The following is a 114102-nucleotide window of genomic DNA, read 5'->3' as shown; positions in this document are numbered from 1 at the left end:
TTCGATCACGCGGATACCGGAGGCGCCCGACTTGAGGGCGGCGGCAACTTCGGGCACGGACTGGCCCACGGGCGAGAGAACTCCCAGCCCGGTGATGGCGACACGACGTTTCGACACTTGGATCCCCTTGAGGGCAGGGTGGATGTCCATCGCCTACCCGACGGCGCGGCGCGGGATGCGCCGGCTCGATACGTCACAGTAGGGGCCGCCGAAAGTGTTTGGCAACGAAGTGCGCGGGCGGTGAATACCGCCGCTGAAAGGGGCCGCAGCAGGCCGCCGAGCCCCATTGCGGCAGTGCCGGCGCCGCAAGCCCGCAGGGAATTGCGGCTAATGGACAGCGCACCGGGGTCGACACCGCGGGACAACTTCCTAGGCGACGGCGTGCCGGTGCGCTGTACGCTCCACGACAAGGGGGAAATCGATGGTCCGACTCAGCGTCGTCGCTGCGCTACTGCCGGCCGCCGCGCCTGTGCGGGCGGGAACCGTGTATCGCTGCGTCCAGAAGGGCAAGCCGGTCAGCTTCCAATCCGAGCCCTGCGACGAGAAGGCGCGCGCCACCCGCGCCGTCGGCTACGTCCCGGATGCCGAACCGTCACCGGCGTCGCGTCGCGCCGCCACGCAGAGCGAAATGGACCGGCGCGACGCCCGGGCGCGAGCGGCGACGGCGCACGTGGTGGAAGCCACGCGTCCCAATGCCGACGGCGTGACGTGCTGGCAGGCGCGCAACGAACGCGACGAATGGGAACGCCGCTACCCGTTGGCACGCAACGTCGATACGTTGCGGCATTGGCAGGAGTACGTGCACCTGCACTGCCGGTGATGCGCACCCGAAGTCGCCAGCGGAGGCACGTAAGCGAAGAGCTGACGAGGGAAGGATCCAACTGGTGCGCGGTGGGCGCTGATAGAGCCACGCCACCAGACAGAACTTCGCATAATGCCTATTATGTAATTCAAACCACGCACCCATATGGCGTTGCGGCACGTCCGCGCGAAAGCTTCCCCGCTTCCAACCACATGGGATCGATGATGGCCAGCTGGCTCATTTCGACGCATTTCGGCATCTTATTTTTACCCAAAGGCGCTGTAGGTCTTTGTTTCTGCAAGCATCAGGTTGCTGCGCCCAAATTCAACCTAACCTGACGGCAACACCTGATTTCGACCGATTTGTGCTGGAAATGCGTCGAATTTGGCTGGCGAGCGACTCGGAGTGATCCGCTGCCAAGGCTTCCCGCTCCGTGGGACCTCTCTTACAACCGATCCAGTACAGCTCGGCAGTACGGCGACCCCGACCGCGTGTCACTCGCAGTGGTCCGCGGCAGCCTATCCACTACACCGAATCGCGTGAGCCCGGATGCTCGCGCGCCGACTTCCCGATTCCCGCCGCGTACCGTTAGCCCAGTCTCAAACTAACGATTTCGCCTCGCGCGGCTGCCCGAGCTTTCGCAATACTGTTCGCACGTCTGCGAGTTCGTCGCCCGTCGAAGCGATTCGTTCACTCATAAGCTTCGCCACTCCCTGCGCGGTCGCTCCAATGGCTCCAGACCAGGTCACGGACTCGTCGAATGCCTTCGGGGCCATGCATGAGCATGACCTGTAGCGGTCGTTCTCCGTCGAGCTCCTTGCACGGCAGGTGCAGCCATTGCCCGGGCCACCCGAGCTCCCGCTGGCTCGGCCAATGGGGCACCGCGAACACCGTGAGCAGCAGGTCGAGTCGCAGCTCAAACTCCTCGCGAGTGCTGCCGAGTAGCACGGGCCTCACGTCCTTCGGAATTTGCCAGGTAACCATCACTTTGTGAGCGCGCCGGAGGTCCGGGGCCTGCGGTGCCGGCCCGCTCCCCCACCACAGATCGGACCAGTAGAAACGCCCCAAGGTCGCCAGCAGAGCCTGCTGCGTAAGCGGGTCGTCGATCGGCGCTGCGCAATGGATCAGCCGGCTACGTTCCTTTTCGGGCCATCCTCGCGCGTCGTCATCCAACGCCAGCCAGCTGGGCGGACGAGTCACGTACACACGCTTTAACCAGTACTGGATGTGGCGGTAGCGGCTCAACGGCCGCGGCGGCGGATGCTCCCAGAGCGTACCGATGACTCGCTCCGCCAGCGCCGGCGGCAACAGGCCCTTGACGGCTTCGGTTGAGCGCGTGCGCGCCCAAGTGGAGCTCACCACGACGTCCAAGCTGGGGAGGTACCGGTCGAGGATCTCGGTCAGTACCGTCGCATAGGGGAGGCTCGGCCCGCTGTATGACCGCACTCGACCCGGGCCCACTGGCACGCCAAGCGGCTGCAGCACACCGTCGAAGTCCAGAAACAGCAGCACGACTACCCCCGCCGGTACGCTTCATCGGCGCGCAGCTCACGTGTCCAACCCTGTTCTACGTTGCCGACCAGTTCGGGGGGAAAGGCGTCACCAGGGTCATGGGTCACCAGGTCGAGCGACAGCCGCGGTGCGCGGGGCGTGCTCTCCAGGGCGACGGCCACCGCGCGTGCGGCCCGCTCGGCATGGGCGCGAAGCGCTGCAACGATGGCCACCAGACGATCGGCCTCACCCGTGCCCGCCGGCGAGCAGGCCGCAGCGAGGTGTACGCGTTCGACCGCTTCCACCGGTTGCAGTGCACTCGCGAGCAACTCAAGCAGCCAGCTGTCTCGCCCCGACGCCGGCAGAAGTTCGAAGCCTTCGTGGCAATCAAGCGCGACGGGTGCTGGGGCGGCGCGCCCGCCGTCCAACAGGGCGGCGATCTCTTCCGGGTAGAGCGTCGTGCCGACCTCGTTCGCGTCCAACATGAGGACCGCGCCCCGGGTCCCCTCGAAGAGCGCCCGTTCCCGCGTTGACGCCACACGCGCGGCGTTTCCCCCGGCCATCCGCGCGGCTCCGACGTGACTGAACGCTGGGATGACGGTCAGGCCATCGGGCCTCGTAAACGTCAGGAAACGCAACCTGCCGGAGTCGTCCGACCGAGGCGGGTGCACATACAACGTCGCGCTCAGCAGCGCGCGTAGGTATGCCCCCTCGCACCGCGGGTCTGCGATGGCCTGCTGTTTCAGTCGCTCGAGCTCGATCACCGTGGTCACGGTGATCAGTATTACTTAGATGCCGGGCGTTCGCATCAGCGCGGCCGAGGGCGTCGGGGCGTGACGGCCGGGCGCCGCGGCGCGCTCAAGCGCGCTGCGCGCGGCGCGGCTTGCAGCGCCGCGTCCAGCCGGCGATGGACCTCCGCGAGCTGCTGCTCGAGCGTCTCGCGCCGTGCCTGTTCCGACGCGAGCGCGCGGTTCGTGTCGATCGCGATAGTGCGGCTCTGTGCCAACTCGGCCTCGAGTTCGCGGATCCGCGCCGTTCGGCCCTTCTCGGCCGCGTGCAGCGCCTTTTCATGGTCGCGCGCCTCCTGCCGCGCCCGATCCACCTCGGCGTGGGCCCGATCCTCGACCGCGCGGACGTGAGCAGCGTGCGCCACACGGGTCGTCTCCGCTTCCTGCTGCAGCCCTTCGAGGCGGTTGCGCACAGCAGCACCGTCGGCTTCAAGCTGCTCGGTGCGCAGCAACGCGTGGTCGCGCTGGGCGGTCAAATCCAGGATCTGCGCCGCCTGCTGGTCGACCAGACGCTGGCGATCCTCAAGACGCTGGTGCGCCGTCAGCAGCGCGGCCGCCGCTTCAGCGGCGCGGGCTTCCGACGCCTCGGCCGCCTGGTGAGCCGCGGCCACGCGTGCGTCGGCCTCGAGACCTGCTGCCGCGAGCGCGCTGCGCTCGCCTTCCAGGCCGGCTTCGGCATGCTCCTGGGCCGCCGCAAGGGCCTGCTCCCAGAGCTGCGACGCGAGCGTGACCACCGCCGGTGGCGCATCCGGGAGCGCGACTTTGGCCGCAGACGTGGCCAGCCGCCCGCCGAGCGCCTTCCACCAGAGGTCGAGCAAGCGCGTGACCGTGTTCGGCGAGCCGGTGCCGAGAAACTGGCGAATACGCTCAACGGTGGGGCGTTCGCCTTGCGCCAGCAGCGTGTCGGCGGCGCGATCGACGTCGGATTGGGTGATGCCGCGGGCCATTTACACCTCCTTACTGGGTGCCCTACTCTGCCGAAACCCAACCGCGATAAGGGATTGTTATCGCGGGTATCGCAATGATCCCGTAGTGCGTGCTACATATTACATATGTCAAAGAACGCTGAACTGGCCGTACTCGCTGATACCCCACTTCTTCTGCCAGATCAGCTGGCCGAGGCCGCCGAGAGCGCGGTCAAGGAGATCCTCGAGGAAGCGGCGTCTGCCAACACGACGCGCAGCTACGCCAGCGCGCTTCGCTATTGGGCCGCCTGGTTTCAGGGGCGCTACGGGCGTGCCATCGAGCTACCAGTACCCGAGGTCGCGGTTGTGCAGTTCATCGTCGACCACATCGCCAGGCGCTCGGCCAAAGGGATGACGTGGGAACTGCCGGAGGCCCTCGATGCTCAGCTCGTTCGGGCACGCTTCAAGCAGCGGCCAGGCCCACTGAAGTTGAGCACCGTGGTGCACCGAATCGCAGTGCTCTCCAAGGCCCATCAGCTGCGCCGCGTCGAGAACCCCTGCGAGCAGCCTCCTGTGCGGCATCTGCTGGCGCGGGCCCGCCGTGCCGCCAACAAACGTGGCGATCGGCCAATCAAGAAGACCGCGATTACCCGGCGAGAGCTCGAGGCGCTGGTGGCGACCTGCGACGAGACGCTCGAGGGGCTTCGCGACCGCGCCCTGCTCTACTTCGCCTTCGCCAGTGGGGGTCGTCGTCGCAGTGAGGTCGCCGCGGCGGACTTCGCGGATCTCAAGCGCCTGCCGGACGGCGGCTATGTCTACCGCCTGCAGCACAGCAAGACGCAGCAGGCCGGACCGAGTGCGAATTCAACGCCCGACAAACCGGTGCTCGGGGTCGCGGCCGAGGCCTTGGAGGCGTGGATCCGTGCAAGCGGACTTATGGAGGGCCGGATCTTTCGACGCCTCTGGACCAATCGCATCGGCCCAGGTCTGTCGCCGGCGGCCGTCGCCGGGGTTGTCCAGCGGCGCGCGGCGCGTGCGGGGCTCGATGGCGACTTCGCAGGCCACAGCCTCCGATCTGGATTCGTGACGGAAGGTGGCCGCCAGGGTGTCGCCCTGCCCGCCCTGATGGCAATGACGGAACATCGGGCCGTCAGCAGCGTCATTGGCTACTTCCAAGCCGGCGGCGTCGAGGACAACCCGGCAGCCAGGCTTCTAGACAAGACGGCCGTGCAGCCGTAATCGGTCTCGGCGACAGCACGACACCCTGCCCGTCTGCGACGAGCGGCGCGTCCGCTTCGGATTGAAGCGGACGCACCGACGCAATCGGTGACGCGTCAGCCCGCCAGCACGCTGCGGCGCAGGACCGCCACCCACACCTTGGCCCCGGCCGCGGGCCAAGGTGACTCCATGGCTACCTAGCGCAACGCGCTTAGGGACGGTCGATGGATCTGGGTCTACGGCCCCGAGGTGTCCGGACCAGGCGTTTCCCACCCACGAGGGCTTCCATGCAATGTTCAGGGTCGTGGTGTCACGCGGGCGGCTTGCGCGTGGCGCTGGGCCATACGCCGCTCCGGCACCCTGTTGCCAAGGCGCTCAGGCGGCGGCCGCCCGGCCGGACGCATGCTCATTGAAGGCTGAGCGCGACCGATGCAAGCACGCTCAGGCCCAAAACAACGTGACTAGGGATTAGCGGCGGCACGCATAACGGTCGAGTTCCGTTCGTCGCGGGTAATTACACCCCAATTACACCCAGCAGGTGTAATTGTCGCAAGCACACATGAGACGCCCGTTTGGCGGGCCAATTGGCATTGCCGTGACCCGGAATATGTCCCTCATACCTTCTACGGACTTCACTGGGGAGAGATCGTGGGCTCGTCAGCCAGCGTCCGCTTTCGGCCAATAGCGGACGTCCGGTGGTGCCCATCCTTCCATGGAGCCCACAGCGCCTGGCCTAGACCGGCCGTCGCCGGTCAATCAGTTAGCCCGCGTTTGTTGCCGCGATACGCGTCTCGGACATGCGCCATGCGGCGAGCGTTCCGGAGAGGACGGTCACTCCGGCGATAACGTAGACCGCAGAGCCCAATCCGTAGAAGTCGGCTAGCAGTCCGGCGAGCACCGCACCCACTGCATACCCAAGGTCGCGCCAGAGGCGATAGATTCCCACGGCGGACGCCCGCCAATCCGGCCGCGCGACATCGCCGATGGCCGCTAGCAGCGTCGGATACACCATGGCCGTGCCTGCCCCAAGCAGGATGGCGCCGATGGCAAAGCCCATGAGCTCGCCCGCGTGGCCGGTGACGGCAATGCCGGCCGCCTGCACCCACATTCCGCCAACGATCAGCCGCTTCCGGCCCCACACGTCCGAAAGCGCGCCGGTCACGATCTGTCCCAAACCCCAGACGGCCGGGTACAGCGCCGCCAGCATGCCGATTTCAGCGATGCTCGCGCCTGCCGCTGCGTAGACGAGCGGAAACAGGCCCCAGGCCATGCCGTCGTTGAGGTTGTTGACGAGACCGGCCTGGCTGACGCTCGACAGGTTGCGGTCGCCTACGCTCACCTTCCAGAACAGCTCGCGTTGGTTAAGGGGCTCGACTGGGCCTGCCACGCTGTGTGTTTCGTGATGTACGAAATGCAGCGTCTCGCGCACCGCGAACACCGACAGCACCGATCCGATGACCACGTACCCGATGCCGAGGTAGAACGGCTCGGGGCGCAAACCGTAGCGAGCCGCGACCCAGCCGGTCGCGAGCGCGCTCATGGCCACAGCGAAATAGCCGGCGAACTCGTTGAGCCCCATGGCGAGGCCGCGCTGCCGGTGGCCGACGAGATCGATCTTCATGATCACGGTGGTCGACCAGGTCAGCCCCTGGCTCACCCCTAGCAACATGTTGGCCGCGAGCACCCAGTTCCAGTCCGGTGCCCACATGAGCAGGAACGGCACCGGAGCCGCGACGGCCCATCCGGCCACCAGAACGAGCTTGCGCCCGTACCGGTCCGAGAGCCGGCCGGCGACGTAGTTGGTCAGCGCCTTCGAAATGCCAAACGCGACGATGAAGGACAGCATCGCCGTGCGTGCGACGAGCCCGAAATCCTGCTCGGCGATCGCGGGCAGAATGCTCCGCTCCAGGCCCACCATGGCGCCCACGAAGGCGTTGACGAGCATGAGCAGGGCGAACTGGCCGGCATTCTCGCGAAGCCCCAGCACGGGTGCCGTCTTCACTGACTCCATGTCGGCCTCTCGCACGTTTTCGTCAATGGCCAGCGGAGCTTAGGTCTCCGACTGCGGGGTACCGGACTCGATCCTGCGCCGCACCTCCGCCTCGAGCCCCCTCAGCCCCCAGGCCTTGCCGATGGCGATCGCCTCCTCCACGGGCTTGCCCTCGACCCAGACGGCCCGGAGTGCGGCCATGGCGCCGACGCGATTGCCGCTGGCGCAGTGCACTAGAACCGGCCTCGGGGCACCCCGAACGAGCGCGTCGAATGCCAGCGCGTTTTCGCGGGTGAGGTCCATGGGACCGCGCAGCGGCAGGTTCGAATACCCTAGGCCCGCGGCGCGCACGGCAGCGGCTTCGTCGAAGTCCGGCGTCTCGGCATCGGGGGTGAGGTCGATCACATGGCGGATGCCCGCCTCGCGCACGCGAGCGATGTCACCCGGCTGCAGACGTCCCGCGGACACGATGCCAGGGACGGGTGCGACCGCGTCGGCGATCGCCGGCAATGGTGCCGGCGCAGCCGTGGTGGCGCAGCCGCCTGCAAGTGCTGCGGTGAGAACGAGAGGTGCGATGAGCTTCATGGCGTGCTCCTCAGGCGCGATTGACGACACGGTGCAACAGGATGCCGGCGAGCATTGCCGGAATGAACCATAGTGCTTCGACCGAGCCGATCCCGAGGCCCGCGAGCGCGGGGCCCGGGCAGTAACCTGCGATGCCCCAGCCGATCCCGAAAAGGGCGGCGCCCGCGAGCAGCTTGCGGTCGACGTGCTTCAGGCTCGACAGCTGGAACGTATCGGCGAGCACCGGGCTGCCGCGACGCAGCACGAAACGGAACAGCAGCGTGGTGGTCGCCACCGCGCCACCGAGCACGAACATCAGCGTCGGGTCGAAGTCGCCGAACAGGTCCAGGAAGCCGAGCACGCGACGCGGGTCGGTCATGCCCGACATCGCCAGGCCCAGGCCGAACAGCGCACCCGAGAACAGGGCGGCAAGCGAGAACTTCTTCATCGTCAGCTCCAGAGGTGGCGGACCACGAACGTGGTCGCGATGGCGGTGGCCATGAAGGTCAGCACGGCCGCCAGCGAACGCATCGACAGCCGCCCCAGGCCGCAGACGCCATGGCCGCTCGTGCAGCCGTTGCCCATCCGCGTGCCGAAGCCGACGAGCACCCCGGCGATCACCAGCGCGACGCGGGAGTAGTCGGTCCGCGGCAGCGGTGCACCCGGCACGAGCGCCATGTAGGCGCCCGCCGCCGCGATCAGCCCCAGCAGGAACATCGCCCGCCACGAGACATCCCCTGCCTTGGGGAACAGCACCCCGTTGAGGATGCCGCTCACGCCGGCCACCCTCCCGTTGAGCCACAGCAGCAGCGTCGCCGACAGGCCGATCAGCACGCCGCCGGCCAGGGCCATTATCCACGTGCTCATGCCCCGCCTCCCAGCTGGTTCAGGGGCAGCCGCAGGTAGCGGATGCCGTTCGGCTCCGGCGGCGGCAGTTCGCCCGCGCGGATATTGACCTGCAATGCGGGCAGGATCAGCTTGGGGGCCGGCAGCCCGGCATCGCGTTCGGTCCTCATCTTCACGAACGCCTCCTCGTCCGCCCCGCCGCCGACGTGCACGTTGCGCTGCTTCTGCTCATCCAGCGAACTCTGCGCGCGTGCTTCGCGCTCGGCCGGCGGGTAGTCGTGGCACAGGAACAGGCGGGTGTCGGCCGGCAGGTCGAACAGGCTGCGGATCGACCGGTACAGCTTGCGCGCGTCGCCTCCGGGGAAATCGGCGCGTGCGGTCCCGGTTTCCGGTGCGAACACGGTATCGCCCACGAATGCCGCGTCGCCGACGAGATACGTCAGGCTGTCATCGGTGTGCCCGGGGGTCGCGATGGCACGCGCCTCGAGGTCGCCGATGCGGAAGGTGTCGCCGTCGACGAACAGGTGATCGAACTGGCGGCCGTCGGTGGCGAATTCCGGCTCGAGGCCGAACAGCGCCTTGAAACGCTCCTGCACCTGGGTGATGCCACGGCCGATGGCGACCTTCGCGCCAGTCGCGCGCTTGAGGTGCGCGGCGGCGGTGAGGTGGTCGGCATGGGCGTGCGTTTCGAGGATCCAGTCCACCGTGAGCGCGCGCTCGCGCACGAAGGCGAGCACGCGATCCGCCGACGCCGTCGAGACGCGGGCCGCTGCGGGATCGTAGTCGAGCACCGGGTCGACGATCGCGGCGCGCCCGCCGTCGCGGTCATAGACCACGTAGGTGAACGTGAACGTCGCGGGGTCGTAGAAGCTCTGGACCTGCGGATTCATAGGACAGCTCCTTGCGCTGCACTTTAGATGCCGCTAAATTAGATCCGTCACGCCACCTTGTCAAGCGCTTACTAAACTAAGACCGCCATGCCACGTTCATCGAAGAAGATCGCCCGTCCCATGCCGTCGCCCGAGCAGATGGCGCGGCATGCCGACGAAGCAGCCGCACTGCTCAAGGCGCTGGCGCATCCGGCGCGCCTGCTGGTGCTCTGCCAGCTGGTGGAGGGTGAACGCTCCGTCGGGGAGCTGCAGCCCATCACCGGCCTGAGCATGTCCGCCCTCTCGCAGCACCTGGCCGTGCTGCGGGAGATGGAACTCGTCACCACGCGGCGTGAGTCGCAGACGATCCACTACTCGCTCGCCAAAGGTCCGGCGATGGGCGTGCTCGATGCCCTGTATGCCGCCTACTGCGCGGCACAGGACTGAGGGGCGGCGATGCCGATGCGCCCGGAATCCTTGCGAGCCGCACCACTCGCGCGCTGGATCCCGGCGCTGGCGTGGCTGCACGGCTACGACCGGGCCACGCTCGGTCAGGACCTGTTCGCGGCGCTGATCGTCACGCTGATGCTCATCCCGCAGAGCCTCGCCTACGCGATGCTCGCGGGCCTGCCCCCGCAGGTGGGCCTGTACGCGAGCATCGCGCCGCTCGTCGCCTACGCGGCCTTCGGCACCAGCCGCACGCTGTCGGTCGGGCCCGTCGCCGTGGTGTCGCTGATGACCGCAGCGGCCGTGGGCGACATCGCGGCCACCGGCAGTGCGAACTATGTCGCCGCGGCGCTGGTCCTCGCACTTCTCTCCGGGCTGGTGCTGCTCGGCATGGCGCTGCTGCGCCTCGGCTTTCTCGCCACGTTCCTCAGCCATCCGGTGATCTCGGGGTTCATCACCGCGTCCGCGGTGCTGATCGCTGCGAGCCAGCTCAAGCACATCCTCGGGGTGCGCCAGGAGGGCGACACGCTGCTGGAGATCGTGCCGGGCCTGGTGGCCGCCCTGCCGTCCGCCAATGGCCCAACCGTGGCCATCGGCGTGCTGGCGACGGCGTTCCTGTTCTGGGTGCGCAAGGGGCTCAAGCCGCTGCTGCTCCGTGCGGGCCTGCCGGCGCGGGCGGCGGACTTCATGACCAAGGCCGGGCCGGTCGTCGCGATCGTCGCCACCACGCTCGCCGTCAGCCTTGGCGGGCTGGCCGCGAGTGGCGTGCGCGTCGTGGGTGCCGTTCCCGCCGGCCTGCCCCCGCTTTCGGTGCCCGTGTTCGACATGGCACTGTGGATCCAGCTGCTACCGGCGGCGTCGCTCATCAGCCTGGTGGGCTTCGTCGAATCGATCTCGGTCGCACACACGCTGGCGGCCAAGCGGCGGGAGCGGATCGACGCCAACCAGGAGCTGGTGGGCCTGGGCACGGCCAACGTCGCGGCCGCGCTGACCGGCGGCTACCCGGTCACCGGCGGCTTCGCGCGTTCGGTCGTCAACTTCGATGCGGGGGCGCGCACGCAGCTCGCCGGAGTATTCACCGCCGCCGGCATCGCGACGGTGGCGCTGCTGTTCACGCCGCTGTTCCGCAACCTGCCGCAGGCCGCGTTGGCGGCGACGATCGTCGTCGCGGTGCTGTCGCTGGTCGACCTCGGCACGGTCCGCCACACCTGGCGTTACTCGCGCAGCGACTTCTCCGCGATGGCGGCCACCATCCTCGTGGTGCTCACGGTGGGCGTCGAGGCCGGCATCGTGGCGGGCGTCGCGCTGTCGCTGCTGCTCTACCTGTGGCGCACCAGCCGGCCGCACATCGCGATCGTCGGCCAGGTCCCGGGCACCGAGCATTTCCGCAACGTCGAACGCCACGCCGTGCTGACCAGTCCGCAGGTCCTGTCGGTGCGGGTGGACGAGAGCCTCTACTTCGCCAATGCACGCTATCTCGAGGACCGGCTGTATGACGAGATCGCCCGCCGCCCGGAGATCCGCCACGTCGTGCTGATGTGCCCGGCGGTCAACTACATCGATGCGAGCGCGCTGGACAGCCTGGAAGTCGTCAACGAGCGTCTGCAGCAGGCGGGTGTCCTGCTGCACCTCACCGAGGTGAAAGGCCCGGTGCTCGACCGCCTGCAGCGTTCGCACTTCCTCGACCACCTGAGCGGCCGCGTGTTCCTGAGCCAGCACCAGGCGCTCGCGGTGCTCGATCCCGAACTCACCCGGCGCGCCGACGACGCCATGCCACCCGACTTCCCCGCCCCCCACTGGAGCCGACGCATGACCACGATCCGCCCGTTCGCGAAGGACCGCTACAGCAGTGGCCAGCCAAGCCCCGAACAGCTCGCGCAGCTGGCGGACGACGGGGTCCGCACGGTGATCAACCTGCGCGCTCCCAACGAGCCCGACCAGTACGACGAGCGCGCAGCGGCCGAACGCCTGGGCCTGCACTACGTCGCCATCCCGGTGGCCGGCGTGCAGGACCTCACCCGCGAGACGGTGCAGCGCTTCTCGGACGAGCTCGCCCATGCAGAGGGACGTGGCCCCGTGCTCATCCATTGCGCGAGCGCCAACCGGGTCGGCGCGCTCGTGGCGCTGGAGCAGGGCTGGCACCACGGCGCGCCGGCGACGGACGCCCTCGAAATGGGCCGGGCCGCGGGCCTGGCCAGCCTGGAGCCGGCGGTCGCCAGCCTGCTCGCCACCGGCGGCGCCTGACGCCCTGCCACGGAGAATTCCCATGATCTTCCGCCAGCTGTTCGAACCCGTATCCTCGACGTACACCTACCTGCTCGCGTGCCCGGAAACGGGCGAGGCCGCGCTGATCGACCCGGTCATGCCGGCCTGGCAGCGGGACCTGCAGGTCGTCAATTCGCTCGGGCTGAAGCTCGTCATGACGATCGACACGCACATCCATGCCGACCACATCACGTCCGCGTCCATGCTGCGACGCGAGGCGGGCAGCCGCATCGCGGTCCCCGCCCTCGATGCCCTGCCCTGCGCCGACGTGCCGATGGAGGACGGACTGCCGCTGCAGATCGGCGGCCTGCGCATCGATCCCATGCACACGCCCGGGCATACCGACAACCACTTCGCGCTGGTCGCGGGCGATCGTGTGTTCACCGGCGATGCGCTGCTGATCGACGGGTGCGGGCGCACGGATTTCCAGAGCGGGGACTCGCAGGTGCTGTACGAGACCGTGCGGGGCAAGCTGTTCGGGCTGCCGGGCGAGACCCTGGTCTACCCGGCGCACGACTACCAGGGGCGCTGGGTGTCGAGCATCGCGCAGGAAAAACAGCGCAATCCGCGTCTGGGTGGCGATCGCACGCTCGAGGAGTTCGTCGAACTGATGGCGAACCTCAACCTGCCCTACCCGAAGTTCATCGACTACGCGGTGCCCGGCAACAAGGCCTGCGGGGAGTGCCCGCCGGACCTGCCGGACCACCTGCGCCAGTACTGCCATGAAATGGCCGAAAGTCCGCAGGGGTGACCGACATGCCACGTCCACGCCTCATGCTCCCCGTCGCCCTGGCGATCGTGTCGCTCGCCGGATGCCAGACCCTAGGCGCTCGCGCGACACCCTTCGTCGCGGTTCCCGGCTTCGGCCAGGCTGCGGAGGTGCCCGATGCGGCGATGCGTCCGTCGCCCGGCGCGGTGCGCGCCGTGTTCCCGGCGACCCGGGCCGCGGCTTCGCCGGACAAGGTCGCACCCGCGCTCGACAAGGCGGCGCGCTATCTCAACCTGCTCGGCAAGGAGGGCATCCGCCCGCGGCCGGGCGACGTCGTCGTCGTGATCTCCGGGCCCGCCACGACCGCCGTCCTCACGCACGACCGCTACCGGGCGCGGCACCCGGACGTCGCCGCCAATCCGAACCTGCCGCTGATCCGCGCGCTGAGGCAGGCGGGCGCCGTGGTCAGCGTCTGCGGGCAGGCGCTGCACGGACAGGGCATCGCGACGGCGGACGTGGCACCCGAGGTGCGTCGTGACATGTCCGCCATGACGACACTGGTCCACTTGCAGTCACAGGGCTTCGCGCTCATACCCGAGTGAGGATCGCCATGCGTTGTCGCACGCTGTTCGCTGCAGGCCTTCTCGTGTCCGCCGGCGTGGCAATGGCGGCCGACCCCGCGACGATCGCCCGCGCCGGGGCGCCCGGGGTAGCGGCCTGCTCAAGCTGTCACGGCGCGGCCGGCGAGGGGCAGGGAAGCTTCCCGCGCCTGGCAGGACTCGATTCCGCGTACCTGGCGCGACAACTGGACGACTTCGCCACCGGGCGTCGCGCCAATGCCGTGATGTCGCCGATCGCCAAGGCACTGGCGTCGGCTGACCGTCAGGCGCTCGCCCAGCATTACGCCCGGCTGCCACCGCCGCCGGCAGCGACGGCGGCGCGTGGAGACCCGGCCGGACAGCGCCTCGCAATGCGTGGCGCCTGGGCGAAGAGCGTGCCTGCATGCGTGCAGTGCCACGGCCCGGGCGGGCGCGGTGTGGGCGCCGCGTTTCCTGCACTGGCGGGACAGAGCGCGGCGTACATCAGCGCGCAACTGAAGGCCTTCCGCGACGGGCTGCGCAAGAACGACCCGCAGGCCCTGATGCGCGCACCGGCGTCCAGGCTCAGCGACGACGAGATCGCCGCCGTCGCGCAATGGTTCTCGGTGCAGCCCGCCCGCCGTCCGGGAGGCGACCCATGAGACCACGGCCCGTTTCCCTGCTCCTCCCGCTCCTGGCACTGCTGGGCGCCTGCAACCACGACGACGTGCGCGCCCCGCACTACTACAAGCGCGATGCCGACCGTGCGGCCCGGGCGTCTGCGACTCCGCCTGCCACGGTCGCCGGTCGCGGTGGCACGTCATCGGCGGATACCGCGTTCGCTCCACCCGAGCTCGATGCGATTCCCGAAGGCGGCTTCGGCGACCTCGTTCGCAAGGGCCACGACATCTTCACCGACACACCCACGCACGCCCCGGAGTTCGTCGGGAACCAGTTGCGATGCAGCAACTGCCACCTCGACGCCGGGCGGCTCGCCAACTCGGCCCCGCTGTGGGGCGCGTGGGTGCGCTATCCCGCGTATCGCGCCAAGACGCAGAGCGTGAACAGCTACGCCGAGCGGCTGCAGGGCTGCTTCATGTACAGCATGGACGGCAAGGCGCCGCCTCTCGGGCATGAGGTGCTCGCGGCGCTCGAGGCCTACTCGTTCTGGATGGCGAGCGGTGCACCCACGGGAAAGACGCTGCCGGGCGCCGGGTATCCGAAGTCGAAGAACGCGCCGAACCCGCCCGACTTCGAGCGCGGCGCGAAGGTCTACGCGGCCAACTGCGCGATCTGCCACGGCGATGACGGCCTGGGGCAGAAGGCCGAGGGCCGCTACGTGTTTCCGCCGCTATGGGGACCCGATTCGTACAACTGGGGCGCGGGCATGCACCAGCTCGACAACGCCGCCGCCTTCATCCGCGCGAATATGCCGCTCGGGCGCGGCGGCACGCTCACCGAGCAGGACGCCTGGGACGCGGCGCTTTTCATGAATGCCCACGAGCGCCCGCAGGATCCGCGGTTCACGGGCGACGTCGCCGAGACGCGCCGACGCTTCCATGACGACCCCAATTCGCCCTACGGCACGGTGGTCAACGGCCAGCTGCTCGGAAGCCAGCCCGCGCGGCGCTGAGGCTAGGGTCCGCCAGCCGGCCGCATCGCGCCCTGCAGCGGCTGGATCTCGGGATTGCCGTGCAGCGCCGCGGGCAACGGCGCCGCGAGCCGGATACCGGCCATGTCAGGGTCGGCCGGCGCGCTGGCGAGGTCGTCGCGCACCACGTCGCATGCGTCGCGCACCTCGCCGTCTTCGCCGCGCAGCACCTGCGCCGCTCCGACATCGAGGCTGCCGATCTTTCCCGGCTGCCGCGAGTACCAGTAGCCGGCAACCCGATACTCCGCGGCCGGCTCCAAGGGCATCCAGCCCGGCTGCCCGTAACGCTGCACGTGGACCTCGGCGATGCGCGCATGCGCGGGCGCGCCGGCGTCGAGCTCGAAGCGCAGGCCGGCATACGCGTCGAGCCAGCCTCCGGTCCATTTGAAGGGGTCGGGACTGAACACGCCGTCCGCGCTCCGCTCCAGATCGGCGAGCACCGCCTCCCCCTTCACGCGTCCGACCGCGATCTGGGGGCCCACCGGCATGTAGTGGTACAGGTCCTCCAGCCGGATCGGGCCGGCCGCCACGTGCGTCCCGTAGCGGAAGCCCCGCATATGGCCGATGTCCGCCCGCGCCTGTCGCCGGAAGGCCTCCGCCAGGTACTGGCTCGAGGTTCCATGCACCGCCGCGGGCACCGGGTCCTGGGCGAAGCCGCTCCGGTGGAGGCCCACGCATGCGTGGCCAACGATCGTGTCGATCGGGGTCTGCAGGATCGCCCCGCTGATCGGGTCCTCGTGGGGTCGAAAGCCCGGGCCGGAGACGAACGGCCGCCGCACCGCCTCGACGCACGCGGCGATGGCCGGGTCCTCGTCGAGCGTGTCGTCGACGACATGCAGCCGGTAGCGCCATTCCCGCACGCGACCGCCGTCGAGGAGAAGGTCGAACTGCCCCACGCGAGTGCCGTCCTGCCCCACCTCGGAGACGAGCACGCCGCTTCGCGCCACCACCGGCTCGCGCGTCTCCTCGTGCATGTCCGACGACAGCACCGCCGCGAGTTCGGGATGCCGCTCCGCGATGAGGAGGTTCTTGGCGAGGCCGAACTCCGAGAGCAGCACGATCGCGTCGGGCGTCTCGCGGTTCCGGATCGTCTCCAGCAGGGGGCCGAGTTCGGCGGCATCGCCGGTGAAGCGGATGCCTTCGGTCGCCCACGGCCCGAGCGCATTGATGGCGCGCTCGCTCGACAGCCCGACCACGGCCACGCGCACGCCGCCCGCGTCGAGCAGCCGCCAGGGCGGCAGAAGCGCGGCGCCGGTGTCCGCATCGAACATATTCGCCGCCACCGCACCCCAGCGACAACCGCCATGCCCGTCACTGCCCGGCCCGAACAGCTCGAGGAAGCGCGCCTTGCCGTACAGGTAGTCCCAGTTGCCCGGTGCGAACGCGTCGATGCCGAAACGGTCGAGCACGTCCACCACCGCCTGCCCGCGGGTGAACAGTGCCTCGGCCCCGCCCTGCACGGTGTCCCCCGTGTTCATCAGCAGCGCATTGCCATGCTCGCCGCGCAGGCGCTGCACCAGCGTGTACAGCCGAGCCAGCCCGCCCTGCAAGCCGGGATGGTCGCCTCGCAGGTGGGGCCTGGGCACGAGATGACCGTGCAGGTCACCCATGTGGATCAGACGCAGCTCCATCAGCGTTTCCTGCCGTGCATCGAGGCGGCCGCATCGGCCTGTCGGGCGTTCTGTAGCACGCTCTAGATCAGGACCAGGTCGTCTGTCGCGTCGCCGACCTGACCCGATCGGCTCGCGCCGTGGACGCACGTCACCGGTGCGTCACGCGCGCCGGCAAGCGTGCGAGGGTCAGCGCGGCCCCAGCACGACGGGCAGGTCCTCGGCCGGTGGCAGGCCGGAACGGCGCTGCACCACCCCTGCGGCGTCCCGGAAGAGGATGCCGGGAGTGCCCTGGAAACCGAGCTCGAGCATCAGGCGCTCGTTGGCATCCAGCCGGCTGCGGACACCGGCCGGTACGGTGGGCGCACCGGTGATGCCGCCGGTCGAATAGGCGCGTTCGTTGCGCGCGAGCGCCTCCGTCGGCGACGCGGCACCCAGGATGGCGGCGGCCTTGTTCGCGCTGTCATCCCGGATGACGCCCACGAGCACGTGGCGCAGTTGCACCTTGCCCGCGTCGACCCATGGCCGTGCCGCATGCCAGAAGCGGTTGCAGTACGGGCAGTTGGGATCGCTGAACGTGTACACGATCCGTGGCGCGTCCGGGCGTCCGTCGGCGACCCAGGTGCTCTTCTCCAGCTGCGCCCAGACGCGCTTGGAAACAGGCGCGGCGACGAGGCGCTGCAGGTGCGCCTGGCCGACGTCCTCGCCCTTGGCATCCACCAGCATGCCGATCAGCGCGTGCCCACCATCGGGCGTGACGTACACGGCCATCGGCCGCTGCCCGGCCAGGCCGGCAAAGCCGCGCAGGCCGCCCGGCGCCTCGAACTCGCCGAGCACCTCGAGTCCCTGCGCTTCGATCGTGCGCAGGACCGCGGGGCGCGGCTTCGTCGCAGGGGCGGCTGCCGCCGGCACCGGCTCCTGCGCGCGGCTGCAGGCCGCAGTGCCGATCATCGCGAGCGCCAGTGCCAGTGCCGCGGGAATGGAATGCTTCATCGTGCTACCTCGTCGGGGGATCGGGAAGGGTTCGCGGCCTCGGGGCCGAAGCGTTGCAGCTTCTGCGCGAGGCCCGCGCGGGTCAGCTCGCCCATGTGCACGTCGACGAGCCGTCCGTCGGCGGCGAAAAACAATGTCGTGGGGAGCCCGCGCGCACCCGTCTGCTGCGATACCGCCGAGGACGCGTCGAGCACGACGTTGCGCAGCTGCAGGCCGCCTTCGCGCAGGTAACCGCGCACGGTGTGTTCGCCCTCGCCCTGGTTGACGAATACGAACTGGACGCCGGCATTGGCGGCCTGGGCCTGCGCCAGCACCGGCATCTCGCGCCTGCACGGGGGGCACCAGGTCGCCCAGAGGTTGACCACCATCGGGCGCCCCGTCATGTCGGCCAGGCGTACGCGGCCGCCCTCCAGCCGGCTCAGCTCCGCGGTGGGAAGTTGCACGGCAGCGCGCTGCATCACCACCAGCATGCCGGCGAGTACGGCCCAGCTGGCGAGCCCGGCGGCGGCGCCCCAGACCAGGGGGCGGCGCAGCGCCGGCGTCCGTCTCGCACGCCATGCGCCGAACGCCAAGCCGGCCAGCGCGCCGGCCCAGACCGAATACCCGCCGTCGCCCGGGCGCAGGACGGACCACGGATCGGCGGCATACAGCGGCCACCACTGCAGCACGAACACCAGGCGGCCCGCGAGCAGGCCCACCATCAACATGTCGAGGAAGACACCGGCGACAGGCAGCCGCGGGGCGTCGCCGTGGGCCGGAGCGGCCCAGCGGCCAACCGCGACGGCGACCAGCAGCGCGGCGACCAGCAGCACCAGCGGCAAGGGAATCGGTCCCAGGCTCACCATCACGTGCCCCCCGCGCCAGCGCGCTGCAGGCGCTCGAAGAAGGCCTCGGGCGCGATTTCTCCGGTGGTGCGCAGCGCACGGCGTTCGCGTCCATCCGGGCCGATCAGCAGCAGCGTCGGCGGGCCGATCACCTGCCAGGCACGCATCAACGCCTGGTCGGTCGCATCGTTCGCGGTCACGTCCGGCCGCAGCACCTGCATGCGCGACAGTGCGGCCGCGACCGCGGGGTCGGCGAACACCTCGCGCTCGATCACATGGCAGGACACGCACCAGTCGGCGTAGAAGTCCACCAGCGTCCATTCGCCGCGGGCGCCTGCCTCGGCGATCCGCCGCGCGACATCGTCATTCGACTTGACATGCACGTAGGCGGGCGTCGCCGGCCGCGTCGCGGCCGCGGCGGGGGCGCCGCCAATGGGCTCCAGCGGCCGCAGCGGGTCCGTGCCGCCGGCCGCGCCACCGAGCATCAGGGCCATCGCCCAGACCGCGGCGACGGCCGCGAGCGCGCGCGGCGCCCAGCGCCCGAGGACGCCAGCCGGGGACTCCGCCCCCAGCGCCAGCAGGCCCGCCGCGACCATGATCAGCCACGCGCCCCACAGCGACAGGGTGACCGCCGCGGGCAACACGCGCCCGGCCATCGAGACCGCGAGCGCGAGCAGGACGAAGCCGAACGCCGCCTTCACCCGCGCCATCCACGGCCCGGGCCTGGGCAGTACGCGCGCACCGAACAGGGCGATCAACAGCAGGGGCAGCCCCATCCCGAGCCCGAGCGCGAACAGCGCGAGGCCGCCGGTCACGGGATCACCGGATTGGCCGATGTAGATCAGCGCACCGGCGAGCGGCGCGGTCATGCATGGACCCACCAGCAGCGCCGACAGCAGGCCCATGGCCGCGGCGCCCGCGACCGTGCCGCCGCCCGTGCCCCGCCCGGCGCGGTCCAGGCGATCGCGGAGCCAGACGGGAAGCTGCAGTTCGAATGCACCGAACATCGCTAGCGCGAGTACGACGAACAGAACCGCGAAGCCGCCGAGCAGCCACGGCTGCTGCAGCGCCGCCTGCAGGTTCGCGCCGCTGAGCCCGGCCACCACGCCGAGCGCGGCATAGGTCAGTGCCATCGGCAGGACGTAGGCGGTCGACAGCAGCAGGGCCCGGCGGGGCGACGGCTGCCCGCCGACCACGAGGCTGGAGACGATCGGCACCATCGGCAGCGTGCAGGGCGTGAACGCGAGCAACAGGCCCAGCCCGAAGAACACCGCGATGGAGACGGCGAGGCCACTTCCGGCCAATCGGCGCGCGAGTGCCTCGTCCTCGGCCAGGGCGGGGACCTGCCCCGGATCGGGCGCAACGGCTGCCGGGATGGCAGACGGCGCGCTGGCCTGCTCCGACGCGCTCGCGCCCGGCGTCGGCGGTGCCCCGCTGGCAGAGGCGCGCGTCGCGTCCGCCAATGCCTCGTTCGAACCGCGGAGTGTCGCATCCGCGTCCGCAGCCATGGCCGCCCGGGGCGCCGCCGTCCGCACGTTAGGCGCCGGCAGTGCGGCCGGCGCCGGCGACGCGGCCCTGGATGCCGTGGCCGGCAGCGCGAGGCGCAGCGTCTGCGGCGGATAGCAGATCCCCGCATCCGCGCAGCCCTGCCAGTGCAGGACGGCCGTCGTTCCACCGACCGACCGCGCCTCGAACTCGACCGCGTCCCGGTAGACCTCGCTCGTGCCAAAGAACTCGTCGGTCTTGGGCAGGCCGCGCGGCAGGACGAGCGGCACCGTCGTTCCGGCGGCCTCCAGTCGGAGTCGATGACGGTAGATGTAATAGCCGGGCGGAATCGTCGCGCGCATTCGCACGATGCCCTCGTCGGCGTCAGCGACCTCGACCCGGAACACGTCCCGCGCTTCGAGGAATTCGGGCTGGCCGTCGAGCGGGAAGACGCCCGCATCCGCGGCAGCGGGGAAGATCGCGCACAACGCGAGCAGCGTGCGCAGAAGGATGGCGTGCATGGCCGACACGGTCGTACACGCGGATTAAGTCAGTATTAAATGGCGTCGCACATGCCCCTGAAGCGGGCGTCGATTAGCCTCGCATTCCGGAACGCGGACCGCCCGGATCCGCGTGGAGCCGCCAATGCGCATCCTCGTGATCGAGGACGATGATCTGATCGCCCGCGGCATCGTCGCCGGGTTGCGCGCCTATGGCCTCACCGCCGACACGGTGGCGACGGCGGCGCAGGCCGAACTCGCGCTCGCGCATGCCGAGTGCGATGCCGTCGTGCTCGATCGCGGACTGCCCGACGGCGATGGCCTGGACCTGCTGGCACGTATGCGCCAGCGCGGCGACCAGGTCCCCGTGCTCGTGCTGACCGCACGTGATGCGGTCGGGGATCGGATCCAAGGACTCCAAAGCGGTGCGGACGACTACCTCGTCAAGCCGTTTGACCTGGGCGAGCTCGTCGCCCGGCTGCATGCCTTGATGCGACGCACCGGCGGACGCGGATCGAACCTCGTCGAGGCCGGCCCGCTGCGCTTCGACCCCAGCAGCGGCTCGGCGTGGCTGCATGGCGAGCCCGTGGAGCTCTCCCGGCGCGAGGCGACGCTGCTCGCCGGCCTCGTGCAGGCCGATGGTCGCTGCCTCTCGATGGAGCAGCTCAAGGACCGCCTGTACGGACTGGATCAGGATGTCGGCAGCAATGCGGTGAACGTGCATATCCACCACCTGCGCCGCAAGCTCGGGGCGGATGTCGTAACCACCGTCCGCGGGCTGGGCTATCGCTTCGGCTGGGCGAAGCAATGAGCCTGCGCCTTCGGCTGGTGCTGGTGATCGGCGTCTCGGTGGCTGTGCTCTGGGCTGGCGCCGCGCTCTGGATGCTGCGCGACCTCGACCGCGGCCTGCAGCGCACGCTCGACGAGCGGCTGGCGATGTCCGCCCGCATGGTCGCCGGCCTGCTCGCCCAATCCGCGTCGCGCGGAGGCAGCGCGATCGCTGCCCAGGGTGCGCTGACCGTTCCCGGGAGCCAGGGCATGGCCTGCCAGGTCCGCACGTTGCGCGGCGAGATCGTCGCGACCACGCGCGGAAGCGGCCGTGCGCCGATCACGGCGGCGCTGCCGGGGTACCGCACTGCCGTCATTGACGGCCACGCGTGGCGGACGTACACGCTGCGCACGGATGCGTTCGACATCACCACCGCGGACCGGCTGGATGAGCGCGCGCTACTGCGGCGCCGAGTCGCGCTGGCCGCTGGGGTGCCCGTCCTCATCGCCGCGCTGGGCGGGCTCGCCGCCCTCTGGTTCGGCACGGGTCGCGCGCTCGCGCCGCTGGCAGGATTGCGCCGGACACTGGCGTCGCGCCCCGTCGATGCGACCGAGCCGGTCGACGGCAGCCATCTCCCGGCAGAGCTGCGTCCGCTGATCCAGGCGCTGAATGAGCTCCTGGAGCGATCGAGCGGCGCCCTACAGCGCGAACGCAGCTTCACCAACGATGCCGCGCACGAGTTGCGCACGCCGCTCACCATCATCGACACCCACCTGCAGCTGGCGCGGCTCGCGGCCGACGACGTGGCGCAGGAACCGCTCACGGACGCAGCGACCGGCGTTGCACGCATGCGTGCGACGCTGGAGCAGCTGCTCATGCTCGCGCGGGTGGAAGGCGAGATTTCGTTCGAGGACGGCACTCGCATCACCGCGTCGGAGGCGCTTGACCAGGCCATCGCAGTGGCGGGCAGCGCCCGCGATCGCGTCATCGTCAAGCCCGGCGCTACGTCGCCAGTGCTGGCCGTTCCACCGCAGCTCGCCGTCGCAGCGCTACGCAACCTCGTCGACAACGCGCTGCGCTACTCGCCTGCGTGCGACCCGGTCGAAGTCGATGCAGAGCACCGACCGGGCCTAGTGCGATTTCGCGTTCGCGATCACGGCCCGGGAATGACGCCAGTTGAGCTGCAATTTGCGACAAGGCGCTTCTGGCGTGGGCGGACCGTGCCGGGCGGAAGCGGCCTCGGCTTGGCGCTTGTCGCCGCGATCGCAAAGCGCTTCGGTGGGCACCTGGACCTCACATCCCACGATCCACGAGGCTTCTGTACCACCTTGACACTACCCACTATCGGAGATGAAGAAGGTGTGCGACCTGCGTGAGCTAGGAAGCTGGTATGTCCGCTTTGGGTGGCGGTTTCATACGATCGATGCAACACATGGCTAGCTGCCTAGGCAGCAGGAGTGTTGCGGTTGAAGCGAAGAACCCGGATCCAGTACACCGATACCCAGAAGGGCCTGATGTGGGATCGGTGGCAGAAAGGCGAGTCGCTCCATCAGATCGCCCGGCTGTTTGATCGGCATCATCCGTCGATTCGAAGGGTCCTCGCGGCGACCGGTGGTATCCGGCCACCGACGCGACGCCGGTCGGTCCGGGCCTTGACCCTGGCCGAGCGCGAAGACGTCTCGCGGGCGTTGGTTGCCGGCCAATCGATCCGCTCGATCGCAGCGGCGCTGGGCCGAGCGCCGTCGACGATCAGCCGGGAAATCAGGCGCAACGGCGGCGCCGAGCGCTACCGCGCCAGCCGTGCGGATCAGGCGGCATGGGACCGGGCGCATCGACCGAAGACTTGTAAGCTGGCACTGCATCCTGCGCTGGCGAAACGCGTGGCGGACACGCTGCAGCAGCAGTGGTCGCCGCAGCAGATCGCCGGCTGGCTGATGCGCACCTTTCCCGACGATGCGACCTGCCAGGTGTCCCACGAGTGTAATGACCCAGCGGTTCCTGCACAGGTCAGGCCGCTAAAGCATATGCCTCGGCGGGTGTCTTCATGCCGAGCGCCTGGTGCGGGCGCCGGTGGTTGTAAAACGCGATCCAGTCGCCGATCACCCGCATCGCGTGCTGCTGGCTTTCGAAGCGGTGGCGGTGTGCGCACTGCTCCTTGAGCGTACGGATGACGCGTTCGACCATGCCGTTCTGCTGCGGGCAATGCGGGGTGATGAACTCCTGCCTCAGGCCGTAGCTGCGCACCAGCCGGGTGTAGTGACGGCTGGTGAAGACCAGCCCGTTGTCCGACCGCAGCAGGAACGACTCGGGCACGCGTCCGAGCGTGCCGAAGCGGGTGATCAACGCCTGCTCCAGCGCCGCGGCGGCCGTGGTGGCCTTGCCGGTGCGCGACAGCTGCCAGCCCAGCAGCTGGCGGGTGTGGCAGTCGATCACAAGCGCCAGCGTGAGCCAGCCATCGCGGCCGCCCCAGATCCGGCACAGGTCGGTGGCCCAGCGCTGGTTCGGCGCCGACGCCACTGACGGCAACGCCTGGATCCGCGGACGCATGCCCACGGCGCGCTTGCGCACCTGCCAGCCCATCAGCTGGAAGACGCGCTGCACCGTGTTCTTGTTCATGCCGAGCAAGCCGGCCACCGTGCGATAGCCGAACGACGGCTCGGCCTCGATCAGTTGCTTGATCGGCGTGGCCCGTTCGGGCCGCACGACCGGCGCCGACTTCACCGGCCGGTAGTAGACCGTGCGTCGCGGCACCTCGAACCAGCGGCACAGCTGCGACATCGACACCGCTACACCTTCATCCCGCAGTCCCTGCTGGATCGAGATCATCAGGTCTCGTCCTTGCCCAACAGGGACTGCAATTTTTTTCGGGCGCCGCGTGGTGCTCACTCCCGTGCTCGAGTCGGTCAAGGACTTCTCCGATCGGCCTTTTGTCGAGGGCGACACGACGGCGCAGATCGCGCAGCACAAGGCGGCGCTGCAGAAAGCCGCCGAGTACGAGTCGCTCTGAGAGCGGGCCGCGAAACGTAGGGCGGCGGATGCAACAGGCCGCCGCCCTTCCCGCACGGCCTGGGTCAGTTCGACCGCTCGGGGCGTCCGATGTCGAACGTCAGCGACGCGCGGTCGGAGAGGAAATCGAACCCGGCCTCGGTGGAGGGGACCATCCGATTCGCGTGGATGTACCAGGTACCTGGGGTCGTCACCTCGAACGAGGCCTGGCCCTTCGCATCCGTTCGCATCAAGGTCGCACCGTCGTGGCCGCCTGCGGCGGGTGCGTGCGCCGCGGCGCCGACATAGACGCGCAGGCCCGGGACGGGGACGCCCTCGTGCAGGAGCTGCAAGGTGATGCGCTCGCCGACGCGGACGCTGCCCGGATTGCGGTCGAGCCGGATCTCTAGCGGGTAGCCCAGCGTCGCAGCGAAGTCACCCGTCAAGTCACTGCCGGCCTGGCCGATGGCACGCGCGTGCTTCATGTACCCGTAGGTGACGCCCTTCGGGTACTTGCTGGCATCGAATGTAGCCAGCGTGTCGGGCAGGTCTTCAATCGCCAGGTATTCGGCAAACTCCTTGGCGGTGCGCGTGCTGCTTGAACGCTTCGAGGACAGGCCCACCATGAACGTTCCTGTCGCGCCCGGCTTGATCGTCAGCCGGCTCTGGTCGCCCTCTTCCGTCCAGGTCGTGAGTTCCGGCTTCGACGCAACCCCGCCCTGGTGCAATGTGAGGTCGCGGATCCGGTCTTTGCGCACTACAGCCGCGCTCTGATGAAACGTGCCGTTGTTGACGACCACCACCTGTTCGCGAGAACCCGAGGGCGCCGGCTTGAGCGTGATGAAAAGCTCATGGGCGTCAGCAGTTGCTGCTGCAGCGAGCAATAACACTGCTGCCGCGGCGTTCAGAACGGTTTTCATTTTTGGTCCTTCCAAGGATTTCGTTGGCGAGCTTTGAACAGGGGTCCTCAAGGGCATCGTGCACGCTCCACCGCCAGCAGAAAACTCTGACGTCGGGTCCAAGGTTTGAGTGCATGGGGATTGACCTGACCGGATCGACACGCATCCCGGCCGCCCGCCGAGTGCCGGCGGGCGGCACCAAATCACTCGGAGGGCAACACTTTGCTCAAGCGAGCTTGGCCATTCACTTGCTCAAATTCGAAGTGAATCGCATCCCCGGGCTTGACGCTCGCGATCTGCTCGGGCGTGGCCTGGAACGCCATGGTCATGGCCGGCCACTTCAGGGCCTCGATGGGGCCGTGCGAGATGGTGATGGTGCCTGCGGAGGCGTCGGCCGCCGTGACCTCGCCCATCCCCATCACCATGCCGGCAGCCGGCGGCGAAGTCGGCGAAGCCGCCGGCGCGTCCGCGGCAGTCGCCGGCGGCGTCTGCTCGGTAGCCGCCGGCTCTGCCGGTGCGTCGGCAGTTGGTGCGGTGTCTGAAGCGGGTTTCGTGCAGCCGGCCAGCAGTGCCAGCGAAACAAGGGCGATGTGCAGTTTCATCAGTAGTCTCCAGGATCGTGGGTGGGGAAAGCGCTGTAGGGCTGCAGAGGTGCTCCGCGGCAGCCTCGCGGTCGTAAACATTTCTCGTCAGCGCACTGGGACGCGGAGAGCGACGCGCACGTCATGTCTGCGGCGATAGATCGTTGCCATCTAGAGCCCCGCCAGCAGGGCGCGAGTTCCTGCGCATGCGGCGGCGCTCCAGCAGGCGATACGCCACGGGAATCACAAGCATCGACAGCAACGGCGCGCTGAGCATGCCGCCCACCATCGGCGCGGCGATGCGCTGCATGACTTCGGCGCCCGCGCCGCCGCCGACCAGGATCGGGAACAGGCCCGCGAGGATCACCGCCACGGTCATTGCCTTCGGGCGCACGCGCTGCACCGCGCCTTCCCGGATCGCGTCGTCGAGCTCGGCAAATCCAGCGCTGGGATTGCGCGCGAGCTGCTCGTCCCACGCATGGCGCAGATAGAGCAGCATGATGATTCCGAACTCGGCTGCGACGCCCGCCAGCGCAATGAAGCCGATCAACGTCGCGACGGACACGTCGTGCCCGAGCAGCCACACCAGCCACAGCCCGCCCACCAGGGCGAACGGCAGGCTCAGCATGATGATCGAGGCCTCCGCCAGCTTGCGGAACACCAGGAAGATCAGCCCGAAGATAATCAGCAACGTAGCGGGCACGACGATCCGCAGGCGCTCGCTCGCGCGCTTTAGGTACTCGTATTGCCCTGACCAGCCCACCGAGTAGCCGGCCGGCATCGGCACCTGCTCGGCGACCGCTTTCTGAAGATCGCGGACGACCGAGCCCAGGTCGCGATCGGCCACGTCGACGTAGACGTAGTTCGTCAGCCGCGCGTTGTCGCTTCGCAGCATCGGCGGGCCGTCCGAGTAGCCGATGTCGGCCACCTGCCCCAATGTCAGCTGCACGCCACCGGGCGCGATGATCGGTAGGTTCGCCAGCGCCTGCGGCGAGTCGCGCATCCCGCGCGGATAGCGCACGACGACCGGATAGCGCTCGCGGCCCTGGATCGTTTCGGCGACGGGTTCGCCACCGATGACGGTCGCGATGATGCGCTGGATGTCCGCCTGGCTCAGTCCGTAGCGCGCCGCGGCCTCGGGACGGGCGGTGACATCCAGGTAGCGTCCGCCCGCGATACGTTCGGCCAACGCCGAGCTCACGCCGGGAACCGTCTTGGCGACCTGCTCGACCCGGTCGCCCAGCTGGGCGAGCACGTCGACATCGGAGCCGGAGATCTTGATGCCGATGGGGCTCTTGATGCCCGTGGCCAGCATGTCGATGCGGTTGCGAATGGGCGGAACCCACAGGTTCGTAAGCCCCGGTACCTTCACCGCCTCGTCGAGCTCCTGACGAAGCTTCTCCGGCGTCATGCCTTCGCGCCATTCGCTGCGCGGCTTGAAGGTGATCGTCGTCTCGAACATCTCAAGCGGCGCGGGGTCGGTCGCCGTCTCCGCACGACCGGCCTTGCCGAACACGTGCTCCACCTCCGGCACCGTCTTGATCATCCGATCGGTGACCTGCAACAGCTCGGAGATCTTGCCGGCCGACAGTCCCGGCAGCGCGGTGGGCATGTAGAGCAGCGTGCCCTCATCCAGCGGCGGCATGAACTCGCTGCCGAGCCTGGCGTAGGGGATCGCGGTCGCCATGAGCACAAGCGCCGCCGCGGCAAGCGTCGAACGCGGGTGCTTGAGCACGGCCTCGAGCAGCGGGCGGTAGCCCCGGATCAGGATCCGGTTGAGCGGGTTCTGTGCTTCGGGCCGGATCCTGCCGCGGATCAGGTAGCCCATGAGCACCGGCACCAGCGTGATCGAGAGACCCGCACCCGCGGCCATCGCATAGCTCTTGGTGTACGCGAGCGGCGAGAACAGGCGACCTTCCTGCGCCTGAAGCGCAAATACGGGCACGAACGAGAGCGTGATCACCAGCAGGCTGACAAAGAGCGCTGGGCCCACCTCGATGGAGGCTTCGGCCATGAGCTTCCAGCGCTCCTCCCCTACCGGCTCGCGCCCGGTCCGCTCCTTGAAGTGCTCCAGGTGCTTATGCGCGTTCTCGATCATCACGACTGCCGCGTCGACCATCGCGCCGACGGCTATCGCGATGCCGCCGAGCGAAAGCAGGTTCGCGCTCAGGCCCTGCTGGTGCATCACGACGAATGCGGCAAGTACGCCCAGCGGCAGGCTGATGACCGCCACCAGCGCCGACCGCAGGTGCCAGAGGAACAGCGCGCAGACAACGGCCACCACGACGAACTCTTCCGCCAGCTTGTGGGTGAGATTGGTTACGGCTTCCTTGATGAGTTCGGACCGGTCGTAGACCGGAACGATCTCCACGCCCTTGGGCAGGCTCGCCTTGAGCCCTGCGAGCTTCTCCTTGACCGCCTCGATCGCGGCCAGTGCGTTCTTGCCTGAGCGCAGAATGATGATGCCGCCGGCGACTTCGCCTTCGCCGTCGAGTTCTGTGATGCCGCGGCGAAGCGCCGGGCCGCGCTGGACCATGGCGATGTCGCGCAGCAGGACCGGGATGCCGTCAGCGCCGGTCGTCACCGGCACCTGCTCGAAGTCCTCACGGGACTGCAGGTAGCCCTCGCTTCGCACCATCAGCTCGGCTTCGCCCTGCTCGATCACCGAGCCGCCGGTCGCGCCGTTAGCCGCCTCGATCGCATCGATCAGGGCGGCGACGGTGATGCCACGAGCCGACAGTGCCTGTGGGTCCGGTACGATCTGCCAGGCCTGCACCATGCCGCCGATGCTGGCGACCTCGGCCACGTCGGGAATCGTTTTCAGGTCGTAGCGCAGGAACCAGTCCTGCATCGCGCGCAGCTGGCCCAGGTCGTGCTTGCCGCTGCGATCGACGAGCGCGTACTGGTAGATCCAGCCCAGGCCCGTTGCATCCGGCCCGAGCGACGGGCTGACCTGCGCCGGCAAGCGGTCGCGCACCTGGCTCAAGTACTCGAGCACGCGCGAGCGCGCCCAGTACAGATCGGTCTCGTCGTCGAAGAGGACATAGACGAACGAATCGCCGAAGAACGAAAACCCGCGGACTGCCTTGACGCCCGGCACCGACAGCATCGTCGTGGTCAACGGGTACGTGACCTGGTCTTCGACGATGCGTGGCGTCTGCCCCGGCCACTCGGTGCGGATGATCACCTGCGTATCGGACAGGTCGGGCAGCGCGTCGAGGGGCGTGTTCCTCACCGACCAGATGCCCACCGCTGCGAGCGCCAGGGCCGCGACCAGCACGAAGACGCGGTTCTTGATGGACGCGAGAATGATCCGGGCAATCATCGACCCGTCCCCGTTTTTGGCTCGTCCGCGTACTTGGGCACCAGCTCCATGTCCATGAAGGGCGACTTGCCCGGCTTGTCGAAGTGCTTGTCCGGGACCATCGGGTCGTACCAGTACAGGACCTTGCGCGTTGCAGGCTTGGCCGCGGCCGCCGGCGCCGGTTTGGGCGCGTTCGCGCCGGTTGACGGGCGGGGCGTGCCGGACGTGGTCGGCGCTGGCGGCTTGGCCGGGGCCGGCTCGTCGGGCGCGCCGACGCCCAGGCGCGCGAGCGCGCCGGAGAGGTTGGCTTCCGAGTCGATCAGGAACTGCCCGGAGGTCACGACGCGCTCGCCACCCGACAGACCCTCGAGGATCTCGGTCTTGCCGCCACCGCTGCGACCGGTGCGCACCAGCACCGGCTTGAAGCGGTCATCCGGCCCGAGCACGATCACGCGCGCCTGCGTGCCGCTGCCGATGAGCGCATCGGTGGGCACCAAGGGAACTTCGATGCCATCGACCGGCTGGATCGTGACCTGCGCGAACATGCCCGGCGCCAGCGTGCCACCGGGGTTGTCCAGCACGATGCGGGCCTTCTGCGTGCGGCTGGTCGCATCGAGCTGCGGCAACAGTGTTTCGACCCGGCCTTCGAACGTCCGGCCCGGCATCGAGGTGACCGTCGCGGTGACGGGCGTGCCGCGCACGATGTCGCCGACGCTAGCCTGCGGGATCGAGGCCTCGAGCCAGACGGTGTCGGTGCCGTTCACCCGAAAGAGCAGTGTGCCCATGCCCGCGGACTCGCCTTCGCGCACGCCGATCTCGCTCACCACGCCGGAGACGGGCGAGGTCAAAGTGACCGTACCGCCGGCGCCTGCGCGCGCGTCGGCCGGCATGCCGAGCACGCGAAGGCGCTCACTGGCCGCCGAGCCCATGCTGCGTGCGGCAGCGGTGCGTGCACCGCGCAGCGCACGGGCCTCGGCCATCGCGGTGCTCCATTCGCGCGCGATCACGCTCGCAAGGGGCTGCCCTGCCCGGACGGTTTCATAGGGCGCCTTGACGTGCAGGCGCTCGACGATCGAGTCCACGCGTGCGCTGACCACCCGTTCCTTGCGCAGGTCCCACGTCACGGTGCCCGGGGCCTGCACCGTGCCGGCCAGGCTGCCGCGCTCGACGATGGCCGTGCGCATGCCCAAGTTCTGGCGCACGCCGGGCGTGATGCTGATGCCGCTGTCAGCACCGGCATCGCCGTCCGCGTACTTGGGCACCAACTCCATGTCCATGAAGGGCGACTTGCCCGGCTTGTCGAAGTGCTGGTCCGGGACCATGGGGTCGTACCAGTACAGGACCTTGCGCTCCCCGCCCCCGCCGCCTTCGTCGGCGTACCTGGGGATCAGCTCCATGCCCATGGACGACTTGCCGGGCTTGTCGTAGCGCTCCTGCGGCACCATCGGGTCGTACCAGTAGAGGATCTTCCGCTCGGTCGAGGCCGCGGCGGTCGATTCACCGGCGTCCCGGGATTGGCCCCACCAGTAACCGGCACCCAGGCCCGCGGCGACGAGGACGAACGCCGCAGCGGCGAGCGCCAGCGGCTTGATGCGAGGATTCATCGGGTGCCCTCCTCAGGCAGGAGGAATGCGAGGGCCGCCCATGCCTGGCCCAGTTCGCCCAGCAGTTCGGCGTGGGCGACCTGCGCTTCGACCTCCGCGCGCCTGGCGTTGATCCACGGCTGCAGCTCGCCGCCGGCGCGGTAGCCGGCCAAGGCCGTCATGCTTCGATCCCGAGCAAGCGGAATCAGCGACTCGGACTGCAGCGCGACCTGCCGCCTGAGGCCCTGCCAGCGCGCGAGATCCGCCCGGATCTGCGCGGCCAGCTGGCGCCGGAGATCCTCGCGCTCGTGGAGCGCGGCGTCGTACTCGGCCTGGCGCGCGGCGCTGCCGCGGTCCTGGCGGTTGCGCGGGAACAGCGGCAGACCGATGCCCACCTCCAGCATGATCATGTCGCTGCGCCCGCCATCGCGCTGGCCGTAGGCGGCGCCCACGCTCCAATCCGGGCGCTTTTCCGCGCGTGCGGCATCGACCGCGGCAGCCGCGGTCTCGACCTGGGCATGGGTCTGCAGCAGCGGGCCCAGCCGATCGACCGATGCGAGCAGGCGCTCTGCCGGAACGGGCAGCGTGTCGAGGTCAGGTCCCTCGTCGGCTGCGGGCGCGATCTCCACGCCCGTCCACCGGGCGAGGTCAGCAAGCGCTGCACCGCGCTCGGCCTCGACGCCCGCGATGCGGTTATCGAGCTCGATGATCTCGGCCTGCGTGGCGAGCGCATCGGAAGGCGACTCGGCACCGGTGCGGACCCGTGCTGTAGCCACCTTCGCGGCGAGCATCGCCTCCTCCCGCAACAGGCCCAGCGCGTGCAGTTCCCGGGCGGCGGCCCAGGTGTCGATCCAGGCCTGGGCCGCGGCGCGGCGGACGTCGATCGCCTGCGCCGTGCCGCTGGCCAGCGCCTCGTCGACTCGACGGGCCGCCAAGTCGCGGGCGGCGGCGCGCTTGGCGCGTGCGGGCACGACCTGGCGCAGGCCGATGCGCTTTTGCGTCATCTCATCGGCACGAAAGCTCAACGCATCGGGGCCGGTGATCGGCAGGTTGTCGATCCCAAGCATCAGCTCCGGATCTGGAAGCTGCCCCGCCCGGCCTGCGTCCTGTCGGGCGGCTTCGACCCGGGCCTGCCAAGCCTGGAGCATCGGGGCGCGGGCCAGTGCCAGGGCGATGGCCTGGTCGAGCGCGAGCGAGCCTTGGGTCGCCGCGGGTGAGGCGGCCGGACCGGGCGCAGGCCGACCCGCAGGTGCGACGTCGGCTGGCGCCGCGAAAGCGAGAGAGGTGGTCAGCAGCAGGCTGACCGCCCCGGCGCATAGGCGCCGGGACACCGCGCGCTGCGGGCGCGGCCAGAAACACGTAGGCATGGGAGCACTCCAATCACGAGATCGGACCGTCACGCACGGTGACGGCGCCGGGCATCAGCGATCGGGGTGACTCAGATCAACCAGCAGCACAGCCGAGGTCGCGGTGGTGCCCTGCCCTGCGGCATCGCGTATCGCGCCAGCGCGGCAGGCGCGGTGCGGTGTACGTGCACGAGCGCATACGCCTGCGCGGGAAGCGGGAGGAACACAGGCAACTTGGCGCCGTCGGAGGTTGCATCCTCGGCGGGGCAGTCGGTGCCCCCCAGGTCCGCGTCGGCTGGCATGCCGTCGCAGCCCGGCATCGCCTCCATGGGCGTCGATGTACCCGCCACGGTGGCGAACGCACTTGCCGAGGCGTGGGCGGTCGCGACCGCCTGGCACCAGACGAACACCAGCATCACCAACAGCATCAGGCTGCGGTGGCGCGCGGGCATTCGGGCGGTGCGACGGATCATCGTGCAATGAGGGTACGACGTTTTCGCGTCCTTGCATTGATCGAGATCAACGTCTGGGCGAGAAAAGTCTTGAGTTGGGTCACGACTTCACACGCGCCCCGTCCATCGTTCGGTTGCCCGGGGATCGGTGCGGCGAGCCAGCGGGATTCCTCACTGCGTGTCGATTGCCGCCGTGGCACCTATGCAGGCTTCCCTCCACGTGCATGGAGTTCGCAATTAACACTCGGAAGCCTCTCAACGTCGCCGTTTCGATCGCACTCGGCACGGCGCTCGCTCTCGTCGCCACCGGATGCGCCAAGTCCGACAACGCAGAGGCGCCGGCGGCCGACACATCGACGGCTGCTGCTCCCACCGATGCCGCGACGCCCCCCGCGGCGAACGCGACCGCGGGTGCCGACACCGGCGCCCAGAGCCCGGGCTCGATGGAGCTGCACCGCGTCATGGAAGAAGGTGAGGCGATCCCGATGACCATGTCAGGTGACGTGGACAAGGATTTCGCGTCGATGATGACGATGCATCACCAGACCGGAATCAAGATGATCGACGTGCTGCAGCAGAACGGGCAGTCCGCGGAACTCAAGGCGTTGGGCGCCAAGATGAAGGCCGATCAGCTCGAAGAGATCAAGAAGATGGCGCCGCATGCCTCGGCTGCGGGCGCAGCTGCGACCGGTCACGAGGGCATGGCCGGGATGGACCATGGTCAGGGTACGGCTGCACAGGGCGGCGCCGCGGCCGAGCTCCACCGGATCATGGAAGAGAGCAAGGCCATGCCGATGACCATGTCGGGCAACGTCGACAAGGACTTCGCGACGATGATGACGATGCACCACAAGACGGCGATCAAGATGATCGACGTGCTGCAGCAGAACGGCAAAGCTGCCGATCTCAAGGCGCTCGGCGCGAAGATGAAGGCCAACCAGCAGGAAGAGATCAAGAAGATGGGGCCGTTCACCCAGTGACGGTCCCGGGCCGCTCCGCAACGTGGAGCGGCACTTCTTCGCGCAACGTCGGACTCTTGCTCAAGACTTCGTCAACGCGCCTTCGACCCTGGCGCGCGTAGATGAAGGCGCTCCCCCGATCCTGGAGCGTCCGATGCGTACTTTCCTTACCTCGCAATTGCGCCTGATGTGGCAGGCGCTCGCGCTGCTGCTTGTTCTGACAGGCACGGCGAGTGCTGCCGCCCCTGCACCCGAGCCGGCCACGGCCCGCTACGAGGTCGATTTCATGCAGGACATGATCGACCACCATGCGATGGCGACGATGATGGCCACGACCTGCGAGTCCAAGGCTGTGCATGCCGAGCTTCGCGAGCTGTGCACCGACATCCGCATGTCCCAGCAGCAGGAAATCGCGCAGATGCAGGGCTGGCTGCAGAGCTGGTACGGCATCCGCTACCAGCCGCAGATGAAGCCGGGCGACATGCGACGCATGGAACGGATGGCGCAGCTTCCGCCGGCCGAGTACGAGGTCGAGTTCATGCAGTCGATGATTCGCCACCATCGCATCGCGATCCGTCGCGCTTCGGTCTGCCTCGATCGCGCGGCGCACCCGGAGCTCGCGAATCTGTGCGCCGACATCATCCAGGTGCAGCTCGACGAGATCCGCATGATGGAATCCTGGCTGTGCCAGTGGTACGGCATCTGCCGGCGCTCGAGCTGATCCCATGCGCTCGGCATGCCGGTCGCCGCGTCGCGGCCGGCAGTGCGCGGATATCTCAAGGGATGTGCACTAACCAGATGGCGTGCGACGCCTGCAGCTGCGGGTGCCCCGCATGGATCATCCCGCGAAGGCAGGCCAGGCGTGCATGGCCCTCGATCAATTGCAGGGGCGTCTTCATGCGCGTGCCGCCGCTTCGCGGCAGTTCCACATGGCCGGCGCCCTTGGCCACGATGATCGGCACCGGAAAGGTGCCGTGGGTGAGCATGTACCGGCCCAGGCGCGTGCGCGCCCGCGGAAAGTCGCCGACGTACTCGACGCCTTCGGCGTCGAGTACCGCGATCCACGATCCGACATGGTCGATCGCAAGGATCCCGTCATTGGAAAGTTCGGCGAGTTCGAAGCGCCACGTATGCGGCGCGAGGTCGATCCACCGGTCCGAGAAGCACCGCCAGTGGCGATACACCCAGTCGCGCACGATGGGTTCGGGCAGGCCCGCGAGCGCCTTGGGCCACCGGGCGTAGTAGGTCTCGAAGGACTCCATGTCCATGTCCCCGTAGTGCGCGACCGCGGGGTAGAGCTCTTCCGGCTCTGCGCTCACGGCCGCATCGCCCGCATGACGCGATGGATCTCCACGCACATCAGCAGCAGGTCCTGCGGGGTGATGAGCCCCGCGTGCATCGTCGCGTTGCGAACAGGTTTGAGGCGATGGAACGACTCACGGACATTCTCCTCGCGGACGAAGATCGGTTGGAACACCTCCCGCCAGTTGTCCTTGCGGGTGATGATCTGCGGATAGTCCATGAAGTCGGCATGGTCCAGCAGCGAGGCGCGCGCCATCCGCGCGGCCTCGGCGTCCTGCTGCCGGGCCTGCCAGCGCGCGATGATGTCGGCATGCACGCGCTGACGGATCCAGCCGGGCCCGACGACCTGCGTCATGCGCTCGTCGATGAAACGCCGCACCACGTGCTCGAAGTGCAGCAGCCAGGCATAGGCCGACTTGGAGCCTTCGAAGGCGTTTGGCTCGAGGGGATCGCCCTGCCCGCCCGGCACCGCCGGCAGCACGAGACCTGCGCGGTCCAGCAGGTCGGTAAAGGTGGGCGCGGGAAAGGCGGTAAGCGCAGGCTCCACGCCACGCTCGATGTAGAGCGCGGTTCGCGCGTCCGCATCGCCCGGATCGACAGGCTCATCGACCGGCTCGCGCCAGTCGCCCAGATCCTCTCGAAGCGTGCGCGCAAATGCCGTGTCGAATCCCAGGTTCTGCCTGACGGCCAAGCCGATCGTCTGCAGCTCGAGCGCGGCATTGAATGAGGCGATCTCGCGGCCAACGTCCAGATAGGGCCGCCGGATCGCCGCCATCGCCTCCTGCAACTGGCGCTGGGAGCGCGCCTGCTCGCTTTGCCACCAGTCGGCGACCGGATTGCACTTGATCTCGGCCATCAGCCGGCCGATCTCGGCGGCCGCGGGCGTGCGGAACGGCTCGATGGGGAACGCGGTGAGGGCGCGCAGCTGGGCCTGCGCCGCTTCCATATCGCGCACCAGCGCGCCCATGGGATTTTCCGCGATCAGCGCGCGTGCCTGCGCCATCGCATCGCCGATGCGGGGCATTTGCAGCGCCTGCATCGCCTCCCGGACGGAGGCGGACGGACCGAGCGCGAGCTGGCGCATCTGCTCGGCGATCAGGGTTCGCGTGCGCAGTGCCTCGCCCGGAACGACCGCCAGCGCCCGTGCGGGTCCCTCGGCAGAAGGCGGCGGATCGGCCGCAGGAAAATCGTCGTCGGCGCTCATCCATGGCTCCTCATCGGTGGCGGCGCAACTCGCGCTCGTGCAGGACGCGCTCCACTCGCCCCGGCGTGCGCTCGATCGTCACGGTGCCTGCGACCGGGTCGATCCGGTAGGTGAGGTAGTAGAGCTGGCGAGCATCGGACAACGGCTCGGGCCGGAAGGCCGCCAAGCAACTGCCTTCCGGCCAACGGGCCGCCGGGTACAGCAGGCCCGGCAGGCCCTGCCCGGCCGCATGCCGGGCGATCGCCTGGGTCGCCGCGTAATCGTTGTCGAGGAGCTCGGGATGCTCGAGCTCCTTGCCGCGCAGCTCGAGAAACAGCCCGCTGGCCTCGACCGAGAACACCTTGCGATAGCGCACGACGGGTTCAGTGACGCCCTCGATCGCGCGCAACTGCGCCAGCTGGTGCCAGCAGGTCTCGGCGAGCGCGGTGTCCTCCTCGAGCGCGCCATACCAGACGCGCAGCCGGCCATCGCCGAAGCGGCTCGACAGCGACGAATCGGCGGCGAACGGATATTCGATGGCTTGGGAGTACGCCAGCCCCCGCGCAATGACGCCGGTCTCGCGGACGCGCATCCGAACGTCCGCCGCCAGTGCAGCGGCGCGGCCGCCCGCATCGGCGACGAGGTCGTCGAACAGGTCCTCGGAGACGCGCAACGACGTGATGTTGCGAAAGACGCGACCCTTGAACTCAGTCAGGCGGTCGAACAGGGCCATTACTGCCCGCGCTGGAAGTCGACCAGGCGCGCGATGCGGGCCAGCCCTACCAGCCCATCCTCGAGCATCACCTCGAGCGGCGTACGCCCCTCGAGCACCTGGTTGCGGCGCGTGACCCAGCTGTAACGCAGCTCGGGGTTCTCCGGAAACAGAAGGCGCAGCCCCTTGTGGATGCCCATGAGGTAGCCGGCCCGGTCGAGCGCGTCGCGCTGGTTGGGCAACGCGCGCTCGCCCCGCCGGTACAGCCCGAGCAGCTTGCGGCTTTCGGGACTCAGGCCCAGCAGCGAGAGCTGCGCATCGGTCGAGAGCGACCAGCGCTCGAAAAGCGCCATCAGCACCCGGGCGAGGTCGGTCCGGGTCTGGTCCTCCGCCAAGGCCGGCGTCTGCAGTGCAGTTTCCATGTCCACAGCATATGTGGACAGATCCACACATGCAAGGCGGCAGTTGGCACGGCGCCTTGTTAAAGCTAGATCGTCGATACGTGACCGACGCCCGAAAAAACGGGTATCCGGATTTTAGTGTGGGAAGACCGCACTAGCCCTTCTTGTCTGACAGCTCTCGTTCGGTAGGTTTCTGGTATCGCAAGGCTTACGCGCTTTTAGCCTTCAGTGTGGGCTTTGTCTGGCGCATGTCGGTGCAAGGAAACAATCAGTGGCAGGTCACCTTGCCCCCGGCTCGAACTGGGGTTTGAGGCGCAGTGGAACGGAAAACCGGGTTAAGCCACGCGCCTAGCTCCCGTGCAGAGAATCGATCAGCGGGCACGACACAGTGCCTCGCTGCGCATGGCACTCGTTGACCAACCGTGACAGCACCGCTTCGATTCGCGTCAGGTCCGCCATCTTGGTGCGCACGTCGGTGAGCTGGAGCGCAGCCAGCTCGGCGGCTTCGCTGCAGTGAGTGCCGTCCTCAAGCTGTAGGAGTTGGCCGACTTCGTCCAGGTTGAACCCCAGCCGCTGGGCGGATTTCACGAAACGCACCCGCGCCACGTCCGCCGATCCGTAGCGGCGAATACTGCCGACGGGCCGACCTGGTTCTGGCAATAACCCCTTGCGCTGATAGAACCGGATGGTCTCCACGTTGACCCCAGCGGCCTTGGCGAAAGCCCCGATGGTCAGTCTTTGCGGATCGTTCACCATCGCGCTTGACTCCGTACTTGACTACGGAAGTAACCTTAGCGCATCACGCAACGTCTCGGAAGGAGATCCCTCACATGGCAGACCCCAGCAACGGCCGCGGTGCACTGGCCGCCGGTGGCCTCGCCGCCATCCTCGCCTCGACCTGCTGCCTCGGTCCGCTGCTGCTGATCACGCTGGGTTTCTCCGGCGCCTGGATCGGCAACTTGACCGCGCTGGAACCGTACCGGCCGATCTTCATTGGCGTGGCGCTCGTGGCGCTGTTCTTCGCGTGGCGTCGCATCTTCCGGCCGGCTCGCGCCTGCGCGCCGGACGACGCATGCGCCGTGCCCCAGGTGCGGACGGCCTACAAGGTGATCTTCTGGATCGTCACCGCCCTGGTGCTGATCGCGCTCGTGTTCCCCTACCTCATGCCCCTGTTCTACTGAAAGGAGATTGCCATGAAGAAACTCGTCGCATTGCTCGCTCTGACCGTTGCCCTCAGCGCTCCCGCCTGGGCCGCCACCAAAACCGTCACGCTGTCGGTGCCGAGCATGACCTGCGCCACCTGTCCGATCACGGTCAAGAAGGCGCTGACCAAGGTCGAAGGCGTCATCGAGGCCAAGGTGACCTGGGAGCCCAAGGAGGCGGTGGTAACCTACGACGATGCCAAGACCACTCCGGCCGCGTTGACCAAAGCCACCGAGAACGCCGGCTACCCGTCTACCGTCAAGAAGTGAGCACACGCTCATGACCGAGGCGATCACGCTGCACATCGATGGCATGACCTGCGGGTCGTGCGCCGAGCACGTCAAGCAGACCTTGGAAAAGGTGCCCGGCGTGCGTTCGGCCTCAGTGTCCTACCCACAGCGCCGGGCCGAGATTGAGGCCAGCGTAGGTACCGCCGCGGACGTGACCTCGCTGGTCGCGGCGGTATCCGCACTCGGTTACCGAGCGCAGCTTGCCGATGCGCCGGGGCAACCCAGCGACCTGCTGAACAATGCACAAGAGCGGCTGGGCGGCGAACCAAAGCGCGAGGACGATGAGGCTGCACTGCACGTGGCCGTGATCGGCAGCGGCGGCGCGGCGATGGCGGCGGCGTTGAAGGCCGTCGAGCAAGGGGCGCGTGTGACGCTGATCGAGCGCAGCACTCTCGGCGGCACCTGCGTCAACGTCGGATGTGTGCCGTCCAAGATCATGATCCGCGCTGCCCACATTGCGCATCTGCGTCGCGAGAGTCCGTTCGATGACGGCATTGCCGCCGCCTCGCCGAAGATTCTGCGTAAGCGCTTGCTGGCTCAGCAGCAGGGGCGCGTCGATGAACTGCGCCACGCCAAGTACGAAGGCATCCTGACGAGCACCCCGACCATCACCGTGCTGCGCGGCGATGCCCGATTCAAGGATGCGCACACGCTGACCGTGGCAACCGCTGACGACGGGATGCGCGAGGTGAGTTTCGACCGCTGCCTCATCGCCACCGGGGCCAGTCCGGCGATTCCACCGATCCCGGGCTTGAAAGACACGCCCTTCTGGACGTCGACCGAAGCGCTGGCCAGCGACACGATCCCCGATCGGCTGGCCGTGATCGGCTCGTCGGTGGTGGCCGTCGAACTCGCGCAGGCCTTTGCCCGGCTGGGCAGCAAGGTGACCATGCTGGCGCGCAGCACACTGTTCTTTCGCGAAGACCCCGCCATTGGCGAGGCCATCACGGCCGTGTTCCGCGCCGAAGGCATCGAAGTGCTGGACCACACCCAGGCCAGCCAGGTCGCCTATGAGGATGGGGAATTCGTGCTCACCACCGAACGCGGCGAACTGCATGCCGACCGGCTGTTGTTCGCCACCGGCCGCACCCCAAACACCCGCACGCTCAACCTCGACGCGGCCGGTGTGGTGGTCAATGCGCAAGGCGCCATCACCATCGACCACGCGATGCGCACTACCGTGCCGCACATCTATGCCGCCGGCGACTGCACTGACCAGCCGCAGTTCGTCTACGTCGCGGCGGCGGCCGGCACCCGCGCTGCAATCAACATGACGGGTGGCAACGCGACGCTGGATCTGACGGCGATGCCGGCGGTGGTGTTCACCGACCCGCAGGTCGCCACCGTGGGCTACAGCGAAGCCGAAGCGCACCACGACGGTATCGAGACCGACAGCCGCACGCTGACGCTCGACAACGTGCCCCGGGCGCTGGTCAACTTCGACACGCGCGGTTTCATCAAGCTGGTTTCAGAGGCCGGTTCGGGACGACTGATCGGCGTGCAAGCGGTAGCCCCGGAAGCAGGCGAGCTGATCCAAACCGCAGTACTGGCGATTCGCAACCGCATGACGGTGCGAGAGTTGGCCGACCAGTTATTCCCCTACCTGACGATGGTCGAGGGGCTGAAACTCGCGGCACAAACCTTCACCAAGGACGTAAAGCAACTGTCCTGTTGCGCGGGGTAGTGGCTGGGCCTCTTACCTATGCTTCATCGGCTGAATCACAAATTCAGGCTGAAGCGCCGCCTCTTGCACAATGGGCTGAGGACTATTCGAAATACCCCTCTTCGAGTAGCCGCGCCAGCGTCGGGAGATAGGGGCCGTACTCGACCACGCGCGTGATCTTCTTCTTGCGCGTTGCCGCCGTGGTCATCCGCTGGAACACGAAGTCCGTGGTCATTGGGTCGTCGTCATCGACCAACACGGTTTCGATAACCGAGCCATCCTTGCGCGCCTTCTTGTCGTAGAGTATGCGCGCCCGAAGCACCTCGAAGCTGTAACCCCTGCCCATGCGGTTCATGTCTTTGGCCACTCGGTTGACTGACTCAGTATAGGCATTGGTAATCGGCTGCTCGAAGTAGGCGAAGATTTCGTCGTGCCAGTTGTGCACGGCGGTGGTCAGGTCCTTGAACGTGGCCGCCAATTCGGTCGGAATATTGGCCTGCCACGTCGCGCAGGCGGCTTCTGCTGCTGGGCGGGTCTTCTGATCCCAGATCGACAGAAATCCTTCCTTGAGCGCGTGGGCTTCGCTTAGGAGCGGGAACTGTTGGAACCATTCCCGCATCCGGTCCATATCTCTCCCTGTCAGGTCGTGCTGCCGCTTGAGCAGCAGGAACTGCTCGTCCTTGAGTTTGAGGCGCTGCCGGGTGGACAAATCCTTGCGAATGCGCTTGCGCAGCTTCTCCAGCGCGTCGTTCGCCATGCGCTGGATATGGAATCGATCGACCACGATCCGGGCCTGTGGCAGCGTGGCGCGCACCACCTGCCGATAAACGTGGTACATGTCCATCGCCACCCACTCGACCGAGTCCTTGTCCCGCAGGTCGCGGAAATAGGGCATCAACTCGGCTTTGGCCCGGCTGGGGCGGATATCGAACACGGTCTTGCGCTCGACGTTGGTGATCATGGCCCGGTACTGGCCGATGATCTTGAGCTCGTCGATACCCAGCACCCGGCACCGACGTTCGCGGTCAGGCATCGAAGTCATCGAACGCCACGCGATAGGGCGCCACGCCGATCTCGGCGAGCAACCCGCGTGTGGCGCTGAGCATCGCCGGCGGCCCGCACAGGTAGAACTCGCATTCGGCCAGCGCGCCATGCGCGCGCAGCAGGCCTTCGTGCACGGCCTCGTGGACCCAGCGGGGCCCGAAGCCGGCGTTGTCGTCCTCGGAGTAGACGACGTGGAAGTCGAAGTGCTCGTGCGCCGCGGCCAGGGCGCGCAGCTCGTCCTCGTAGGGCACCTCCCCCGCGCGTCGGGCGCCATACCAGAAGTGGATCCGCTCCTTGCCGCCGGCCTGCAGCGCCTCCCAGAGCATCGCGCGCAGCGGCGCCATGCCGGCCCCGCCACCGATGAAGATCTTCTCGTGGGCCCCGGGTTTGAGCCGGAAATCACCGAACGGACCCATGAAACGACCCCGTGCGCCCGGCTCCAGCGCGAACAGCCAGGCCGAGCCCCGGCCGATGGCGATCGGTCGGGCGGGATCGACGTCCAACCGCACGAGCAACGGCAGGCGCCCGTCGCACAGCTGCGGGGTGAGCGAGGGCGAGTAGGCGCGCTGCAGGGGCTGGGAATTGGCCAGCACCTCGCCGACCTGCTCGAGAAGCGTAATCGGCAGCGGCAGCGCATCGCCGAGCCAGCGCTCGCGCTCCAGCCGATAGGCCGGGACCTCGATGAGCACGTAGCTGCCCGCACGCATGGCGGGCATGGGTCCGAGGGGACGCAGGACGATCTCGCGAAGGCTCGCGCTGCAAGCGCGCACCTGCTCTACGACCGCCTCCTGCCAACCCGGCCGCGTGTCCGACTCGATGATGTCCACGCGCAGTCCATCGCTGATGGGGAGTGTGCAGCCCAGGCGCATCCCCGCCTGGAGTTCCTCGGGCGTGAGCAGGCGGCGATCGCCGTCGCTGATCGGCGCGTCGCCCGCCGTGCGCACCACGCACATCCCGCAGGTCTGGCCGCCGCCGCAGCGCGACGGCAGCGGGCGCTTTGCGCGGGCGAATGCGGCCAGCACGGTTTCGCCCCGGCGACCGGTGACGGTCGGTGGTCCGGAGTCGATCGCGCCGCCGACCGGAACCCGAACCTGCGCGGCGCGCCAGCGCGGACGCAGGTGGCCGGCCTTGATCGCATAGCCCAGCAGCCACAGCCCGCTCAGCGCCATCCACAGGCCTGCGACGGCGAAGGTCACGATCAGCGGGTGGTTGAAGTCCTCCCGACCGGTGTAATCCATGATGTGCAGCATCCAGGCGATGTCGAACACCCGCCACGTGTCGTTGCGCCGCTCGAGCACCGACGCATCCTGGGCATCGATGTACAGGCTGGTGCCGGCCGCATCATCGAAGTCGACCTGCCACACCGGCCCCTCATGGCCGCGCGCCTCCAGCGGTGCCTGCGTCCAGTAGCGCGGCTCGAGTGCGCTGCCCGGGCCGCTGTAGTCGGCCCGCGCCACGCGCAGGATCTCCTTGCGGGTCGGCCGCCACGGCGCGCCGGTGCGCGCATCGACGAGCGCCGTGCCCGCCTGCGTCTGCACGCGCCAGACCGGACGCTCCAGGCGCCAGGCGCGTTCGACAAGCAGGACCGGCAACGCGCTGCGCGCGATGAGCGCATCCGGCGGCACGGCCTGCTCGGGCCATGCCAGGGCGAGCTCGGGCGTCGGCGCCCGCGTGCGCTCGCCGCTGACCGCTTCGGGATCGAGCAGCCCCATGAGCAGGCCACTGCCCAGCCAGACGACGAGCTGGACGCCGACGATGACGCCGACCCACGTGTGCAGCCGCGCGAGCCAGGCCTTCATCGACCCCTCCCGCGCAGTGCCCAGAACGAGAGCACCAGACCCGCGAGGGTCAGCAGCAGGCCCAGGCCTGCGGCAATGCGCAGCAGCGGATTGCCGATGTCCTCGCGGGTGCGGTAATCCATGATGTGCAGCATCCACATCACGTCGAACGCGCGCCACAGCGTGTGCCGCGTGGCCAGGCGCTCGCCGGTGAAGGGCGAGATGTAGAGCGTGGTCGCCACGCCATCGGCAAAGCGCACCTGCCACAACGGGACCGGCCGCGTGCCGACCTCCTGGGGCGCGTCGGTGAGCCAGCGGACCGACTCCACCGCGCCGTCGCCCTGGTAGAGCGCCTGCGCGATCGACTGCGCCGTCTCGCGCGTGAGCGGGCTCAGCACCGCGCCCGTGCGCGCGTCGATGAGGCGTGCCTTCGGACCCTTGCCGACCTCGTAGACCGGCCGGCCCTGCCACTGCTTCAGGCGCAGCGCCTCGTCAGGCGCGATGCCGACCGCGGCGGGGGCCTTGAGCGGAACCGCATCGCTGAGCGCCGGCCGGTGCGTATGGGCCAGATGATCGCCGTGGATGACGTCGATCGAGATCGCCGTCATGTACAGACCGCTCGCCATCCACAAGAGCGCCTGCACGCCCACGATCAACGCCAGTACGCGATGCGTCCGGCGCCAGAACAATGCCTTTCCCATGTCTCCCCCGCGCCCCGGGATGCGCTCCCGGGGCGTCTTGACTTATTTGGACCGCTCGAGCATCCGCTTCATCAGCTCGATCTCGGCTTTTTGCGAGTCGATGATCTGCCGGCACAACGCCTGCAGTTCGGGATCGGTCAGCTCGGCCTTGCCGCACATCAGGATCGCGCCGGAATGATGCGGGATCATCGAGCGCAGGAACTGGCGATCGGCCACGCCCGCCTGGGTGCGGATGAGCACCCAGAAGAGCACCGCCAGCGCGACGCTCGCCGCCACCAGGATCCGATTGAGCCGGCGATCGCGATACATCGCGCCCATAATCAGAAGCTCGATCGCCACCATCGGCGCGGCCATGAGCCCGGCCATGTAGACCTGGTTGATGTTGGCGTAGACGCTCGAGTAACGGTCGACCATCGCGTACATCAGAAAGTACATCGCGATGAACGAAAGCCCGGCCATCCACGCCAGGCGGATGTACGCGCCGCGTCCGCCATGCGCCGAGCCGCCGGCTGCATGCTGCATGTTCTCCATGATCGTTCTCCCAAACGGCGCCTGCCCGGTGGGGGCAGGCAGGCCGTGATCAGCCCTGCGTGGTAGTCCCGGTCATCGGGCAGTCGCGTACCGGCGTCGGCGAGCCGACCTGCGCCACGCGCGTGACATCGAACGCACCGTTCGCCACGGCACCTTCCAGCCGCACGTAGACCGGGTCGTTCGGGCTCATGTCGCCGGCGCGGATCTTCGCGTCGATGTCGGCGGTGCGGCTGACCGTATAGGTCTGCGTGCTCCCGCACGGCTGGAACGTGCCACCGCGGTACCAGCCGGCCTGCGCGCCGCCGGTGGCAGCGCCCTGCCCTGGCGCGGGCGTCGCACCATGATCCATCCCGGCCATGCTGTCGGCCTGCCCCCCGGCGCTCGCGTCATGGCCGTCCGGGTGCGCCACCGGCGCCGCGCCCGTGCCCGCCGTCATGGCGGCGTGCTCTTCGGCCGACATGCCGTCCATTCCCGCAGCCGGCGCGACCCCGCTAGTGGACGCCGAGGCTGCGGCTTCGGTCGATGCCGTCGCGGCCGGGGCATCCGCGGCGGTGGACGCTGCGGTGGATTCGTCAGGGGTCGCCTGGCTGCAGGCCGATAGCACGAGCGCGCCTGCGAGCAGGGCGATGAGGTTCAAGCGCATGGCGGACACTCCTGTGATGCGGCCCGCGGGCCGGGGGGAAGGGGTGCGGTGGCCCCATGCCGACTGATTGACGGAGAAGCTCAGTGGCATGAGGCGCACCGCGTAGAGGGCGCGCTCGGCGCCGCGCGGGCGACGTCGAGGCGGTTGAGTCGAAGCGCGTTGGCCACGACCGAGACCGAGCTCAGGCTCATGGCGAGCGCGGCGAGCATCGGGCTGAGCAGCCAGCCCGTCGCCGGATACAGCACTCCGGCCGCGACCGGCACGCCGAGCGCGTTGTAGGCGAATGCAAACGCCAGGTTCTGGCGCATGTTGGCCACGCAGGCGGCGCTGATCGCGCGTGCGCGGCCGATGCCGCGCAGGTCACCGCGCACCAGGGTCACCTTCGCGGTGGACATCGCGACATCGGTACCGGTGCCCATGGCGATGCCGACGTCGGCGGCCGCGAGCGCGGGCGCATCGTTGATGCCATCGCCCGCCATCGCCACGCGTCGGCCCTCGCGCTGCAGGCGCGTGACCAGCTCGGCCTTGTCCTCGGGGCGCACTTCGCCATAGACCTCGTCGATGCCGAGCGTGCGCGCGACCGCCTGCGCGGTCGTCGCGCCATCGCCTGTCGCCATGACGATGCGCATGCCCGCCTGGCGCAACTCGCGAAGCGCCGCCCCGCTCGTCTCCTTGATCGGATCGGTCACCGCGAGCAGGCCCGCGGGCTGCCCGTCGACGGCCAGGAACATCACGCTCGCGCCGCGCCCGCGCAGGCGCTCGGCCTCAAGGCGCAGCGGCGCGATGTCGACACCCGCCTGCTGCATGAGCCGCGTGTTGCCCAGCAGCAGGCGGCGGCCATCGACCGTGCCGCGCACGCCGAGCCCCGTCTCGGACTGGAAGTCCTCGATGCCGGAGAGCCGCAGGCCGCGCGATCGTGCTTCGGTCACGATCGCAGCGGCCAGCGGATGCTCGCTGCCCTGGTCCAGGCTCGCGGCCAGCCTCAGGACATCTGCATGCTCGAACGGGGCCAGCGCGACCAGGTCATCGAAGGCCGCGCGTCCTTCGGTCAGGGTGCCGGTCTTGTCGACGATGAGCGTGTCGACCTGGCGCATCCGCTCGACGGCTTCGGCGTCGCGAAACAGTACGCCGGCCTGTGCCGCCTTGCCGGTCGCCACCATCACCGACATCGGAGTCGCGAGCCCTAGCGCGCACGGACAGGCGATGATCAGCACCGACACCGCGTTGAGGATCGCGTACGTCCACGACGGCTCCGGGCCCAGAAGGCCCCAGGCCAGGAACGTCGCCACCGCGATCGCCATCACCGCGAGGACGAACCAGAACGCGACCCGGTCGGCCATGCGCTGCATCGGGGCGCGCGAGCGCTGCGCGCTGGCGACCAGTTGCACGATCTGCGCCAGCACCGTGCCGCTGCCGACCTGGTCGGCGCGGATGACCAGGCTGCCGGTGGTATTGAGGGTCGCGCCGATCACCGCATCGCCCACGCCCTTGGCGACCGGGATCGGCTCGCCGGTGAGCATGGACTCGTCTACATGGGATGTGCCGTCCTCGACGGTCCCATCGACCGGGACCTTCTCCCCGGGGCGTACCCGCAGGCGGTCGCCGACCATGACCGCCGAAAGCGGAACATCGGCTTCGCTGCCGTCGGGCATGAGGCGGCGTGCGGTCTTGGGCGCGAGCCCGAGCAGCGCGCGCATCGCACCGGAGGTCTGCGAGCGTGCGCGCAGCTCGAGCACCTGACCGAGAAGCGTCAGGGAGACGATCACGCACGCCGCTTCGAAATACACGCCGATGCGTCCGTGCTCGCGAAACTCCGACGGAAACAGGCCGGGCGCGAGCGTGGCGACCACGCTGTAGCCATAGGCCGCGGCGACGCCGGCGGCGATGAGCGTCCACATGTTCGGTGAGCGATTGCGGATCGAGGCCCAGCCGCGCACGAAGAACGGCGCGCCGGCCCAGAGCACCACCGGGGTCGACAGGAAGAGCTCGAGCCAGGTGCGCGTGGCGACTGGAATGGCCCCGACGCGATGGCCGAGCATCGCCAGCAGCAGGACGATCACCGTGAGCGGCAGCGTCCACCACAGGCGCCGGCTGAAGTCGGCGAGCTCCGGACTGGTCTGATCATCACCCGTCGGCATCTCCGGCTCGAGCGCCATGCCACAGATCGGGCACGTTCCGGGGCCGGGCTGGCGTACCTGCGGATGCATCGGGCAGACGTACATCGCGCCCGCGCCGGCCGGCGCGGGCTGCGACGCCGCCTCGGCGTGCGCAGCATGTCCCTCCCGCACTCCCTGTGCAGGCGGCCCGACCAGGTACGTCTTCGGTGAGGCGGCAAAACGCGCGCGGCAGCGTTCGGAACAGAAGAGAATGGCCTGCCCGTCGTACTCGGTACGAAACGGCGTGTCGGCCGCGACCGGCATGCCGCACACCGGGTCGGTCGCCCCGATCCCTCGTGTGGCAGCAGGCGCACTCATCGCACCGGCTCCTGCAGGTCAAACAGCGCCGAGCGGATCGGGCAGCCGCTGACATGCCCGCGGCCCGGACAGGCGTCCACCAACCCCTTGAGCGCATCGCGCACGCGCGCCAGCTGGGCTATGCGCTGCTCGATGTCCTGCAGCTTGCTGGCGGCCAGCCCGCGGATGTTCGCCATATCGCCTTCCACTGCGTCCGACAACTGCAGCAGCTCGCGGATCTCGATCAGCGTGAACCCGAGCGCCTTTGCGCGCAGCACGAAGTTCAGGCGCGCGATGTCGCTGTCGTGGTAGTCGCGGTAGCCGGATGCGCGGCGCGCAGGCGGCGGCAGCAGTCCGTTGCGTTCGTAGTAGCGCACGGTGTCGATGGGGATCCCCACTCGCCGCGCGACTTCACCAATCTTCATGATCGATGTCTCGTTGAAAGAACCCGCCAGACTTCTCTATTTGCATGCCGGTGTGCTGCCCGGTTCGGCGAAGGCCCCGCGCACGTCGGGCTCTGGACACCGGGACGGTGGACGCCCGAGGAGGCAGCAGCCGAATCACCGCACCGCGTCCCGCGCCTTTTGTTCCATCGCAGGGGTCATCCGGGCCGGTATCGCAGGAAGCGGCTCGTTCCCGCGCTCGCCGCTTCGCTCGATGTCAGCGACGAGCAGATTCATCTCGCGGATCTCGCGTACCTGCGATTCGATGATTTGATCCGCCAGCTTCCGCACACGCGGGTCGCTGATCCGCGCCTTCCGCGAATTGTTGATCGCGATCGAGTGATGCGGAATCATCGACTTCATGAAGCGCGAATCATCGATCAGCGACTGATCGCGATTGACGACCAACAGGGTCAGCCCCAACACGCTCGCGCCGATGAGTACCGCGAACTTCGTCGCTCGCCCTTCGTACATGTTCCACATGAAGGCGAGCATCAGCACGGCCATCACGCACCCCATCACAAGTGACGACACCAGTCGCGTCACGCTGAAGGTGGCATGGTCCGGCGTGTAGATGAGCTGGTACATCAGGAAAAACATGATGACCGTCGACGCCACGACCATCGCGGCGAACTTGCGCCAGCGCATTTTCATCATCTTGTTTGAATGTTGATGGTCCATGACATCTCCTTGGCTCGTTCGGGCACAGGATGCGGCCCCGCGAAACCGCGGGGCCGCAGCGGCATCACATCGACGCCATCGACGCGCAGCTGTCCGCACACCGGCGGCAGGCTTCGATACAACGGCGCATCGCCTCGTCGCTGCCGCCGACACGCTCGCAGTCGTCCGCGCACATCCGGCAGATCTCGGCGCAGGCCCGGCAGGTCGACGTATGCGCGGGCGTGCCACGCAGCATCGCGTTGGCACTCACGGTGCAGATCTCCGCGCACGTTTGCATCAGGGCAATGTGCTCAGGCCGTGCGTGTTCGCCGCCCATGCTCAGGCAGTGGTTAATGGTCTCGATGCAGATCGCGGCGCAGTTGAAGCAGTCGGTGATGCACTGATTCATTTCGGTGCTGCGATGTTCGGCGCTGTGATGGCTCATGAGGTGGTTCTCCATTTGGATGCGGGCGTTGGTCGGCGCGCCCGCTTCACCGTCCCCAGTGCTACTCCCCATGCGTGGCGAACGGCGACGTACTGCCGTCCGCATTGATCTTCTCCACCGTGTAGCGCTGCACGCGCCCGTCGGGCATCTCCATGCCCGGTGAACCTGCCGGCATCCCGGGCAGCACGAGCCCCTTGGCGCCGTCGTTGGCCGCGAGCAGGCGCTTGATGTCGGCGGCCGGAACATGGCCTTCCACCACGAGCGCGCCGACCTGGGCGGTGTGGCATGAGCCCTTGCCCAGCGGCACACCCAGGCGCTTCTTGACCGGCTCGAGGTTGTCGGTGTTGCGCACGTCGACGCTGAAGCCGGCCTCGCGCATGTGCCTCACCCACAGGGCGCAGCAGCCGCAGCTCGGGCTCTTGTGCACGACGACCTTGGGCAGTGCGGCGGCGCTCATCGGCGAGGCAGTTGCCCCAATTGCCGGCGCACGCGCGGGCGTCGCTGCATTCGCAGGCGCGGCCGCCTGCGGAATGCTCCTCGACGCCACGGCGGGCGTCGTCCCTGCCGGCGCACTGGTTCCCGCGCCCTGCGCGCACCCGGCGAGCGTCACGAGGCCTGCCGCGAGCACAGACAGCCTGCGCCCGTTCACGGCGCACCTGCCTTCTTCGGCCGCGACGACCAGTGGATGTGCACGATCTTCCAGGCGCCACTGACGCGACGCAGCACCATGGTCTCCGTGCTCAGCAGCGTCTTGGTGTCCTTGCCCTGCCCCGCGCGGATCTCGCTCTCGCTGCCTACCCACGCGGTGTCGCCGTAGACCTGGGCGGTGCGCTGCTTCGGCGTGATCGTCGCGCCGCCGAGGAAGGCCGCATCGGAGATCGCGTGGTGGCCGAGATACTCGTCGCGCGAACGCTCGGCGCCACCGCTTTCCAGGATCAGCACGCGCTCGTCGAGCAGGCGCGTGACGGTGGCCATGTCGGCCGCCTTGAGTGCGGTGCCGAACTGCTCGACGACCGCGATCGCCTCCTGCATCGCCGGATCCATCGCCGGCGCAGCCGGTTTGGCGGCATGCTGCGACGGCTCGTGTGCATGAATGGAGCCGGCCACAAGGGCGAGCGCGGCGGCGAGTGCGAAATGGGTGCTCTTCATGGCGGGGTCCTGGTCAGTGCGTATGCGGCGGCGCGCCGGGCGGATCGACGTGGGCAGGTTTCGCAGGCTTGGCCGGCGCGTCGTCATGCGGTGGCGTGCCGGGCGCATGGCTGTGTCCGCCCGTCGCAGGCGCGGTGGGCGCGTGATGGTCGGCCGGCGTGCCGGGCGGGTGCGGGTGGTCGCCGCCCGCTGGGGCTGCGCCGTCGTGGTGCGGCATCGTCTCCCCACCGCCATGCGAGTGCCCGCCGCTGGAAGCGACCATCGCCTGGTACTCGGCCGCGTCGAGCGTTGGCAGCTTCTGGATGAAGGCCGCCATGTTCCAGATGTACGCGTCATCCATGCTGCCGCCCCAGGCCGGCATGCCCGAGGCCTTGATGCCGTGCTTGATCACCCAGAACGCCTCGGCAGCATCTACCGTCTCCTTGGTCAGGTTCGGCGGCGCCGGATACAGGCCGCGGGAGATCTCGGTCGGGCCCATGCCCGGGGCCAGATGGCACTGGGTGCACATCGCCGCATAGTTGCCTGCGCCCTGTGTGATGCGCGCCTGGCTCATCAGGTCCTTGGGCACCTCGAGTTTGCTCGCGCGCGCCTGGATCGAGGCCTCGCGCAGCTGCTCGAGCACCGCATAGGTCGCAGGCAGGTGCGGATCGTCGGCGCCGACGTTGTAGATGCCGGCGCGGACGAAGGCGATCGCCCCGCCCACCAGCGCGAGGCTGGCGACGGTGGCGATCATGAGCGGGACGATCAGGCGTTTGCGTCGTGGATGCTGCATGTGGTCCATCTCGCCTAGAACCAGAACCGGATGCCGGCGACGAGGCGGGTGTCACGCGTGGGCTCGCCGTCCGCGCGACGAAGGTCGGCGGTCTCCCCGAAGGCGCGTTCGAACTCCACGCCCACATACGGCGCGAAGCGCCGGCTGAATTCGTAGCGAAGCCGCGCGCCGGCCTCGATCGTCGACAGCCCCGAGCCCACCCCGATCTCGGGATCGTCCTTGGCATAGAGCGTGGTCTCGCCCTGCCACTGCAGGATCAGGCGGTTGGTGATCAGCGTGTCGTACTCGGCCTCCAGCGTCGCACCACCGCGCCCGTTGGCACCGACGAACGCAGTCGCCTCGACCTCGAACTTGTAGGGCGCCAGGCCCTGGAAGCCGAAGGCCGCGTAGGTGCGCGACGGGCCGTGCCCGAAGTCGTGGCGAACACCTGCCACCGCATCCCACCACGGCGTGATCGATCGGCCGTAGAGCACCTCGGCATTGCCCGACTCGACCTCGCCGTCGCTCGCCTCGCCTTCGGTGCGCAGCCAGACGCGGTTGATGTCGCCACCGATCCACGCGAGCCCTTCCCAGCCCAGGCTGCCTTCCTCGGTGTCCTGCCATTCCAGGCGATCGACCAGCCAGTAGGAGAAGACGCGCTGGTCGTGCACCTCATGGCCATGCGCATCGTGCGGGAACGCGGCGGCGCGGTCGGCGTCGGTCAGCGCCGGGATCGGCGTGCGCGGGGCGGCATCGGCCGGCAGGTCCGGGTCCGCGCCGTGGCCCATCGCCGCGTGGTCCATACCGGACATTGCGCCGTGCTCCATGCCGCTGTGGTCCATCGGCTGGGTGCTGGCGGGCGTGCCATGACCCATCGCGGCGTGGTCGACGGCCTGGGTGGGCTGCGTCGCCGCTGGCGTGCCATGGCCCATGGCGGCATGGTCGACCGCTGCAGGCGTCGCGGTCGTCGGCGTGCCGTGCCCCATCGCGGCGTGGTCGACGGCCGCCGGCGTGGCAGGCGGCGTCCCGTGCCCCATGGCCGCATGATCGACAGCCGCTGCCGCCGCCGGCGCCTTCGCGGCGGGCCGCGCCTTGGTCGACGGCTTGGCCGCCGGGCGCGCCTTGGGTTTGGCCGCGGGGGCAGGTGCGTGTGCGCCGTGTCCCATCGCGGAGTGGTCGACTGCCGCTGGCTTGGCCTTGGCGGCCGGGCGCGCGGCCGGCTTCGCAGCCGGCTTCGGCGCGGCCGTGCCGTGCCCCATCGCTGCATGGTCCACCGCCGCAGGCTTGGCCGCCGGACGCGCGGCGGGCTTGGCGGCGGGCTTGGCTGCAGGCTTGGGTGCCGGCTTCTTGGCCGCAGCCTTGGGGGCAGGCTTTTTCGGGGCCGGCTTGGGGGCCGGCATCGGCATCGTGTGCCCTTCGTGCTGCGCAAAGGCCGGGGCTGCAGGAATCGCGAGCGCCGCCGCGAGCAGGCTGACGGAGAGGATCTTCAAGGCGTGCGTATTCATTCGCGCACCTGCACTTCGCGCATCATTCCCGACTCCATGTGGTAGAGCAGATGGCAGTGGTAGGCCCACCGCCCGAGCGCATCGGCGCGCACGCGGTAACTGCGCTTGCTGCCGGGCTGCATGTCGATCGTGTGCTTGCGGACCAGGAAGTTGCCGTTGTCGTCTTCCAGGTCGCTCCACATGCCGTGCAGGTGGATCGGGTGCGACATCATCGTGTCGTTGACCAGCGTGATCCGCATGCGCTCGCCGTAGTTGAGCTTGATCGGCCCGGACTGCGAGTGCTTCACGCCGTTGAACGACCAGGCGAACTTCTCCATGTGGCCGGTCAGGTGCATCTCGAGCGTGCGCCCGGGCTCACGCCCGTCCGGGTCGTCGAACAGGCTCCGGAGCATCGAGTAGCTCAGTGCCTTGCGACCGTCCGTGCCCATCCCGTTGCCCGGATCGGCCAGGCGCGAGGTCGGTGTCATCGCCTGGTTGTCCACCAGCGGATTGCCGTTCTCGGTCGCCGGATGCGTCTGCATGCCGGCCATGCCCGCCATCGACGAGTGATCCATACCGGCCATCGCGCCGCCTGCAGGCGCAGTGCCGGCCATCGCCGACACGTCGTGGCCGCTGTGGTCCATGCCGGCCATGTCGTTGGCTGCCGCGGGCTTTGCGGCTGGCGCTGTGCCGTGGCCCATGGCGCTGTGGTCCATACCCGCCATCGAGCCGCCGCCGTGGGCGCCGTGGTCGGCCATGCCCATGTCGGCCATGGTCAGGATGGGGCGCGGATCGAGCTTCGGGATCGGCGCGCGCAGGCCCTCGCGCACGGCGAGCGTGCCCGACACGTAACCTGTGCGACCCGAGTCCTGGGCGAAGATCGTGAATGCATCCTGCCCACTGGGCTCGACGATGACGTCATACGTCTCGGCGGTCGCGATGCGGAACTCGTCGATGGTGACCGGGTGCACGGGCAGGCCGTCGGCGGCCACCACGGTCATCTTCAGGCCCGGGATGCGCACGTCGAAGTACGTCATCGCCGAGCCGTTGATGAAGCGAAGGCGCACCTTCTCGCCCGACTTGAACAGCCCGGTCCAGTTGCCCAGCGCCGTGGTGCCGTTCATGAGGTAGGTGTACGTATTGGCGTTGACGTCCGAGATGTCGGTGGGCGTCATGCGCATCTGCCCCCACATCTTCCGGTCCTCGAGCGTCGCCGACAGGCCCTTCTTCTGCGCGTCGCGAATGAAGTCGCCGACGGTGCGCTTGTAGGTGTTGTCGAAGTCCGCCATCTTTTTCAGACGCGCGAACAGCTGCTCGGGATTGAGGTCGGTCCAGTCGGTGAGCAGCACCACGTAGTCGCGCTGGTAGGCGATCGGGTCCGGCCCGGCCGGATCGATCACCAGCGCGCCGTAGAGCCCGGCCTGTTCCTGGAACGCCGAGTGCGAGTGGTACCAGTAGGTGCCGGCCTGGTTGACGTCGAAACGGTAGACGAACGTCTCGTCGCGGCCGATGCCGTCGAAGCTGATGCCCGGCACGCCGTCCATGTTCGCGGGCAGGATGATCCCGTGCCAGTGGATCGAGGTCTCGTGGCCGTGGATCGACCCGGGCGGCAGCGCGTTGCGCACGCGCAGGGTGACCGTCGTCCCCTCTTTCCAGCGCAGGATCGGCGCGGGCACGGAGCCGTTGACGGTGACCGCCGGGCGCACGCGGCCGGTGAAGTTGACTGGCGTCTCGCCGATCGTCAGGTCGAAGTCGGTTCCGCGCAGCGTGTTGAAGTCACCCACCCGCGAAGCAGGCTGCGACCAGGCGGTGCGCGGAAGGAACGCGGCGGCCGCGCCGCCGAGCGCGAGGCCCTGGACGAAGCGGCGACGCGACAGCATGGGCACCCCGGATGCGGGGTCGCCGTGGAATACGGAAGACATGGAGCACTCCAATCGAGGTAAGGCAGGTCCTTATGAAAGGACCACGAGGCGCAAACGCGCCTGCCACGCCCGGGGGGCGTGGGGAGTGCCTTAGCTGATGGGAGGTCGAATCAGGTGCGGCAGCCGCGGCGAGGCGTGTTGCGAGTTGCCCCCCATCGCGATCGCCGAGTGCGCGGGCATCGCGCCCGGCGAGACTTCGGGAATGAACCCGGCAGAGGCATGCTGCGTGCACGCGCACTGGCAGGTCTTGCCGTCACAGCAGTCCGCGGGCTCGTCCGGCGCCTGATCCGTGGCGGGGCTCGCGTCGTTGGCGTCGCTGACACCATGCCCCATCGCAGCGTGGTCCATCGCGGGCATCGCCTCGCCGCCATGGGAGGCCATCGTCATGCCCGGGTGGCACTGCACAGAGGCTCCGTCAGCGCCCGGCCCGGCGACGTCATGCGCGCGGTGGCTGGCATGCGCGAGCTGCATGCGCGTGGACGCCTGCGCGAAGCCGACGCCATTGGCGATCAGGCTCACGCACAGCAGCACACGCAGCAGCAGCGCAGAAAGGCTCACATCCCTACTCTATCGCGAAGTTGAACAGGCCGTGTTCAGCAACGGTGAACTTTGGACCCGGGTCTAAGGTTCCCTGCCGACCAGCGGTCACGGGTCAGCTCTGGCAGCCGCCGCAACAGCTGCCGGCCTTCTCGGCCGCCGCGTCACTCCCGGCGACGCGGTAGCCCTCGTCCTCGATCGCAGCGCGCACGCGCGCCTCGTCGGCCACGCCGTCGACCTCGACGGTGCCGGCCGCGACGTCCACGCGGGCGGTCCCGCCGAGTGCGGCGATCGCGCGGGTGATTGCACGTTCGCAGTGGCTGCAGGTCATGCCTTCGACATTGAACTTCATGGTGGTGTCTCCTCGCCGGCCGGATGCCGGTGGGAAGAGCGTCCGGCTTGCCCCCATGGGAAGGTCAAACCCGTGCGCGCGGCGTGCACGGAAGCGTTCAGCCAGACGACCCCGTTGACCTTCCCATGATGGCAAGCTCGACCCTGCACCTGAACCCACTGCCCGAGGTGCACGATGAACGCCATGACCGCCCCGCCTGCCCCGGCATCCAGCCTGCGCGTTCCGATCGAAGGCATGACCTGCGCCTCCTGCGTGGGCCGCGTGGAGCGCGCGCTCGCGCGTCTTCCCGGCGTCACCGCCGCGCAGGTGAACCTCGCGACCGAGGTCGCCGAGATCCAGGGCGGCGCGCCGCTCGACCTCTCCGCCATCCGCCAGGCCGTCGAAGACGCCGGCTACCGGATCGGGACCCGCACGGTGGACCTGGCAATCGAAGGCATGACCTGCGCTTCCTGCGTGGGGCGGGTGGAGCGCGCGCTCAAGCGCGTGCCGGGCGTGATCGATGCCACCGTCAACCTGGCCACCGAGCGCGCTGCCGTCACCGCGGCTGCCAGCGTCGAGGATGAGGCCCTCATCCAGGCGGTCATCGACGCGGGCTACGCCGCCAAGCGAACCGTGGCGGACGACGCCGGCGGTCAGCCGCGCGAGGCCGCGGCCGAATCGGGCCGCATGAGCCGCGAAGCCCGCCACCTGCTCATCGCCGCCCTGCTTTCGCTGCCGCTGGCCGCCCCGATGGTCGCGCTGCTCTGGGGCGAGCACTGGATGCTGCCCGGCTGGATCCAGTGGGCCCTGGCGACCCCGGTGCAGTTCTGGCTGGGCGCGCGGTTCTATCGCGCGGCGTGGAAGGCCGTGCGCGCGGGCACCGGCAACATGGACCTGCTGGTCGCGCTGGGCACGAGCGCCGGCTATGGCCTGAGCGTCTACCACCTGCTGCAGCCGGCGCTCCACCACGGCACGCGGCCGCTCTACTTCGAAGCCTCCGCGGTGATCATCACGCTGATCCTGCTCGGCAAGTTCCTGGAAGCGCGCGCGAAGCGGCAGACCACCGAGGCCATCCGCGCACTGCAGGCGCTGCGTCCGAGCACCGCCCGCGTGCGCCGCGGCGATCAGGACGTCGACGTCCCCCTGGCCGAGGTGCGCGTCGGCGACACGGTCGTCGTCCGCCCCGGCGAGCGCTTCCCGGTCGACGGCCGCATCACGCAGGGCCGCACCCATGCCGACGAGTCGCTCATCACCGGTGAGTCGCTCCCCGTGCCCAAGGTCGAGGGCGAGCGGGTCACCGGCGGCGCGGTCAATGGCGAAGGGCCGGTGCTGGTGGAGACGCTGGCGGTGGGCGCCGAGTCGGCGCTCGCCCGCATCATCCGCCTGGTCGAAGACGCCCAGGCCAAGAAGGCGCCGATCCAGCAGGTCGTCGACCGGGTCAGCGCGGTCTTCGTGCCGGTGGTGATCGCGATCGCGCTCGTGACGCTCCTCGGGTGGGGCCTGGTCAACGGTGACTGGACGCAGGCCATCCTCAATGCAGTCGCGGTACTGGTCATCGCCTGCCCGTGTGCGCTGGGCCTCGCTACGCCGACCGCGATCATGGCCGGCACGGGCGTCGCCGCCCGCGCGGGCATCCTGATCAAGGATGCCGAAGCGCTGGAGACGGCGCACAAGATCGACGTGGTCGCCTTCGACAAGACCGGCACGCTCACCCGCGGCGCGCCGGTGCTGGTCGAGGCCATGCCGGCCGCGGGCGATGCCGCGCAGCTGCTGGGGTTGGCGGCGAGCCTGCAGGCGGGCAGCGAGCATCCGCTTGCCCACGCCGTGCTCGAGGCGGCGACCGGGCTGCCGCGCGTGGCGATGCAGTCGGTCCGCGCGGTCGCGGGCCGTGGCATGGAAGCCGAGCTCGACGGACAGCGGATCCTCCTGGGGTCCGAGGCGATGATGCGCGAGGCGGGCGTGGATCTCGCGCCGCTCGCCGGCCGGGCCGACGCCCTGCGAAACCAGGGGCACACGGTGTCCTGGCTCGCGCGTGGCGCAGGCGCCGATGTCATGCTGGAGGGCCTGCTCGCATTCCGCGACGAGCCCCGCCCCGAGGCACGATCGGCGGTGGCCCGACTGCACGCGCTCGGCGTGCGAACGGTCATGATCTCGGGCGACAACGAGGGCGCGGCCCGGGCGGTCGCGCGCTCGATCGGTATCGATGAGGTGCGTGCGAACGTCATGCCCGCCCAGAAGGCCGAGGCTGTGACGGCACTGGCCGCCGGGTCGACGGTGGCGATGGTCGGCGATGGGATCAACGATGCCCCGGCGCTCGCCGCGGCCGATGTCGGCATCGCGATGGGCACGGGTACGGATGTGGCGATGCACGCCGCGGCCGTGACCCTGATGCGCCCGCAGCTCGCGCTCGTGGCCGATGCGATCGACATCTCGCGGCGCACGACCCGCAAGATCCACCAGAACCTGTTCTGGGCCTTCGGCTACAACGTGGTAGGCATCCCGCTCGCGGCCTTCGGCCTGCTCGACCCGGTGATCGCCGGCGCGGCCATGGCCTTTTCCTCGGTCAGCGTGCTGGCCAACACCCTGCTGCTGCGTCGCTGGGCTCCGGCGACACATGCCCGATCGGAGGCTGCCCATGGCGCGCAAACCGCCCAGGCCTGAGCTCAGCGAGGCCCGCGAGCAAGGGCTGCACAACATCGGCGAGGCCTCAGCGCTCGCCGGGGTCAGCGCGAAGATGATCCGCCACTACGAATCGATCGGGCTGATTCCGGAAGCCGCGCGAACGTTCGCCGGCTACCGCCTCTACAGCGATGCGGACGTGCACCGCCTGCAGTTCATCAAGCGCGCTCGCACGCTGGGGTTCTCGATCAAGCAGATCGAGGCCCTGCTGAGCCTGTGGGACGATCGCAGCCGCGCGAGCGCGGACGTCAAGCGCCTGGCCAAGGTGCATGCCGCGGAGCTGGCCCAAAGGATCGAGGAGATGCAGGCCATGCAGCGCACGCTCGAAACCCTTGCGCGGCGGTGCCATGGCGACAATCGCCCGGACTGCCCAATTCTGGATGACCTCGCGAAGTCAGCCTAAGAGAACTGTGTCATCGCGTTTCGCGCGTAGAGCGCAGCTTCCGAAGCCCGAAATCAGCGTCCTCGTGGTCGAATATGGGCGGCGACAGCGCAAGGCACACCGCGTGCAGGGCCCCGTTGTGGAGTGAGTCAGGCACTTCTGGAATCGACATGGCGCCAACCGATCCAATCTTGCATGCGTTGCTCGTCACGGACGCGACACTGCGCGCGACCTTTCCCTCGGACTTCCACAAGCGCTGCATGTATGCCTCGTTCGCCATTGCGTCGCTGCTCGAGGACGCGGGGCTCGAGGCCTAAGTCGCTGGCGGCGACTTCATGTGCGCGGTGGTGTCGAGCGACGGGCGCCAACTCAGCCTGCAGGGGTTCGGTACGAGCGGTGTCGGTGAGCCGTCTCATTACTGGGTGCATGCCAACGGGATGCACATCGATCCCGGGCCGGCGTACCTCCCCTTTGAGTCGCCCTACCCCGCACCCGCGCTTCCCGCCGTCGCGTGGGCGAGTGCCTCGCCGCTTCCCGATGTGTTGGCCTACCGCGCGCGGGTCCGGGTCGTCCCTGATGCAACGATTTCAGATCCCGCCATCGCAGCGCGCGTCGCCGACTTCGTCGCCCGGTGCCGTGCGCGTCGCGACGCCGGCAACGTGCCGGCTCGTCAGCCATTCTGGCTCCTGCGTGACATGGCCTCGCTTCGCTTCCGGGCCCAGCGGGGCGACCCCTGGGCCGTCGCCGCGCAAACATTTCTGCGCCGCGGGATGAGAGCGACGTTCCCGACGCGCTAGTCGGGCAGGCTGCGCACCTTTCACATGCCTAGCGGCATCACCGTCCTCGCCCATCGCTCGGTTGCCTGCGCCCGCCCCGCGGCGTTGCGCCTCGATTCCGGCGGGTCAGACCTTGCGCCGCCGACCCGCTGAGGTCGGTTTTCGGCTAGTAGACGACACCCCTGCCCTAACACCGCCCCGCCCGTCTGCAATCAACAGGGGATTTCTGCCTGCGGAGACTCTAGCGCACAACGGCCCAGGCGGCCCTAGCACAAGAGCGAGTATCTCCGTGCGACACCGGTTTGGCACCATGGAGTCGACGCAATTCGGATCGCCCCATGAAGAGCTATGACCTTTGGGCGTTTAAGGGTGACAAGCCACGCCTCGTTGCCTTCATAGCCCGCGAAGTGCGCTTGGTTCTAGTGGCCGCATTAGTCGCTCTTGGATACTTCCTGCGGTAGAGGAGGCTTCTTTCGGGGCCTGGCACCTGAGTTAAGCCGTGCCGCGAAGCGGCGCCGGCCTGAGCGGGTTGTTAAGCTGCGCTCTGCATGAATAGCGACGTGATTTCTCTTGCAGGCGGAAACGGTAATCTCTGGGTAGGGACGGAGCAGCAGATATAGTAATGCTGTGTCCTTTCTCACTGGTCCGACGTCGTGGCCCCGCGCGGTTATCGAGTCTTCCTTTCGCACTGCGGCGGCCGCCGAGTCGTGCCCTGAACCCCGCGCGGGGCAGAGTTAGAATGCCGTCACTAAGCGAGAGGCGCTGTAGGAAAATTCCGCATCATCCGGGAGGACTTCGCCTCTTCGATCGCGCGAACGCCATGCTTTTGGAGCCAGGCTCGAACGTGCTCCGCTGTCTGCGGTAGCGGGCCGACCGGCACGGGGCGCGGGGCACGCCGATATAGGCCGACGATGGCGACCCAGCCGCGGCGACGGCAGTGTACTTCGGCGAACTGAACCGGCTCGGGCAGGCGCGCTAGGACTTGCCAGTAGGGCCCCCAATCTCGATCGCGAAGAATCTCCCAGAAGAATGGCTCGGGGAGATTAGGCATTAACGGTGGGTCGGGCGGCCGCATGCGCTATCGCCGTGTCTGCGCCCACGCAAATCGACGGGCCCACCCGACCATTTCGCGCAGGGCCGACTCGTAGTCATCGTGCCAGCTTGGGTAGTCATCACCATTGCATCGCAGTTGCCAGCGACCGTCCTTCATGGCGCTCGCATAGGCGATGCGAGCACCACGTAGGCGGCACTCGACCATGTTCTCGGTACGGCGGTAGCGGATCTCAGGGTGGCGATTCATGCGCCGGCAGTATCCACTCCAGCGTCTCAGGAGCTGCTTCAGCTCTGAAAAGCCGGCTACATCTGCGGCGCTCGCGTCGCCTTCCGTAGGCGGCCAGCGTCCGCCTCTCGCGCGCTTTGCCTATACCAGAGCCTCGAGTCGCTTGGCGGCCTCACGTTTGCCGAGTCCACGGACTGAACTCAGTGCTGCTTGCTGCTTAGCGCGTGGAACTGTCTTTCCAGTTTCCCAGTTGTAAACGGACTGACCGCTGGCGCCGACAAGCCGCCCGAAGTCCGCTGCCGACAGGCCGAGGCGTGCCCGTAGCGACTTCAGTCCCTTCGCCCCGAAACGTGTGTTGGCTTGGCCGTCCGCAGCGACGGGCGTATACACACGTGCCGCTTTCGAGAGCGAGCGAATTTCCTTCTGCAGAGCGAGAACTTGCCGCTTCAGTTCCGCGATCTCGCGACGATAGTTGGCGTTGGCCTTTCGCACCGGATCAACCGCGTTTTTGATTTCCTTCCGGGCGACGCGCGCAATCTCACCTTTCAGTACGGAATTGAAGTTCGACATATCTTCGCCAGATGAACGGGGCCTCAGTCTACAGATCACCCCTTCTTGGCCCGGCCGTACTCAGCTTTCCGCCATCAGAAAGCTGTGACGCTTCGCGCAAGTCGCAGACGGCGGGGGTCAACGACAGCAGCAAAGCTTCATCGAGAGCACTGCGGCACGCTGTCGAATCAAGTGCCGCCGAGTACATGGGCTCGGCTTCGACCCAACGAAGCGACTGTGACGTTCCTCTTCGGGACTTGCGGCTCGCGGAACGCCCCGGTCCGCCAATTCGACCTGCAGTTGATCCGGATCAATGCCGGGCCTAGGGAACCGCCCTAGCCATGCGTCCATACGCTAGAAATGGCAGCGTGGCCCTGGCGGACGACTTCAGGCGCACATCGCCCAAGACGCGCTTTAACCCACACGATTGCCGCGCTCAATCTCTCGAAGGATCGCTTCCTGCTCGGCCGCGGACAATTGCGAGTACGCCAAGATCATGCGGGCCAAGCGCTCCCCGTCCGCGAACAGATAGGCCACTGGCACCTTCAATTCCTTGGCAAGTGCCTGCGCCGTTTCCAACCGCGGAACGTGCGTTCCGGACTCGTACTGGTTGATGCGAGGACTAGCAGCGTTTTCCTGCATCCCGATCCGCCGACCAAGCTCGCGTTGAGTCAAGCCCGCCCGTTCACGCAGGAAGCGTAGGCGGCGGGCAAACACCGGGAGATCTCGAACCTCGACCGGCACGCGGTCTTCCTAAAGGGCTGCGGCCCTATAGGGTCCAAAATTTCCGGCCCTTTGCCTATTCTAAGTTATTCTGATCACCTTGTCGTGTCGAGCCGCCCTGTGGACGATATGCCCGACCTGCTGCGGGACCTGCCTCCCCGCCGCCGTCTTTACCTGGCAGCGTTGTTGACCGCGCAGGAAGCGCGACTGAAAGTCGCGGCCACCCGAGCAGTGGCGCTAGACGTGCTCGCAGACCTCGCCGCAGCGGGGCTGATAGAGGTTCCATGGCCTGCCCTACGTTGGACCTCACCCCCATCGATTCAGTTGCCCCTGGAAGGCTTGGCTTGGCGGCCCTCCAGCGCTCTAGCGCGGACGACAAGGCCGCTTCAAGCGACGACGGCCGTACTTCGCGGCGTCTTTCTCGAGCCTTCGGCCATAGAGCTCGGGGTATCAGTTTGGTCCAAGCTGGTCCTAGCGGAAGCCGAAAGCTATTTCGCGTACCAACTGGGCAAACACAATTTCGATGTCGGCTGGGCGGCTGACATTCATTACGTGTCTGTCGGCTTGAGAACCGCCCTTTCAGCCGCGCAGTGGCGCTACTGCAGCTGGGTTGCTACGCGGCAAGGCGCTTCGACGGCGGCGCAGCTCGGCTCCGCTGAGCCGGATCGCGTGCGAGAAGCCATCTTTAACGACTTGGGCCGACGCGCTACCGCCGTTGCCACGGCCGACTGGGCCCACACGGCCTACGCACCAAAAGACCCGCTGCCAGATAACGCGCTTGCGAGGTTGTTCGCCAGCGATGCAACAAACCTGCATGCCAGCTTCTGGTCCACCGTCCCGTCTAGCGCGGCTCTCACGGGCGACGACCCATAGCAGGTCCGCGAAAATGCGCCATCGGCCCGCCCGCGCGAAGAACCGCGACATTTGTGCTTTGAGGCACTTGAGGTCTCGCGAAGCGAGAGACTACTCGCCGGCTGCAGTTGGACTCCCCGTCCCCGTCTGCCTCGCCAGCCGGACGGGTGACCGTATCGGCCGGGCCTGTCCCATCGGTGTCGCCTTCTCCGACACCGGCCTACCCCGGCACGGTTTCACCGTGAACGCTAAGCGGGGTCACCGCTTCTGGAAGTGGTAGAACACTGCTTTCATCCACGGCGGGCTATCGGATGCTGCGCCCATGTGGACTGCGGGAACTAACGCAGGCGGGCGGAGTCATCAGGCGGGGCGTTTCTAGGAAAATCAATTGCCTGGAAATGGCAGGTTAGAAGGCGCTGAACCATGCCTCCGAGCGCGCGCCCTGCTCGACGGCCCACAGGGCCTCGCGGGCGTCGACGCTGAGACCTTGACCGAGCCCAGCCCGACGCCGGCGCGGTGCGAGGCCGGGAATACGGGCGGTACGGCGGGATCATCAGGACGACCGTGCGCCCTTCCGCGGCTGGCCGCGACAGCAGGGGCCAGAGCAGTTCGAGCTCGCCGACGCCATCGGAGGGAATCAGCAGCTCGGCCAGGCCACCGACGATTCAGTCTCCGGCAGGCAAAGCGGCATCCAGCTGGGCGAGCCGGGAGGCGTGCATCCGCTAGAACGATGCTGGTGCGCATGCACGATGGATGATCCGCAGCTTCGAGTTGACTTTCGGGGCCGTGACGCTTCGTATCTATCTGCCGGCATCACTCTTGGCGGGCGCTTCCTTCGAGTACGCCTATCCGATCATCGCGTGGGCTTCGTGGGTCCCCAAGCTAGTCGCGGTTGAGATTTTTCGCATCGCTAGAAGACGGCAACCTCGGTAACGCGATGCGCCTCCGGCCCCCACTCGGCCTATGGCAGGCCTGGGTCGGGCGCTGCCACTGAGGATTCGGATCATTGGAAAATGAGCGAACGCGGAAGAGCAGCCAGTTTTAGCGCCGTTGCAAACTTCCGGCGGCGACCGGCGCATTCACCCGCCTCTAGCTTGTGCTTGCGGCCGATAAGCGGGCACCCTAACTCAGCCGCCCTCAAGAGGAAATTCCGGGTTGCAGGCACTACGGCGCGGCCGATGCACTGGGACTGTCCCACGCATAGTGTTGGACTCGAAATGTCGAGCGCCTCCCTCTCGCGATACTTGCGCGACCGTACGCAGCGAGCTTTCCACATGGGCGTCCAACCGGCTCAGGTGCCCGGTCGAAACCTTTTACTCTTCCCGTCCGTCTGGGGCGTTACGCACGGACGTTCGCGTTGGCTCCGTGGCTGCGTGCGCTGGTCGTTATGCGTCAGAGTTCCGGACAGGCTTGAACAGCTAGACGACCAACACGGACCAAGTACCGGTCATGATCAGCGCTGGTCACCACGATCGAAGTAGCTACTGACCGGCGAGCGGTCATCGGTTGGCGCCTATGCGCTGGTGGTGATCACCTGCTGCTCCTGGTCGCGGGGCGTCCGCCGCCCGGAGTACAGCGTCATGTCGTCTGGTCTTCCCTCCTGCAACGCGAGCAGGTTCTTACGAGTGACTTCGATGTCGAACTCGTAACCCACACCGTTGCTGTAAGCGCGCTGCCAGAAGATGCGCGACAAGCAGGCGTAGAGCTTCTCCCACTGAAAGGCCAGCGCGGGATACCGATGGACGACACGCGGAAACAGGTCTAGCGCGCAGCGGGCCGGCGTGAAGTGACTGGGGTCGTGGTCGAGCAGGTCACCTTTGCAGGCCAGGCACAGCAGGCAAATGAACGCGTCGAGCGACCAAGGCACGTCCCCGCGCTACAAAGCGCAGGCGGTCTACGTCGGCGTCCGTGTAGTGCCGGTAGCCAGCTTCGGTGCGGGCGGGCGCCTTTAGGAGCCCGATCCGCTCGTAGTAGCGAATGGTTTCTATCTGGCAGCCACTGGCCGCCGATACCTGGCCGATCTTCATTTGGGACTTGACCCTGTAGCGACTACAGACTTTAGGATGCGCGCTCCACCCCCCGATAGCCACCATGAGCGACTGCGGTTGCCACCACGAAGCGAAGGACGGCGGCGAGCGCCGGATCCTGGTGATCGCGCTGGCGTTGAACGCCCTCATGGCCGTCGTCGGCGGCGTGGCGGGCTGGATCGGCCAGTCGACCGGCCTGCTGGCGGACGCCCTAGACATGCTGTCCGACGCGGCTGCCTATGCGATCGGCCTCGCCGCAATCGGTCGGTCGGCGCGGTTCAAGGCGAACGCAGCGACGGCGAGCGGCATCGCGTTGCTGGTCCTTGGCCTGGGCCTGCTGTTAGAAGTCATTCGGCGCATTGGCGCCGGGGCCGAGCCCGAGAGCGGATGGATGATCGCGACGGCGACCCTGTCGCTGGCCGTCAATCTCACCGTGCTTCGCCTGCTGGCACCCCTCAAGCAGGGCGAGGTGCACCTGCGTGCCACCTGGATCTTCACGCGGGCCGACGTCATCGCCAATGTCGGCGTGATCGCCGCGGGCGTGTTGGTGCTGCTCCTCGGTTCACCGTACCCTGACTACGTCATCGGCAGCCTCATTGGCCTCTACGTGGTCAAAGAAGCCGTCGAGATCCTGTCCGAGGCACGCAAGGCACGGCGACCCGCCGTCGCCGACGATCAACGATGAGCCTGCTCACCCGCCGCCGCCGATCCCTGCTGCACTGGCTGGTCTCGACCTGCCTGGTGCTGGCGATGATCGTGCAGCCGGTGCTGGCATCGGTCGGCGAGATGCACGAGCTGACCCATGGTTTTGCCGAGACGCATGTCTCCGGAGATGGCCACGACGACGTCCGGGCCGAGCTCGCCGCCCAAGGCGAGGCCGGCGACCGCGAAGCGACCACGCTGCACCTGGTCCACCACATGGCGCACTGCTGCGGGCAGACCGCCGTGCCCGCGGTTAGCTTCAACGCGGCGCTAGTTCCCATGGTGGCAGGGCCTTTGGCCGTCTGTTCGGCTCTCGAGCGACCTGCCAACGAGCCCCGCCTGGCCCCATTCCGTCCTCCGATCCAGGTCTGACCCGACAGCCGGCTACGCCGGCGGTTTCCCGTCTTCGCCTTACGGAGTACATCCCATGCGTGCACGACTCGCGGCCTTGGCCGCGTGTGTCGCCGCGATGCTTGCCTTGCCGGCACTTGCAGCTGACCGCCTCACCCTCGACGATGCATTCGCGCGCGTCGAACAAGCCCATCCCGACCTGCGTCTGGCCGGAGGCCAGCGAACTGTCCTGACTGCAGAACTCGACCGCGCAAGCTTCAAGCCGCCGCTCGTGGTCGGGGCATCCGCCGAGAACGTCCTCGGGACCGGCGAAGCCAGCGGCCTCTCTGGGGCCGAGCTCACCCTTACCCTGACCTCGGTGCTCGAGCGCGGGGGCAAGCTCGATGCCCGACGTGCACTCGTGCAATCGCGCATCGATTCGCTGGCGCTGCAGCGGGAGTCCAAGCGGCTCGACCTGCTGGCAGAGGTCGCCCGCCGCTACCTCGCGGTCGTGTCTGCTCAGCGGCAGCGCGAGATCGCCGACCTCGACATCGGCCAGCGCAAGCGCACAGTCGCCGGTGCCCGCCAGCGCCTGCAGGCAGGCGCGTCACCGGAGTCGGTGGTGCTCACCGCCGAAGCGGCGCTGGCACGCGCCGAGCTCGAGCGCGCCCGCGCCGTCCAGCGGGAGGCCGGCGCGAAGCAGCACCTCGCGGCCCTCTGGGGAGAGCGAGACCCTAGCTTCGAGGTCGTTGCCGGCAGCCCGCTGGACCTGCCGAAGGTCGTGTCGTTCGACGAATTGACGACATGGTTGGCCCGCACGCCCGAGATTGCCCAGTTTGCCGGCGAGCAGCGCATTCGCGAGGCGCGCCTGCAGCTGGCCCGCACGCAGGCGACGCCTGACATCGATTGGCAAGTGGGCGTGCGCCGTCTCCAGGCCACGGACGATTTCGGCTTCGTCGCGAGTGCCTCCATGCCGCTGGGCGCGCGCAGCCGCGCAGAGCCCGAAATCCGCGTAGCCGAAGCCGAACTCGCGCTCCTGGAGATTGAGCGTGAGTCGCGGAACCTGTCGCTGTACTCCACGCTGGCGGACGCGCATGGGCGTTACCTGTCGGCGCAGCTCGAGGTCCGTCGCCTGGGCAGCGAGGTCATCCCGAAACTCGGACGCGCCGAAAGTGCGGCCGAGCGCGCGTACCGCGCCGGCGCCATCAGCTACCTCGAGTGGGCGCAGCTCCAATCCGAGCGCACCAGCGCACGCAAGCAACAACTCGAAGCTGCGCTTGAAGCCCAGCGCGCCCTGATTGAAATCCAGCGCCTGACCGGCCAGCCCTTCGTGGCAGGCCCGGCCGAGCGCATACCTGGAGAGTCCCCATGAGCCGTTCCGTCATCACCATCACCGCGCTGCTTGGCGCGCTGTTGCTCGTCGGCTGCGGTGACAAAGCAGCCCAGCCCGGCGCGGCCGACGAGCACGCCGAGACCGAAGGGCACGCCGAGACCGAAGGGCACGCCGAGGAAGGCGGCGAGCACGCTGAAGGCGAGAAGCACGAAGGCGAAGGCCACGCCGATGAAGTGCCGTCGACCACGATCCCGACCCAGCGGGCTGCCGCGATGGGCGTTCGCGTCGAGCACGCGGGCCAAGGCGTGATTGCGGACCAGCACGAGGTGCAAGGCCTGCTCACGCCGGTCGAAGGCAGCATCGCCAAGGTGCAGGCGCGCTTCCCCGGGCCGATCCGCGCCTTGCGCGCCAACGTCGGCGACACAGTCCGCGCCGGCCAACCGCTGGCGACGATCGAAAGCAACCTGAGCCTGACGACCTACACGATCAACGCGCCGATCTCCGGCGTCGTCCTCGCACGAGAGGCGTCGGTTGGCGCGGTCGCCACCGAAGGTATGGCGCTGTACGAGATCGCCAACCTGGGCGATCTGTGGGTCGACCTGCACATCTTCGGCCGCGATGCGCAGCACATCCGCCCGGGCAATGGCGTGGTGATCACGCGCATGAGCGACGGCGAGAGCGCCGAAACGCAGATCGAGCGGATCCTGCCGAGCACGGCTACCGCCAGCCAGAGCACGGTCGCCCGGGCCCGAATCAAGAACAGCGATGGGATGTGGCGCCCCGGTTCCGCGGTGCGTGCGCGGATCACGGTGGACGAGCAGCGTAGCGCGATCACGATCCCGCTGACGGCCCTGCAGACCGCGGGAGCCGAGGACGTCGTGTTCGTGGTCGTCGGCGAGAAGTACACGCAGCGCCCGGTACGCCTGGGCAAACGCGACGCACGGCGGGTCGAAGTGTTGGCCGGGCTCAAGCCGGGCGAGTCGGTCGTGACCGAGCAGAGCTTCCTCATCAAGGCGGATATCGAGAAGTCGACCGCCGAGCACGATCACTGAGGCGGGCCTGACCATGCTCGAGAAAATTATCCGATTCGCGATCGCGCATCGGTGGCTGATGCTCATCCTCACGTTGGCCTTAGCCGCTGTCGGGATCTGGAGCTTCACGAAGCTGCCGATCGATGCGACCCCCGACATCACCAACATCCAGGTCCAGATCAATACCGAGGCGCCCGGCTATTCGCCGCTGGAGGCCGAGCAGCGGGTCACGTATCCGATTGAAACCGCGTTGGCGGGCCTGCCTGCGCTCGACTACACGCGATCGTTGTCCCGCTACGGCCTGTCTCAGGTAACCGTCGTCTTCAAGGACGGCACCGACATCTTCTTTGCCCGTCAGCAGGTGTCCGAGCGCCTGCAGCAGGCCCGTTCCCAGCTCCCAGCGGGGCTCGAGCCGTCGATGGGCCCGATCGCCACCGGCATGGGCGAGATCTTCATGTACACGGTGAAGGCCGAGCCCAACGCGCGGAAGAAGGACGGCTCGAAGTACACACCGACCGACCTTCGCACCCTGCAGGACTGGGTCATCCGTCCGCAGCTGCGGAACGTGCCGGGCGTCACCGAGGTCAACACGATTGGCGGTTACGAGCGGCAGATCCACATCACCCCGGACCCGGCCGTGCTGGTCTCGCTGGACTTCACGCTGGAGGACATCGTCACTGCGCTGGCGGCCAATAACCAGAACGTCGGCGCCGGTTACATCGAGCGCAACGGTCAGCAGTTGCTCGTCCGTGTCCCCGGCCAGGTCGATGACCTCGAGGCGATCCGCAACATCGTGCTGGACCGGCGCGAGGGCGTGCCGATCCGGGTCCGCGATGTCGCCAGCGTGGGCGAAGGGCGGGAATTGCGCTCAGGTGCGGCGACCGAGAACGGCGAGGAGGTCGTCATCGGCACCGTGGTCATGCTCGTCGGGGCCAACAGCCGCGACGTGTCGCAGGCCGCAGGCGCGAAGCTCGAAGCCGCCAACGCAAGCCTGCCCAAGGGCGTGCGCGCCGAATCGGTCTACGACCGGACCTCACTGGTCGACCGCACGATCAAGACGGTGGCCAAGAACCTGGTCGAAGGCGCATTGCTCGTCGTGGTGGTGCTGTTCCTGCTGCTCGGAAACTTCCGCGCGGCATTGATCACCGCCGCGGTCATCCCGCTGGCCATGCTGTTTACCCTGACCGGCATGGTGCGCGGCGGCGTGTCCGGCAACCTAATGAGCCTGGGTGCACTCGACTTCGGCCTGATCGTCGACGGCGCGGTGATCATCATCGAGAACTGCCTCAAGCGCTTTGGCGAGATCCAGCAGCGCCTCGGGCGGGCAATGACGGACGAAGAACGCTTCGACGCTACTGCGAGTGCGACGGCCGAAGTCATCCGGCCCAGCCTGTTCGGGATCGGCATCATCACAGCGGTCTATTTCCCGATCTTTGCCCTGTCCGGCATCGAGGGGAAGATGTTCCACCCGATGGCGATCACCGTGGTGCTGGCGCTGACCGGTGCGATGCTGTTGTCGCTCACGTTCGTTCCCGCAGCGGTGGCGCTGTTCCTGGGCGGGCGCGTCGCCGAGCACGAGAACAAGGTGATGAGCTGGTTTTCGCGCCACTACGCACCGCTGCTGCGCTGGTCGCTGCGCCATCGCTTGGCCGTGCTGGGTGGAGCGGCGGGCTTGGTCGTCTTGACCGGCCTGCTGACCACCCGGCTCGGCTCGGAGTTCATCCCGAATCTCGACGAAGGCGACGTGCTCGTCCAAGCGTTGCGCATCCCCGGTACCAGCCTGACGCAGTCGGTGCAGATGCAGGAGACCTTGGAGAAGTCACTGGCTACCCTGCCGGAGGTCGACCGTGTGTTCGGCAAGATCGGCACGGCTGAGGTCGCAAGCGACCCCATGCCGCCGTCTATCGCCGACACCTTCGTGATGTTAAAGGAGCGCAAGGACTGGCCGAACACGCGTAAGACCAAGGAGGAGCTCGTAGCTGAAGTCGACGAGTTGATCGCCGGAATTCCGGGCAGCAACTACGAGATGACGCAGCCGATCCAGATGCGCACCAACGAGTTGATCTCTGGGGTGCGCGCGGATGTGGCGGTCAAGATCTACGGCGATGACCTGGACCAGCTCGTGCGCACCGCCGCCCAGGTGCAGAGGGTGATGAGCGCGGTCGAAGGGGCGGCCGACGTCAAAACCGAGCAGGTCACAGGACTTCCGCTGCTGACTGTGGAGCCGGACCGGCAGGCTCTCGCGAACTACGGTCTCAATCCATCGGACGTGCAGGAAACCGTAGCTACCGCGGTGGGCGGTGAAGAAGCCGGCCAGCTGTTCGAGGGCGATCGACGCTTTGATCTGGTGGTCCGTCTGCCTGAGTCCGTCCGACAGGATCCCGCGGCGCTGGCCGACCTGCCGATCGCCTTGGGCGCGGGCAGTGCGCATGGCGACGAGTCGAGCCGGGGCGCCGCATGGCGCGGCGGGGAAGCGCGCACCGTTCCCTTGCGCGAGGTCGCCCGAATCGAGTCACGCCTCGGGCCGAACCAGATCAATCGCGAGAACGGCAAGCGCCGTATCGTCGTGACTGCCAACGTCCGCGGGCGCGACCTGGGCAGCTTCGTCGAGGACCTGCAGGCCGCAGTCAACGACAAGGTCCGTCTCCCCGAGGGTTACTGGCTCGACTACGGTGGGACATTCGAGCAGCTCGTCTCGGCAAGCCAGCGACTGGCGATCGTGGTCCCTGTGACGCTGCTTGTGATCTTCGGACTGCTTTTCATGGCGTTCGGCTCGGCAAAGGACGCCGGAATCGTTTTCAGCGGCGTTCCCCTGGCGCTGACCGGGGGCGTCATCGCGCTGGCGCTGCGCGGCATACCGCTGTCGATCTCTGCCGGGGTGGGTTTCATCGCGCTGTCTGGCGTGGCCGTCCTCAATGGCCTCGTCATGATTGCCTTCATCCGAAGCCTGCGTGAGCAGGGCCGGTCGCTCGACACCGCCGTCGTCGATGGCGCGATTGGCCGGCTGCGGCCGGTGCTGATGACGGCGCTTGTGGCCTCGCTGGGCTTCGTGCCGATGGCGCTCAACGTGGGTGCGGGCTCAGAGGTGCAGCGACCGCTGGCGACAGTCGTGATCGGCGGCATCGTGTCTTCGACCCTGCTGACGTTGCTCGTGCTGCCGGTGCTGTATCGCTGGCTGCATCGCGAGCAGGATGCTGCGACAACAACCGCGCTTCCGAAGGAGGCCTGACATGGGCGCAGGACACGATCACGGCACTGGCGAGATCAAGCACGAAAAGCCGCTTTGGATTGCTTTCGGACTGACGGCCGTGTTCCTCGTCGCTGAGGTCGTCGGGGGCATCCTGACCAACAGCTTGGCGCTGTTGTCCGACGCGGCGCATATGGCCACCGACGTCATCGCGCTAGCGATTTCCCTTGTCGCCGTGCGACTGAGCCGCAAGCCGCCCGATGCCAAGCGAACCTACGGCTACGCGCGGATGGAGGCGATCGGTGCCCTCATCAACGGGGTGCTGCTGTTCGTCGTCGCCTTCTACATCCTGTGGGAGGCAGTCGGACGATTCCGCGAGCCACCCGAGGTCGCCTCGACCGGAATGCTGGTGATCGCGGCATTGGGTCTCGCCGTGAACCTGATCTCGATGCGGCTGCTCAAGGCCGGCAGCGGTCAAAGCCTAAACGTGAAAGGGGCCTACCTCGAGGTCTGGGCCGACATGCTGGGCTCGGTTGGCGTGATAGTCGCCGCGATCGTCATCAAGCTCACGGGCTGGACAGTCGTTGACCCCATCCTGGCCGTGCTGATCGGACTGTGGGTCCTGCCGAGAACTTGGACCCTATTGCGTGAGGCGGGACAGGTGCTGATGCAGGGCGTACCGCAGGGCCTCGATGCGGGCTCGATCCGCAGTGCGCTGCAGGCTCTCGAGGGCGTCCGCGAGGTCCATGATCTGCACGTTTGGGCGCTAGGTTCAAAGGAGCCGGTGCTCACGGCGCATCTGGTGCTGAGCGACGCCGCCACGGGACCCGACACCGTCCGTGCCGCAGCTGCCAGCATGCTGGCGAGGCAGTTCCACATCGAGCATACGACCTTGCAGGTGGAAGCCGCGAGCTGTGGGGACCATGGAGGACATGCATGAAGCGTGCTCCCAAGGTGCCACCGCTCCTTGTACTCGGTGTCGCTGCGGGTACGGCGTGGCTGATCGATGGCATGGCCGGGCCTTCATTGACGACGCCTGGCTTCCAAGTCGCAGGTGTATTAGTCGCCAGCCTCGGGGTCGCTGTGGCGTTGGCGGGCGTCGTCGAGTTCCGACGGGCCCAAACGACGGTGGACCCATTCCACCCTGACAGGGCCTCGGCGTTGGTCGTGGGCGGGATCTATCGAGTTACCCGCAATCCGATGTACCTCGGGTTTGCCTTGCTACTGGCGGGCTGGGTTCTGGCACTGGCAAGCCTCCCAGGCGTCGTTGTGACGCTAGCATTCGTCTTGTACTTGAACCACTTCCAGATCCCGCCCGAGGAAGCCGCGCTTAGTGTTCGCTTTGGGGAGGCCTTCGACTACTACAAGGCACGCGTGCGCCGTTGGCTGTAGCGTCGAGCAGTCGTCGGACAGAGAGGCGCTTTGGATTAGTCGGACCGAAACAGAGTTAAAGGTGCCACTTTGCCAAGGCGCTAACCACCAGCACCAAGGAACTGACCAGATGCAATCGGGCGGCTACCAAGTTCAGGTTGTAAGACAGTCATCGTGGAGCAAGCTGGGTGCGCTCGTTCAACAAGCTGGCTATATGCAGCGAGGCGTTCAGTAGCAGATTGCTAGGCATCACACGGCTAGCCGGTCGAGGACGTTCGAGCGGTCAACGCTATAGAGTCACATCGCACGGCAACTGGTCGAGATCGGAACCTGGTTCAGAAGGCGCTGGCACAAATGATCAAGACGATCGGTATACGCAGTGGCTGGCCTGTCGATCGGAGTCAACCGCGTATGCGCTGAACCCGCCGGCTAGAGCCGCTTCGCGATCGAGGCAGCAGCGGCGCGCGACGCCACCGGTCAAGCTGGCGCCGGATGCGGGCGCGGTGAAACCAGCGATTGGAACACGCCGATCCAGTCGCCATCCTGGGAGCCTCGCAGCACGCACGCGGCGTATTGGACGCGAGGCCCATCGATGGCCAAGTCCACTGTTGGCCAGGCGAGGAGCATTGGATCCGGCCGCGCTGCAGCTGGATACGACGTGATCCTCGTAACTTCTATCGTGGTATCGACCAACCAGTGAAGCATCAATCGCTCGCGACACCACGCAGTGAAGTCCTCCGACCAGGGCTCGCGGCGCCCGTACGTCGCGGCACGCGTCTCGAGATGTTTCAACAGCCGCTGCGGTTCGCTGTCCGAAAGATCTTTCGACCAGGAAAGTCGTGGCGGCTCGCCTACAAGTGCCAGCAGCTTCCTGCGATGGATCAGCGCTCGTCGCCGAAAGCCTGCAACCCAGGACCCCGCGCCAGCGCGCACGGCCCTCGCCTCATCGCTTGCTATCGCACGCGAGAGGCGGCCTTCCAGGGAGCGCAGCGTCCGTAGGCTACGCGCCGAAATGACCTGGGACCATGCGCCTCGTCCCGGCACCTCGGCCGACCTACCCCCGGGCTGAACATTGTCTGTCGTGCTCATTTCGCACTCGGGCACTGATGCGCAATCTCCCAATCGATGGAAGATGCTTGCCAGCCCTGGCGGAACGGACGGCGTCTGGACCAGCGGTGAGAGTGATGTCGGCACGGACACCTGCATCAACGCTAATAGGCCGCGCCCGAAGATGATCCGGGATTCGTCATCAAGGGCAGCACTGGAAAACTGAACGCCCGCGAGAACAGTGTGGTCGACATCTCGGCGCCACGTCCTGAGAGCCTGGACCACCTCCAAAATCACCCTTCCCCTCACGCCAGACGCTAAGGAGAGTAGGGACGATTCATCGAACAAGTCCTCACCGCATTCCGGGCAAGCAAACATCGCCCGCCAGGCGCGCAGGCTTGGTCGGCGCCATGTTGGAAGGTGCGCGCCGCACCTTGGGCATCCGTCCAGCATGGACCCGCCATGCATCGGGCACGAGCGCAGTGCGTCTAGTTGATGGAACCACGCGTGAAATCCCGTCGCAATGCACACCCGGCAGAACCTCAGGCGCTCGCGCCATGCCAGTGGGCAGGCTTCCAGGTCGAACGCGTCAGGCGTGAACGCGATACGCCGCTCGAACGGTCGGAGTCGGAACAGGTGACTGGCGGCACCGCCATCGAGACGATCGTCAATCCCTGTCCAACTGTTTGCGCTGGGTCCTCGCGGGAGTTTCAGTCGTTCCAGCAGTTGGTTCGCCGCAGCGGGCGCACATCTAGACAACACCGCGACCAAGCTCGGCCCAGAGGGAACAGGCCAGTGGTGCCGGTGGATGGGCATTTACTTCAGGGTCCGGGGCGAACAAACCTATAACCGTCGAGAAACTTCTCGACAACCCGCGGCGCAAGCCACCGTCCGCCTGAACTGCGCGCACGCCGACCGGAATCCGTGCGCCCAATGATCGTGACCCAGCGATCGCGCGGAGCGTCGCGCAGCACGATGCAGCCCCAGCCCTCACCTCGCGGCCCCGCCGCCCAAGGCTCGCAGCGGCGACCCGGCCACCGCCTTTGCAGGGCACCTTCAATCCACATCGGCTGGGCATACTCCTCGAGACCGTTCTTGTATGTCATTTGTCCGCAACCGGCATAACCCGACCCCAGCATCCGATGGTCGAGTTCGCCAATCGCCTCAAACCAACCCGATGCGATCAACCGCTCCCAAAACCATGCCGTCAGACGCCCGGGGATGGTCGGTGTTGTTTCCTCTACTGTCGTTTCCTGAAATGGGCGCTTCGTCAGCGCGAACGTGCCCCAATTTTCCGCCACCCAGTTGGCGGCTGCCACCGCGGGCGCCTCCCTGAAGCTGTGGTTCGGGTAGTCGACGTAACTTTTCCCGTGAACGGTCGCAATGGCGACCATCTGCGTGAACATGCGAAAACTTATAATCAAAGCTGGGTGCGTGGATTTTCCGTTCCAGAACCATCGGAGCATGCCTTCTTTCGCACCGTCACAAGGATCGAAGTGACGACTTGACGTTGGCAGGCGACTCCCTATTGCGTCGACGTTGCGGCGCCGGCGGAGTCGATCAAACGCCCTCGATAGCGCGGTGCAGGTCGATTCGGCGACAGGAAGCGCAAAATAGTATCGCGCACATGCTTCTCCCATGTCCGCGACAGTGCTATGCCCCAAAACCTGATGGAGCGGTGTGTCATCTATGTCGCGCCAATGCCTCCAAACCGGCCCGCCGGGCGCACTCCTTCGTGTGAACAGCGCGGCAGTGATTGCCGGTGACGCAGGGACGAGCTCTGCAAGTTCGACTATTAGTGTTATCAGGAGCGAGTCGAAGCCCATCTCAGAATTATTGAAGTGGGTCGACGCAACCGCACTAGAGGCATTGATATCGCGGATCCAGCGATTGTGCTCGACGAGAATGGACTGCCATCGCGCCCGACGGCTGCCTACGGGCTCTTCCGAATCCAAGCTTAGAGCTGCGCTCTCATCGCATAGTCGTGCATCGCACGTGGGGCACACCAGCATTCGGGATGGGTCGATCGGGATTACCGTGGACCATGCGTGCCCGCATGCGCATTGGTCACGAATGAGCTCGCCCGTATGCACGGGGCAGGCTCGAATCCAGGGCACTTGAAAGAGCTTGCTGTGATGACCCTCGCGCATACACGAAGCGCAGTAGCGGAGGCGCGGCCCAACATGCCGGCACTCCAATGGAACGCCCTCAGGGTAATGCGCTGAGATATCGCAACTCTTCTCCAGCTCGTCAGGGCGTAGCTTTAGGAAGCGCGAGACACGGCCCTTGTTGCGGGAGCTCACTAGTTCTTGCCACTGGCGCGGAGAGCCCGGAGCGGCATTACCCAGAAGTGCGTTGCGCTCTCGGGCTGTCCACGCACCGAGCAACGCCTGGACGCCGATCAGTCCGTAGATCGACGCTCCGGGAAGCACTGCTACTGGCCACCGGTTGAACGTGATCCGCTCTGGAGCGCGAACGGCTTGCTGGACAGGCATCGCTTGATCCTCAGCTGTAAGTAGCGCCGGCTCAACTGGCTATACTGCCTCCGTCTCCTCCGAGACTTCGATCTCCAAGTACCCCTGAGCCTCAATGATCGTCGCAATGTCGGTTTCGGAAAGGCGCGTGAACCCCGGCTGGGATGCAAACCCCACCAACGTGAAGTAGGCAATGCCGGTAAGCGCCTGCATCGACATGTCTTCGGGAAATGGGATCTTCTGCGCCTCACGGGTCGCCACCCATGCGTCCCAGAATTTGTCGGCTTCGAGCGCCAATCCCCAATTTGCAGCCACCGCTTCGGGTGCGTGATACGCGGTGTAGCTGATTCCCGAATCTCGGGGCCAAAACAAATGCTGATCGATGCGGTCGAAGGAATATCTCAGCTCCTCGGCGCTCCGGTGGCCCACGAACTCCACTGCTTCCGGCATGAAACGTCCGGTGAGTTGAAGTTCCCCGGAACTCACGAACAGTTCTCGAATCAGGGCAAGCTCCGGCTGTCCGACGAGGAAGACCACGGCCTGCATGCGGTACTTCACCTCGATTTCGTTGAGAAACGACATAAGCCATTCGTAATGCGGCTTCTGCAGGCGCTGTGCGTCGTCGATCACGATCACCACTTTTCGCGCCGGGCAGCGGCGCGCGTACACGATCAGCTTGTTACGGATCTTGGTGAACTTGGCCGATGTGGTCTCGCGGCTGGATGTCGGCTCATTAAGCGCGTCCAAGAGGTTGTCGAAGAAGTGTTGAACACGATACGGCTCGTTCTTCGGCTGTCGCGCGCAAACATGCACGACTTCGATGGGGTAGCCCAATAGCTCTTTCAGATATTTCCGGATCCACGCGATGGCCCGTGACTTTCCTCGGCGACGCTGGCCGTAGACCATGCCACCTGGTCGGTTGAACAGGATCCATTGCAGGAAGGTCTGCGCAAGCCTCTCGATCGGCCGCGTCATCATAAGGAAGTCGTTATTGCGGCCCATCGGGTGGATCGGTTTCATGCTTAACCCTCGAGCTTCCTGCCGAGAATCGACGCGATGTCCAGCGTTTGAACCTCGGCGAGCTTGGAAACGAGCTTGGTTTCGGGCCTGGCCTTGGAAACGCCGCCTTGTGCCTGATCTGCTCGAGCACTCTGTAGCTTGCTGTTGCCGCCTGCCCTCCTCTTCTGGGACGCGCGCTCGCCGCCTACGCGTTTAAGGAAGTCGTTGACGCACTCCTCGGGGCTCTTCCCCGGCACCCAGTGGAATCGACCGTCACCTTTGGCCCGGCTGAGAAAGCGGCGGAGCCGATAGTCATGCTCGAAATCACGCCAGGGGCCAAGCACGGTCAATACGCCGAAGGACAGTCCGCCTTTTATGTACGCACGTGCGATCCTGGGCTGGTTGAGGTTAACCACGACGATGACGTCGCGCCCTACCAAGTCGTAAGCGGCCCGCAGCAAGTCATTTGAGTAGGTAGCGTTGAGCAGGTTCACGTGGGGCGGATGACCATCCGATGCTCGTATCGGCGTCACAATCTCGCGTTCGACGAGGGACCGCCAGCTTGCGCGGACCGAGGTGTCGGCGCGGCGCAGCTCGTAGGTCGGTTCCTCCCGTAGACATTGCAGTCGAACCTTTCCGTAATGGGCGTCGGTCGGTGCATCGTTGTGCCGGCCAAGCACCATTCGCAGATAGGCTTCCATGGCCTCCACCGTCATCCCGCCGGCATTCTCCTCAGCGATCGCTCGCTCCCGATCGGTGGCGTCAGGGCGAATTCCCATCAGTGAGTGCTGTATGTTGCGATGGGTGAGCGTATTGAATGATTGCTCGATCTGTACGCGCCGACGTGGCTCGTGCGAGCAACCATGCTGGATAGATGCGAATAATTTCGTCGTAATCGCCTCGCGCACAATGTGTGCGTGATGGGCCAGCGCGTTGTCCAGTTCGACGACGTCGGGATACCTGGACGCGCAACCATCGACGACGAGCGACGGTAGCCCCTTCCCATCTTCTAATGAAAATTCGGGCATATCGACGACTCGATGACCGTCGTCGTTACGCATCATGTCGTACAGGCAACACAGTACGTCTTCCGCACTTGGCTCATCGTCGATGCTTAGATGCCAACCCACCAGATTTGTCGACTCGACCTCGACGGCGGCTATCAACCACGGTCGTAGCCTTTTAGTGCGGAAGCGCCCCTTCTTCCCCTCAACCCGCGCGCTGATGAACCCATCGAGTTGGTGCGCGTCAATCTGGATGCGTCGGTAGTAGGCGGGATGCTCGCCCCTAAAGCGCAGCCACATAGAAGGTTCCAAATGGGCGGCTTGCGCGCCGCGATGCTTGGCGATTGCCTCGTGTAACGCGGTCCTGAATCCCTCCCGCGCGCGCGACCGCAGAGTGAAGGGATATTGATCGTTCTTCAGAAATTCGGCGGCTCGCGTGCAAAAAGCATCGTGCTCGGCCCTGATAGGCAGTCGCCTCTTTTCCCAAGCCGCCGTGGCGTACTTCTTCGCCCGTTCCTCCACATACGCCGCGAGGGGCTTATGGTCAGCCAGCAAGGCCGTGAACAGGCCAGCCGTGCCTCGCCCGGCTGCCAGTTGATCTGGATTGACGTCCGTTTTGCGCACGTAGCCGCTCGTGCGGGCATAGGGGATTACGGCACTAAAGCCGCGGATGCCACCCGCGGGCGCAGGCTTGAGGCATGCATCGAGAAATTTGTACAAGGCGGAGGAGTCGATGTTGTAGGCCTCCCGGATTGCGGCAAGGGACTTGCCTTCCAGGTAGTCGGTTAGCGCGCCGCATCGAGCCATGTACGTCGATCGATGCTCCTCCGGCACCGCCGAATCCGGCGGCTTAGGCCAGTCATCCGGGTTACGCCATTCTCGCGGCACGCGGCTTACTACCCGTCTATGCATGGGTCGCCTCCACGCGCGTCATGCGATTGAGCGGCTTAGTCCAGTCGATACGCAGGCGGCCGCCTTTAACTTCGGCAAACAGAGCGCACATGGTCGCGTGCTCCTCACCGCCGATGCGGTCGATCACGTGCTGAACGGTGGTCGGTGTGCCCGCGACGACTTGGCGCACCGAGTTGGCAAGTGCCGGGTACCCCCCGCCAAGCGCGGCGGCCACCGTAAAAGGCTGCGCTCGTTCCAAGTTGAGAAGGAGGCCTCTCCTACTCCAGTGCCACGCTGCGCCCACGCTGAGCACTCCAGAGTCGGCCGCTATGCAGTCGGCACCCTCCAAGCTCCAGGGCGCGGGACTGAGCTGAACCCTATTGGGCGGCTCGGGCTCTAGGCGGGTATCGAGGAGTAGCTCGCCCGAACGGTTTTCAACCCAAAAGTCTGCGAGCCATTCCCCCTTGCGACCAGGGGTCTGGGGTCGTTCAGCGAAATTTGCGACGTCTGGCGCCCAGTCGAGCCACAGCAGCACCCAGTAGGCGCGCTCGTGGACCACGACGGTGCGCCTCAGCCGGCAACTGTAGACCTCACAAATCGCTACCGAGCGCCGCTCGCGCAGGTCGAGTGACACCGAGGGCGGAGCAGGCCGTTCGACAACTGCCATCGCTCCCCCAACACTGACGACTCAGCACCGGTGTACGACTTTTGGCTGCCGGCTTCAACAGCCAATCGGGGGAAATCAGACGGACGGTCACTGGCAGATCAACGACTTACCTCTCGCGCACTAGGTGTACTTCGGGAGGCTGTCCAGATGACCAATTGACCTGACAAACGCGTTTGAGGCTGCCTGAGGTCGACCGAGTCTGGAACGGCTCGATCTGACAGCTCGCCAATTTGCCCCTCAGGTCGCGTCTGGCGCGTCCCGGATGCAGCACTGGGTGCCTAAGCGGAAGAAATCCCGATGTCGGGTTCTGTGGAATCCGGTCGCGACACAACCTTGATCGCTTCGGCTGGGCGCGTGCGTCCCCATGTGGAACCCAACACGACGCCCAAGCTCGAGCGATACCGATCAGGAATCTCAGACGGCCGAGTCGCAGGAAATGCCTCAGCTTTGAAAAGCTGGCTGGATCTTCCGTCGGCGGCCAACTTCCGCTTCGCGAGCGTCCGTCTAGGCCAGAGCGTCGAGTCGTTTGGCGGCTTCACGTTTGCCGAGCCCACGGACCGAAGCCAGTGCCGCTTGCTGGCTAGCGCGTGGAACTGCCTTGCCCGCTTCCCAGTTGTAAATGGACTGGGCACTGGCGCCGACAAGGCGACCGAAGTCCGCCGCCGACAGGCCGAGGCGTGCCCGTAGCGACTTCAGTCCCTTCGCCCCGAAGCGTGTGGTGGTTCCGCTGTCCGCCGCTACAGGCGTAGTCACACGTGATGCCTTCCCGAGCGAGCGAATCTCCTTCTGCAGAGTGAGAACTTGCCGCTTCAGTTCCGCGATCTCGCGACGATGGTTGGCGTTGGCCTTTCGCACCGGATCTATCGCGTTCTTGATTTCCTTCCGAGCGACGCGAGCGATCTCAGCTTTCAGTACGGAATTGAAGTTCGACATATCTTCGCCAGAGAAACGGAGCCTCAGTCTACAGACAGCCCGTTCTTGATCCGGTCGCAATCGGCGTTCCGCCATTAGAGAGCCGTGACGCTGCGCGCAAAGTTGCAGGCAGTGCGAGGGGTCAGCATTCAATCTATGCCCGAGCATTACGCCACGCTTTCGAATCCATGCGGCAGCGACAAGAGCCCTGCTGCGGGCGGTGTCGGCGCTATTGGGACGCCCGCTTTGAGGACCTGAAGCTGCTGGAAACCGCGACCGGACGAATCCCCCTGAAATTGACCCGGATCAAGGCCGGGCATAGGGATGCCCCCTACCCTGCGTCCATGGCGACCTTCACTGCACTGCCGAATCGAGACCTCCTGGAGCGGTATAGCGCACCCGGGCCTCGTTACACCTCCTACCCGACCGCCCCCCAGTTCGTCGGCGGTTTCGACGAGACACGGTTGTGTGAAGCGATTACCGGCAGCAACGGTGACCCGATCCCTCGCAGGCTGTCGCTATATGTCCACGTGCCGTTCTGCTTCAGTCCATGCTTCTACTGCGGTTGTAACCGCATCATCACACGGGACCAGACGCGCAGCGAACTCTATCTCTCGCGGCTCTATCGCGAGGTCGCGCTGGTGGCCGGGAGGTTCGACCGCGATCGGGAAGTCATTCAAGTGCACTTTGGCGGTGGGACCCCGAATTTCCTATCGCCTGCCCAGCTTGAAGAATGCATCGGCACGCTCCGCCGGCACTTCTATTTCTCGGACGATCAAAGTCGCGATATCTCTATAGAACTGGACCCACGCTTCATACGGCCCACCGACATTACGGAACTCGGCCGTATTGGTTTCAACCGGGCGAGCTTCGGTGTCCAGGACTTCGATCCGGTCGTGCAGGTCGCGGTGAACCGGATCCAGAGCGTCGAGGAAACCCAGGCGGCCGTTGACGCCTGTCGGGCCAGTGGATTCCGCTCGGTCAACATCGACCTCATTTACGGGCTTCCGAAGCAGACGCTGGCAGGCTTCGGTCGCACGCTGGATGAAGTCCTCGCCATGCGGCCGGACCGGATCGCGGTCTACAGCTATGCTCATCTGCCGGAAATGTTCCGTGCCCAACGGCAGATCGAAGAGGCAGAGCTTCCCACCCCGCAGGACAAGCTGGCCCTGCTCTCCCTGGCGATCACGCGCCTCACGAATGCGGGTTATCTCTACATCGGCATGGACCACTTCGCCCTGCCTGACGACGAGCTGTCGATTGCCCAGGCTCGCGGCGGCCTGCACCGCAACTTCATGGGCTATACCACGCATGCCGACAGCGATCTGATTGGCCTCGGCGTCAGTGCAATCAGCCATATCGGCACCACGTTCAGCCAGAACCCTCGCGATCTACCCAGCTGGGAGATCGCGCTCGACGAAGGCCGGCTCCCGGTGTTCCGAGGCTTGACACTCAGCGAGGACGATCAGCTGCGCGCGGACGTGATCCAGGCGTTGATGTGCCAGGCGGAGATCCCGATCGAGCCGCTCGAAAGGCGCTACCAGATCGACTTCCAGAGCTACTTTGCGACGTCGCTCGAGAAGCTCGCCACGCTCGAGGCGGATGGCCTGGTCCGGCGGGAGGCGGGAAAGATCGTGGCGACGTCGCAGGGTCGACTTTTCCTGCGTAACATCGCCATGTGCTTCGATGCCTACCTCGACCCGCCGGACAACGTGGTGCGCCCACGGTTCTCGCGCGCGGTCTGAACCCACCCGGGAGACGCTTCTGAACCCGACGGCCTTTCCCAGACAGGATGCCCGCACTCTCTCGGACGACGGCGACGAGCTCCATTTCTGCTCGACCTGTGCGTTCTCCGATGCCTGCCTGTCGCAAGGCATGGACAAGTCCGCGCTTATGGAGCTGCACGTGCTGGTCGAGCACGTCGGACCGATCCGGGCAGGGGAGCACGTCTTCCGCGAGGGGGACGATTTCGACGCGATCGCCGCCGTGCGCGCCGGCACCGTGAAGACCTACGTGGTCGACCGGGACGGCCGTGAGCACGTCCTCGGCTTCCATCTGCCCGGCGAGGTCATCGGTCTCAACGCGATCGACACCGACCATTACCCGTGCAACGCCGTCGCCCTCGACACGGTCATGCTGTGCCGCTTTTCGTTTCCCCAGATGGAGCTTCTCGCGACCCGCGTGCCCGGTCTGCAGCGGCAGCTTTTCAGGCTGATGAGCCGCGACATCGGTCGCGCTTCCCAGCTAGCAGGGGATTTCACGGCTGATCAGCGTCTCGCGGCCTTCCTGATCGGCTTTTCTCGCCGCCTCGCGGCCCGGGGCTTCTCACCACATCGTTTCCAGCTGACGATGGCCCGCACCGATATCGCCAATTACCTACGTTTGGCGCCAGAAACTGTAAGTCGGGTGCTCAAGCGCTTCCAGGTCGAAGGTTGGGTGACGGTCGAGCGCCGGGAGCTGCAGCTGCTCGTGCCGGATGCTCTGGAGGCCCTGGCCGCACCTGTGCTCCGCGCCTAGTAGCCGTTCCGCGCTGACAAACCGGCGCCGGGTTGACTCAGGTCAATGTGGCGCCCGCCCGGTCCATCGAGCATGCACCTCAACCCTAAGGAGAGGTGACATGAGCAGTACACGCAGACTGTGGTGGGGCTTGGCGGTCCTGCTCGTCGCGTCGTTCTCGGTGCTGTTGTGGGCGGGCGGAGAGATCTTCCGCACCGCGCCGCCCGTACCGGAACGCGTGGTGAGCGAATCGGGGCAAGTGGTTTACACGAAAGACGACATCCAGCTCGGCCGCCAAGTCTGGCAGTCGATGGGCGGCATGCAGCTGGGCTCGATCTGGGGGCATGGGGGCTACGTGGCGCCCGACTGGAGCGCCGACTGGCTCCATCGCGAGGCCATGGCAGTCCTCGATGGCTGGGCGGTCGCCGAGGGCGCTGCCAACTACGCAGGGCTGGACGCCGAAACCCAGGCGAAGCTTCGCGCCCGGCTGCAGCCGATCATGCGTGGCAACACCTACGACCCCGCCAGCCAGACGATCACTCTTCCGGAGGCACGCGTATTAGCGGCCTCGTCGGTGTCGGCTCACTACGAGAGCCTGTTCGGACGAGATCCGGCTACGGCGTCGCTGCGCGAAGCCTATGCCATGAAGAACGACACCGTGCCCGATGCGGCGCACCGCAAGGCGCTGTCCGCGTTCTTCTGGTGGTCGGCGTGGGCCGCAGGCACCGAACGCCCTCAAATTGGCATCGTCGCGAAGGGGAGCTCTGAAAAGGCGGTCACCTACACCAACAACTGGCCGCATGAGCCGTTGATCGGCAATACGCCGGCCGCACCCCTGTGGGGCTGGTCGGTATTCAGCGTGCTGTTCCTGCTCGCTGGCATCGGGCTGCTCGGATGGCACTACGCCCGGTCCCATCAGGAAGAGGGCCCTACTCGGCTGCCTGCGACCGACCCGCTCGCGATGCTGCGGATCACGCCCTCGATGCGTGCCACAGCCAAGTACTTCTGGGTCGTACTCGCGCTGTTCCTCACCCAGATACTGCTCGGGGCGATCACTGCGCACTACCAAGTCGAAGGCCAGGAGGCGTACGGTTTCGCGCTCTCTGACATCATCCCCTACTCGATCACGCGGACCTGGCACACGCAGCTCGCCGTGCTCTGGATTGCAGTCGCCTGGCTTGCGACCGGCCTGTATATGGCGCCCGCGATCTCGGGCCACGAGCCGAAGTTCCAGCGCCTCGGCGTCAACTTCCTGTTCGGCTGCCTCTTGGTCATCGTCGTCGGTTCGTTTGCCGGCCAGTGGCTGGCTGTCCAGCAGAAGCTCGGCCTCGCCAGCAACTTCTGGTTTGGCCATCAGGGCTGGGAGTACGCCGACATGGGACGCTTCTGGCAGTGGTTCCTGTTCGTGGGCCTATTGCTGTGGCTCACGCTGGTGGGCCGGGCGCTTTGGCCAGTGCTCAAGTCGGAGACGAGTGAGATCAAGCCAATCGTTGGCCTGATGTTCCTGTCGACGGTGTGCATCGGCCTGTTCTTCGCATCCGCGTTGATGTGGGGCGAGCACACGCATATCTCGGAGGTGGAGTATTGGCGCTGGTGGCTGGTGCACCTGTGGGTCGAGGGCTTCTTCGAGGTGTTCGCTGCTGCGGTGATGTCGCTGATATTCGTGAAGCTCGGCCTGTTGCGAGCGAAGTCGGCAGCGACGGCGGTGTTGTTCGCGACGGTGGTCTTCCTCTCGGGCGGCGTGCTCGGCACCCTGCACCACCTGTACTTCGTCGGTACGCCGACCGCGGTGGTCGCGCTCGGTGCCAGTTTCTCGGCACTCGAAGTGGTGCCCTTGGCGTTCATCGGTTTCGAGGCATACCACACCTACCGGATGGGCAAGGCCACGCCCTGGATGGCACGTTACAAGTGGCCGATCCTGTTCTTCGTGGCGGTGAGCTTCTGGAACCTCGTCGGTGCCGGGCTGTTCGGCTTCCTCATCAACCCGCCGCTCTCGCTGTACTACATGCAAGGCCTGAACCTGACGGCGCTGCACGGCCATACGGCCCTCTTCGGTGTCTACGGCATGCTCGGAATCGCACTGCTGCTGTTCTGCGTGCGTGGCCTGCGTGGGCAGATGGTGTGGCACACCGGGCCGCTGAAGCTGGCGTTCTGGGCGCTCAACATCGGCCTCGCCATGATGGCGCTGCTCACCCTGCTTCCGCTCGGCGTGCTGCAGCTCATCGCCGCTATCGACCACGGTTACGCATACGCGCGTTCGGCCGAGTTCATGCAGCAGCCGCTGATCGACATGCTCGTATGGATGCGCGTGCCGGGCGATACGGTCTTCAGCGTCGGCGCCGTCTCCCTCGCCTGGTTCGTACTACGCCTGTGGGTCGCACCGCGTCGCGATCCGGTGCCGGCAGGCGAAGGCGCGCGCGAGGTCTGACTGGACGCTGCAGAAGCTGGACGGGGCGGCCACGGCCGCCCCGTTTTTATTGGCCCACTTGATTCAGATCAGCGCGGCCCGAGCGGTCGGCGCCGATCCTGTCGCTGCGCCGCCACGGCGCCGCCTGCGAGCCTCGCAGGACGCACCCTCGGAGCCCAGACATGCAATTCAAGATTCCCACCCCGGCGGCCCCTGATATGTCGCGCCTTACGGCCGCCCTCGCGGATGCCGATCCCGCGGCCGTCGTCGACTTCGATGCGGCCCACGCGGTTCTGCGTCTGTCGAGCTACCTGCAGCCCGTCCAGATCGCGACAGTCCTCTCGCAGGCCGGGTTGCCGACTCAGGAAGCCCAGGTTGCTAAGATCCCGTCCGACTGCTGCGGCGGTTGCGGTGGCTGAGCGCTTCTGACCACCACGAATCATGCGCTCGACAAGGTCGCTCCAATGAATTCGAAGCCTGCGCCGTCGCTCGCCCGCCTGCTGAACGCCCCGCATCGCCTCCTGTTCTTCATCGGTGCGAGCAATGTGCTGCTCGCGATGGCCTGGTGGAGCGCATGGCTCGCCGGCGCGCGCTGGGGCGTGCCGGCGACGCCGCAACCGACGCAGCCCCCGGGGTGGCTGCATGCGTTCGTCATGCAGTACCAGATGCTGCCGAGCTTCATCTTCGGCTTCCTGCTGACCACGTTCCCCAAGTGGACCGGCCTGCGCGAGTTCGAGCGCTGGCGCTATGCGCCCGTCGGCATCGGCCTGTTCGGCGGGCAGCTGGCGACGCTGCTGGGTGCGGTCGGCTGGGATGCGGGCCTCGTGGTCGGCTTTCTGATGACGCTGGCCGGCTGGGCCGCGGGCCTGGCGACGCTTGCCCCGGTGCTGTGGCGCGAGGCCGGCACGACCTGGCATGCACGCTCCTGCTTCGCGGCGCTGCTGCTGGGCTTCATCGGCCTGCTCGCCTGGGGCGCCTACCTGCTGGGGCTGGCCTCGCCGGCCTGGGTGATGGCCAGCATCAAGCTCGGCACGTTCGGCCTGCTGCTGCCGGTCTACTTCAGCGTCGCGCACCGGATGTTCCCGTTCTTCGCCGGCAACGCCGTGCCCGGCTACCGGCCGTGGCGCCCGCTGTGGCTGCTCGCCGTCGCCTGGCCGCTGCTGCTCGCGCACCTCGCGCTGGAGCTCGTGCATGCCTACGCCTGGCTGTGGCTGGCCGACCTGCCGCTGCTCGCGCTGACGCTCGCGATGCTGCTGCGCTGGTGGCCGCGCGGCCGCAAGCCGGCGCTGCTGACCACGCTGTTCGCCGGCTTCGCCTGGCTGCCGGCGGCCTTCGCGCTGTACGTGGCGCAGAGCCTGATCCTGCTGTCCACCGGGCAGTTCCTGCTCGGCCGCGGCCCCGCCCACGCGGTCTTCGTCGGCTTCTTCGGCACCCTGCTGGTGGCGATGGTCACGCGCGTGACGCAGGGCCATTCGGGACGGCCGCTGGTAATGCCGCGCGTGGCGCTCTACGCCTTCGTCGCGATCAACGTGACGGCCGTGCTGCGCATCGCCGCCGACATCGCGCCCGATACGCTCGGCTGGCAGGCGGCCTCCGCCGTCGCCTGGCTGCTCGCGCTCGCGCCGTGGATCGCGAACATCGGCCGCATCTATCTCTCGCCCCGTGCCGACGGGCGCCCCGGCTGAGGCCCGCGATGATCGAGTTCTACCCGCAGATCAAGTCCGTGCACATCTTCGCCGTGCTCGCCAGCGGCCTGCTGTTCGCGCTGCGCGGCGGCGCGCTGCTCGCCGGCATGCGCTGGCCCAACGCGCTCGTCGTGCGCATCGCCAGCTGGACCATCGACACCACGCTGCTCACCGCCGCACTGATGCTGTTCACGCTGCTACCGAAGGAATTGTTCGCCAACGGCTGGCTGACGACCAAGATCGTGCTGCTGGTGGTCTACATCGGGCTCGGCACCGTCGCGCTCAAGCGTGCGCGCAGCCATCGCGCACGCGCCATCGCCTACGTGGCCGCGCTCGCCACCTTCTCTTACATCGTCGGCGTCGCGCGTGCCCACCATCCGCTGGGCGTGTTCTACCCGCTGTTCGCCTGAGGCCCGCATGAGCGCCATGATCGACACCGCGCCCGCCACCGTGCGGGCGGACGACGAGCGCCGCACGCTCGATGCCTGCTTCCTCGGCCCGTACGGCGAGAACGACACGCTGCTGGAGAAACTGGTCGTGGAGTTCCTGCGCGACCACGTGTACTGGCGCCGCAACTTCCATCCCGAGGACCCGCCGGCGATTCCCACGCACGCGGCCTCGCATCGGGACTACCAGGCCTTCGAGGCGCGCATGCGCCGCGAGCTGCACGCGCTATCGGCCGCGCTCAAGAAGTCCGTGCCGTTCCACAGCCCGCGCTACATCGGCCATATGGCCTCGGACCTGCTGCTGCCCGGGCTCGCGGCGCAGATGCTCACGCTGCCCTACAACCCGAACAACGTCAGCGAGGACGCCGCGCCGGTCACCGTCGAGCTGGAGGTGCGCGTGGGCCTGCAGCTTGCGCGCATGTTCGGCTACTGCGACGACCCGGCGCGCGAGCACTGTGCGTTCGGCCACCTCACCTCCGGGGGCACGGTCGCCAACTACCAGGCGCTGCGGCTCGCGCTCGCGCTCAAGGCGTTCCCGCTCGCGCTGCGCGCCGCACGCGTGCCGGACATCGGCGTGCCGGAAGACGACTGGGCGGCGTTCAACCTCGCGCCGTCGGCCTCGATCGCACTGCACGAGCGCTGGCAGGCCCGGCTCGCAGGCCTCGATGCCGACGCGCGCCGCGACTGGCGCGCGCGCGTGGAGGCCGAGCGCATCGAGCAGCTCGGGCTCGCGGAGTTCTTCCGTCGCCATCCGGACCTGCGCGAGCCGGTCGTGCTGGCGCCGGTCACCGCGCACTACTCGTGGAGCAAGGGCATGAAGCTGCTGGGCCTCGGCCGCGCGCAGCTGCTGCGCGTGTCCGAGGCCGGGATGCGCATGGACGCCGACGCGCTCGAGGCGCTGCTGCAGCGCTGCCTCGACGAACGCCGGCCGGTACTCGCCTGCGTCGGCGTTCTGGGCACCACCGAGTACGGCACCGTCGACCCGATCGACCGGCTGGTGCAGGCGCGCGAGCGTTTCGCCGCGCGCGGGCTGGGCTTCGGGGTGCACGTCGACGCGGCCTGGGGCGGCTACCTCGCGACGCTGTTCCGCGAGCGCGACGGCCGCCTGCGCCCGCGCCTGGACATCCTCGCCGACCACGCGCATTTCCCGCAGCCGCACGTCTACGACGCCTTCGCCGCGCTCGGCAATACCGATTCGATCACCGTCGATCCGCACAAACTCGGTTATCTGCCCTACGGCGCCGGTGCGTTCGTCTGCCGCGACCACCGTGCCGTCGCGCTGCTGGCCGAGCAGGCCGACTACGTCTTCCACGGCGAGGCGCCGAAGGATTATTTCGCGCGGCACCGCAGGCTCGGCCAGGTGATTCCGGAGGGCTCGAAATCCGGCGCCGCCGCCGCCGCGGTCTACGTCACCCACCGCGTGCTGCCTCTCGACCACGAGCATTTCGGCGCGCTGCCGCGGCAGACCATCCGCGCCGCCGAAGCCTTCGCCGACGCGGCCGCGCGCTTCGCCGCGCGCATGGCCGACGTGGTGCATGCCTGCCTGCCGTTCGCGCCCGACAGCAACCTGGTGTGCCTGGCGCTCAACCCGGCCGGCAACCGCGACGTCGCGGTCGCGAACGCGTTCGTGCAGCGCCTGCAGGACGAACTGCGCTGCGATCCACGCCAGCCGCTGCAGACGAAGCAGTTCTTCGGCTCGTCGACCACGCTGCGCCCCGAATCGGTCGGCGCCGACGAGCTCGCGGCGATCCTTGGCCGCCTCGGCCTGGACGCCGCCAGCTTCGGCCCCGCGGCGGATGCGGACCGGCTTGTGATCCTGCGCCACACCCTGATGAATCCGTACCTGATCGACACCGAGAACGGCATCAGTTACATCGATCGATACTTCGAGCACCTCGAAACCCGCATCCGGGCACTGCTCGGCTGATCTCCATCACGGCCTCCGGGGGAAGGCGATGACGGAAGAGACTGCACACCGGCGCGTCATCCGTGCGCGCGCGGCGCTTCCCGCGACCTGCGTGGCGCACCAGCAGGCGCTGATCCGCAGCCGCGTGCTGGCACTGGCGCCCGCGCTGGCGGTGCTCACGCTGGCTTGGATAGGCCTGGACGCGTTGGTGCTGCCGCAGGCTGCGCTGCTGCTGGCGGCGGCCGGCCGCGTGGTGATCGCCGCGGGCCTGTTCGCGCTCGCCACGCTTGGGCGCCGCCTGCCCTCGCAGGTCGTGCTGAGGCTGTTCGTCTGGTTGCAGGCACTGGGCTTCGGCCTGATGCAGGCGCTGCTGGCGAAGCATCATCCCTCCAGCGCCGCGGCGATCAGCTACGGCCTCGCCCCGTTCGTCATCGCCGCGCAGATCGCCCTGTTCCCGGTCAGCTGGCCGCAGGCGCTGCGGCTGGGCGCCGCGCCGGTGGCCGCGCTCGTCATCGGCCTCGTGGCCACGCATATGCCCGCCCGCGCCGCGGCATGGAGCGACGCGCTGCTGCTCGCGCTGCTGCTCGGCATGGCCGCGTGGATATGCGAGGCGCAGCTGCGCCTGCTGGTCGGCCTGAGCGCGGCGCGCGACGACGCCAGCCACGACGCGCTGACGGGGCTGGCCAACCGGCGCGCGGCGCTCGAACGCTTGGCCGTCGAGCGCGGCCGGATCGCGCGCGGGCACGGTGCGGCGACGGTGCTGATGCTGGACCTGGACCGCTTCAAGCAGGTCAACGACCGCTACGGCCATGCCGCCGGCGACCGTGTGCTGCAGGCCGTCGCGGAGGCGATCGAGGCGGAGCTGCGCGGCTGCGACCTGGGCGCGCGCTTCGGCGGCGAGGAATTCCTGCTGATCCTCGCCGAGAGTTCACTCGAGGACGCGATGCGCGCGGCCGAGCGCATCCGCCGCCGCGTCGCCGCGCTCGCCATCGACGTCGGTACGGCGACGCTGTCGGTCACGATCAGCATCGGCGTGGCGCGGCTGCGGGCGGACGCGGCGATCGAGGACGACCTTGCGCGCGCGGACGCGGCGCTTTACCGCGCCAAGACCGACGGACGCGACCGCTGCGTGGCGGCGCCGGCCGATGCCGACGCCGCCTGAGGCTCACTTCGCCGGCGAGGCCCACTCCAGCTGCAGCCAGAGCTTGGTGGTGTCGCGCGCATACGTCGCCGCGCGGTAGTCGGCGACCTTCGCCAGCGCGCGCCAGCGTGGCCCGAACGGCAGGCCGAGCGATGCGTTCCACTCGCGGCCGTATCGCGCGCCACCGACGTCGGCGCGGTAGGCGTGCCAGGCGACCGTCCACTCCAGCGGTCCCTGCGCGCGTGCGCGCGCGAGGTTGCCGGTCGCCGCGAGGTAGCGGTCTTCCAGGCCCGCTGCGGGCGTCAGCGTGAACTTGTCGGCCCAGCCGTTGAACGTATGCAGCGTGGCCAGCGGCGTCTGCAGCGCGTGGCGGCCGTTGCCGCCGAGGTGTTCCCAGCCGGCGCGCAGGGTCGCGTAGCGCGTGGCCCAGGCCGGTTCGACGAGCCAGTAGGCATGCGAGAAGCGCAACGGGTTGGCGGCATGGTCGCGCTGGCGCGCCCATTCCAGCGTGGCGCCGAACGGCCGCGTGCCGGCGGCGGACGCCAGCGCGTAGCGTGCGCCGACCGTGCGCGTGGAGGCAGCCGCGACGTCCTCGTCCTCGATCAGGTACGCGTAGCCGCCGAGGCGGTGAGGCCCGCGCGTCCATGCGGCATTGAGCGCGTGGCCGTCGAGCCGGCGCTCGCGCGCGAGCGGGTCGACCGCGCGGTCGGAGGCGACGCGATGCGCACGATCGAGCCACACGTAGCGCAGCGTCGTCGACGTCGACGGCTGCCATTGCAGTGATACCGCGTCGAAGGTCTGCTCGTTCTGGCGCCAGCCCACGTTGCCGAGCCAGCGCTGGTTGTCGAAAGCCAGCCGCTGCCGGCCGGCCGTGGCCTCGACCGTGCCGTTGCGCCAGCGCAGCCAGGCCTGGTTGATCTCGGCGGACTCCGGATCGCCCACGGCCGGGCGATCGTTGTGCGCGCCGGTGCCGGCGTTGTAGTCGTCGATCGCCGCGCCCACCGCCTCGCCTTCGACGAAGGCGGTGAGGTGCGGCGTCGCGGTCCAGCGCAGGCCGGCGCGCACGCGCAGCGTGGCGGCCTGCGCGTCGCGCACGAAGGCGTCGTCCGACACCGACTCGTGGCGAAGGCGTGCGTTCCATTCGACGTCCAGCGGCGCCTGCGCGGCGCAGGGCAGGCTGAGCATCGACAGGAGGATGGCGGGTGGGATGGCGCTGCGCATGGGTGGCTCCTCGGAAGTGCGCGCAGCATCGACGAGGGTCGTCGGCCTCACATTGATCCATGTCAACGCGACGGTGCCGCACGGCCATGGCCGCGGACGCGGTCGCACTTTCATGCGGCAGGCGGCGTCCACTTGATTTAGATCAGAACGGCGCGTTTCACCTGGGCGTAACGTTCGCTCCGAACCGAACACCACACATGACATCGGAGCCACACGTGAAACAGTCCGCGCTTCTTCTCGCCATCGCACTGGCCCTCGGCGCCGCGACGCCGGCCCTGGCCCAGCACAGCGCCCACGGCGCGCCCACCAACGTCGCGCCGGTCGCGGACATCGTCTTCACGCTGCGCACCGAAATCGCCGACGGCAAGCTCGTCTTCATCGGAGACGCCGGCGCGATCAAGGGCCAGGTGAACCCGGACCTGCGCGTGCCGGAAGGCAAGGTCGTGCAGATCAACCTGGTGAACGGCGACGGCGCGCTGCACGACATCGCGGTGCCCGACTTCGCCGCCAAGTCCGACCAGCTGTCCGACAAGGGCGCGTCGACGACGATCGTGTTCCGCGCCACCAAGGCCGGCACCTTCGAGTACTACTGCACGCTGCCGGGCCACAAGGCCGCCGGCATGGTGGGCAAGCTGATCGTGGGCGACGTGAAGCAGGTCGCGAGCACGGCCGCCGAGATCGCGATGGACCCGACGAAGGTCGGCCAGCCGGTCGGCAACCGCGCGGCGCAGAACCTCGAGATCTCGATGGTCACCAAGGAGATCGAGGGCAAGCTTTCCGACGGCAGCACGTACCGCTACTGGACCTTCGACGATCGCGTGCCGGGCCCGTTCCTGCGCATCCGCAAGGGCGACACGGTCAAGATCAACCTGACCAACGCGCCCGACAGCGTCAACATCCACTCGATCGACTTCCACGCGGTCACCGGCCCCGGCGGCGGCGCGGCGGTCACGCAGGTGGCGCCGGGCCAGACCAAGAGCTTCACGTTCAAGGCGATCAACCCGGGCCTGTACGTCTACCACTGCGCCACGCCGATGGTCGCGCACCATATCTCCAACGGCATGTACGGCATGATCCTGGTCGAGCCCGAAGGCGGCCTGCCGAAGGTCGACCGCGAGTTCTACGTCATGCAGGGCGAGCTCTACACCGCGCAGAAGCACGGCACGCAGGGCCTGCAGGAGTTCTCGCTCGACAAGCTGCTCAACGAGCATCCCGAGCACATGACGTTCAACGGCTCGATGGACGCGCTGACCAAGACGTACAAGATGGAAGCCGACGTCGGCGAGACGGTGCGCATCTTCTTCGGCGTCGGCGGCCCGAACCTCACCTCCAGCTTCCACGTCATTGGCGAAGTGTTCGACCGCGTCTACGACCTCGCGTCGCTGACCAGCCCGCCGCTCAAGGACGTGCAGACCACGCTGGTGCCGCCGGGCGGCGCGACGATGGTCGAGTTCAAGGTCGACTACCCGGGCAAGTACATCCTCGTCGACCACGCGCTCTCGCGCCTGGAGAAGGGCCTCGCCGGCTTCCTGCACGTCAACGGCAAGGCCGACGACACGGTGTTCAAGACCGACCAGGCGCACGATCCGAACTCGGGTCACTGAGCCGCACCGCGGGGGCCGCGCCGGACGCGCGGTCCCTGCCTGAATCGCCGCCGTACCCGCCGATGATCCGCGTTCCATTCTGATCTGGATCAAGGCGCGCCCGCGGCGCCCCGCGCAGACTACGCATCACCAAGACACGCAACGCTCAACCGGAGTACGAACATGATCCGCACCAAGCACGTCGCCAGCCTGCTCGTCCTCGGCGCCCTGGCCGCCTTCGCGAACACCGCCGCGGCCGCCGAGTGCTCGGCGACCGTCGAATCCAACGACGCCATGCAGTTCAACACCAAGGCGCTCACGGTGCCGAAGAGCTGCAAGACCTTCACCGTCACCCTGAAGCACGTCGGCCAGCTGCCGGTGACCGCGATGGGCCATAACTTCGTGCTCGGCAAGACCGCCGACATCGCCGGCATCACCGCCGACGGCATGAAGGCCGGTGCCGCGGCCAACTATGTGAAGGCGGGCGACGCGCGCGTCGTCGCGGCCAGCAAGCTGATCGGCGGCGGCGGCAGCACCACGGTCGCGATCCCTGTCGGCAAGCTCAAGGCCGGCGAGGCCTACACCTACGTGTGCACCTTCCCGGGCCACTCGTCGATCATGCGCGGCACGCTCACCGTGAAGTAAGCCGTCCGCGCCGGGCCTGCGGGATGCCGCAGGTCCGGCACCGATGGAAACCGACGCCTGCGGCCCGCCGCAGGCGTTCCTGTTTGGGGATGCCGGCATGCGGCGCGCTGCCTCGCCGCCTCAGCGGCCGTGGATGCGCACGGCCAGGCGCCCGACTGCCGCATCGACCTCCAGGCCACGCGCGGCCAGCCATGCGCGATCGAACAGCGACTGCGCATAGCGCTCGCCACGATCGCCCAGCAGGCTCACGATGCTGCCGCGCTCGCCGCGCGCGCGCATCGCCTCGGCCAGCTGCAGGCAGGCCACGAGATTGGTGCCCGATGACCCGCCGTACCAGCCGCCGACGATGTCGCGCAGCAGCCAGGCGGCGGCGATCGACTCCACGTCGTCGACCTCGATCACCGCCTCCACGAGCTCGAACAGGAAGCCCGGCTCCACGCACGGCCGCGCGATGCCCTCGATGAGGCTCGGGCGCGTGGCGACGGCGCTGCGATCGCGGCTGGACCAGCCCACAGCGAATGCGCCGCCCGTGGGCTCGGCCACGCACAGCCGCGTGGGCAGCCCGCGATAGCGCAGGTAGCGCGCGATGGTGGCCGAGGTGCCGCCGGTACCCGCGCCGCAGACGATCCAGGCCGGCTGCGGATGCGCTTCGGCGCCCAGTTGCGCGACGATCGATTCGGCGATGTTGTTGTTGCCGCGCCAGTCGGTCGCCTGCTCGGCCAGGCCGAACTGGTCGAGGAAGCAGGCGCCGTGGCGGGCGAGTGCGGCGGCACGGGCCCGCACGCTGGCCGGATCGTCCACCAGTTCGCATTCCCCACCCAGCGCGCGCACGTTGCGGATCTTGTCAGGCGCGGTGGACGCCGGCATCACGGCAGTGAAGCGCAGGCCCAGCAGGCGCGCGAACCAGGCCTCGGAAATCGCCGTACTGCCCGAGGACGCGTCGACCACCGCCTGCCCTTCGGCGAGGCGGCCATTGCACAGCGCGAACAGGTACAGCGAGCGCGCGAGCCGATGCTTGAGGCTGCCCGACGGATGCGAGGCCTCGTCCTTGAAATAGAAATCGATGCCCGGAAATGCGGGCAGCGCGACATGCAGCAGGTGGGTGTCGGCCGACCGCCTCGCCTCGCGCTGCAGGCTGGCGATCGCCGCGTGCACCCAGTCGCGGCCGGGGACGGAATCAGGGGCGGTCGCGTCATGCACGGCGTGGCGGTCCTGCGGCTATGGGGGCGATGGCGCGTCGTCGGTCTGCTGCAGGCGCCCGTCGTGGTCGAGCACGAGCCGCGCCCGTCGATCGCCATGGTAGAACGTCGCGCGCACGAGTCCCTCGTCGGAACCCGTGCCGCGTTCGCAGAGCACGCCGATCCGGCCCTCGGCCATCAGGCGGCGGAAGTCGTCGACGGTGAGGTCGAGCCGCGGCGCGACCAGCGCAGCGTCGACCTCGATGCCGCCCGGTGGCAGCTCCGCGCTCACGGCACGCACTCGGCCGCGACTTCCCCGTGCAGGCACTCAAAGTCGCGGGCGGCGTCGGCCACGCGCGCCGCGATCGACGGCGCATCGATGCACTCCCGATCGGCGATGGCCTCGGCGGAGAGGAAGTCGAGGTCCTGCATGGCAAAGCTCCTTCCAACGGTACGCACAGGCTGCCCGCCCGCCCACTCGACCGCCTTGACCCAGATCATTCCCGGCCGCGACCGCGACCGCCCGCGCCAATGGAAACGGGCCGCTCGCGCGGCCCGTCTCGACTATCAATTCGACTTTCCGGGAACCGGCGCCGTCGACTGGAACTCCGGGTCGGGCCGCGGCACGACCCACAGCCTGAAGATGAACCATGCAAGCGCGAGCGCACCGATACTGAAGACCGTGTCGCCCGGCACGCGCATCCATACGAGCATGTCCACGATCGGCTTCTGCATGAACTCGGCCGAGCGCGCGTACCAGTAGCCATGCTCGATTGCCGCCAGCAACTGCAGGATGCCGAGCGGCAGCAGCGTGAACAGCGCCATCATCGCCAGGCCGATGTTCAGCGCCCAGAACGACAGCTTGAGCGCCCTCGTGTCCCACTTCATCTGGCCCCGCAGGCCACGCACGCAGAACAGCACGAGCGCGATGCCGAGCATGCCGTAGACGCCGAACAGCGCGGTGTGGCCATGCAGCGGCGTGAGGTTCAGGCCCTGCATGAAGTAGAGCGAGAGCGGCGGGTTGATGAGGAAACCGAACAGGCCCGCGCCGATCAGGTTCCAGAACGACACCGAGATGAAGAACAGGATCGGCCACTTGTAGCGTGCCATCCACGGCGTCGCACTGCCGAGCCGATAGGTGTGATAGGCCTCGAAGCCGATGTAGGCGAGCGGCACCACTTCGAGCGCGGAGAAGCTCGCGCCGAGCGCGACGACCGACGTCGGGGTGCCGACGAAGTACAGGTGGTGCAACGTACCCAGCACGCCGCCGGCCATGAAGATGATCGTCGCGAACATCACTGCGGTCGTCGCGGACTTGACGCGCACGAGGCCGAGACGCACGAAGATCAGCGACATGACCGCGGCGGCGAACACCTCGAAGAAGCCCTCGACCCACAGGTGCACCAGCCACCAGCGCCAGTACTCGACCTCGCTGATATGCGTGTGCTCGTTCCACATCAGCGCCGCGCCGAAGAACAGGCCGATGGCGACGGTGGACAGGAACAGCAGGCCGACGATGGTGCGCGTTTCGTTCGCACGCTGGCGAAGCACGGGCCACAGCGCGCGGCCCACCAGCGTCAGCCACAGCAGCAGGCCGATGAACAGGAACCACTGCCAGAAGCGGCCCATGTCCGCGTATTCCCAGCCCTGGTGGCCCCACCAGAAGTTGTACGCCAGGTCCATCTTGCCCATGACCGCCAGCCACTGGCCCGCGAACGAGCCCACCACGATGATCAGCAGGCAGGTGAACAGGAAGTTCACGCCCAGGCGCTGGAACCTCGGCTCATGCCCCGACAACGCGGGCGCGATATAGAGACCGGTCGCCAGCCAGGCCACGGCGATCCACAGCACCGCGAGCTGCGTGTGCCAGGTGCGCGTGATCGCGTAGGGCAGCGCGTCTGCGATCGCATAGCCATAGGCCTCCTGTCCCTCGACCTGGTAGTGCGCCGTGATCGCGCCCAGCAGGATCTGCACGAGGAACAGCGCGAGTACCACCCAGAAGTACTTCGCAGTCGCGCGCATCGACGGAGTGATGCGCAGCGTCGCCAGCGGATCGGTATCGGGCAGGCGCTCGGGGCGATCGTCCTCGTGCGTGCGCGCATGGTGCCAGCCCAGCAGGCCGATGCCGGCGAGCAGGAACACCACGCTGAACGCCGACCAGAGCCACAGCGACGGCGCCGGGCGGTTGCCGATCAGCGGCTCGCTGGGCCAGTTGTTGGTATAGGTGACGCGATGGTTCTGTATCGGGCCGGTGGGCGCGATCGTCTCGCCGGCTTCGCCGAGGCGTTCGGTCGCGGCAGCCCAGGAGGTCCACCAGAAGAACGCCGTCAGCGCGCGACGCTTTTCGGCGTCGGCGATGGTGTTGTTGCGCATGGCATAGGCCTCGCGCAGGCTCGCCGTCGACGGTTCGTTGCCGAACAGGTTCTCGTAATGCCGCGCCACCGTGCGCACCGCCGCCACGCGGTCCTCGGCGAGGGTGATCGTTCCGGTCGACGGATCGTAGGTATTGCGACGCATCAGCGGTTCGAGCTCGACGCGCAGCCGGCCCTGCTGCACCGGCGTCAGCGAGGCATAGTCCTTCGCGCCCTCGCGCACGGCCCAGCCGTCGAGCACCGCGACGGCCTCGCGATGCAGCCAGTCCGCGCTCCAGTCCGGCGCCACGTAACCGCCGTGTCCCCAGATCGAGCCCAGCTGCATGCCGCCGACGGACTGCCAGACCTGTCGCCCGCGCTGGATATCCGCCTTGGTGTAGACCACTTCGCCGGAGGGGCCGACAACGCGTTCGGGCACGGGCGGGGCGGCGCGGAATATCGCGCCGCCGGCCCAGAGCAGCACGGCGAATGAACTGACGAGCAGGATCGCAAGGCCGATCCACAACTTGCGGGTGCTGTCCAAGGCACTCTCCCGATGCGGTGGACCTTCATCCTCCACGTGCATGGTCAAGCCCAGGTCAACGGACGTTCAGCTTCCGCCGCAGAAACGTGATGCCGCGCACGAGGCGCGGCATCCGGCGTGGCGCTTGCAGTTGCCCGGCTCTGCGGGCACCGACAGCGCTTCAGTATTTCATCGACACCCGCACCCACGCCGTGCGGCCCGGCTCTGCGATGCGCACGGGATCGGCCGGATAGCCGAAGTCCGCGCTGCCGGCGAGGTTCAGGTGCTCGGCGTAGTAGCGGTCGAACACGTTGTCGACGCCCGCGCTCAACTGCACGATGTCGTTGACGCGGTAGCCGACGTTCAGCGCCAGCGTGCCGAAGCCCGCGGTCGGCGACAGGTCGCGACCGACGACGTTGCCCTGCCCCGGGGCTACGCGCGACTGGCGCGCCACGCCGCGCAGCAGCGCGCCGGCCGACCAGCGATGGTGGTCGTTCCAGTTCACGCCCAGCCGCGCCTCGAACGGCGACATCTGCGGCAGCGGACGGTTCTGCGTGCGGTTCTCGCCCCAGGCCCAGGCCAGCGAACCTTCCACGCGCCAGTGCATGGCCGGCTTCCAGGTCGCGCCGGCTTCGGCGCCGTGGATGTCCGCGTCGACGTTCCGCGCGGTCGTCGTGGTGCCCATCATCCCGCCGGCGACGTAGTCGAACAGGATGAAGTCGTCGATGCGGCCGGCATAGGCCGACGCCCAGGCGTCGAGCTTGGCCGACTTGTACTGCAGCCCGAGGTCGACCTGCGTGGTCTTTTCGGTGTCGACGCCGCTAAATGCATTGACCGACCCCACGGGGCCGCGCGTGGCCGAGAACAGCTCCCAGTAGTCGGGCATGCGCTCGGTATGGCCGACGCCGGCGTACCACGACAGGCCCTTCGCGGCGGTGCCGTGCTCGTAGCGCGCGAAGCCCGCCGTCAGCGTTTCCTCGCGCGTCTGCCCGCGCGTCGGGTTGGGCATGCGCATCATGCCGGTGGTGGCGCGCAGGTCGCGCGCGGCGGCGCGGTCGGCGCGCGCGCCGGCGACGACGCGGCCCTCGCCCGTGCGCCATGCCAACTCGCCGAATACGCCGCTGTTGCGCACCTGCGCGTCGAGCGCCCAGGGTTGCAGCGCGTAGGCGCCGATGCCGGAAGCGCTGCGCGTGCGGTGCTCGCTCGCCATGGAATCGATGCCGGCGGTGATCTCGATCGCATCGACCGCCCATACCGCGGCGGCGCGGCCGCCGGTGGTCACGCGCTCGACGTTCGAGGCCATCGGCATCGGCATCGCGCTCGACGGGTTCGGCGTGCGCAGCGTGTAGTTGTCCATCACGTGGTCGGCGCGGTTGCGGTAGACGTTCGCCTCGACGCGGTCCAGCGCACCGTCGAAGCCGCGCTTCTCGAAACGCAGGCCTTGGCTTTCGCGCACGAACTGTGCGCCGTCCATGCCGCGCCCCGCGTAGCGCGCCTCGCCGTCGCCGCGGCCGAAGGAGGCCTCGAGCAGCGTCGAGTCGTCCGGCGTCCAACCCACGGCGACGTCGCTGTTCCACTTGGTCCAGCGCGACGGCACGACATCGCCGTTGCCATCACGGTAGTCGTCCGAATCGGAGCGGTTGGCCGACACGCGCGCATAGCCGAGTGGCGCACCGAAGGTAGCGTCGCCCACCTGGTCGTTGCGGCCGTTGTCGCCGAACAGCAGCGCGCCGCTGCCCTTCACCGTGCGCTCGGCGAAAATTTCGCGATCTCGCGAGAAGCGCACCGTGCCGGCGGACGCGCCGGGGCCCCACAGCACGGTCTGCGGGCCCTTGACGACGGTGAGCTGGTCGAAGGTGTCGGGCGAGACGTAGGACAGCGGGTTGTCCATGCGCGACGGGCAGGCACCCGGCATCGCGCCTTCGTTGGTCAGCAGGTTCAGGCGCGAACCGAACATGCCGCGCAGCACGGGATCGCCGTTGGTGCCGCCGTTGCGGATCGCGTTGAAGCCGGGAATGGTCTTGAGGTAATCGGCGCCGTCGCTCGCCGGGATCGGCTGGCGCGGCTTGCGCGGATCGGTCTCGTAGGTGAGCGCGGACACCGGGCGCACGCCGGTGACGACGACGCGGTCGAGCAGCAGGTCGGGCGCGGCGTCGTTGTCGTGGACGGCTTCGGCGTGCACGCCGGCGATGCAGACGGAGAGTGCGATGGCGGAGGCAAGACGGCGCCTGGCCATCGCCGGAAAGGGCGAACGGATCATGGGAATTCTCGATGGAAGCGGATGCGTGGATGGCGGCCGTCAACCTCGTGACGGCGGCCCTCGCGCTCCCAGACCCATGCGTGGCGGCACGCGGCGGCCATCGACAGCTCCGACCGGCTCCAGGGTCGAACCCGCGGGTGAGGCGAACACGGCCGGCGACTGCACACCCGCGGAGGCGAGCCCCGAGGCGAGTACGCAGTACGCGCAATCGCCATCGCCGTGCTGCATGGCGTCCGGGCGTGCGCCGCGGCCATGGTGCGCGCCGGCGTGATGCTCGCCCACGAGGGCATGGGGGCCCGCGGCCGCCTTCCACAGGCGACCCGTCGTCGGCACGAACGCGAGCATCAGCATGGCCCAGAGGGCCAGGAGGCGGGTGCTGCGGCGGAATCCCCGGTTCATGGATGCGATTGTCCGGACGCCGCGGCGTGGCGCCTTGATCCGGATCAATTCGGACGTCCTTGATGAGCTTTTTCCGCTCGTTGCCTTCGGCTACAACGCGAGTGGCGTCTCCTGCCTGCGCTACTCAAAGCATGCTCGCACGCTCCGCCGAGCTGATAGAACTCGCTCCGGCAGTCGGGCCCGAAGCACGCTCATCCCATTCGGCGTCGGCTCTTTACTGTCGGCGCCGCTTCGCCTCCGTGCGCGAGGCGCTGCAGCTCGTCCATGTCGAGGATCTCGACCTTGCGACCGTGCACGGCGATCACGCCGTCCTCCTGCAGACGGGTGAAGCCGCGACTGACCGTCTCCAGCGCCAGGCCGAGGAAGCGCGCGATGTCCTCGCGGCTCATCGGCAGGCGCAGGCGGTCCGCCGCCTGCCCGATCGTCTCGAAGCGCTCGCTCAGCCCGTGCAGGAACAGCGCGATGCGTTCGTTGGCCTGACGGCGCACGAGGATCTCGCGATGGTCCTGGTCGCGGCCGACGCTCTGCCCGATGACGCGCATCAGCTGACGCTGCAGCCCGGGAATCCGCGCCGCCACGCCCGACAGGTCGTCGAATGGCACTTCGCAGACGTTCGCGCGCGTGAGGGCGACCGCCTCGCAGCGATGCTCGCCCGAACCCAGCGCATCCAGGCCGATCAGCTCGCCCGGCAGGTGGAAGCCGATCACCTGCTCCTCGCCATCCTCGCTGACCAGCACGGTCTTGAACGCGCCGTCGCGCGCGACGAACACCGAATCCATGCCGTCGCCCTGCCGGAACAGACGCTCGCCCACCTCGACCGGGCGCTTGCGTTTGACGATCTCGTCCAGGCGCTCAAGCTCCTCGCGGCCGATGCCGGCGGGCAGGCAGAGCTGCTGCAGCGTGCAATGCGCACAGCCGCGTCGAAGGGTCAGCACGTCAAGCGGAGTGGTGGACATAGCTAGCGGCAGTGGCCGGAGTCAAGAAAGACTACCCCGGCCGCCTCCATTCCTTATGAAGCGGCCCGGCATGCGGTCATGGACGGAGGCGACCGACCAGGGCGCTATACGGCAGCGCCCTGCTGCTCTACCCCGCCGATGCGGTGCGCCCTGAGGCAGCCGCGTTAAGCGCGTCCTTGGAAGGTCAGCAGCGCACTTTGAAGACCACCTGCTGCCGCCTCCAGCTGGGCCGAGGAGGCTGCGACCTCTTCCACGAGGGCGGCATTGCGCTGCGTCGCCTCATCCATGGACTGGAGCGCGCCATTAACCTGTTGGACGCTCGTCCGCTGCTCCTGCGTCGCGGCGCTGATGTCAGCGACGAGTGCAGTCGCTTGATCCACGGCGTCGCGAATCGCACGCATGGCATCGCCGGCTTCGTCCGCGCGCGTCGTGCCCGCACTGACGGCATCGCCCGACTCGGCCAAGGTCGCCTTGATCTCACGTGCGGATGCTGCGCAGCGCTGGGCCAGAGCGCGCACTTCTGTCGCCACCACGGCGAACCCCCGCCCCTTGTCGCCCGCTCGCGCAGCCTCCACGGCGGCGTTCAGCGCGAGAATATTCGTCTGGAACGCGATCGCGTCGATGACACCCAGCGTCTCATTCACCTTGCGGCTCGCCGTCCGGATCAAGCGCAGAGCCTCGATGACACGATCCACCACGGCATGCCCGGTACGCGCAGCATCCGCCGCACGAACGGTCAGCTCGTGAGCCTTCGTCGAGTTCTGGGCCGTTTGCAGAATGGCTGAGGCGAACTCCTCCATCGTCGCTGCCGTTTCCTCAAGCGCTGCCGCCTGCGATTCCGTTCGCGCCGACAGATCAGAATTGCCAGAAGCGATTTCGCGGGCACCGCTGTCGATCGCCAGCGCCATCCGCTCGATGCGCGCGACCAGCGTCTTGAGCGCCTCTGTCTGCTCCACCTGCGCCGTGACGTCCGTGCAGTACTTGACCACCTTGTAGGGCCGCCCGGCGGCATCGAGGATGGGGTTATAGGACGCCTGGAGCCAAAGGTCGCTGCCGTCGGCACGTCGCCGACGATAGCGCCCGGAATCAGGCTCGCCGCGGCCCAGCTTTTCCCAGAGCTGTCGGTAGGCGGAGCTGCCGTGTTCCGATGGATCGACGAACATGCGGTGGTGCCGCCCGACAACGGCCTCGCGCGAATAACCGACCGCGCTTAGAAAGTGATCGTTGGCCTCGAGGACCGTTCCCCCGAGGTCGAACTCGATAACCGCCTGAACCTTGTGGATCGCCCGGATCTGACCTTCGTAGTCGGCGTTCCGGCCTCGCTGCGCCGTGACGTCGGAGGCAAACTTGACGACCTTATAGGGCCGCCCGGTCACGTCGAAGATGGGGTTATAGCTCGCCTCTATCCATACATCACGCCCGCCTTTCCCGAGGCGATGGAACTGGCCTGCCTGGAACCGACCTTCGCGAAGCTTCTGCCAGAACTGTAGATAGGCCTCGCTTTCGCGTGCAGCGGTCGCGACGAACAGACCGTGGTGCTGGCCCACCACCTCCTCGTGGCTGTAGCCCATGAGCGCAAGGAAGTTGTCGTTGGCGGCAAGGATTGTCCCGTTGAGATCGAACTCGATCGTCGCCATGGATCGGTCGATCGCGGCCATGCGGCCTCGGGCCTCGATCTCCGCGGCCTTGCGCGCCGTCACGTCCGTCGCAAACTCGACGACTCGTACCAGGCGTCCGGAGCGGTCGAAGATCGGGTTATAGGTGGCCTGGACCCAGACTTCCCGGCCACCGGGCGTGAATCGCTGGAACTCGCCCGTCACGAACTCACCGCGCTTCAACGTCGTCCAGAAGTCGGCATAGGCCGCCGTCTGGGCGTAGGCGGGATCCACGAACGTGCGATGGTGACCGCCGCACACCTCCTGCAGCGTGCAGTCGAAAAGGGCGAGAAAGTTGGCGTTCGCGTCGAGGATCAGACCGTCCGGGTCGAACTCGATGACCGCCTGTGACAGATGCAGGGCGGCGAGCTGGCCGGCGTGCGTATTCGATGCGGACGTGCGTGCGAAACGACTCAACATGCCGGCGGTGCGCGGGAACATGGGGGAGAGACCGTGATGTAATTTGCAGTTATCGGCTGAACATGGTCAGGCTGAAGTGCGGGCAGGCAGTCCGTTGTGTTCCAGAACCGGTACGCCACCGTTTTCTACATTTTCCTTGCGCCGCGCCGTTACGACGTATTTGCACCCCGAGACGACCATGGACCGGCCCGAACTCCCCTCCAACGAAACCGCGCGCATTGCAGCCATGGGCCGCATGGGCCTCATCGGCTTCGAGCGTGATGAGCGCTGCCAGCGCTACGCCCGGATCGCGGCAAAGGTATTTCAGGCGCCGATCGCGGCGGTAAGCATCCTCGGGCCGTCCGACCAGTGGTTCCGAGGGTGCGAAGGGCTGGCCTCACAAGGTACCGCGCGTGCCATTTCGTTCTGCGGCCACGCGATCCACGAGCCGCGGATTTTCGAGGTTCAGGACGCAACACTCGATTCGCGCTTTGCCGACAATCCGCTCGTCGTTGGCGAACCCTACGTGCGCTACTACGCGGGCTGCCCCATTCGCATCCCGGGCGAGCTAGCCGTCGGCGCGCTGTGCATCATCGACCGGGTGCCCCGCCGATTGGCTCCGGAGCAGATGATGCTGCTGCGTGACCTCGCCGATTGCCTGCAAAGCGAGATGTCCACGCTGCTGTCGGTGAGCGACATGGATACTGTCGCGAAAGAGCTGTTTCAGCTGCTGCCTAGCTCCGGGACGTAGAGCGCGTCGTGGCCCGGCACCGACCCGGCCTTATCGGGCGGATGCAATCCCAGAGCCGATCATGCGTGGCCCGGCGACTCCAAGGGCGTTGACGGCATGGGTCACGCGAACTGCTGATCTGCATTCGGGGCGCTGATGTCCGCTTTGCAACATGACGCAGCGTTCGATACTGCTTGGCTCAGACGTCGGGCTCGAACGCCGAGAGGATCGGACACGGCCCTGCGTGCTTCTCGCCGCAGCGGCGCGCTAGGCGCTGGAGGCCATCGCGCGCACGCGTGAGGTCGGCGATCTTCGCGTCCAGGGCATCGATGCGGGACTGTGCGAGTGCGCGCGCGGGCTCCCGGTCCTCGGCCGCGTCCATGCGGATGAGCTCCGCGATCTCGTCGAGGGTGAAGCCCGCGGCCTGGGCGGAGCGGATGAAGCGCAGGCGCCGCACGTCCTCCGCACCATAGCGCCGCACGCCGGAGTCCAGCCCGCGCCCTGGCACCTCCAGCAGCCCGCGCCGCTGGTAATAGCGCACCGTCTCCACCCCGACGCCGCCCTCGCGCGCCAGGCCCGCGATCGTCATGTCGCGCATCGCTTGACTCCGTACCGTGGTACGGACTTTAGCCTGTGCCCGTCCCGCAACGGAGCCCTCCCATGACTATCGCAAGCGGCCGACGCGCCACCCTCCACCGGATGGTGATGCCCACCCATACATGCCCCTTCGGACTCAAGGCGCTCGACCTGCTCCGCCGTCAGGGCTTCACAGTCGACGACCACTGGTTGACCACGCGCGAGGCCGTGGACGCCTTCAAGGCCGAGCACGGCGTGGCCACGACGCCGCAGACCTTCATCGATGGTGTGCGTATCGGTGGCTACGACGACCTGCGCCGCCACTTCGGGAAACGCGTGCGCGATCCGAAGGCGACCAGCTACCGGCCGGTGGTCGCCGTGTTCGCAATGACCGCATTGATGGCGTTGGCGGTCAGTCAGTCGGCCTACGGCACGCCGCTCACGGCCCGTGCGCTCGAGTGGTTCATCGGATTGTCGATGTGCGTTCTCGCCCTGCTCAAGCTACAGGACGTCGAGCGCTTCTCCAGCGTGTTCCTGGGTTACGACCTGCTCGCGCAGCGCTGGGTGCCCTATTCCTATCTCTACCCCTTCGCGGAGGCTGCAGCCGGTGTGTTGATGGTCGCGGGCGTGGCCCACGCGGTGTCCATCCCGATCGCTCTCGCCATCGGCGGCATCGGTGCAGTGTCGGTCGTCAAAGCGGTGTACATCGACAAGCGCGACATCAAGTGCGCCTGCGTCGGGGGCGACAGCCGTGTCCCCCTCGGCCCGGTCTCGCTTGCGGAGAATCTGATGATGGTCGGCATGGCGCTTTGGATGCTGGCCAGGATGCCTTGAGAGGAGGTGCATGTCCGCTGTCGGCAACTGGCGGACAGCGGGAGGCTGCAAGCCGGCACGGTCATCACACGTCGGTGGGTACGCGCTCCTTGAACGGCTCGACCGGCGCCGGGCGCCCGCTGGAATCCAGCGCGATCATCGGGAAGTGCCCGCGCGTGCACAGGTGCCGCGTGGCGGCCTGCGGGTCTTCCGTATTGAGCTCGACCTCCACGCGCATCGAGCTGCGACCCACGTCGACCACGCGCGCCACCAGCTCGACCAGCTGTCCCTGCCGCACCGGCACGTGGAAATCGACCTGCTCCGAGCGCGCGGTCACCACCGTGGTGCGCTTGGCGTAGCGCGTGGCGGCCACGAACGCCGCCTTGTCCATCCACGCCAGCGCCTGGCCGCCGAACAGCGTGCCCAGGTGGTTGGTGTGGTCGGGAAACACGATCTCCCACAGCCGCGCCTCGCGCGGCGGGTCAAAACGCGTCATCGAAGGCGACTTCCCCGTTGATCCCCACCTGGTAGGCGGACACGCGACGCTCGAAGAAGTTGGTGAGCTCCTGCACGTCCTGCAGCTCGAGGAATGCGAACGGGTTGCGGCTGCCGAATTCCGGCTGCAGCCCGAGGGCGGCTAGCCGAAGGTCGGCGACGTACTGCAGGTACTCCCGCATTTCGCGAGGGGACAAGCCGTTCACGCCGCCTGAGAGCACGTCATGGGCAAACGCCGCTTCGACCTCCACCGCCTCGCGCAGCATCGTCCGCACCTCACGCTCCATTGCTCCGTCGAAGAGTCCCGGCTCTTCCCTGCGTACGGTACCGATGACTTCAAGCGCGAACGCCATGTGGCCCGACTCGTCGCGGAATACCCAGTTCGTGCCTGCGGCCAGGCCGGGCAGCAGGCCACGCGAGCGCAGGAACCACACGTAGGCGAACGCGGCGAAGAAGAACAGGCCTTCGATGCAGCACGCGAAACAGATGAGATTCAACAGGAACGCACGCCGGTCGTCGCGCGTCTCGAGTCGCCTCACCTGCTGGATTGAGTCGATCCACCGAAAGCAGAAATCGGCCTTGGACCGGATTGAAGGAATGTTCCCGACCGCCGCGAAAGCGGCCGCTCGCCGCTCCATGTCGGGCACGTAGGCGTCCAGCAGTGTCAGGTAGAACTGCACATGCAGCGCTTCTTCGTAGAGCTGACGCGACAGGTACATGCGTGCTTCGGGCGCGTTGACGTGCTGATAGAGGTTGAGCACCAGATTGTTGGCGACGATCGAGTCGCCGGTCGCGAAGAAGGCGACGAGGCGCTCGATCAGGTGGCGGTCGGCCGGTGTGAGCTTGTCCTGCAGGTCATTGATGTCGATGCCGAAGTCGATCTCTTCTACCGTCCATGTATTGCGGATCGCGTCGCGATACATGTCGTAGAAGATCGGGTAGCGCATGGGACGCAGGGTGAGCTCAAAGCCGGGGTCGAGGAGGCGCGCGGCGGACATTCGGTGGGTTTCCTGAAAGCGAGGGCCGGATCGCGGGCGCCATCGGCGCCCGCGATGAGCTGTGGGGTTATTGGCAGGCCTCACAGGCCTCGGGGTTTTCCAGCGAGCAGGCAACGGCGGTCCGGGGTGAGGCAGCGGATACGGTCGCCTTGGCGATGCGGGTCGCGGGCCGCGAGCGCAGGTAGTACGTCGTCTTCAGTCCGGACTTCCAGGCGTACATGTACATGGAGGAAAGCCGCCCGATGTTCGGGCTTTCCATGAAGAGGTTCAGCGACTGCGACTGGTCGATGTACGCGCCCCGCGATGCCGCAAGGTCGATCAGCGCCTTCTGTGGCAGCTCCCACGCGGTTCGATAGACGGCGCGCAGTTCCTGCGGAATGGACTCGATCGCCTGGATGGAGCCCTCGGCGACCTTGATCGCGTCTCGTACCTCCTGCGTCCAGAGACCCAGTGACTTGAGCTCGTCGACCAGATAGCGGTTCACCTGCACGAAGTCGCCCGACAGCGTCTCGCGCTTGAAAAGGTTCGACACCTGCGGCTCGATGCATTCGTAGCAGCCGGCGATGGACGCGATGGTGGCGGTCGGCGCGATTGCGACCAGCAGCGAGTTGCGCAGGCCGTGCTGCGCGATGCGTGCCTTGAGCGCGTTCCACGCCACGGGCTGAGTGGGCGTCACACCCCACAGATCGAATTGCAGCTCGCCCTTCGCCGCGCGCGTTTCGGCGAACGAGGGATGCGCGCCGTGCTGCTCGGCCAAGTCGCAGGAGGCCTCCACCGCATGAAGGTAGACGGTCTCCGCAATCCGCGTCGACAGCGCGAGGGCGTCGGCCGAGTCGAACGGCAGCCGCAGCTTGAACAACACGTCCTGCAGGCCCATCACGCCGAGCCCGACCGGCCGCCAGCGCAGGTTCGATCGACGCGCGGATTCGATCGGATAGAAGTTGAGGTCGATGACCCGGTCGAGCTGGCGCACCGCGACCTGCACGGTCTCGGCGAGCTTGTCGAAGTCGAAGCCACCCTCGCCCACGTGTTGCGCGAGGTTGATCGAACCGAGATTGCAGACGGCGGTTTCGTCGGTGCTGGTGACCTCGAGGATCTCCGTGCACAGGTTCGACAGGTGGACCGTGCGGCCGGGCCCGACCTGGTTGCAGGTACGGTTGGACGCATCCTTGAATGTCATCCATCCGTTCCCGGTCTCGCCGAGCACCTTCATCATCCGCGCGTAGAGCTCGCGCGCCTTGACCGTGCGCACCGCGAGGCCCTTCTGCTCGGCCTGCACGTAGGCGCACTCGAAGGCATCCCCCCACAGATCGGGCAGCTCGGGCACCGCCTTGGGGTCGAACAGCGACCAGTCGCCATCGGTCTCGACCCGCTTCATGAAGAGGTCCGGGATCCAGTTGGCGAGGTTGAGGTTGTGCGTGCGGCGCATCTCGTCGCCGGTGTTGTCGCGCAGTTCTAGGAATTCCTCGATGTCGGCATGCCATGTCTCGAGGTAGATGCACGCCGCGCCCTTGCGCTTGCCGCCCTGGTTCACGGCGGCAACGGAGGCGTCGAGCGTCTTCAGCCACGGCACGATGCCGTTGCTGCGACCGTTGGTGGAGCGGATCAGCGAGCCACGTGAGCGGATGCGATGGTAGGCCTGGCCGATACCCCCCGAGAACTTCGAGAGCTGCGCGACGTCACCGTAGCGGGCGTAGATGTCGGTCAGCGAGTCCTGCGGCGAATCGAGCAGGAAGCACGAGGAAAGCTGTTCATGCCGCGTGCCGGAATTGAACAGCGTCGGGGAACTCGGGATGTAATCCAGCGCAGCCATCAGCCGGTAGAGCTGCAGGACACCGGCGGGATCCCCGGACAACGCCACCGCGATTCGCATGAAGAAGTGCTGCGGGGTCTCGATGACGCGACGTGTGTGCGGGTGCCTGAGCAGGTATCGGTCGTACAGCGTCCGCAGGCCGAAGTACTCGAAGCGCTGCGTGTTCGTCGCATCGATCGCGTCGTTGAACTTGCGTGCGTTGGCCTCCACCGCGTCGCGCACGCGGTCGTTGATCAGCCCGAGATCGTGGCCGAGCAGGATCGACTGCGAGAAGGAGTGCACGCCGGTCCCGGCCACCTCCTTGTCGATATAGGCCGAGAGCAGACGTGCGGCCAGGCGCGAATACTGCGGCTCCTCGGCGGTGAACGCGGCAGCCGTGTGGATCGAGAGTTCGTCGAGCTCGCGCGTGGTCGCACCGTCGAAGATGCCACCGATGGTCTTCAGTGCGACCCGCATCGGGTCGATGTCGTCGAGTCCGCCGCTGCAGCGCTGCACGGCGCGCACGATCTTCGCGACGTCGACCGGCTCTCGGCGGCCGTCGCGCTTGGTCACTGTCATGGTCCCGGGCGCGTGCGGCGGGGTGAGCGTGAAGCCCGGCGCCGCGGCATCCGTAGCCAGCCCGGGTGTTGTGCTGCATGTATCGGTCGTCATTGATTCCTCTCCGGCGTGGTGGAGAGGAAGCGAAAGCGGCGCACGCGTCGTCCTGCGCCGGCCCCCGCCCCCTCGGGCGAGCCGGCATCGACGCACGAAGACGGACGGCAGCGGACGACGCCCGCGGACCGACCCGTCCCTCCCACGAGGACGCCTGGCCAACGGCGGCGCAAGGCCACCGGACGAGGCAGGTCTTCGGACTCGCGGACCCGGGCGTTCGCCCACCTACTGCGCGTCGCTTCCCAGCCGCTCGGGCCAGTGCCAATGACGCGGGTCGTTTCCACTTACCGCTGCGGGGCAGTCCCGGATTTCCACCGGGTTCCCTTTTAAGCCGGCCCGGGCGGGCACGGCACCTTCGACGGGCACAACATATTGTGCGACTGGCCGAGCGTCAACCCGATATTTCGTGCTCGGCCAGACGCGATGACTCCGGCGTAGCCGTCCGCCCCGCGTTGGAAGCGGACGGGTCATCGGCACGAGTCCTCGGTGCCGGCCGCGGCGAGCGCGCTTCGGTCAGGCGTGGATGGTCGCGGCCGATCGGGGAGCCACTAGGCTGCGTTTGAACGCGCTGCGGGACGGTAGCTGCCGCCAATCGTGCGGGCCGCTATGTTGATCCGGTTCCACCCGTTGATCGCGACGACCAGCAGCGTCAGGTCTACGAGCGCGTCGTCGTCGAAGTGCCGTTTCGCCTGCTCGTACAGCTCGTCGCTGACGGCGTCCGGCGATGCGAGCCGCGTCAGCTCCTCCGCCCACGCCAACGCCACCTGTTCCGGCTCGCTGTAGAGGCGGGTTTCGCGCCACGCCGGAAGCAGATAAAGGCGCTGCTCGGATTCGCCTCTCGACCGCGCATCCTTGCTGTGCATGTCCAGGCAGAACGCGCAGCCGTTGATCTGCGAAACCCGCATCAGCACGAGCTCGATCAAGGCGGGGTCGAGTCGCGCGGACCGGTGGATGCGCTCGCTGAGGTCGATCAGCGGCTGCATCGCGGAGTAATGGCGGGGTACGGCAAAGCGGTTCATGGCGTGGTTTCCCTGGCTACGGCAGCCCGGCGGGCCGCCTTCACTCCAAGGACGTAGCCGGCACGCGATTCGTGACCGGCTTGAGCCTCGCGAGTTTGCCGGGGTGACGAATCGCGTGGATCGCGGTGATCTGCTCGCCATCCGTATCGATCCACATCGCACCCGTAACGATCGCATCTTCAACCCAGAAGACCGCTGGAAGCCCGTTGAGGCTGCCAAACTCGTGTCGCGTCGTCGGCGAGAGGTGCCGTCCGATCTGGAGGTACAAGCGCGCCAGGCGATCGGCGCCATGCAGCGGGTGCAGCGAAGCGCGGACCACGCCACCCCCGTCGCTGATGTGGACGGCGACCTCGGCGAACAGGGCGCGGAGGGTTTCAAGGGACGGCTGCGCCAGGGCTTCGACGAATCGATTCAGCAGGCGGCGGTGCGCGCTGGCGTCGACGTCGAAGCGAGGCCGCGACTCGCGCATCCGGAGTCTCGCCCGATGGGCGCGCTGCCGGCAGGCATCCTCGCCGATGCCGAGTATCGTCGCGGCCTCGCTGTGGCTGTACTCGAAGACGTCGTGCAGCAGAAAGGCGGCCCGCTCTTCGGGGCCAAGCCGCTCCAGGAGCAGCAGGAACGACAGCCTCAGGCTCTCGTCCCGTTCATGGGCAAGGTCGGGCTGATCGGTCTCGGGCGCGAGCGGCTCAGGCAGCCACGGCCCGACGTACTGCGCCCGCTCCGCCTTGGCGCGCCTGAGGCGGTCCAGCGATAGGCGGGTGGTCACCGTGACCAGCCATGCCTCCGGGTCGTCAAGGCCGTCCAGACCGTGCGCCTGAAGGCGCAGCCAGGCGTCGTGCACAACATCCTCGGCATCCGCTGGCGTGCCCAGCATCCGGTACGCGATGCCGAAAAGTCGGGCGCGGTGGCCTTGGAAGACGTCGGTGAGAAGGTCCATGGTGTTCTCCTTGATCCAACCAGGACGCGGCGGCATGGCGAAGTGTGACCGCCCGCCGACCCGCACGGGAACCGATGACGATCGGTGCTCCGGGACGCGGCGTTAGAGGCGCGGAGAGCGGCCATCAACGGCGGCCTACTCAGGCGCGCTGCACAGCTTCGGTCGCCCACTCGACCGACACCCGCCCGCCTCCTCCGCTCGCCGCTCCGCTGTCACGAGCCGGCCTGCTGGCGCGTCCAGCGGATCGAAGGGTCAGCAACCTGCTGGCTCAGCGACTTCTCCGAACAGGATGCACTGCATGAAACGCGCCAACTGGTTTGCTGTCTCCCCCGAGGGTGCCAAGGCGATCGGGGCCCTACATCACTTCGTTACGACGGGCACCGCGTTGCCCGCCAGGCTGATCCACCTGGTGTTCCTGCGGGTCTCCCAGATCAATGGCTGCGCCCATTGCATCGACATCCACACGCGCGACGTCATCAAGGAAGGAATGTCGGTCGACACCGTGGTCCTGGTGCCCGTCTGGCCTGAGGCGGAATACCTGTTCTCGGCGCAGGAGCGCGCCGCGCTCGCGTGGGCCGAAGAGGTGACCCGGGTCAGTGAGACGCACGCGTCGGACGAGGCCTACGCTGCAGCGGCGGCGGTTTTCTCGGAAAAGGACCTGGTCGATCTGACGCTGACCATCGCGGCGATGAACGCGATCAACCGGTTGGGCATCGGTTTCCGGTTGAAGCCGCGCGCGAGGGCTGACGCGTAGACACTCGATCGCCGCCTTCGGCGCGGACCGTCGGACAACCGATGCGCAGTTGCGATCGTGTCGGACAGCAATGCGCTTCGCCTGCACCTACAAGCGGCGATTCGAATCAGACACCCAGCCCCGTCAGCGTTTCGGACACCGACCACAGCCGCTCGGCGAGCCCTGCGTCGCAAGCCCAGCGCGCAACGCCCCGCCGACCCAGTTCGCCCGTGTTGACCGGGGCAATGTCGCAGTCCTCGCAATACACGCCGCCCGACCCACGGAGCGCCGGACTCGTCGCGCACCAAAGGCCCGTCGCCGCGCCCTGCTCGACAGTCTTCATCCCGCGGGAGGGGTCGACGATCGGCCGACCTTCCGCGTCGAGTGCGCCGAAGCCGGCGATTTCCTCGGCAGAAAGGTGCCGGGCGAGGTCGGTGAGGATCTGACCGGGATGCAGGGAGAACGCCCTTACACCATGCGCAGCGCCGCGTCGGTCGAGCCCGAGGGCGAAGAGCGCATTCGCCGTCTTGGACTGCCCGTAGGCGGTCCACTTGTCGTAGCTGCGCGTCAGGAAGTCGATGTCGTCAAAGTCGACGCCGGCGATCTGATGCCCGCGGGACGACACGGCGACGACACGGGCGCCCTCTTCGGTGAGGAGAGGCCAGAGACCGCAGGTCAGGCGGTAATGCCCCAGGTGGTTGGTGGCGAACTGTCCCTCGTGGCCCTGTGCGTCGCGGAACAGAGGCGTGGCCATGACGCCGGCACTGTTGATCAGGATCGAAACCGGGACGGCGCGCTGGCGCAGCCGGCGGGCGAAGGCAGCGATGGACGCGGGATCCGTCAGGTCCATGTCCTCCACTTCGATCCCGGCCGTCCCGGCAAGGGCGGCCTCCGCGCGCCGGCGGTCACGAGCCGGGACGATTACGGTGGCACCCGCCTCCGCGAGGGCGCGGGCAGTGACCAGGCCGATCCCGGAATATCCGCCGGTAACGACGGCCCGACGCCCGGACAGGTCGATGCCGGCCATGACCTCCTCTGCCGTGCTTGCTGCGGAGAAACCGGTGCCGATCGGCTGCTGACGGCTGGTCATTCTGTCGGTCCCTGCGGTGGTAAGGCTTACAGGATCCGCTACGCTGGCTGGACGAGACAGCCTCAAACATCGGGAATTCTGTCGTGATCATCCAGGATGCGCCGGTCGACCCGCTCTCCGAGGTCCTCCGTGCCGCAGGCTTCAACGCGGCGTGCAGCGTGCGACTCGTGGCGGGGGGCAATTGGGCGCTGCGCTTCAATCCCACCGCCCTGAAGTTCAACGCCGTGCGCCACGGCCACTGCTGGCTGACGCCCCAAGGCGAAGCGCCGATACACGTGCATGCGGGCGACTGCTTCATCGTCGTGGGCAAGCCGTTCGTTCTGTCCAGCGCGCCCGGCATCCCACCCGTGGACGCGGCCGAGGTATTCGGGGCCACCGGCTTGTCCGCCCACTATGGCGACGGGGAGGATGTTTCCCTGCTCGGGGGCAGCGTGGCGTTGTCTCACGCCGACTCTGGCGACCTCGTATGCCTGTTGCCGCCGGCTCTGGTGATCCGTGCCGACGCCGGTGCCGCGCCCATGGCCTGGTTGCTAGGTCAGCTCGACCGCGAATGGCGGGACGATCGGCCGGGGGCGCGCGCGGCTTGCGACGACCTTTTGCGGCTCATGTTCATACACGCCCTGCGGGCCCACCTATCGCAGGCGCCGTCAGATGCATTGGGCTGGCTGGCAGGCCTGAACGATCGTCCGGTCGCGGCGGCACTGAGGGTGATCCACGCGGATCCGACGCGCTCCTGGCGCCT

106 protein-coding genes, 2 pseudogenes and 1 riboswitch (2 of these 109 cut by a window edge) are annotated in these 114102 nt (G+C 67.6%); of the genes and pseudogenes, 42 read left to right on the top strand and 66 right to left on the bottom strand.

Annotated elements, in window-relative coordinates; genetic code table 11:
• Positions 1-117, bottom strand: partial view of a beta-ketoacyl-[acyl-carrier-protein] synthase family protein gene (locus IE066_RS04530; protein ID WP_189447213.1) — the start only. Its footprint begins 1140 nt before the window's first position; only the first 117 of its 1257 coding nucleotides appear in the window; it begins with the start codon at positions 115-117; the stop codon falls past the left edge of the window.
• 304 nt (positions 118-421) lie between these two features.
• Between IE066_RS04530 and IE066_RS04525 the strand changes: the two genes are divergently transcribed.
• Positions 422-820, top strand: a complete 399-nt coding sequence (locus IE066_RS04525; RefSeq protein WP_189447210.1) for a hypothetical protein — start codon at positions 422-424, stop codon at positions 818-820.
• Between the two features lie 672 nt (positions 821-1492).
• Here IE066_RS04525 and IE066_RS04520 read toward each other — a convergent pair.
• Genes IE066_RS04520 through IE066_RS04510 form a run of 3 tightly spaced genes read right to left on the bottom strand, consistent with a single transcriptional unit; the run spans position 1493 to position 4028 of the window.
• Entirely contained in the window at positions 1493-2314 is an 822-nt protein-coding gene (locus IE066_RS04520) for an HAD domain-containing protein (protein ID WP_189447209.1), read from the bottom strand.
• 2 nt (positions 2315-2316) lie between these two features.
• On the bottom strand, positions 2317-3066 hold the full coding sequence (locus IE066_RS04515) for an SseB family protein (RefSeq protein ID WP_189447206.1): 750 nt from the start codon (positions 3064-3066) through the stop codon (positions 2317-2319).
• Positions 3067-3101: 35 nt separating this feature from the next.
• Positions 3102-4028 (bottom strand): DNA-binding protein, encoded by a 927-nt coding sequence (locus IE066_RS04510; RefSeq protein WP_189447204.1) that lies wholly within the window; start codon positions 4026-4028, stop codon positions 3102-3104.
• A gap of 105 nt (positions 4029-4133) precedes the next feature.
• On the opposite strand from IE066_RS04510, the gene IE066_RS04505 reads away from it, so the two are divergent.
• Positions 4134-5225 carry a site-specific integrase gene (locus IE066_RS04505; protein WP_189447202.1) on the top strand — a complete coding sequence of 364 codons (1092 nt, stop codon included), beginning with the start codon at positions 4134-4136 and terminating at the stop codon, positions 5223-5225.
• A gap of 739 nt (positions 5226-5964) precedes the next feature.
• Here IE066_RS04505 and IE066_RS04500 read toward each other — a convergent pair.
• The 5 genes from IE066_RS04500 to IE066_RS04480 are packed head-to-tail and all read right to left on the bottom strand — an operon-like array spanning position 5965 to position 9494.
• On the bottom strand, positions 5965-7206 hold the full coding sequence (locus IE066_RS04500) for an MFS transporter (protein ID WP_229790664.1): 1242 nt from the start codon (positions 7204-7206) through the stop codon (positions 5965-5967).
• Between the two features lie 48 nt (positions 7207-7254).
• On the bottom strand, positions 7255-7779 hold the full coding sequence (locus tag IE066_RS04495) for a protein tyrosine phosphatase family protein (protein WP_189447198.1): 525 nt from the start codon (positions 7777-7779) through the stop codon (positions 7255-7257).
• Between the two features lie 10 nt (positions 7780-7789).
• Positions 7790-8206 carry a DUF6691 family protein gene (locus tag IE066_RS04490; protein WP_189447196.1) on the bottom strand — a complete coding sequence of 139 codons (417 nt, stop codon included), beginning with the start codon at positions 8204-8206 and terminating at the stop codon, positions 7790-7792.
• Positions 8207-8208: 2 nt separating this feature from the next.
• Entirely contained in the window at positions 8209-8625 is a 417-nt protein-coding gene (locus IE066_RS04485) for a YeeE/YedE family protein (protein WP_189447193.1), read from the bottom strand.
• Positions 8622-9494 carry an MBL fold metallo-hydrolase gene (locus tag IE066_RS04480; RefSeq protein WP_189447191.1) on the bottom strand — a complete coding sequence of 291 codons (873 nt, stop codon included), beginning with the start codon at positions 9492-9494 and terminating at the stop codon, positions 8622-8624. The genes IE066_RS04485 and IE066_RS04480 overlap by 4 nt, the downstream gene beginning before the upstream one ends.
• Positions 9495-9581: 87 nt before the next feature.
• On the opposite strand from IE066_RS04480, the gene IE066_RS04475 reads away from it, so the two are divergent.
• The 6 genes from IE066_RS04475 to IE066_RS04450 are packed head-to-tail and all read left to right on the top strand — an operon-like array spanning position 9582 to position 15105.
• Positions 9582-9920: an ArsR/SmtB family transcription factor gene (locus tag IE066_RS04475; RefSeq protein ID WP_189447189.1), complete on the top strand. Its 339-nt coding sequence runs from the start codon at positions 9582-9584 to the stop codon at positions 9918-9920.
• A gap of 15 nt (positions 9921-9935) precedes the next feature.
• Positions 9936-12164, top strand: coding sequence for a sulfate permease (sulP, locus tag IE066_RS04470; protein WP_189447187.1), 2229 nt, complete (start codon positions 9936-9938; stop codon positions 12162-12164).
• 22 nt (positions 12165-12186) lie between these two features.
• Positions 12187-12936, top strand: coding sequence for an MBL fold metallo-hydrolase (locus tag IE066_RS04465; protein WP_189447184.1), 750 nt, complete (start codon positions 12187-12189; stop codon positions 12934-12936).
• Between the two features lie 23 nt (positions 12937-12959).
• Positions 12960-13496: a DsrE family protein gene (locus IE066_RS04460; protein WP_189447183.1), complete on the top strand. Its 537-nt coding sequence runs from the start codon at positions 12960-12962 to the stop codon at positions 13494-13496.
• An 8-nt stretch (positions 13497-13504) separates the two neighbouring features.
• Complete coding sequence (locus IE066_RS04455; protein ID WP_189447180.1) at positions 13505-14134, top strand: c-type cytochrome; 630 nt, start codon at positions 13505-13507, stop codon at positions 14132-14134.
• Entirely contained in the window at positions 14131-15105 is a 975-nt protein-coding gene (locus tag IE066_RS04450) for a c-type cytochrome (protein WP_189447178.1), read from the top strand. The genes IE066_RS04455 and IE066_RS04450 overlap by 4 nt, the downstream gene beginning before the upstream one ends.
• A 2-nt stretch (positions 15106-15107) precedes the next feature.
• Here the strand turns inward: IE066_RS04450 and IE066_RS04445 are convergent, their stop codons facing one another.
• The 4 genes from IE066_RS04445 to dsbD all read right to left on the bottom strand — a co-directional run bounded on the left by IE066_RS04445 (position 15108) and on the right by dsbD (position 20556).
• The gene (locus tag IE066_RS04445; protein WP_189447176.1) at positions 15108-16754 is read right to left on the bottom strand and encodes a bifunctional metallophosphatase/5'-nucleotidase; all 1647 of its coding nucleotides are present in this window, start codon (positions 16752-16754) and stop codon (positions 15108-15110) included.
• A gap of 168 nt (positions 16755-16922) precedes the next feature.
• Complete coding sequence (gene dsbG / locus IE066_RS04440; RefSeq protein ID WP_229790663.1) at positions 16923-17726, bottom strand: thiol:disulfide interchange protein DsbG; 804 nt, start codon at positions 17724-17726, stop codon at positions 16923-16925.
• Positions 17723-18568: a TlpA disulfide reductase family protein gene (locus IE066_RS04435; protein ID WP_229790662.1), complete on the bottom strand. Its 846-nt coding sequence runs from the start codon at positions 18566-18568 to the stop codon at positions 17723-17725. Before IE066_RS04435 ends, dsbG begins: the two co-directional genes overlap by 4 nt.
• 2 nt (positions 18569-18570) lie before the next feature.
• Positions 18571-20556 (bottom strand): protein-disulfide reductase DsbD, encoded by a 1986-nt coding sequence (dsbD, locus tag IE066_RS04430; protein WP_189447171.1) that lies wholly within the window; start codon positions 20554-20556, stop codon positions 18571-18573.
• A 124-nt stretch (positions 20557-20680) separates the two neighbouring features.
• Between dsbD and IE066_RS04425 the strand changes: the two genes are divergently transcribed.
• The 3 genes and pseudogenes from IE066_RS04425 to IE066_RS04415 form a co-directional block, all read left to right on the top strand.
• Positions 20681-21346 (top strand): response regulator, encoded by a 666-nt coding sequence (locus IE066_RS04425; RefSeq protein ID WP_189447168.1) that lies wholly within the window; start codon positions 20681-20683, stop codon positions 21344-21346.
• Positions 21343-22680: an ATP-binding protein gene (locus IE066_RS04420; protein ID WP_189447166.1), complete on the top strand. Its 1338-nt coding sequence runs from the start codon at positions 21343-21345 to the stop codon at positions 22678-22680. Before IE066_RS04425 ends, IE066_RS04420 begins: the two co-directional genes overlap by 4 nt.
• 90 nt (positions 22681-22770) lie before the next feature.
• Positions 22771-23283: pseudogene (locus IE066_RS04415) on the top strand (transposase); the annotation flags it as partial.
• Between the two features lie 28 nt (positions 23284-23311).
• On the opposite strand, the gene IE066_RS04410 reads toward IE066_RS04415, so the two are convergent.
• On the bottom strand, positions 23312-24130 hold the full coding sequence (locus tag IE066_RS04410) for an IS3 family transposase (RefSeq protein WP_229790661.1): 819 nt from the start codon (positions 24128-24130) through the stop codon (positions 23312-23314).
• Positions 24131-24179: 49 nt separating this feature from the next.
• On the opposite strand from IE066_RS04410, the gene IE066_RS14870 reads away from it, so the two are divergent.
• Positions 24180-24311: a hypothetical protein gene (locus IE066_RS14870; RefSeq protein ID WP_268244851.1), complete on the top strand. Its 132-nt coding sequence runs from the start codon at positions 24180-24182 to the stop codon at positions 24309-24311.
• Between the two features lie 64 nt (positions 24312-24375).
• On the opposite strand, the gene IE066_RS04405 is transcribed toward IE066_RS14870, so the two are convergent.
• The 6 genes from IE066_RS04405 to IE066_RS04380 all read right to left on the bottom strand — a co-directional run bounded on the left by IE066_RS04405 (position 24376) and on the right by IE066_RS04380 (position 32475).
• Positions 24376-25209, bottom strand: a complete 834-nt coding sequence (locus IE066_RS04405) for a DUF4198 domain-containing protein (protein WP_189447164.1) — start codon at positions 25207-25209, stop codon at positions 24376-24378.
• A 182-nt stretch (positions 25210-25391) separates the two neighbouring features.
• A complete protein-coding gene (locus IE066_RS04400) occupies positions 25392-25790 on the bottom strand; it encodes a copper-binding protein (protein WP_189447162.1) in 399 nt (132 codons plus the stop codon).
• Between the two features lie 121 nt (positions 25791-25911).
• Positions 25912-29094 carry an efflux RND transporter permease subunit gene (locus tag IE066_RS04395; protein ID WP_189447161.1) on the bottom strand — a complete coding sequence of 1061 codons (3183 nt, stop codon included), beginning with the start codon at positions 29092-29094 and terminating at the stop codon, positions 25912-25914.
• Entirely contained in the window at positions 29091-30677 is a 1587-nt protein-coding gene (locus tag IE066_RS04390) for an efflux RND transporter periplasmic adaptor subunit (protein ID WP_308427421.1), read from the bottom strand. The genes IE066_RS04395 and IE066_RS04390 overlap by 4 nt, the downstream gene beginning before the upstream one ends.
• A complete protein-coding gene (locus IE066_RS04385; RefSeq protein ID WP_189448811.1) occupies positions 30674-32023 on the bottom strand; it encodes a TolC family protein in 1350 nt (449 codons plus the stop codon). Before IE066_RS04385 ends, IE066_RS04390 begins: the two co-directional genes overlap by 4 nt.
• Positions 32024-32094: 71 nt before the next feature.
• The gene (locus IE066_RS04380; protein WP_189447158.1) at positions 32095-32475 is read right to left on the bottom strand and encodes a hypothetical protein; all 381 of its coding nucleotides are present in this window, start codon (positions 32473-32475) and stop codon (positions 32095-32097) included.
• 203 nt (positions 32476-32678) lie between these two features.
• Between IE066_RS04380 and IE066_RS04375 the strand changes: the two genes are divergently transcribed.
• Both IE066_RS04375 and IE066_RS04370 read left to right on the top strand, forming a co-directional pair.
• Entirely contained in the window at positions 32679-33434 is a 756-nt protein-coding gene (locus IE066_RS04375; RefSeq protein WP_189447156.1) for a DUF305 domain-containing protein, read from the top strand.
• 133 nt (positions 33435-33567) lie between these two features.
• Positions 33568-34134 (top strand): DUF305 domain-containing protein, encoded by a 567-nt coding sequence (locus IE066_RS04370; RefSeq protein ID WP_189447154.1) that lies wholly within the window; start codon positions 33568-33570, stop codon positions 34132-34134.
• A 55-nt stretch (positions 34135-34189) separates the two neighbouring features.
• Here the strand turns inward: IE066_RS04370 and IE066_RS04365 are convergent, their stop codons facing one another.
• The 5 genes from IE066_RS04365 to merR form a co-directional block, all read right to left on the bottom strand.
• Positions 34190-34732, bottom strand: coding sequence for a hypothetical protein (locus tag IE066_RS04365; RefSeq protein WP_189447152.1), 543 nt, complete (start codon positions 34730-34732; stop codon positions 34190-34192).
• The gene (locus IE066_RS04360) at positions 34729-35919 is read right to left on the bottom strand and encodes a Swt1 family HEPN domain-containing protein (protein WP_189447149.1); all 1191 of its coding nucleotides are present in this window, start codon (positions 35917-35919) and stop codon (positions 34729-34731) included. Before IE066_RS04360 ends, IE066_RS04365 begins: the two co-directional genes overlap by 4 nt.
• Before the next feature lie 10 nt (positions 35920-35929).
• Complete coding sequence (locus tag IE066_RS04355; RefSeq protein ID WP_189447147.1) at positions 35930-36631, bottom strand: RES family NAD+ phosphorylase; 702 nt, start codon at positions 36629-36631, stop codon at positions 35930-35932.
• Positions 36631-37032 (bottom strand): antitoxin Xre/MbcA/ParS toxin-binding domain-containing protein, encoded by a 402-nt coding sequence (locus tag IE066_RS04350; protein WP_189447145.1) that lies wholly within the window; start codon positions 37030-37032, stop codon positions 36631-36633. Before IE066_RS04350 ends, IE066_RS04355 begins: the two co-directional genes overlap by 1 nt.
• 327 nt (positions 37033-37359) lie before the next feature.
• Positions 37360-37767: a mercury resistance transcriptional regulator MerR gene (merR, locus tag IE066_RS04345; protein ID WP_189447143.1), complete on the bottom strand. Its 408-nt coding sequence runs from the start codon at positions 37765-37767 to the stop codon at positions 37360-37362.
• A gap of 74 nt (positions 37768-37841) precedes the next feature.
• On the opposite strand from merR, the gene merT reads away from it, so the two are divergent.
• The 3 genes from merT to merA are packed head-to-tail and all read left to right on the top strand — an operon-like array spanning position 37842 to position 40188.
• Positions 37842-38192 carry a mercuric ion transporter MerT gene (gene merT, locus IE066_RS04340; protein WP_189447141.1) on the top strand — a complete coding sequence of 117 codons (351 nt, stop codon included), beginning with the start codon at positions 37842-37844 and terminating at the stop codon, positions 38190-38192.
• Positions 38193-38204: 12 nt separating this feature from the next.
• Positions 38205-38483, top strand: coding sequence for a mercury resistance system periplasmic binding protein MerP (gene merP / locus IE066_RS04335; protein ID WP_012480190.1), 279 nt, complete (start codon positions 38205-38207; stop codon positions 38481-38483).
• A gap of 10 nt (positions 38484-38493) precedes the next feature.
• Positions 38494-40188 carry a mercury(II) reductase gene (gene merA / locus IE066_RS04330; protein ID WP_012480191.1) on the top strand — a complete coding sequence of 565 codons (1695 nt, stop codon included), beginning with the start codon at positions 38494-38496 and terminating at the stop codon, positions 40186-40188.
• An 82-nt stretch (positions 40189-40270) separates the two neighbouring features.
• On the opposite strand, the gene IE066_RS04325 is transcribed toward merA, so the two are convergent.
• The 16 genes from IE066_RS04325 to IE066_RS04250 form a co-directional block, all read right to left on the bottom strand.
• Positions 40271-41209: an ISL3 family transposase gene (locus IE066_RS04325; RefSeq protein ID WP_229790660.1), complete on the bottom strand. Its 939-nt coding sequence runs from the start codon at positions 41207-41209 to the stop codon at positions 40271-40273.
• Positions 41193-43010, bottom strand: a complete 1818-nt coding sequence (locus tag IE066_RS04320) for a 2Fe-2S iron-sulfur cluster binding domain-containing protein (protein WP_189447138.1) — start codon at positions 43008-43010, stop codon at positions 41193-41195. The genes IE066_RS04325 and IE066_RS04320 overlap by 17 nt, the downstream gene beginning before the upstream one ends.
• Positions 43007-43690 (bottom strand): hypothetical protein, encoded by a 684-nt coding sequence (locus IE066_RS04315; protein ID WP_189447136.1) that lies wholly within the window; start codon positions 43688-43690, stop codon positions 43007-43009. The genes IE066_RS04320 and IE066_RS04315 overlap by 4 nt, the downstream gene beginning before the upstream one ends.
• 42 nt (positions 43691-43732) lie before the next feature.
• Entirely contained in the window at positions 43733-44221 is a 489-nt protein-coding gene (locus IE066_RS04310) for a DUF305 domain-containing protein (RefSeq protein ID WP_189447134.1), read from the bottom strand.
• Positions 44222-44270: 49 nt separating this feature from the next.
• Positions 44271-44954: a hypothetical protein gene (locus IE066_RS04305; RefSeq protein WP_189447132.1), complete on the bottom strand. Its 684-nt coding sequence runs from the start codon at positions 44952-44954 to the stop codon at positions 44271-44273.
• Complete coding sequence (locus tag IE066_RS04300; RefSeq protein ID WP_189447130.1) at positions 44945-47338, bottom strand: heavy metal translocating P-type ATPase; 2394 nt, start codon at positions 47336-47338, stop codon at positions 44945-44947. The genes IE066_RS04305 and IE066_RS04300 overlap by 10 nt, the downstream gene beginning before the upstream one ends.
• Positions 47335-47742: a heavy metal-responsive transcriptional regulator gene (locus IE066_RS04295; protein ID WP_189447128.1), complete on the bottom strand. Its 408-nt coding sequence runs from the start codon at positions 47740-47742 to the stop codon at positions 47335-47337. The genes IE066_RS04300 and IE066_RS04295 overlap by 4 nt, the downstream gene beginning before the upstream one ends.
• Before the next feature lie 135 nt (positions 47743-47877).
• Positions 47878-48441, bottom strand: coding sequence for a DUF305 domain-containing protein (locus IE066_RS04290; RefSeq protein WP_189447126.1), 564 nt, complete (start codon positions 48439-48441; stop codon positions 47878-47880).
• Between the two features lie 64 nt (positions 48442-48505).
• Positions 48506-48865 (bottom strand): four-helix bundle copper-binding protein, encoded by a 360-nt coding sequence (locus tag IE066_RS04285; protein ID WP_189447123.1) that lies wholly within the window; start codon positions 48863-48865, stop codon positions 48506-48508.
• A 61-nt stretch (positions 48866-48926) separates the two neighbouring features.
• Positions 48927-49322, bottom strand: a complete 396-nt coding sequence (locus tag IE066_RS04280) for a DUF411 domain-containing protein (protein ID WP_229790659.1) — start codon at positions 49320-49322, stop codon at positions 48927-48929.
• Between the two features lie 188 nt (positions 49323-49510).
• Positions 49511-50014, bottom strand: a complete 504-nt coding sequence (locus tag IE066_RS04275; RefSeq protein WP_189447121.1) for a nuclear transport factor 2 family protein — start codon at positions 50012-50014, stop codon at positions 49511-49513.
• Between the two features lie 13 nt (positions 50015-50027).
• Positions 50028-50786 carry a c-type cytochrome gene (locus tag IE066_RS04270; RefSeq protein ID WP_229790658.1) on the bottom strand — a complete coding sequence of 253 codons (759 nt, stop codon included), beginning with the start codon at positions 50784-50786 and terminating at the stop codon, positions 50028-50030.
• A gap of 14 nt (positions 50787-50800) precedes the next feature.
• Entirely contained in the window at positions 50801-52270 is a 1470-nt protein-coding gene (locus IE066_RS14925) for a copper resistance protein B (protein WP_308427420.1), read from the bottom strand.
• On the bottom strand, positions 52267-54171 hold the full coding sequence (locus IE066_RS04260; protein WP_308427419.1) for a copper resistance system multicopper oxidase: 1905 nt from the start codon (positions 54169-54171) through the stop codon (positions 52267-52269). Before IE066_RS04260 ends, IE066_RS14925 begins: the two co-directional genes overlap by 4 nt.
• Positions 54172-54261: 90 nt before the next feature.
• Positions 54262-54702, bottom strand: a complete 441-nt coding sequence (locus IE066_RS04255) for a CopL family metal-binding regulatory protein (protein WP_268244872.1) — start codon at positions 54700-54702, stop codon at positions 54262-54264.
• 121 nt (positions 54703-54823) lie between these two features.
• The gene (locus IE066_RS04250) at positions 54824-55060 is read right to left on the bottom strand and encodes a heavy-metal-associated domain-containing protein (RefSeq protein WP_189447118.1); all 237 of its coding nucleotides are present in this window, start codon (positions 55058-55060) and stop codon (positions 54824-54826) included.
• Between the two features lie 174 nt (positions 55061-55234).
• Here IE066_RS04250 and IE066_RS04245 point away from each other — a divergent pair, with 174 nt between their 5' ends.
• The 3 genes from IE066_RS04245 (at position 55235) to IE066_RS14865 (ending at position 58417) form a co-directional block, all read left to right on the top strand.
• The gene (locus IE066_RS04245; protein WP_189447115.1) at positions 55235-57700 is read left to right on the top strand and encodes a heavy metal translocating P-type ATPase; all 2466 of its coding nucleotides are present in this window, start codon (positions 55235-55237) and stop codon (positions 57698-57700) included.
• Complete coding sequence (gene cueR / locus IE066_RS04240) at positions 57675-58121, top strand: Cu(I)-responsive transcriptional regulator (RefSeq protein WP_189447113.1); 447 nt, start codon at positions 57675-57677, stop codon at positions 58119-58121. The genes IE066_RS04245 and cueR overlap by 26 nt, the downstream gene beginning before the upstream one ends.
• 170 nt (positions 58122-58291) lie before the next feature.
• Positions 58292-58417, top strand: coding sequence for a hypothetical protein (locus IE066_RS14865; protein WP_268244850.1), 126 nt, complete (start codon positions 58292-58294; stop codon positions 58415-58417).
• Positions 58418-60296: 1879 nt separating this feature from the next.
• Here the strand turns inward: IE066_RS14865 and IE066_RS04235 are convergent.
• On the bottom strand, positions 60297-60725 hold the full coding sequence (locus IE066_RS04235) for a helix-turn-helix domain-containing protein (RefSeq protein WP_189447111.1): 429 nt from the start codon (positions 60723-60725) through the stop codon (positions 60297-60299).
• A 393-nt stretch (positions 60726-61118) separates the two neighbouring features.
• Positions 61119-61448, bottom strand: coding sequence for a helix-turn-helix domain-containing protein (locus tag IE066_RS04230; protein WP_189447109.1), 330 nt, complete (start codon positions 61446-61448; stop codon positions 61119-61121).
• A gap of 1578 nt (positions 61449-63026) precedes the next feature.
• Here IE066_RS04230 and IE066_RS14980 point away from each other — a divergent pair.
• Positions 63027-63212: pseudogene (locus IE066_RS14980) on the top strand (DUF2306 domain-containing protein); the annotation flags it as partial.
• 580 nt (positions 63213-63792) lie between these two features.
• On the opposite strand, the gene IE066_RS04220 reads toward IE066_RS14980, so the two are convergent.
• Both IE066_RS04220 and IE066_RS04215 read right to left on the bottom strand, forming a co-directional pair.
• Positions 63793-64146, bottom strand: coding sequence for a hypothetical protein (locus IE066_RS04220; RefSeq protein ID WP_189447104.1), 354 nt, complete (start codon positions 64144-64146; stop codon positions 63793-63795).
• Positions 64091-64306 carry a MerR family transcriptional regulator gene (locus IE066_RS04215; RefSeq protein ID WP_189447102.1) on the bottom strand — a complete coding sequence of 72 codons (216 nt, stop codon included), beginning with the start codon at positions 64304-64306 and terminating at the stop codon, positions 64091-64093. The genes IE066_RS04220 and IE066_RS04215 overlap by 56 nt, the downstream gene beginning before the upstream one ends.
• A 64-nt stretch (positions 64307-64370) precedes the next feature.
• Here IE066_RS04215 and IE066_RS04210 point away from each other — a divergent pair, with 64 nt between their 5' ends.
• Genes IE066_RS04210 through IE066_RS04180 form a run of 7 tightly spaced genes read left to right on the top strand, consistent with a single transcriptional unit; the run spans position 64371 to position 72281 of the window.
• Positions 64371-64991, top strand: a complete 621-nt coding sequence (locus tag IE066_RS04210; RefSeq protein ID WP_189447100.1) for a cation diffusion facilitator family transporter — start codon at positions 64371-64373, stop codon at positions 64989-64991.
• Positions 64988-65380: a hypothetical protein gene (locus tag IE066_RS04205; protein WP_189447097.1), complete on the top strand. Its 393-nt coding sequence runs from the start codon at positions 64988-64990 to the stop codon at positions 65378-65380. The genes IE066_RS04210 and IE066_RS04205 overlap by 4 nt, the downstream gene beginning before the upstream one ends.
• 55 nt (positions 65381-65435) lie before the next feature.
• A complete protein-coding gene (locus IE066_RS04200; protein WP_189447095.1) occupies positions 65436-66710 on the top strand; it encodes a TolC family protein in 1275 nt (424 codons plus the stop codon).
• A complete protein-coding gene (locus IE066_RS04195) occupies positions 66707-67723 on the top strand; it encodes an efflux RND transporter periplasmic adaptor subunit (protein WP_189447093.1) in 1017 nt (338 codons plus the stop codon). The genes IE066_RS04200 and IE066_RS04195 overlap by 4 nt, the downstream gene beginning before the upstream one ends.
• A 13-nt stretch (positions 67724-67736) precedes the next feature.
• A complete protein-coding gene (locus IE066_RS04190; protein WP_189447092.1) occupies positions 67737-70931 on the top strand; it encodes an efflux RND transporter permease subunit in 3195 nt (1064 codons plus the stop codon).
• A gap of 1 nt (position 70932) precedes the next feature.
• A complete protein-coding gene (locus IE066_RS04185; RefSeq protein WP_189447091.1) occupies positions 70933-71829 on the top strand; it encodes a cation diffusion facilitator family transporter in 897 nt (298 codons plus the stop codon).
• On the top strand, positions 71826-72281 hold the full coding sequence (locus IE066_RS04180) for a methyltransferase family protein (protein WP_189447090.1): 456 nt from the start codon (positions 71826-71828) through the stop codon (positions 72279-72281). Before IE066_RS04185 ends, IE066_RS04180 begins: the two co-directional genes overlap by 4 nt.
• Before the next feature lie 1847 nt (positions 72282-74128).
• On the opposite strand, the gene IE066_RS04175 is transcribed toward IE066_RS04180, so the two are convergent.
• The 5 genes from IE066_RS04175 to IE066_RS04155 form a co-directional block, all read right to left on the bottom strand.
• On the bottom strand, positions 74129-74713 hold the full coding sequence (locus IE066_RS04175; protein ID WP_189447089.1) for a hypothetical protein: 585 nt from the start codon (positions 74711-74713) through the stop codon (positions 74129-74131).
• A gap of 1128 nt (positions 74714-75841) precedes the next feature.
• Entirely contained in the window at positions 75842-76801 is a 960-nt protein-coding gene (locus tag IE066_RS04170; protein ID WP_189447088.1) for an ATP-binding protein, read from the bottom strand.
• 2 nt (positions 76802-76803) lie between these two features.
• Positions 76804-78618, bottom strand: a complete 1815-nt coding sequence (locus IE066_RS04165; protein ID WP_189447087.1) for a hypothetical protein — start codon at positions 78616-78618, stop codon at positions 76804-76806.
• A gap of 70 nt (positions 78619-78688) precedes the next feature.
• On the bottom strand, positions 78689-78910 hold the full coding sequence (locus IE066_RS04160) for a hypothetical protein (RefSeq protein ID WP_189447086.1): 222 nt from the start codon (positions 78908-78910) through the stop codon (positions 78689-78691).
• 936 nt (positions 78911-79846) lie between these two features.
• Positions 79847-80275, bottom strand: a complete 429-nt coding sequence (locus IE066_RS04155) for a helix-turn-helix domain-containing protein (RefSeq protein ID WP_189447085.1) — start codon at positions 80273-80275, stop codon at positions 79847-79849.
• 323 nt (positions 80276-80598) lie between these two features.
• Between IE066_RS04155 and hemN the strand changes: the two genes are divergently transcribed.
• The 8 genes from hemN (at position 80599) to IE066_RS04115 (ending at position 90356) form a co-directional block, all read left to right on the top strand.
• Positions 80599-81999, top strand: coding sequence for an oxygen-independent coproporphyrinogen III oxidase (gene hemN / locus IE066_RS04150; RefSeq protein WP_189447084.1), 1401 nt, complete (start codon positions 80599-80601; stop codon positions 81997-81999).
• Positions 82000-82129: 130 nt separating this feature from the next.
• Entirely contained in the window at positions 82130-82771 is a 642-nt protein-coding gene (locus tag IE066_RS04145; RefSeq protein WP_229790656.1) for a helix-turn-helix domain-containing protein, read from the top strand.
• A 100-nt stretch (positions 82772-82871) separates the two neighbouring features.
• The gene (locus IE066_RS04140) at positions 82872-85178 is read left to right on the top strand and encodes a nitric-oxide reductase large subunit (protein ID WP_189447082.1); all 2307 of its coding nucleotides are present in this window, start codon (positions 82872-82874) and stop codon (positions 85176-85178) included.
• A gap of 161 nt (positions 85179-85339) precedes the next feature.
• On the top strand, positions 85340-85576 hold the full coding sequence (locus IE066_RS04135) for a hypothetical protein (protein WP_189447081.1): 237 nt from the start codon (positions 85340-85342) through the stop codon (positions 85574-85576).
• Positions 85577-85621: 45 nt separating this feature from the next.
• The gene (locus tag IE066_RS04130) at positions 85622-86842 is read left to right on the top strand and encodes an NnrS family protein (protein WP_189447080.1); all 1221 of its coding nucleotides are present in this window, start codon (positions 85622-85624) and stop codon (positions 86840-86842) included.
• An 8-nt stretch (positions 86843-86850) separates the two neighbouring features.
• A complete protein-coding gene (locus tag IE066_RS04125) occupies positions 86851-87252 on the top strand; it encodes a SirB2 family protein (RefSeq protein WP_189447079.1) in 402 nt (133 codons plus the stop codon).
• 7 nt (positions 87253-87259) lie between these two features.
• Positions 87260-89215 (top strand): pyridoxal phosphate-dependent decarboxylase family protein, encoded by a 1956-nt coding sequence (locus IE066_RS04120; protein WP_229790655.1) that lies wholly within the window; start codon positions 87260-87262, stop codon positions 89213-89215.
• A gap of 28 nt (positions 89216-89243) precedes the next feature.
• Positions 89244-90356, top strand: a complete 1113-nt coding sequence (locus tag IE066_RS04115; protein ID WP_189447078.1) for a GGDEF domain-containing protein — start codon at positions 89244-89246, stop codon at positions 90354-90356.
• Positions 90357-90359: 3 nt separating this feature from the next.
• On the opposite strand, the gene IE066_RS04110 is transcribed toward IE066_RS04115, so the two are convergent.
• On the bottom strand, positions 90360-91556 hold the full coding sequence (locus IE066_RS04110; RefSeq protein WP_189447077.1) for an alginate export family protein: 1197 nt from the start codon (positions 91554-91556) through the stop codon (positions 90360-90362).
• A 215-nt stretch (positions 91557-91771) separates the two neighbouring features.
• On the opposite strand from IE066_RS04110, the gene nirK reads away from it, so the two are divergent.
• Positions 91772-93160, top strand: a complete 1389-nt coding sequence (nirK, locus tag IE066_RS04105) for a copper-containing nitrite reductase (protein WP_229790654.1) — start codon at positions 91772-91774, stop codon at positions 93158-93160.
• 162 nt (positions 93161-93322) lie between these two features.
• The gene (gene azu, locus IE066_RS04100; protein ID WP_189447075.1) at positions 93323-93784 is read left to right on the top strand and encodes an azurin; all 462 of its coding nucleotides are present in this window, start codon (positions 93323-93325) and stop codon (positions 93782-93784) included.
• A 120-nt stretch (positions 93785-93904) separates the two neighbouring features.
• On the opposite strand, the gene IE066_RS04095 is transcribed toward azu, so the two are convergent.
• The 8 genes from IE066_RS04095 to IE066_RS04060 form a co-directional block, all read right to left on the bottom strand.
• Positions 93905-94984: a PLP-dependent cysteine synthase family protein gene (locus tag IE066_RS04095; RefSeq protein ID WP_189447074.1), complete on the bottom strand. Its 1080-nt coding sequence runs from the start codon at positions 94982-94984 to the stop codon at positions 93905-93907.
• Between the two features lie 18 nt (positions 94985-95002).
• Positions 95003-95254 (bottom strand): DUF6522 family protein, encoded by a 252-nt coding sequence (locus tag IE066_RS04090; RefSeq protein WP_229790653.1) that lies wholly within the window; start codon positions 95252-95254, stop codon positions 95003-95005.
• Positions 95251-95394: a hypothetical protein gene (locus IE066_RS04085; RefSeq protein ID WP_189447073.1), complete on the bottom strand. Its 144-nt coding sequence runs from the start codon at positions 95392-95394 to the stop codon at positions 95251-95253. The genes IE066_RS04090 and IE066_RS04085 overlap by 4 nt, the downstream gene beginning before the upstream one ends.
• A gap of 135 nt (positions 95395-95529) precedes the next feature.
• The gene (locus tag IE066_RS04080) at positions 95530-97857 is read right to left on the bottom strand and encodes a nitric-oxide reductase large subunit (protein ID WP_189447072.1); all 2328 of its coding nucleotides are present in this window, start codon (positions 97855-97857) and stop codon (positions 95530-95532) included.
• 160 nt (positions 97858-98017) lie between these two features.
• Positions 98018-100096, bottom strand: coding sequence for a TonB-dependent copper receptor (locus IE066_RS04075; protein ID WP_189447071.1), 2079 nt, complete (start codon positions 100094-100096; stop codon positions 98018-98020).
• A 39-nt stretch (positions 100097-100135) separates the two neighbouring features.
• Complete coding sequence (locus tag IE066_RS04070) at positions 100136-100495, bottom strand: DUF2946 family protein (RefSeq protein WP_189447070.1); 360 nt, start codon at positions 100493-100495, stop codon at positions 100136-100138.
• Between the two features lie 191 nt (positions 100496-100686).
• Entirely contained in the window at positions 100687-101451 is a 765-nt protein-coding gene (gene fnr / locus IE066_RS04065) for a fumarate/nitrate reduction transcriptional regulator Fnr (protein WP_189447069.1), read from the bottom strand.
• A 164-nt stretch (positions 101452-101615) separates the two neighbouring features.
• Positions 101616-103547, bottom strand: coding sequence for a methyl-accepting chemotaxis protein (locus IE066_RS04060; protein ID WP_189447068.1), 1932 nt, complete (start codon positions 103545-103547; stop codon positions 101616-101618).
• Positions 103548-103704: 157 nt separating this feature from the next.
• Here IE066_RS04060 and IE066_RS04055 point away from each other — a divergent pair, with 157 nt between their 5' ends.
• Entirely contained in the window at positions 103705-104256 is a 552-nt protein-coding gene (locus tag IE066_RS04055) for a GAF domain-containing protein (RefSeq protein WP_189447067.1), read from the top strand.
• A 178-nt stretch (positions 104257-104434) separates the two neighbouring features.
• Here IE066_RS04055 and IE066_RS04050 read toward each other — a convergent pair whose 3' ends face one another.
• Positions 104435-104833 carry a MerR family DNA-binding protein gene (locus tag IE066_RS04050; RefSeq protein WP_189447066.1) on the bottom strand — a complete coding sequence of 133 codons (399 nt, stop codon included), beginning with the start codon at positions 104831-104833 and terminating at the stop codon, positions 104435-104437.
• 62 nt (positions 104834-104895) lie between these two features.
• On the opposite strand from IE066_RS04050, the gene IE066_RS04045 reads away from it, so the two are divergent.
• Positions 104896-105645 carry a glutaredoxin family protein gene (locus IE066_RS04045; RefSeq protein ID WP_189447065.1) on the top strand — a complete coding sequence of 250 codons (750 nt, stop codon included), beginning with the start codon at positions 104896-104898 and terminating at the stop codon, positions 105643-105645.
• Positions 105646-105709: 64 nt separating this feature from the next.
• On the opposite strand, the gene IE066_RS04040 is transcribed toward IE066_RS04045, so the two are convergent.
• The 5 genes from IE066_RS04040 to sigJ form a co-directional block, all read right to left on the bottom strand.
• Complete coding sequence (locus IE066_RS04040; protein ID WP_189447064.1) at positions 105710-106120, bottom strand: acyl-CoA thioesterase; 411 nt, start codon at positions 106118-106120, stop codon at positions 105710-105712.
• Positions 106107-107117 (bottom strand): ribonucleotide-diphosphate reductase subunit beta, encoded by a 1011-nt coding sequence (locus tag IE066_RS04035; RefSeq protein ID WP_189447063.1) that lies wholly within the window; start codon positions 107115-107117, stop codon positions 106107-106109. The genes IE066_RS04040 and IE066_RS04035 overlap by 14 nt, the downstream gene beginning before the upstream one ends.
• Before the next feature lie 67 nt (positions 107118-107184).
• Positions 107185-109581, bottom strand: a complete 2397-nt coding sequence (locus IE066_RS04030) for a ribonucleoside-diphosphate reductase subunit alpha (RefSeq protein WP_425488891.1) — start codon at positions 109579-109581, stop codon at positions 107185-107187.
• A gap of 169 nt (positions 109582-109750) precedes the next feature.
• Positions 109751-109954: riboswitch (cobalamin riboswitch) on the bottom strand.
• Between the two features lie 175 nt (positions 109955-110129).
• The gene (locus IE066_RS04025; RefSeq protein ID WP_189447062.1) at positions 110130-110600 is read right to left on the bottom strand and encodes a carboxymuconolactone decarboxylase family protein; all 471 of its coding nucleotides are present in this window, start codon (positions 110598-110600) and stop codon (positions 110130-110132) included.
• A 40-nt stretch (positions 110601-110640) separates the two neighbouring features.
• The gene (gene sigJ, locus IE066_RS04020) at positions 110641-111537 is read right to left on the bottom strand and encodes an RNA polymerase sigma factor SigJ (protein WP_189447061.1); all 897 of its coding nucleotides are present in this window, start codon (positions 111535-111537) and stop codon (positions 110641-110643) included.
• 298 nt (positions 111538-111835) lie between these two features.
• Here sigJ and IE066_RS04015 point away from each other — a divergent pair, with 298 nt between their 5' ends.
• Positions 111836-112291: a carboxymuconolactone decarboxylase family protein gene (locus IE066_RS04015; protein WP_189447060.1), complete on the top strand. Its 456-nt coding sequence runs from the start codon at positions 111836-111838 to the stop codon at positions 112289-112291.
• Positions 112292-112397: 106 nt separating this feature from the next.
• On the opposite strand, the gene IE066_RS04010 is transcribed toward IE066_RS04015, so the two are convergent.
• Positions 112398-113360, bottom strand: a complete 963-nt coding sequence (locus IE066_RS04010; protein ID WP_189447059.1) for an oxidoreductase — start codon at positions 113358-113360, stop codon at positions 112398-112400.
• 83 nt (positions 113361-113443) lie between these two features.
• Here IE066_RS04010 and IE066_RS04005 point away from each other — a divergent pair, with 83 nt between their 5' ends.
• Positions 113444-114102, top strand: the 5' portion of a protein-coding gene (locus tag IE066_RS04005) for an AraC family transcriptional regulator (RefSeq protein WP_189447058.1). It continues 265 nt past the right edge of the window; the window shows 659 of its 924 coding nt (coding positions 1-659); its start codon is at positions 113444-113446; its stop codon lies beyond the right edge, outside the window.

Origin of the sequence: Cognatilysobacter xinjiangensis (assembly GCF_014651995.1) — a bacterium.
GTDB classification, from domain to species: domain Bacteria; phylum Pseudomonadota; class Gammaproteobacteria; order Xanthomonadales; family Xanthomonadaceae; genus Cognatilysobacter; species Cognatilysobacter xinjiangensis.
Note: the sequence above shows the minus strand (reverse complement) of the source record. Positions and strands in the feature narration are given on the sequence as shown.

Coding starts and splice junctions, on each gene's coding strand:
- IE066_RS04525 (WP_189447210.1), top strand. CDS start 422: ATGGTCCGACTCAGCGTCGTCGCTGCGCTACTGCCGGCCGCCGCGCCT.
- IE066_RS04510 (WP_189447204.1), bottom strand. CDS start 4,028: ATGGCCCGCGGCATCACCCAATCCGACGTCGATCGCGCCGCCGACACG.
- IE066_RS04505 (WP_189447202.1), top strand. CDS start 4,134: ATGTCAAAGAACGCTGAACTGGCCGTACTCGCTGATACCCCACTTCTT.
- IE066_RS04495 (WP_189447198.1), bottom strand. CDS start 7,779: ATGAAGCTCATCGCACCTCTCGTTCTCACCGCAGCACTTGCAGGCGGC.
- IE066_RS04490 (WP_189447196.1), bottom strand. CDS start 8,206: ATGAAGAAGTTCTCGCTTGCCGCCCTGTTCTCGGGTGCGCTGTTCGGC.
- IE066_RS04485 (WP_189447193.1), bottom strand. CDS start 8,625: ATGAGCACGTGGATAATGGCCCTGGCCGGCGGCGTGCTGATCGGCCTG.
- IE066_RS04480 (WP_189447191.1), bottom strand. CDS start 9,494: ATGAATCCGCAGGTCCAGAGCTTCTACGACCCCGCGACGTTCACGTTC.
- IE066_RS04475 (WP_189447189.1), top strand. CDS start 9,582: ATGCCACGTTCATCGAAGAAGATCGCCCGTCCCATGCCGTCGCCCGAG.
- sulP (WP_189447187.1), top strand. CDS start 9,936: ATGCGCCCGGAATCCTTGCGAGCCGCACCACTCGCGCGCTGGATCCCG.
- IE066_RS04465 (WP_189447184.1), top strand. CDS start 12,187: ATGATCTTCCGCCAGCTGTTCGAACCCGTATCCTCGACGTACACCTAC.
- IE066_RS04460 (WP_189447183.1), top strand. CDS start 12,960: ATGCTCCCCGTCGCCCTGGCGATCGTGTCGCTCGCCGGATGCCAGACC.
- IE066_RS04455 (WP_189447180.1), top strand. CDS start 13,505: ATGCGTTGTCGCACGCTGTTCGCTGCAGGCCTTCTCGTGTCCGCCGGC.
- IE066_RS04450 (WP_189447178.1), top strand. CDS start 14,131: ATGAGACCACGGCCCGTTTCCCTGCTCCTCCCGCTCCTGGCACTGCTG.
- IE066_RS04445 (WP_189447176.1), bottom strand. CDS start 16,754: ATGGAGCTGCGTCTGATCCACATGGGTGACCTGCACGGTCATCTCGTG.
- dsbG (WP_229790663.1), bottom strand. CDS start 17,726: ATGAAGCATTCCATTCCCGCGGCACTGGCACTGGCGCTCGCGATGATC.
- dsbD (WP_189447171.1), bottom strand. CDS start 20,556: ATGCACGCCATCCTTCTGCGCACGCTGCTCGCGTTGTGCGCGATCTTC.
- IE066_RS04425 (WP_189447168.1), top strand. CDS start 20,681: ATGCGCATCCTCGTGATCGAGGACGATGATCTGATCGCCCGCGGCATC.
- IE066_RS04420 (WP_189447166.1), top strand. CDS start 21,343: ATGAGCCTGCGCCTTCGGCTGGTGCTGGTGATCGGCGTCTCGGTGGCT.
- IE066_RS04410 (WP_229790661.1), bottom strand. CDS start 24,130: ATGATCTCGATCCAGCAGGGACTGCGGGATGAAGGTGTAGCGGTGTCG.
- IE066_RS04405 (WP_189447164.1), bottom strand. CDS start 25,209: ATGAAAACCGTTCTGAACGCCGCGGCAGCAGTGTTATTGCTCGCTGCA.
- IE066_RS04400 (WP_189447162.1), bottom strand. CDS start 25,790: ATGAAACTGCACATCGCCCTTGTTTCGCTGGCACTGCTGGCCGGCTGC.
- IE066_RS04395 (WP_189447161.1), bottom strand. CDS start 29,094: ATGATTGCCCGGATCATTCTCGCGTCCATCAAGAACCGCGTCTTCGTG.
- IE066_RS04390 (WP_308427421.1), bottom strand. CDS start 30,677: ATGAATCCTCGCATCAAGCCGCTGGCGCTCGCCGCTGCGGCGTTCGTC.
- IE066_RS04385 (WP_189448811.1), bottom strand. CDS start 32,023: ATGCCTACGTGTTTCTGGCCGCGCCCGCAGCGCGCGGTGTCCCGGCGC.
- IE066_RS04380 (WP_189447158.1), bottom strand. CDS start 32,475: ATGATCCGTCGCACCGCCCGAATGCCCGCGCGCCACCGCAGCCTGATG.
- IE066_RS04375 (WP_189447156.1), top strand. CDS start 32,679: ATGGAGTTCGCAATTAACACTCGGAAGCCTCTCAACGTCGCCGTTTCG.
- IE066_RS04370 (WP_189447154.1), top strand. CDS start 33,568: ATGCGTACTTTCCTTACCTCGCAATTGCGCCTGATGTGGCAGGCGCTC.
- IE066_RS04360 (WP_189447149.1), bottom strand. CDS start 35,919: ATGAGCGCCGACGACGATTTTCCTGCGGCCGATCCGCCGCCTTCTGCC.
- IE066_RS04355 (WP_189447147.1), bottom strand. CDS start 36,631: ATGGCCCTGTTCGACCGCCTGACTGAGTTCAAGGGTCGCGTCTTTCGC.
- IE066_RS04350 (WP_189447145.1), bottom strand. CDS start 37,032: ATGGAAACTGCACTGCAGACGCCGGCCTTGGCGGAGGACCAGACCCGG.
- merR (WP_189447143.1), bottom strand. CDS start 37,767: ATGGTGAACGATCCGCAAAGACTGACCATCGGGGCTTTCGCCAAGGCC.
- merT (WP_189447141.1), top strand. CDS start 37,842: ATGGCAGACCCCAGCAACGGCCGCGGTGCACTGGCCGCCGGTGGCCTC.
- merP (WP_012480190.1), top strand. CDS start 38,205: ATGAAGAAACTCGTCGCATTGCTCGCTCTGACCGTTGCCCTCAGCGCT.
- merA (WP_012480191.1), top strand. CDS start 38,494: ATGACCGAGGCGATCACGCTGCACATCGATGGCATGACCTGCGGGTCG.
- IE066_RS04325 (WP_229790660.1), bottom strand. CDS start 41,209: ATGACTTCGATGCCTGACCGCGAACGTCGGTGCCGGGTGCTGGGTATC.
- IE066_RS04320 (WP_189447138.1), bottom strand. CDS start 43,010: ATGAAGGCCTGGCTCGCGCGGCTGCACACGTGGGTCGGCGTCATCGTC.
- IE066_RS04315 (WP_189447136.1), bottom strand. CDS start 43,690: ATGGGAAAGGCATTGTTCTGGCGCCGGACGCATCGCGTACTGGCGTTG.
- IE066_RS04310 (WP_189447134.1), bottom strand. CDS start 44,221: ATGGAGAACATGCAGCATGCAGCCGGCGGCTCGGCGCATGGCGGACGC.
- IE066_RS04305 (WP_189447132.1), bottom strand. CDS start 44,954: ATGCCACTGAGCTTCTCCGTCAATCAGTCGGCATGGGGCCACCGCACC.
- IE066_RS04300 (WP_189447130.1), bottom strand. CDS start 47,338: ATGAGTGCGCCTGCTGCCACACGAGGGATCGGGGCGACCGACCCGGTG.
- IE066_RS04295 (WP_189447128.1), bottom strand. CDS start 47,742: ATGAAGATTGGTGAAGTCGCGCGGCGAGTGGGGATCCCCATCGACACC.
- IE066_RS04290 (WP_189447126.1), bottom strand. CDS start 48,441: ATGGACCATCAACATTCAAACAAGATGATGAAAATGCGCTGGCGCAAG.
- IE066_RS04285 (WP_189447123.1), bottom strand. CDS start 48,865: ATGAGCCATCACAGCGCCGAACATCGCAGCACCGAAATGAATCAGTGC.
- IE066_RS04280 (WP_229790659.1), bottom strand. CDS start 49,322: ATGAGCGCCGCCGCACTGCCCAAGGTCGTCGTGCACAAGAGCCCGAGC.
- IE066_RS04275 (WP_189447121.1), bottom strand. CDS start 50,014: ATGAAGAGCACCCATTTCGCACTCGCCGCCGCGCTCGCCCTTGTGGCC.
- IE066_RS04270 (WP_229790658.1), bottom strand. CDS start 50,786: ATGCAGCATCCACGACGCAAACGCCTGATCGTCCCGCTCATGATCGCC.
- IE066_RS14925 (WP_308427420.1), bottom strand. CDS start 52,270: ATGAATACGCACGCCTTGAAGATCCTCTCCGTCAGCCTGCTCGCGGCG.
- IE066_RS04260 (WP_308427419.1), bottom strand. CDS start 54,171: ATGTCTTCCGTATTCCACGGCGACCCCGCATCCGGGGTGCCCATGCTG.
- IE066_RS04250 (WP_189447118.1), bottom strand. CDS start 55,060: ATGAAGTTCAATGTCGAAGGCATGACCTGCAGCCACTGCGAACGTGCA.
- IE066_RS04245 (WP_189447115.1), top strand. CDS start 55,235: ATGAACGCCATGACCGCCCCGCCTGCCCCGGCATCCAGCCTGCGCGTT.
- cueR (WP_189447113.1), top strand. CDS start 57,675: ATGGCGCGCAAACCGCCCAGGCCTGAGCTCAGCGAGGCCCGCGAGCAA.
- IE066_RS04235 (WP_189447111.1), bottom strand. CDS start 60,725: ATGTCGAACTTCAATTCCGTACTGAAAGGTGAGATTGCGCGCGTCGCC.
- IE066_RS04215 (WP_189447102.1), bottom strand. CDS start 64,306: ATGAAGATCGGCCAGGTATCGGCGGCCAGTGGCTGCCAGATAGAAACC.
- IE066_RS04210 (WP_189447100.1), top strand. CDS start 64,371: ATGAGCGACTGCGGTTGCCACCACGAAGCGAAGGACGGCGGCGAGCGC.
- IE066_RS04205 (WP_189447097.1), top strand. CDS start 64,988: ATGAGCCTGCTCACCCGCCGCCGCCGATCCCTGCTGCACTGGCTGGTC.
- IE066_RS04200 (WP_189447095.1), top strand. CDS start 65,436: ATGCGTGCACGACTCGCGGCCTTGGCCGCGTGTGTCGCCGCGATGCTT.
- IE066_RS04195 (WP_189447093.1), top strand. CDS start 66,707: ATGAGCCGTTCCGTCATCACCATCACCGCGCTGCTTGGCGCGCTGTTG.
- IE066_RS04190 (WP_189447092.1), top strand. CDS start 67,737: ATGCTCGAGAAAATTATCCGATTCGCGATCGCGCATCGGTGGCTGATG.
- IE066_RS04185 (WP_189447091.1), top strand. CDS start 70,933: ATGGGCGCAGGACACGATCACGGCACTGGCGAGATCAAGCACGAAAAG.
- IE066_RS04180 (WP_189447090.1), top strand. CDS start 71,826: ATGAAGCGTGCTCCCAAGGTGCCACCGCTCCTTGTACTCGGTGTCGCT.
- IE066_RS04175 (WP_189447089.1), bottom strand. CDS start 74,713: ATGTTCACGCAGATGGTCGCCATTGCGACCGTTCACGGGAAAAGTTAC.
- IE066_RS04170 (WP_189447088.1), bottom strand. CDS start 76,801: ATGAAACCGATCCACCCGATGGGCCGCAATAACGACTTCCTTATGATG.
- IE066_RS04155 (WP_189447085.1), bottom strand. CDS start 80,275: ATGTCGAACTTCAATTCCGTACTGAAAGCTGAGATCGCTCGCGTCGCT.
- hemN (WP_189447084.1), top strand. CDS start 80,599: ATGGCGACCTTCACTGCACTGCCGAATCGAGACCTCCTGGAGCGGTAT.
- IE066_RS04145 (WP_229790656.1), top strand. CDS start 82,130: ATGGACAAGTCCGCGCTTATGGAGCTGCACGTGCTGGTCGAGCACGTC.
- IE066_RS04140 (WP_189447082.1), top strand. CDS start 82,872: ATGAGCAGTACACGCAGACTGTGGTGGGGCTTGGCGGTCCTGCTCGTC.
- IE066_RS04135 (WP_189447081.1), top strand. CDS start 85,340: ATGCAATTCAAGATTCCCACCCCGGCGGCCCCTGATATGTCGCGCCTT.
- IE066_RS04130 (WP_189447080.1), top strand. CDS start 85,622: ATGAATTCGAAGCCTGCGCCGTCGCTCGCCCGCCTGCTGAACGCCCCG.
- IE066_RS04125 (WP_189447079.1), top strand. CDS start 86,851: ATGATCGAGTTCTACCCGCAGATCAAGTCCGTGCACATCTTCGCCGTG.
- IE066_RS04120 (WP_229790655.1), top strand. CDS start 87,260: ATGAGCGCCATGATCGACACCGCGCCCGCCACCGTGCGGGCGGACGAC.
- IE066_RS04115 (WP_189447078.1), top strand. CDS start 89,244: ATGACGGAAGAGACTGCACACCGGCGCGTCATCCGTGCGCGCGCGGCG.
- IE066_RS04110 (WP_189447077.1), bottom strand. CDS start 91,556: ATGCGCAGCGCCATCCCACCCGCCATCCTCCTGTCGATGCTCAGCCTG.
- azu (WP_189447075.1), top strand. CDS start 93,323: ATGATCCGCACCAAGCACGTCGCCAGCCTGCTCGTCCTCGGCGCCCTG.
- IE066_RS04085 (WP_189447073.1), bottom strand. CDS start 95,394: ATGCAGGACCTCGACTTCCTCTCCGCCGAGGCCATCGCCGATCGGGAG.
- IE066_RS04075 (WP_189447071.1), bottom strand. CDS start 100,096: ATGATCCGTTCGCCCTTTCCGGCGATGGCCAGGCGCCGTCTTGCCTCC.
- IE066_RS04070 (WP_189447070.1), bottom strand. CDS start 100,495: ATGAACCGGGGATTCCGCCGCAGCACCCGCCTCCTGGCCCTCTGGGCC.
- fnr (WP_189447069.1), bottom strand. CDS start 101,451: ATGTCCACCACTCCGCTTGACGTGCTGACCCTTCGACGCGGCTGTGCG.
- IE066_RS04060 (WP_189447068.1), bottom strand. CDS start 103,547: ATGTTCCCGCGCACCGCCGGCATGTTGAGTCGTTTCGCACGCACGTCC.
- IE066_RS04055 (WP_189447067.1), top strand. CDS start 103,705: ATGGACCGGCCCGAACTCCCCTCCAACGAAACCGCGCGCATTGCAGCC.
- IE066_RS04050 (WP_189447066.1), bottom strand. CDS start 104,833: ATGCGCGACATGACGATCGCGGGCCTGGCGCGCGAGGGCGGCGTCGGG.
- IE066_RS04045 (WP_189447065.1), top strand. CDS start 104,896: ATGACTATCGCAAGCGGCCGACGCGCCACCCTCCACCGGATGGTGATG.
- IE066_RS04040 (WP_189447064.1), bottom strand. CDS start 106,120: ATGACGCGTTTTGACCCGCCGCGCGAGGCGCGGCTGTGGGAGATCGTG.
- IE066_RS04035 (WP_189447063.1), bottom strand. CDS start 107,117: ATGTCCGCCGCGCGCCTCCTCGACCCCGGCTTTGAGCTCACCCTGCGT.
- IE066_RS04030 (WP_425488891.1), bottom strand. CDS start 109,581: ATGACGACCGATACATGCAGCACAACACCCGGGCTGGCTACGGATGCC.
- IE066_RS04025 (WP_189447062.1), bottom strand. CDS start 110,600: ATGAACCGCTTTGCCGTACCCCGCCATTACTCCGCGATGCAGCCGCTG.
- sigJ (WP_189447061.1), bottom strand. CDS start 111,537: ATGGACCTTCTCACCGACGTCTTCCAAGGCCACCGCGCCCGACTTTTC.
- IE066_RS04015 (WP_189447060.1), top strand. CDS start 111,836: ATGAAACGCGCCAACTGGTTTGCTGTCTCCCCCGAGGGTGCCAAGGCG.
- IE066_RS04010 (WP_189447059.1), bottom strand. CDS start 113,360: ATGACCAGCCGTCAGCAGCCGATCGGCACCGGTTTCTCCGCAGCAAGC.